This window comes from Actinosynnema sp. CS-041913 (genome assembly GCF_050942485.1).
GTDB lineage: Bacteria > Actinomycetota > Actinomycetes > Mycobacteriales > Pseudonocardiaceae > Actinosynnema.
The window spans coordinates 7,789,251-7,903,697 of the sequence record NZ_CP192037.1; the positions used below are offsets into that span (position 1 = coordinate 7,789,251).

Consider the following 114,447-nt stretch of genomic DNA (forward strand, 5'->3'; position numbering starts at 1 on the left):
GGTCGTGCTGGCGGCCGTGGTCACCGCGATCGGCGCGCTGGTCCTGGCGACGACGCGGTTCGGCCGCTACACCTACGCGATCGGCTCCAACGAGGAGGCCGCGCGGCGGGTGGGCATCGCGGTGACCGGTCACCTGGTCAAGGTCTACCTGCTGGCCGGCACGCTGGCGGGTTTGGCCGGCTTCATGGCCTTGGCGTACTTCCGGGTCGCGTCCATCACCGGGCACGACACGGACAACCTGAACGCCATCGCGGGCGTGGTGCTCGGCGGCACCAGCCTGTTCGGTGGCGCGGGCTCGATCGTCGGCACGGTGCTGGGCGTGTTCATCCCCGCCGTGCTGCGCAAGGGTTTCGTGATCGTCGGCGTGAACGTGTACTGGCAGCCGATCGCGGTGGCCATCGTGCTGGTGGCGGCGGTGTGGTTCGACCAGTCACGACGAAGGGCGCGCAATCAACGCTAGGCGAAAGGTGCGGGAGACATGTCAACGAGGACAGTTGCCCTGCTCGGGGCGGCCCTGCTGCTGACCGCGTGCGGCGGAGGAGGGCAGATCGGCGACACCGGGGGAACCGGCGACAGCAAGAAGATGGTGCTGATCCCCGGCGTCGCGGCCGAACCGTTCTACATCTCGATGGAATGCGGTTTCCGGGAGGCGGCCAAGGCCAAGGGCTACGAGGTCGACGTCCAGGCGCCCGCGAAGTTCGAGTCGACCCTGCAGACCCCCATCGTGACCGGTGTGCTGGCGAACAAGCCGGGGGCGGTGCTGATCGCGCCGACCGACGACAAGGCCATGGCCGGGCCCATGAAGCAGCTCAAGGACGCGGGCATCAAGGTCGTCGAGGTCGACACCAAGCTGGAGGACACGTCCGTCGCGGTGTCCACCATCTCGTCCGACAACGAGCAGGGCGGGCAGCTCGCCGCGCAGACGCTGGCCAAGCTGGTCGGCGACAAACCCGGCTCCGTGCTGGTGCTCAACACCAAGGCGGGCACCTCCACCACGGACGCCCGCGCCAAGGGTTTCGAGGACGAGATCAAGAAGTTCCCGAACCTCAAGTACGTCGGCCAGCAGTACACCGACAACGAGCCGGACCAGGCCGCGTCCAAGCTCACCGCGACGCTGGCCGCGAACCCCGACCTGATCGGCGTCTTCGCGACGAACCTCAACACCGGTGAGGGCGCGGCGACCGGCCTGCGCAACGCGGGCAGGACCGGCGCGGTCAACCTGGTCGGCTTCGACGCGAGCCCCAAGCAGGTGGAGGACCTGCGCGCGGGCGTCGTGCAGGCCCTGATCGCCCAGGACCCGGCCACCATCGGCAAGAACGGTGTGGAACAGGCGATCGCGGCCCTGGAAGGCGGCACGGTCGAGCGCGACATCCAGACGGAGCTGGTCGCCCTCACCAAAGCCGACATGGCGGCCAACGAGAAGTACTTCTACAAGCAGAAGTGCTGACCGGCGCGGACGCCTGGGCCGGGCGGCCGGCTCAGGCGTCCAGGTATTTGTTGGCCAGCTCGGAGTACTCCTTCTCCAGGTCGTCGGCCAGGTAGGCGACGTACGCCCACGGCACGTCGTGCACGTGGTCCCGCATCCCGAGCAGGTGCCGGCGGGCCCGCGGCGCGTCGTCGGCCAGCGCGAACGCCGCCGCGAACAGGTTGTGCGCCTGGAGCGACCGCGGGTGGGCGCGTGCGGGCGACGCGTCCCACCTGTCCGCCGCGGACGCGATCTCCTCCCGCACCCGGCTGAAGTAGCGCAGCTTGAGCGAGGCGATCTTCAGGGCGCTGCGTGCCTGCACCGCGTCCTCGAACTGCTCCAGGAAGATCTCGAAGTGCGCCAGCGGGAGCATCGCCACCACCGGGTCGCCCGGCTCGGACGCGTCCACGCTGCCGTGCGCGAACGCCATCATCTCCTCGGCCGAACCGCCCCACTTCGAAGCGAGGATCTGCAACCGGGTCCAGTGCGCGGGGTAGAGCGACGGGCAGCGGGCCACGATCTCCCGCCAGACCTCGTCCTTCTGGTCGCGGTCGACCTGGAGCCCCAGCCCGGCGGTCTGGAGCTGCGACCAGGGCACCGCGTCCCGGGGCAGCAGCTTCGCCGCCTCGTGCAGCGGCCCCACCGCCTTGCGGAGCGTGCCGAAGAACACCTTGAACCGGTCCTTGCCGACGCTGTCCGCCCGCCCCGAACCCCGGATCGCCCAGGCCTCCCGGATGAACGCCGTGCCCGCCAGCAGCCACAGGTCGGGGTCGGTGTTGGTCTTCGCCAACTCCAACAGCTCGTCCGCGTGCCCGATGGCGTGCTCACCCAGCACCTCGGCCCGCAGCGCACGGACCTCGGGCTCGTCCCGGCACTCGGCCAGCACGGTCGTGGCCGCGCGCAGGTGCCCGGCGTCCATCTCCTCGGCCGCGATGTCCAGGATCGCGTCGTCGTAGGTGTGGTCGCGCACCACCTCACGGGCGACCGCGGCAGGCCGCTTCCTCCGGAAAATCCCCACCCTGCCGACCTTACTTTCCCCAAGCCCCGACTGGCCTAGTGCTTTCGTAGACCCGAACACCAGTCTTTGTGTGGTTGCCGCCCACCCCGTCACACCGATGAAGTGGGTGGCACCACTGGAGGGGGATACATGCGAAGACTGGTACTCACCGTGTCCACGGCCCTGCTGGCGGCGACGCTCCCGGCGCAGGCCCTGGCCCAAGAGCAGACCCGGGAGCAGGTCCAGGCAAGTCCGCACTTCGCCCAGACCATCGCCTGGGGCCCGTGCACCGACCTCCCGCCGCCGGCGGCGGCCCTGGAGTGCGGAACGTACCGCGCGCCGCAGGACTGGCGGACACCGGGCAACGGCAAGGACATCACCATCGCGGTCAGCCGCCTCAAGCCCAAGAGCGGCCAGGCCAGGGGCAGCGTCCTGACCAACCCCGGAGGTCCCGGCGGACCGGGCAGGCTGCTGCCCATCGTGTACGAGAGCCGCTCGAAGCTGGTGGACAACTTCGAGATCATCGGCATCGACCCGCGCGGCACCGGCGCGAGCACCAACGTGACGTGCGCGAACTTCGACTTCCTGAGCCTCGCCGACCCGCGCGACCGCAGCCGTGCCAACGTGAAGCTGCTCTACGACGCGGCGGAGCTGCAGGCCACCGCGTGCCAGCACCACAGCGGCGAGTTCGGCAAGGTCGTCAACACCGAGCAGACGGTGAAGGACCTGGACCTGCTGCGCCACCTGCTGGGCCGCGAGAAGATTAGCTGGATCGGCTACTCCGGCGGCACGTGGATGGGGGCGTACTACGCAACCTACTTCCCGAACCGCGTGGACAAGTTCGTGCTCGACTCGAACACCGAGTTCACGACGACGTTCCAGGACATCTTCGACGAGTTCGGCCGAGGCTTCGAACGCAGGTTCCGCGTCGACTTCCTGCCCTGGGTGGCGAAGTACGACAGCCTCTACCACCTGGGCACCACGCCCGAACAGGTCCGCCAGAAGTACGAGGAGATCCGCGCCAAACTGGCCGAGACCCCGATCCAGCTACCGGACGGCAGCCTCTTCACCAGCGTGGCCTTCGACCTGACCCTGGTCCAGGCGCAGTACAGCAAGCATTCGTTCCCGCCGGCAGCGGCCCTGTTCTCCCGACTCGACCAGAACACGGCCACTGCGTCCGCCGCATCGGCCGACATCCGCTACCCGGACGCCCCGACCGCGACCTTGTACGCCATCACGTGCAACGACACCCGGTTCAAGGGCGGCCGTGGCTACCTGGCCGAGGAAGCAGAACGCCTCGGCAGGCAATACCCGCTGATCGGCTACTACCAGATCCTGGCCCCATGCGCCTTCTGGAACCGTCCCCCCTTGCAACTGAAGACGCCGACCGGCAAGGGCGTGCCCCCGGTGCTCATGGTGCAGTCGGTCCGCGACCCGGCAACCCCTCTTGAGGGCGCACAACGAGCCCACGAGAAGTTCGCCGACTCCAGGATGATCACGGTGGCAGACGAAGGCGACCACGGCATCTACGGCTTCGGCAACCCGTGCGTGGACGACCTGGTGGAGTCCTTCATCGTGGACGGCAAGGTCCCGCCAAAGGACATCACCTGCCCCGGAATGCCTCTGCCAGACCCGACAACAACCACCACCCTCGACACCAAGCCGTCCCTGGTACCCGGCTGGCTGTAACAGCACACAACGCACAACACACAACCCACGCGACACGACCAGGCCCCCTGCTGCGCGCGAGCACAGCAGGGGGCCTCGTGTTCTCCCCGTATGGCCTGCCCGCAGGGCTACCGCGCTTGTCAAGGAGGTGCAAGCAAGCTTTTCGCTTGCGCCTCCTTGACAAGTGTGGTGGTCTTTGACAGGTCATACGGGGAGAACACGACGCCTTTTCTTTTCCCTCCCCGGAGGCCTGCCAAGCGGCGAGCGTCGCTTTTCGCTTTTCGTCAAAAAGCGAAAAGCGTCCTCGCCGGACAGGCAGGCCGCCAAGGATGTACACAAAAGCAAGACTCGGGCGTCGTGCCATCCCCGCATAACCTGGTCAAAGACAACCACCCTTTTCCTGGGAATGCAAGCGAAAAGCGTGCTTGCATTCCCAGGAAAAGCGCGGTTCCCTGCGGGCAGGCCATACGGGGATGACACGCAGCCCACCGCTCGGTGTGCGCGCTGCGTGCGCCACTGCGAAGAGCGCGGAGCGCGCCAAGGGCTAGAGCGCGGAGCGCGCTGGGTGCCTTCAAGCGCGGAGCGTGTTGCTGCTGCTTACAGGCCTGCCGCTCCGCTCTGCCGGCGTCGGGCCGCGTACACGCCGGCCTCGGTGCGTCGGTCGAACCCCAGCTTGTGCAGCAGCGAAGAGACGTAGTTCTTCACCGTCTTCTCCGCCAAGTACAGCCGCTGGGCGATCTGCCGATTGGTCAGACCCTCGGCGATCAGGTCCAGGATCCGTCGTTCCTGTGGGCTCAAAGCCGCGTATCGGGGATCTTCCACCGGTCCGCCGCGCAGCCGCTGCAACACCGTCGCGGTGACCCCGGAGTGCAACAAAGATCCGCCGGCCGCCAACGTGCGGATAGCGGAGACCAGGTCGTTCCCGGAAACCTGTTTCAACATGTACCCGGCGGCGCCGGCCATGATCGCGCCGAACAGCGCCTCGTCGTCCGAGTACGAAGTCAACATCAGGCAGGCGGGAGGTGGTTGGATCGTGGACCGGATTTCCCGGCACACCGTCACCCCGTCGCCATCGGGCAGTCGGACGTCGATCACCGCCACGTCGGGTCGGTGCTCCACGGCCGCCGCCACTGCGGCAGCCGCGCTTTCCGCCTCTCCGACGACGTCGATGTCCGGTTCCACCGTGAGCAATTGTTGGAGGCCGCGTCGCACGATCTCATGATCGTCGACGAGGAGCACCGAGATGGACATGAAACCTCCCTACCCCGATATCAATGGCACGGACCACGTCACCGTCACGCCTTTCCCGACTTCCGACTGCACCTTGCAACTGCCGTCCCACCGAGCGGCCCGCGCGGCCATGTTCACCAGTCCGCCGGTGTGCCGGGCGCGGCCATCCGGCAGCCCGTCGCCGTCGTCGGACACGACCAGGTGCAGTTCGGTGGCCTCGCGGTCCACCACCACCTGCACGTCGACCTTCTTCGCCGACGCATGCCGAGCGGTGTTGGCCAAGGCCTCGCGCAGCGTCGCCAACAGGTCCGGCCGGACGTGGTCGGGCACCACGGAGTCGACGGGGCCGTCGGTCATCAGCGCGGGTTCGAAACCGAGCAGCCGGCCGGAGTCCTGCACCACCCGGAGCAGTTGCGCTCGCAGGCTCGCCGCGCCGGCCGCCGGCTCCTGGAGTGAGAAGATGGTCCGCCGGATCTCGCGGATGGTCTGGTCGACCTCGGTCACGAAGTCGGCCAACCGCTCGGCCACCAACGGCTGCTCGACCAGGCCGTTCAAACCCTGCAGCCCCAGTCCCAGCCCGAACAGCCGCTGGACCACCAAGTCGTGCAGGTCGCGGGCGATCCGGTCACGGTCCTCCAGCACGGCCAGCCGGCGGCCCGCCCCGGTGGCCCGGGTGAACTCCAGGATCAGCGCCGCCTGCCGGGCGAACGACTCGACCAGCGCCACGTCGGAGGCGTCGAACGGGTGGTGGTCCCGCGACCGCGCGACCATCAGCACGCCGAGGATCCGGTCGCCGGCCGCCAGCGGCACGACCACGACCGGGCCGATCCGGTCGAAGTGACCGGGCAGGCCGTCCAGCACCTTGGTCTTGCCGGTCGCGTAGACCTCACGGCTGGCGCTGCCCTCGCGCGACACGGTGAACCCGCGCAGCCCGCCGTCCATCACCCGGACGGCCAGTTCGCCCTGGGCGTCGGGCAACGCCAGCACGGCGCTCACGCCGTCCGCCGCCAGCCGCGCGCGAACCGCCACCAACCGCAGCGCGTCCCGGTCCGGTGTGCCGGTGAGCAGCGCGTTCGTCACCTCGTTGGACGCCCGCAGCCACACCTCGCGCTGCCGCGACTGCTCGTACAGCCGGGCGTTCTCGATGGCGATGCCGGCCGCCGCCGCGACGGCCACGACGACCTCCTGGTCGGCACGGGTGAAGTCGGCGCCGTCCTCCTTGTCGGTCAGGTACAGGTTGCCGAACACCTCGCCCCGGACGTGCACGGGCACGCCCAGGAACCCCGGCGCGGACGGGTCGAACGCCGTGCCCTCGAAGTGGGTGTGGTGCCGTTCGTCGCCGTACGTGAACTCCAGTAGCTGCCGGTTCGGCCCGACCACGGCCAACGCCCCGTACCGCGCGCCGACCAGGCCGCACGACGACTCGACGATGCGGCGCAGCACGTCCGGCAGCGACAGGTCGCTCGCCAGGGACACGACCGCGCCGAGCAGCCGGTGCATCCGCTCCTGGGAGACGATCACCTCGGCGGTCCGGTCGGTCAGCTCGCGCAGCAGCCCGTCCAGGCGCGTCGCGTTCGAGTCCGGCGATCCAGCCAACCAACCCACCCCTCCAAGCAGGGAGGATCCGAGGCTATCGCCTCCGGTCGGGGGATGCGACGGCCCGATTCGGCGGTGCTCTTCACGGGATGCGCCTACCGGACAGCACCTCCAAGGCCACCAACAGGTAGTGGTCCTGCCCGGTCACCCCGCGCGAGGCCAGCGGCAGCTCCCGCATCCTGGTCAGCGTGCCTTCGTCGCTCACCTCGGTGACGTGCCCGACGGCCATCACCGACCACCCCTTCGACAGGTCGGGCCGCACGTCGTCGATCTGGAACGCCACGATGGTGTCGCGCGCGACCAGGGTCAGGCTGCCTTCGGGCACCCGCAGCACGACCGACTCCCCGTCCAGCACGTAGACGACCGGGTGCACGACGGGCAGCGCCTTGTCGGTGAAGACCAGCCTCCCCACGCCCGTCAAGCTCAGCAGTCGCAGGCACTCCTCGCGGGAGAGCACCTGGAGCCCAGCGGAGTCGTACATCGCACCCTCTTATCCCCCAGTTGCCGTACTAAAACGGTCGGCTCTGTGATCGTCCTTGCCTAGAGTCGGAAGTCCCGGCTTCGCTGCCTCACCCGGATGGGGGATTTATTAGATGGCTTCACAAGACCTACTCTCTCTGCTCCGCAGAGTGGGCCTGACCAGCGCGGAACCCCCGAGCGCGGCGGCGCTGACCCGGCTGCACCAGGCCTGGGTGGAGCGCGTCCCGTATGAGACGGTGGAGATCCAACTCGGTCGGGTGACGTCCCTCGACCCGCGCGAGTCCCTGTCCCGGATCCGGCGTGGCCGGGGCGGGTACTGCTTCCACCTGAACGGGGCGTTCGCGGAGGTGCTCCGGGCGCTCGGCTACCACGTGACCAGGCATCGGGCCGGCGTGCAGATGACGCCGGACGCCGAACTCGTGATCAACCGGCACCACTTGGCGCTGACCGTGCGCGACCTGCCCGACTCGGACGACGTGTGGCTGGTCGACGTGGGCCTGGGCGACGGCCTGCACTCCCCGCTGCCCCTGCGCGAGGGCGACCACCGGCAGGGCCCGTTCACGCTCCGGCTGCTCCCGTCACGGATCGCGCCCGGCGGCTGGCGGCTGGAGCACGACCCGCGCGGCAGCCTGCACGCGATGGACTTCGTGCCCGATCCGGCCGAGATGTCCGACTTCGCGGAACGGCACGTGTTCCTGTCCACGTCACCGGAGTCGGGTTTCGTGCGCACGTTCGGGGTGCAGCGCACCGACGCGTCGGGCTGGGACACCCTGCGGGCGCTGACGCTGACCCGCACCGAGGACACGAACAAGAAGACGGTGCTGGAGTCACCCGGCGAGTGGTTCCAGGCCCTCGCCGACGTCTTCGGGCTCACGTTCTCGGCCGACGAGCGGGAAGCGTTGTGGCGCAAGGCGTACGCGCAGCACGAGGCTCACGTCAACCCGACCGTGAACCCCTCGTCCTGAATCCCCCGGTACAGGTGGGGCGCGAAGGTGAGCACGGCCCGTTCGACGACCGGGACCAGGTTGGCCGCGTCGCCCAGCGGCAGCCGGTAGGTCCCGTCCGGCCGGACCAGGTGCGCCATGCCGGGGTGCCTCGCGCGGAACGCGGCGGGATCGGCCGGCAGCAGGTCCAGCCGGACCATCGTCCGGCGGGTCAACGCGTCGGCCAACTGCACGACCCTTTCCCGCGTGCGCGAGATGCGCACCGCGCCCAGGTCCGGCCACGGCACGGCCCACGCCGCGCCCTGCGGGTCGTCCCACCGCACGCCCGGCGGCTCGAACACCAGCTTGCGCGGCCGGGACACCTTCTTCCAGTTCACCACCGCCAGCACCCCGATGCCGGTGAACACCACGCCGATGACCAGCGCGATCGTCCCGCCGACGCCGGAGCCGTCCGCATACGCCGAAAACGCCCCGAACAGGGCCAAAAGGCCCAGGACACCGGCCACCGTGCCGCCGATCAGCACCCGCCGGGTGTCCCGCGTGCCGATGTCGATGACGACCGGTGTCACGCGCCCACCCCCTCGACCAACTGGTCAGCCGCAGCGTAGGGGTCCAGCTCACCCGCCACGACCCGGTTCGCCAAGGTCTCCACGGCTGCCCCGCCCCGGAGGTCCCCGAACCTGGCACGCAGCCGTTCGAGCGCGATGGCCTCGATCTCGCCGGCAGCCCGCCGCGCCCGCCGTCGGTCCAGCTCACCGTGCTCGTGCAGCCACGTCCGATGGGCGTCGATCGCGTCCACGACGTCGGCGACGCCTTCCGCGCGCGACGCCACGGTCTTCACCACCGGTGGCCGCCACAGAACCTCGGTCCGTTCCCGCCGGCCGAGGGAGATCATGTGCTTGATGTCCCGCGCGGTGGTGTCCGCGCCGTCCCGGTCGGCCTTGTTCACCACGAACACGTCGGCGATCTCCAGGATGCCCGCCTTCGCGGCCTGGACCCCGTCGCCCATGCCGGGCGCGAGCAGCACCACGGTGGTGTCGGCCAGCGACACGACCTCCACCTCGGACTGCCCCACGCCGACCGTCTCGACCAGCACGACGTCGCAGCCCGCGGCGTCCAGCACCCGCAACGCCTGCGGCGTGGCCCAGGACAGCCCGCCCAGGTGGCCCCGGGTGGCCATCGACCGGATGAACACGCCGGGGTCGGTGGCGTGCTCGCCCATCCGCACCCGGTCGCCCAGCAACGCGCCGCCGGAGAACGGCGAGGACGGGTCGACCGCCAGCACGCCGACCCGCTTGCCGCGTTCCCGGTAAGCCGCGACCAGGGCCGACGTGGACGTCGACTTGCCCACCCCCGGCGCCCCGGTCAACCCGATGACCTGCGCGTTCCCGGTGAACGGCGCGAGCGCCCGCGCGACTTCGCGGAGCTGCGGACTGGCGTCCTCGACCAGCGAGATCAGCCTGGCGACCGCGCGCGGTTGCCCTTCACGCGCGCGGTCGACCAGCTCTGCGACGTCAACGGTGCGGACCACACCGTCAGACCTTAGGCACCCGCACGATCAGGGCGTCGCCCTGACCGCCGCCGCCGCACAGGGCGGCGGCGCCCACGCCGCCACCGCGGCGCTTGAGCTCCAGGGCGAGGTGCAGGGCGATCCGGGCCCCCGACATGCCGATCGGGTGACCCAGCGCGATCGCGCCGCCGTTGACGTTGACCTTGTCCTCGGAGATCCCGAGCTGCCTGGTGGAGACGACGCCGACCGCGGCGAACGCCTCGTTGATCTCGACCAGGTCCAGGTCGGCCGGGTCGATGCCCTCCTTGGCGCAGGCGGCCTTGATCGCGTTCGCGGGCTGCTCGTGCAGGCTCGCGTCCGGGCCGGCGACGACGCCGTGCGCGCCGATCTCGGCCAGCCAGGTCAGGCCCAGCTCCTCGGCCTTGGCCTTGCTCATCACGACGACGGCCGCCGCGCCGTCGGAGATCTGCGACGCCGAGCCGGCCGTGATCGTGCCGTCGGAGGCGAACGCGGGACGCAGCTTGGCCAGCGTGTCGACGGTGGTGTCGCCGCGCACGCCCTCGTCCGTGTCGACCAGGACCGGGTCGCCCTTGCGCTGCGGGACCTCGACCGGGGCGATCTCCTCGGCGAACACGCCGTTCCCGACGGCCTTGGCGGCGAGCTGGTGGGACCGGGCGGCAAACGCGTCCTGCTCCTCACGGGTCAGGTTGTAGCGGGAGTTGTGCTTCTCGGTGGACGCGCCCATCGCGACCTGGTCGAAGGCGCAGAACAGGCCGTCCAGGGACATGTGGTCCTGGAGCGTCACGTCGCCGAACTTGTAGCCGCCGCGCGACTTGGGCAGCAGGTGCGGGGCCTGGGTCATCGACTCCTGGCCGCCCGCGACCACGATGTCGAACTCGCCGGCGCGGATGAGCTGGTCGGCCAGCGCGATCGCGTCGATGCCGGAGAGGCACACCTTGTTGACGGTCAAGGCGGGCACGGACATCGGGATGCCCGCGTTCACCGCGGCCTGGCGGGCCGGGATCTGGCCCGCGCCGGCGGTGAGCACCTGCCCCATGATCACGTACTGGACCTGCTCGGGCGCGACGCCGGCCCGCTCCAGCGCCGCCTTGATCGCGACGCCGCCGAGCTGGGCGCCGGAGAAGTCCTTCAACGATCCGAGCAGTCGCCCCATCGGGGTACGAGCCCCGGCGACGATGACGGAACCGGACACATCGGCCTCCACGAGCATGTGTAAGCGGTTGTTAACCGGCTACGATACCCAGCGTTACCGATCGGTAGCCTGTGAGGCGTCGCACAGCGGCACCTGCACCGATTCGGCAACTACTGTCCCAGCCATGCACGAGGAACTCCGCGGCCTGGTGACCGCCATCGACCACGTAGGGATCGCCGTGCCCGACCTCGACGCCGCGATCGCGTTCCACCGGGAGCACTTCGGCCTGGTGGTCGAGCACGAGGAGACGAACGAGGAGCAGGGCGTCCGCGAGGCGATGCTGCGCGCTCCCGGCGACCCCGGCGACGGGACCGCCGTGCAGTTGCTCGCGCCGCTCACCCCGGAGTCGACCATCGCGAAGTTCATCGGCCGCTCCGGGCCGGGCCTCCAGCAACTGGCCTACCGGGTGTCCGATGTGGACGCCGCGGCGGCGGCCTTGCGGGCCAGGGGTCTGCGCCTGCTCTACGAGGAGGCGCGGCGCGGGACGTCCGACAGCCGGGTGAACTTCGTGCACCCGAAGGACGCCGGCGGCGTGCTGGTGGAACTCGTGGAACCGGCCGCGCCCGGTCACTGAACTGTGTTGGATTGCCCCGGCTCCGCCGGGGCGGGGCGGGGCCGCCTGGAAGTCGGCCGTCCGCCGCCCGTTTCGAGCCGATCGAAAGGCGTGATCGGCTCGAAAGGGTCGCCGGACGACCGACGCGGCCCCGCCCGGTTCAACGCGAGCCTGCGGGTTGGGTGCTGACAGTGCGGCGTTGCCGCTGCGGGTTGGGCGCTGGAGCTGCGGCGTGGCCGCTGTGGGTCGGTCAATGTGAGCCTGCGGGTAGGCCGCTGCGGGTTGGGCGCCGGAGCTGCGGCGTGGCCGCTGCGGGATAGGCCGCTGTGAGCCTGCGGGTGGGTCAATGTGAGCTTGCGGGTAGGCCGCTGTGCGCGGCGTTCGCGGCGGGCATGGCCATCGCACCGGCGATGACCGTGAGGACGCCGCCGACCCACGACACCCACGAAGCCGCCATCAGGTCGCTGTAGCCCATCACCCACGGCGAGATGAACAGCAGCGCACCGAGGACCACCTGGAACCACTCGCCGTACACCATGGCGGGCATCGCGAGCGACGCGAGGCCGTCGATGGCGATCAGCGCTCCGAGCACGATCATCGTCCACATGGCCGCGGTGGAGGTCTCCACCACGAGGGGCGACAGCAGCACGAGCGCGCCGATGACGACTTCCGCCCAGTCCTGCCACCTGGTCCACGCCTTGGTCATGACCTGTACCTCCGTCCTGGAATTCGGACGTACCCGATGCTCCGCCCGGCCGGCCGAGCGGTCAAGATTGGCCGATCGGGCGAAACCCCAGTGCAATGCCTCACAGCGCGGGTTCTGAATCGGTTACCCGTGGGTAACCTCCGGCAACCTGCGTGGACCTGCGTCCAACGCCGCAATCCCGAGCCACCCCCGATTGGGAGGGAACGCCGTGCAGAAGATCCTCGATGCGATCCTCGCCGACGAACTGGACGCGATCGGATCGCTGGACGTACCGGAGACCTACCGGGGCGTCACGGTGCACGCCGACGAGGTCGAGCTGTTCGAAGGCGTCGCGACCAGGGACAAGGACCCGCGCAAGTCGCTGCACGTCGACGAGGTGCCGACGCCCGAACTGGGGCCTGGCGAGGCGCTGGTCGCCGTGATGGCGTCGGCGATCAACTACAACACCGTGTGGACGTCGATCTTCGAGCCGATGTCCACGTTCGGCTTCCTCAAGCGGTACGGCAAGAGTTCGCCGGAGTCGGCCAAGCACGACCTGCCCTACCACGTGGTCGGCTCCGACCTGGCGGGCGTCGTCCTGCGCACCGGGCCCGGCGTGAACGTGTGGAAGCCCGGCGACCGGGTCGTCGCGCACTGCCTGGACGTGCAGTTGGAGCACCCGGACGGGCACAGCGACACCATGTTGGACCCGGAGCAGCGGATCTGGGGCTTCGAGACCAACTTCGGCGGCCTGGCCGAGGTGGCGCTGGTCAAGGCGAACCAGCTCATGCCGATGCCCAGGCACCTCACGTGGGAGGAGGCGGCGGCCCCCGGCCTGGTCAACTCGACCGCGTACCGGCAGCTCGTGTCGACCAACGGCGCGAACATGAAGCAGGGCGACACGGTGCTCATCTGGGGCGCGTCCGGCGGCCTCGGCTCGTACGCCACCCAGTTCGCCCTCAACGGCGGCGCGACGCCGATCTGCGTGGTGTCGTCGCCCGAGAAGGCGGAGATCTGCCGCCGGATGGGCGCGGAGCTGATCATCGACCGGAGCGCCGAGGGCTTCAAGTTCTGGAAGGACGAGCACGAGCAGGACCCGAAGGAGTGGAAGCGCCTCGGCGCGAAGATCCGCGAGCTGACCGGCGGCGACGACCCGGACATCGTGTTCGAGCACCCCGGCCGCGAGACGTTCGGCGCGTCGGTGTTCGTCACCAAGCGCGGCGGCACCATCGTCACGTGCGCGTCCACCAGCGGGTTCATGCACCAGTACGACAACCGCTACCTGTGGATGCACCTCAAGCGGATCATCGGCTCGCACTTCGCGAACTACCGCGAGGCGTGGGAAGCCAACCGCTTGGTCGCCAAGGGGAAGATCCACCCGACACTGTCCAAGGTGTACTCGTTGGCGGACACCGGCCAGGCGGCGTACGACGTGCACCGCAACGCGCACCAGGGCAAGGTCGGCGTGCTGTGCCTGGCGCCGGAGGAGGGCCTGGGCGTCCTCGACCACGAGCGGCGCGCGGCCCACCTGACCGAGATCAACCGTTTCCGGGGCGTGTAAAGAAAAACGTCTGGTCGTGCGGGTGGCAGGTTCCCACCCGCACGACCGGAACGGGTAGCGTGACCCCCATGGGCCTCGCCGACGACCGTGACCTCGTCCCCCTGGGATCCGGCTTCGACATCGTCAAACGCGGCTACGACCGCGCGCAGGTCGAGGACCACCTGGAACGCCTCGACTCGGATCTGAGGCTGCTCGCGGCCGACCGCGACGCGGCGGTGTCGCAGACGAACGACCTGACCCGCCAGCTCGAAGCGGCGAGGTCGGAGATCGCGGAACTGCGCGGCCAGGTGGAACGCCTCTCCCTGCCACCGACGACCCTGGAGGGTCTGAGCGAGCGCCTGCAGCGCATGCTCCGCCTGGCCCAGGACGAGGCCAACGAGATCAAGGCCCGCGCCGAAGCCGAGGGCAGCCACATCCGCGCGAAGGCCGAGTCCGACGCGGCGGTGCTGCGCACCCGGTACGAGAAGCTGATCGCGGAACTCGACCAGCGCCGCACGGAGATGGAAGCCGAACACCGAGGCGTCCTGGAAACGGCCCGCGCCGAGGCGGAGCGCATCGTAGGCGAATCCCGCGACACGGCTGCCAAACTGGACGAGGAATCCCTCCAACGCCGCACGACGGTCGAAGAGGACTTCGAAATCGCGATGGCGGCCCGCCGCGTCGAGTCGATGAAGATGCTCGCCGAACAAGAGGCGTCGAGCAAGGCGGAAGCCGACCGCCGAGTCCGCGAGGCAGCCGAGGAAGCGGCCAGGGTACGAGCCCAGATCGCCCAGGAACAGGCAGCGTCCAACGCGGAAGCGCAACGCCTGGTCCGCGAGGCGACCGAAGAGGCCAACCGCCGCCGGCACGACTCGCTCAGCGAGGCGACAGCCAGGGTCCAAGAAGCAACGGACGAGGCAAACCGCCGAGTGCGAGAAGCAACAGAAGAATCGAACCGCCGCGTAACCCAAGCGGCCCACAAGGTAGAAGCCCTGAAACAACTCCGCAACCGCCTGTCCCAGCAACTACACGGGGTACGCACAGCCCTCCACGAGGTAACGCCTCTGCTGGACCCCCTGGAAGAGGAACGCCCGCCGTCGGCGCAGCAACAGGCGCCACAGCAGAACCAGGGCGAAACCCCCACCAACCAGCCGCAACAGGCGAGCACCCAGGGCCAACCCACCACCCAGGGCCAACCGGCACCCCAACAACAGGGCACGCCGACCACCCAGCCACAAACCCCTCAACAAGCCGGCACCGGCACCCAGTCGCCTCCCGCCGACAACAAGCCGCAACCAGCACCAGACGGCCCGACGCAAAAAATCGCGCGGCCAACACCCCCCAAGGCCCGAAGCGGCAAACGCTAACCAATCTTCGGCACAGGCCACACCAGCCACCGCGCACTCCGCACGTAAAGCCGAGGCGCGCGCAGCGCGCACACCTCGAGCTGGGCTGCGTGTCATCCCCGTATGGCCTGCCCGCAGGGAACCGCGCTTTTCCTGGGGATGCAAGCACGCACTTCGCTTGCATCCCCAGGAAAAGGGTGGTGGTCTTTGACCAGGCCATACGGGGATGACACGACGCCCGAGTCCTGCTCTTGTGATCATCCTTGGCGGCCAGCCCAGCGGCGAGCGCGCTCTTCGTCCCCATCCGACGGCCAGCAACAACCCGGCCACCCACTCGGGTGACAGCCCAACGCCATAGCGATGCGACGACATCCGACCCCACCGCAGCCCGCACCCGTCCTACATCCGGAAGTCGAACCGGGAACGCGTGCAGCAGCACCAGCGGAAGCTCCGCACCCCGGAATTGTCGTACCCCCTCGCTACCGTCGTGGCATGACCTCCAACCCGGATGTGATCCACACCGACCGGCTCCTGCTCAGGCGGGTCGGCCCGGGTGACCTGCGTGCCGCGATAGCCGTCCTGTCCGACCCGGTGACCAACCGCTTCAACCCGGCCGGCCCGCCCTCCCCGGAGGAAACGGCCGACATGCTGGCGGAGTGGCAGGCCCGCTGGGCGCTCGACGGCATCGGGTACTGGGCGGTGGAGTTGCCGTCGACCGGCGAGGTCATCGGTTTCGGCGGCCTGCGCCACCACAAGCTGGACGGCGAGCCGACGCTCAACCTGTTCTACCGGTTCCGCCCCGAACACTGGGGCCGGGGTTACGCCCCCGAGATGGCGCGCGCGGCCATCGAGTGGGCGGACCGGGTGCGGCCCGATCGGCCAGTGGTGATCATCACCGACCTCGACAACACGCCCTCCCAGCGCGTCGCGGAGAAGCTGGGCTTCGCGCACGCGGGCGACAGCATCACGGTCGACGGTCCGGTGCTGGTCTACCGGCGTCAGGAGGCGACGATGGTCACCTGACGCTGTTCGCAGGGGCCGGACCAGGTGCGCGGCAACGGCGTGGGCACCTCGGGCAGGGCCGTGGACACGATCGCGTCGAGCACCTCGTCGGACTGCCCGACCATGAGGTGCCCGGCGCCGGGGAAGTCGATCACGTCCGCGGTCGGGATGTCCGCGCCGAACCGCCGCCTGGCCTCGGTCGGCGGCAGGAAGTCGTCGAACTCCGGCACCAGGCACACCACCCGCTTGTCCACCCACCGAGCCAGGTGCTCGGACCTGCTCCACCGCAACGGAGGTGATATCAGGATCGCACCCACAACGCACGGGTCACACCCGTGCATCAACGCGAGATCGGTGCCGAACGACCACCCGACCAGCCACACGTCGGGCAGTCCGCGGTCGGCGACGAACGCCAGGGCAGCGGCCACATCGAACCGCTCGCCGACGGCGTTGTCGAAGCTGCCCTCACTGCGCCCTGCCTCGCTGACGGTGCCACGGGTGTTGAACCTCAACACCGCGATGTCCGCCAACGCGGGCAACCGCCAAGCCGCCTTGCGACACAGGTGGGAGTCCATCATGCCGCCGTGCGTGGGCAACGGGTGCAACAGCACCACCGTCGCCCGAGCCGGCCGCTCGACCGGCGACGCCAACTCCCCCACCAGCCGCAAGCCGTCGGCGGTGACCAGCGTGACGTCCTCCCGCCGAGCGGGCAGCACGGTGTTGGCCGAGATCCGGACAGCGGCGTCACCCACGCCACCGATCCTGCCACCGAAGGGGGCGGCGTCAGGCCGGGAGTGACGCACTCGACCCGACGCGGGCAGGCGACCGATACGAAATGCCTATCCGGTCGGTCCGGTCTCCCGAACGCCGGTGCCGCCCACCGGTCGCCCCCTGCTGCCCATCGTTGGCCGACAGCCGCCCACAACTGCCCACAGCCGCCGACGACAGCCAGCAGTCGGCGACCGCTGCCGACAGCCTGCGGGCGTCACCAGCGGCGGGGTGTCGGGCCTCGGCGGGTGCGGGATGCCCAGCAGTTCCGGTGCCAGTGACGGCGGTCGGCCACCGAGCCGTGGTCACCGGCGGGCCATGCCACGACGTGCGGGGTGCCCGGTTTGATCTCGTGGTCGCAGCCCGGACAGCGGTAGGTCTTCGTCGTGCCCGTGCCCGAGATGTCGCGGACCAGCCAGTCGCCGTCCGGCGCGTTCTCCGCCCGTGCCCACCCGTGGCCGCCGACGGGAGGTGGTCCGTCGGAGCGGTGCGGGCGGTTGCGGCGGGGCACGGGGTACCAGGGTATCCCGATCGGTATTCGTGATCGCCTACGGTCCACAGGGTGAACAGGTGGCAGCGGGCTGTGGTCGGGGTGCTGTTGTTACTGGAGATGGGAGTCATGGTTCAGCCCGCGTTGCGGGCCGGTCTCTTGGAAGTGGCGCCGGCGAACCGGGTGATCGGGCCGCACCAGGGGATGTTGCTGGCCTCGTGCACGATCCTGCTGGTCACGGCGGGCACCGGGCTGGTCACCATGCTGGTGCGGCCCTACTCGCGGACGTGGGTGGCGACGTTCGCGGGTTCGCACGCCGCCGCGGCCGGGCTCGGGTGGGCGCACGGGCTGCCGTTGCTGACGCTGATCTCGGCGCTCGCGGCGGCCGTGGTGCCCGCGCTGGTGCTGCTGCCGAGGCAGCCGCCACAATAGGCGCGTGCCCACCTACGAGTTCCGTTGCAAGTCCTGCGGGTCGACGTTCGACGTCAAGCGGCCGATGAGCGAGGCCTCCGAGCCCGCCAACTGCCCGCAGGGCCACGACGACACGGTCAAGCTGCTGTCCATGGTCGGTCTCGGCAGCGTCGGCGCCGACGCACCGCAGACCGGTGGCGGCGGTTGCTGCGGCGGCGGGTGCTGCGGTTAGCCGGTCGGTTCCTTCGCCTTGAGCACCTCGGCGACCTTCTTGCCCTGGTCGCAGATCGCGCCGAACCGCGAGGAGCCGTCGATCACGATGATGCCGATGCCGCCGCCCGCGTAGTCCATGACCATCACGCAGGACGGCTGCACGGACGTGTCCGTGGTCCGGTCGAAGTACTTGACCTTCCGGTCGCCCAGGTCGAACTCGCCGCTGCTCTGCTCCAGCGTGATCGGCCGCCCGGCCCGGAACCGCAGGGTCACGCCGACGTCGAGCCGGTCCACCGACGTCTGCCACTTGCACGACTGGTCGAACTGCGGGTCGTAGCCGGTGTCCGTCGGGCCGGCGGACTTGTCCCGCACGTCGTAGGGCAGGTCCTGCCACGTCAGCAGCTTGCAGATGTCGCCGACGGGGTCGGCGTCCGGTGGGCCGGACTCCGAGGTCGACGTCGGGGAGGTCGACGAGAACGGTGGCTCGATGTCGAGCACGCCGGCCGAGACCGGCGTGCCGTTCACCTTGTACGCGCAGCCGGACGTCAGGCCGAGCGCTGCCACCAGGACCGAGAGAACCGCACGCCGCATGGGTCCACCATGCCAAACCGGCGCAACCCCCGGGCACTCAGGTGTAGTCGCGGAAGCCCTTGCCGGTCTTGCGGCCGAGCCGCCCCGCCGTCACGAGGTGCTCCAGCAGTGGCGCGGGCGCGAAACCGGCCTCGCGGAACTCCAGGTACAGCGTGCGTTCGATGGCGAGCGACACGTCCAGGCCCACCACGTCGAGCAGCTCGAACGGGCCCATCGGCAGCGAGCAGCCGACCTTCATCGCGTTGTCGATGTCGTCGGCGGACGCGTAGTGCGCCTCCAGCATCTTCACCGCGTCGTTGAGGTACGGGAACAACAGCGCGTTGACGATGAACCCGGCGCGGTCGCCGCAGTGCACCGGCTGCTTGCCCAGGTCCAGGCACACCCGCCGGGCGGTGGCGACGACGTCGGCCGATGTGGAGATCGTCTCCACGACCTCCACCAGCTTCATCACCTGCGCCGGGTTGAAGAAGTGCAGGCCCACCACGTCACCGGGGCGCGAGGTGGCCGCCGCGCACTCGATCACCGGCAGCGAGGACGTCGTCGTCGCCAGCACCGCGCCGGGCTTGCACACCTCGTCCAGCGCCTCGAACACGGCCTTCTTGACCGACAACTCCTCCGCGACGGCCTCCACCACGAGGTCGCAGTCGGCGAGGTGCTCGAACTCCACGGCGGGCGTGATGCGGGCCAGCGCCGCGTCCCGGTCGGACTCGGACAGCCTGCCCCTGGCGACCGACTTCTCCAGCGACTTGCGCACCTTGCCCAGCGCGCCGTCGGCCTTGTCCCGCGAACGGGCCCGCAGCACGACGTCGTAGCCGCGCTTGGCGAACACCTCCACGATGCCGGTGGCCATGGTGCCGGTGCCGATCACGCCGACCCGCCGGACCTCCCGCGTGGCGGTCTCGGCGGACGCGGCGACGGGCGTCAGCACGTCCGGCACCACGTTCGGCGAGTCCGGGCCGTCGTAGGTGTAGAAGCCGCGACCGCTCTTGCGGCCCAGCAGACCCGCCGTGACCATCTGCTTGAGCAGCGGGGCCGGGGCGTGCAGCCGGTTGCGCGACTGGTGGTACATCGTGTCCAGGATCTCGTACGCCGTGTCCAGGCCGATGAGGTCGAGCAGCGCCAGCGGTCCCATCGGGTAGCCGCAGCCGTACCGCATCGCCGCGTCGAGGTCTTCCCTTGTGGCGTAACGGGTCTCGTACATCCGCACGGCGTGGTTGAGGTAGCCGAACAGCAGCGCGTTGGCGATGAACCCGGCCCGGTCGCCGATGACGACCGGCGTCTTGCCGAGCGATTCGGCGAACGCCACCACGTCGGCCACGACGTCCGGCTCGGTGACCACCGTGCGGATCACCTCGACCAGTTTCAACACCTGGGTGGGGTTGAAGAAGTGCAGGCCGACGACCTTGCCGGGACGTCCGGTGTGCACGCCGATCTCGGTGATCGACAGCGACGACGTGTTGGACGCGAACACCGTGTCCGGCCCGCAGATCCGGTCCAGTTCGGCGAACACCCGCGCCTTCAGCTCGATCCGCTCCGGCACGGCCTCGATGACGAGGTCGGCGTCCGCGAGCGCGTCCAGCGAGGTGGCGTAGCTGATCCGGTCGAGCAGCGCGGCGCGGCCGGCGTCGTCCAGCTTGCCCTTGGCCACCGCGCGCCCGGTGGAGTGGTCGAGGTGGCCGCGACCGCGGGTGAGGCCCTCGTCGTCCACGTCCACCGCGATGACAGTGAGGCCGGTCCGGGCGAGTACTTCCGCGATGCCGGCGCCCATGGTGCCGAGACCGACGACTCCAACCGTGGTGAACTGGCGCGTCACTGCTCTACCTCCCACTCTGCGGAGTGGCTACCAGACGGTAACTTGGGCCCGACTATTCCACGGCCATCACGCGTCGTTCGCGTGAGCTTCACCATCCGGATCGAGCAAGTCAACGGTCAAGAGAGCCGCCTCACCGGCTCATTCGTCGAACTTGCGGGCCGCCAGGTCGGTCACCCGGCGGAGGGCTTCGGCGGCGTCGGGACCGGTCGCCGTCACCTCGATCCGGCCGCCTCCCGGCGCGCCGAGCCCCATCAGCGCGAGCACGCTGGCCGCGTCCGCCTCCTCGTCGCCGAACCGCACGGCGACCCGGGCGTCCAGCCCGGCCAGCGACCGCGCGAGCAACGCCGCCGGACGGGCGTGCAGCCCGACTTCGTTGGTCAGCAGGATCTCCTCGCGCAGAGCGTCCTCGGTGGACGCCGCCGACTCGGCCTCCTCACCACGAGCGGACCCGGCCTCCTCACCGGCAGCGGCGGCGGCGACCTGCGCGAGACCGGCCCCGCCCTGAGCCGCGACAGCCGCCGCGACCGCGCCTTCGACCAGGGGCGCGTCCACCACCAGCACCTCACCGGCGGACTCCTCGGCCGCCATCTCGGCGACCATCTTGGCGCTGCCGAGGTCGAACAGCACCACGACGCCCTCGCCCGAATCGGCCTGCGAGACGGCCTCGGCGACCGCGAGGTAGTCGGTGCCCAGCCCGCCGGAGCCGTCGCCCCCGGACGGCACGACCCGCACGTCCGGCGCCATCTGGCCGGCCAACTCGGCCACCCCGTCGGCCAGCAGCAAGCTGTGCGACACCACCACGAGCCCGATCATGACGACCTCCGCGCCGATCCCGCTCCACCGAGCCCGATCACCGCGCACTCCCCGCGAGCGTCCGCAGCAGCAACGACGTCGACCGAGCGCCCGGATCGAGGTGCCCGGCACTGCGTTCTCCCAGGTAGGAGGCCCGGCCCTTGCGCGCCACCAACGGCACGGTCGACTCCGCGCCCTGCTCGGCCGCTTCCGCCGCCGCCGCCAACACCCCGGCCACATCCCCGCCGGCAGCCGCGACGGACCGGGCCGCCGACACCGCGGGCGTCAACGCGTCGACCATCGTCTTGTCCCCGACCTGGGCCTTGCCCCTCGCCACGACACCCTCCAGCGCCGCCTGCAGAGCACCGGCGACCGCCGGAGCGTCCAACTCCGCCGCATCACCCGCCGACGTGGCCGCACGCAGGAACGCCGTCCCGTACAACGGCCCGGCCGCCCCGCCGACCTTCGAGATCAACGTGGTCGCCGCCAGCTTCAGCACCGCGCCCGGAGTCTCCGGCACCCCCTCGTCCAGGGTGGACACCAGCGCCGAGAAGCCCCGGTGCAGGTTCTCGCCGTGGTCGCCGTCGCCGATCTCCCGGTCGAGCCGCACCAGCTCGTCCCGGTGCTCGGCGACCACCCGCGCCACCGCCCGCAACGCCTCCGCGACCTGTTCCGCCGTGCACCCCATCACAGCCCCCACCGCAGCGCGGGCGTGCGCACGGGCGCGTCCCACAGCTCGACCAGCTCGTCGTCCAGCTTCAGCAGCGTCAAGCTCATGCCCTGCATCTCCAGACTCGTGATGTACGGACCGACCAGCCGCCGCTCGACCACGATCCCGCGCTCGGCGAGCAGCCGTTCGGCGATCCCGTGCGCGAGGTACAGCTCCAGCAGCGGCGTCCCGCCCATGCCGTTGGTGAACAGCAGGACCCGGTCGCCCGCGCCGAACGGCAGGTCCTCCAGGATCGGCTCCAGCAGCGCCGGCACCAGCGCGTCGGCCGGGCCCACCGGCACCCGCTGCCGGCCGGGTTCGCCGTGGATGCCGATGCCGAGTTCCATCTCGTCGTCGGCGAGCACGAAGCTCGGCTCGCCGGCGTGCGGCACGGTGCCCGAGGTGAGCGCGAGACCCATCGAGCGGACCTGGCCGATCACCTTGCGCGCCAACGCCTCGCAGCCGTCCAGGTCCACCCCGCGCTCGGCGGCGGCCCCGACGACCTTCTCCAGCAGCACGGTCCCGCCCACGCCCCGGCGGCCGGCCGTGAACAGCGAGTCCTTCACCGCCACGTCGTCGTCGATCACCACCGACCGCACCTCGATGCCCTCGGCGGCGGCCAGTTCGGCGGCGGTCTCGAAGTTCAGCACGTCGCCGGTGTAGTTCTTCACGATCAGCAGCGCGCCCGCGCCGCCGTCGGTGCGCTCCACCGCGGCCTGCACCTGGTCCGGCGTGGGCGAGGTGAACACCGCGCCGGGACAGGCCGCGTCGAGCATCCCGCGCCCCACGAACCCGCCGTGCAGCGGCTCGTGGCCCGACCCGCCGCCGGAGATCACCGCGACCTTGCGCGGCACGGGCGCGTCGGCGCGCACCACCACCGCCGGGTCGTACTGCACGTCCAGCAGGTCGGCGTGCGCGAGGGCCATGCCCCGCAGCGCGTCCGCCACGACGGTCGCCGGATCGTTGATGATCTTCTTCACGGTGACCTCCATCGCCGATGGTCACCACATTCCTACCCCACGCGAAAGCGGAACGCTCAGCGCCCGTAGAGCACCCGAACGAGACGCAGGACGTGCTTGATGGTCCGCGAGCCGCGCTCGTACGTCATCGGGTTGAGCGCCGCCGCGAAGCGCTTGCGGGCCACGGCGTGCGCGTAGGTGAACTCGCGCAGACCGTCCTCGCCGTGGATGCGCCCGAACCCGGAGTCGCCCACCCCGCCGAACGGCAGGCCCGGCACGGAGGCGTAGGCCAGCACGGAGTTCACCGACACCATCCCGCAGCGCAGCTTCGCCGCCAGCTCCTCGCCCCGGTCGCGCGAGAACACCGTCGCGCCCAGCCCGTAGGCCAGCGAGTTCGCCCGCCGCACGCCCTCGTCCGCGTCGGCCACCCGGCTCACCACGAGGGTCGGCCCGAACGTCTCCTCGGTCACCGCCGTGGAGTCCTCCGGCACGTCCACCAGCACGACCGGCTCGACGTACGGCGGCCGGATCGACTCCAGGCCGCCGACCACCGCGCGACCGCCCCGGTCCAGGGCGTCGGCCACGTGCGACCGGATGACCTCCACCTGCCGGGGCATGGTGATCGGCCCGAAGTCGGCGTCCGGCTCGCCGCCGGGCCGCAGCTTCTCCGCCTTGGCCACCACGAGCCGCAGGAACTCGTCGTACACGGCGTCCGCGACGTACACCCGCTCCACGCCCGCGCACGTCTGGCCGGCGTTGAAGATCCCGCCCCACACCGCGCCCTCGGCGGCGGCGTTGACGTCCGCGTCCTCGGCCACGATCAGCGGGTCCTTGCCGCCGCACTCCACCAGCACGGGCGTCAGCGTCGCGGCACACGCGGCCATGACCTTCTTGCCGGTCGGCGTGGACCCGGTGAACGCCAGCTTGTCCACACCGGCCGCGCACAGCGCCGCGCCGGTCTCGCCGAACCCGGTCACCACCTGGAACACCGGGTGCTCGGGCACGACCTCGGCGAACGCGTCGGCCAGGAACACCCCGACGCCCGGCGTGTACTCGCTCGGCTTGAACACCACGGCGTTGCCGGCGGCCAGCGCGTACGCGATGGACCCCATCGGCGTGAACGCCGGGTAGTTCCACGGCCCGATCACGCCCACCACGCCCAGCGGCCGGTACTCCAGCGTCGCCGCGTGGTTGTACATCAGCAGGCCGGGCTTGACCTTGCGCCTGCCCAGCGTCTTCGGCGCCTGCCGGGCCGCCCAGTGCAGGTGGTCGATGACCAGCGCCAGCTCGGTGCGCGCGTCGTCAGCCGACTTGCCGGTCTCGGCGCTGACCAGCGCCTGGAACTCGTCGAGCCGGCGGACCAGGACCCGCCGCCACGCGTCCAGCCTGGCCCGCCTGCCGTCGAACCCGAGCGCCGCCCAGAAGGCCGCCGCCGTCCGGCCCGCCTCGACCGCCGCGCGCACCTCGGTCTCGCCGTGCACCGGGTGGTGGGCGACGACCTCACCCGTGCGAGGGTCGAGCGAGGCGAACCGCGCCTGCTCGTCGTCGGGCCGCGAAGGTTTGGCGGGAGCGGTCTGGGTCATGGGGCGGCCCTCCAAGGTACGCGAAGGTGTTACCCGACAGTAACGGGTAACCGGCGCAACTGTCAGCCCCCGTTCAGCCCTTCGGGATCTTGGGCAGCACACCCTTCGCGAACGCCACCGCCACCGCGCACCGGTCGAACTCGGACTTCTTCGGGCCCGACGACTTCACCTCGGCCAGCTCGCCCTCCTCGCCGGTGTTCAACCGCTGCACCCACTTCACCGAGCACGACGGGTACGCGCCGGTGTTCGCGAGCTGGTAGCCGGTGACCCCGTTGCCGAGGTCGACCTCCGTCTGCTTGGCGTCGAACTTGTTGTCCTTCGGAATGTAGGTCGACCGCAGGTCGAGCGAGACCTCCTTGCTGTCGGCCACCCACGAGCAGTTGTGCAGCCCGTACGGGAAGATCCGGTGGTCCGCGCCGACCGCCGCGTCCGCCACGGCCTTGTCCACCAGCACGCACGGGTCCAGCGCGACCAGGGAGTCCTTCGGCGGCGACTTCACGCCCACCCGCTCCTTGAGCTGCCTGACCACGGACTCGGCGACCTTGCGGCCGGGCGCGCAGGCGTCGCCGTCCTTGTAGCCGATCTGCACGGTCAGGCCGAGCGCGGGCTTCTCCTGGGTGATCACCGAGACGAAGCACGCGCTGGTGTCCAGGGTCTGCTCGTAGCTCTTGAGGCCGGCGAGCTGCTTGTCGGCGTTCTTCAGCTCGGTGGTCATGGTCTGGCCGATCTCGACGGTGATCGCGAGGTCCTTGCCGTTCTTGTCCTCCATGAAGTTGGAGCACCGGCTGAACCCGGTGGGCGAGACCTCGCCGGGCGTGCCGAGCTGTTCGAGGACCTTGCGGTCGAACAGCTTGCACGGGTCGACCAACCGCAGCTTGTCGGCGGCGAACGCCGGGTCGGCCGGCTGCCCGCCCGGGACGTTCGTCGGAGTCGACCCGTTGGTCTCGGTGACGTTCTCCGCGTTCGCCTGGATGGTGCTGCGCGGGTACGGCTTGTGCTTGGTGAGGTCCGCGCCGGCACAGCCGGACACGACGAGGAGCGCGCAGCACAGGACAGCGACGAGGCGGGGCACGGAAAGCACGGTAGCGACCGCCCGCGCGGCCCGTGACACAAACCCTGTGTTCGACCTCACCAACCTATTCGGGAACGATTCAGTCGATCGTCGCGCTATACCTGCTGAACCCCCACCGAGAGGAGCACTGAGTGCGCGACCGCATCCGCCGCGCTGTCCGTTGGCTAGACGGCTGGACCGTCGAAGCCTTCAACCCCGTCTACCCGCGCCGGTAGGCGTCCCGACGCTCGCGTCAACCCTTCGCGTCGGCCCCGGCGTCGGCGTCCGGCACCACGATCGGCCGCAGGAACGTCCACGCGGCGAACACCGCCGCCAGCGCCACCATCCCGACGCCGGACCACAGGTTGATGTTGAGCCCGTCGGACTTGGCCAGGTCGGTCTCGTCGGTGAAGCCGAGCCCGACCACCGCCAGGATCACCCCGTACAGCCCGAACAGCACCGCGATCACCAGTCGCAGGTCGAACAGACCGGCCTTGTGCGCCATGACGACCTCCCTCAGCCGAAGATGATGTTGAGCACGATGGTCAGCACCAGCACGCCGATGCCCAGCAGCAGGGGCGAGCGGTACCAGCCGGCGTCCTCGCCGGTCGCCGAGTGCCGTCGGGATTCCTTGGGCGTCAGGCTGTACACCAGCCCGACCAGCCGTTCCTCCGGCACCGGCCGGGTGACCGCGGTGACCGCGACGCTCACCACGATGTCCACCACGAACGCCGCGCCCGCGCCGACGAAGCTCGCGCCCTGGCCGGGCAGGTCCACCACCCCGGTCTCGGCCAGCACGAACACCAGCACGGCCGCCAGCGTGCCCGCGACCAGGCCCATCCAGCCCGCCGCCGCGGACATCCGCTTCCAGAACATGGCGAGGATGAACGTGGCGAACAGCGGCGCGTTGAAGAACGAGAACAACGCCTGGATGTAGTCCATGATGTTGCCGTAGCCGGCGGCCAGGAACGCGGTGCCGATCGCGACCAGCGTGCCCCCGATCGTCGCGAGCCGGCCGATCCGCAGGTAGTACTCGTCCGGGCGGTCCTTGCGGATGTAGTCCTGCCACAGGTCGTAGGTGAAGACCGTGTTGAACGAGGACACGTTGGCCGCCACACCGGCCATGAACGACGCCAGCAGACCGGTGATCGCGATGCCGAGCATGCCGTTGGGCAGCAGCTCGCCGATCAGCGCGGGCAGGGCGTTGTTGTACGTGATGCCGGAACTCGCGTCACCCGCCTTCAACGCCTCCATCTCGGGCACGACCAGCGCCGCGATGATGCCGGGGATGATGACCACGAACGGGATCAGCGCCTTCGGGTACGCGCCGATGATCGGCGTCCGCCGGGCGGCGGACATGCTCTTGGCCGACAGCGCGCGCTGCACCTCGGCGAAGTTCGTCGTCCAGTAGCCGAACGACAGCACGAAGCCCAGGCCGAACACGATGCCGAGCACGCTGAGCACCGGGTTCTGGATGCCGGTCAGCTCGGTCGCGGGCCACGCGGACAACTGCTCCGCGCCGCCGGGGCCCGCCGTCACCTTGTCCACCAGGCCCTGCCAGCCGCCGACCTTGTGCAGGCCGACGAGGGTCAGCGGGAGCAGCGCGGCGACGATCACGAAGAACTGGAGCACCTCGTTGTAGATGGCGGCGGACAGGCCGCCCAGCGTGGTGTAGGTGAGCACGATCAGCGCGGCGATCACCACGGACAGCGGGATCGGCCAGCCGAGCATCAGGTTGAGCAGGAACGCCAGCGCGTACAGGTTGACGCCCGCGATGAGCACCTGCGCGACGGCGAAGCTGATGGCGTTGACCAGGTGCGCGCCCTTGCCGAAGCGGCGGCGCAGGAACTCGGGGACGCTGCGCACCTTGGAGCCGTAGTAGAACGGCATCATCACCAGGCCGAGGAAGACCATGGCCGGGATCGCGCCGATCCAGTAGTAGTGCACGGTCGCCATGCCGTACTGGGCGCCGTTGGCGGCCATGCCGAGCAGTTCGATCGCGCCGAGGTTGGCGGAGATGAACGCGAGGCCGGTGACCCAGGCGGGCAGCGAGCGGCCGGAGAGCAGGAAGTCCAGGCTGGACGACACCGAGCGCCGGGCCAGGAAGCCGATGCCCAGGACGAACGCGAAGTAGATCGCAAGCAGCGCGTAGTCGAGCGGTCCGGCGTCCAGCCGGAGATCCGCCTCGGCGAGCACGGGCACCGTCGCCCACCTCCGTATTCAACAAGGCCCAACAACATCAGACACTACCGCACAGCCGATCACGCCGACCGTAGTGCACTCGCGGCGACTTCGCCGATCTGAACCACCCGCCGCCGATCCCGGCGGACGCGGGCGCGCGGAAGCCGCCCCGGGACGAGTCGACACGGGGCTGCCGGAAGACCTGGGTGGACCTCGGTGGGGCCGCGCCGGTCAGCGGGTCAGCACGAACGGCGTCTCGGCGTAGAACGGCCCGCCGGTCGCACCGATCAGGAACTGGGTGCCCGGCGGGGAATCCCGGAACGATTCCGGCACCTGCACCACCGCCCCGGCGAACCCGCCGGCGGCATCCGTGGTGGCATCGCCGACGCGCCGGCCGTGGAAGGTGAAGACGACCCTCGTGTTGGCGGGGAATCCGTCACCGCTGAGCCGGATTTCTCCACCGGCATTGCCGGACATCGGCGACGCGGCCAGGTGGGCGGCCGGAGCACCGACCGTGGAACTCGTGACCGGCAACGGGGTGACCGCGGCCTCCATCGCGCAGCCGGTCAGCGCGGCGAGGAGGACAAGGAGCGACACTGCGCCGGAACCGGGTCTTCGTCTACGCACAACCCCTCCATTTGCCGGGCCGTCAGCGTATATCGCGGATTCGGTGATGCCACGCACCCGAACGGCGTACACCGCACCCGTACACCCATGGCGACGAAACCGTTACGAGGCTTTCTCGAAATCGCCGCGGACCATTCGCATCACCGCACTTTTAGGGTTTCCCGAGCTTTTACCGCCGGAGCAGGAAAGCCTTCGACTCACCCTGTCGCGTGACATCCAGGTGCAGGGCCCGGAGGCTCAGAACAGCCGGAACTCGTCGGACTCGATGCCGCGCAGGGCGTCGTAGTCCAGGATCACGCACCGGATGCCCCGGTCCTCCGCCAGCGTGCGGGCCTGCGGCTTGATCTGCTGCGCCGCGAACACGCCCTGCACCGGGGCCAACAGCGGGTCGCGGTTGAGCAGTTCCAGGTAGCGGGTCAACTGTTCCACGCCGTCGATCTCGCCCCGGCGCTTGATCTCCACCGCCACCGAGCCGCCGCCCGCGTCCCGGCACATCAGGTCGACCGGGCCGATCGGGGTCGGGAACTCGCGGCGGACCAGCGTCCAGCCGTCGCCCAGCGTCGTCACGTGCTCCGCCAGCAGCTTCTGCAGATCCGCTTCGACCCCGTCCTTCACCAGACCGGGCTCCGGGCCGAGCTCGTGCTTCGAGTCGTGCAGCACCTCGGCCAGCGTGATGACCAGCTTCTCGCCCGCCTTGTTCTGCACCACCCACATGTCCGGGTCCTCGATGAGCCAGCACGGCGGGCTCATCCAGTTCAGCGGCTTGTACGCGCGGTCGTCGGAGTGGATGGACACCGAGCCGTCGGCCTTGATCAGCAGCAGGCGCTGGGCCATCGGGAGATGGGCCGTGAGGCGTCCGATGTAGTCGACCTGGCAGCGAGCGATGACTAGGCGCACGGCCGACAGGCTACGGGGTGCGAACGCCGGACCACCGGCAGGTACCGTCGGGCGCCGTGTCCCTCCTCCGCACCAAGCCGGTCGACCGGATCGCCGACGAAAGCGCGCACACCCCGTTGCGCCGCACGCTCGGGCTGGTGCCGCTGGTCGCCCTCTCGGTCGGCGCGACGCTCGGCACGGGCATCTTCGTGGTGCTCGGGCAGGCCACGCCGGTCGCCGGGCCGGCGGTCGCGGTGTCGTTCGCGGTCGCCGCGCTGGCGGCGCTGTTCTCCGCTCTGTCCTACGCGGAACTCGCGGGCGCGGTGCCGGTGTCCGGGTCGGCCTACTCCTACACCTACGCCACGCTCGGCGAGCTGGTCGCGTGGGTCTGCGGGTGGTGCCTGCTGCTGGAGTACGGCGTGTCGGTGGCGGCCGTCGCGGTGGGGTGGAGCGGTTACCTCAACGCCTTCCTGGACGCCACGCTCGGCGTGTCGCTGCCGGCGGCGCTGTCCGGGGACGTGGTGAACCTGCCGGCCGCCGTCGTGGTGCTGCTGGCGATGGGCGTGCTGCTCGGCGGGGTGCGGGAGAGCGCCGCGGTCACGACCGTGACGACCGTGCTGAAGGTCGCGGTGCTGCTGTTCTTCGTGGCGGTCGCGGTGGTCGGGTTCCAGACCCGGCACATGACGCCGTTCGCCCCCGCCGGGATAGCCGGGATCACGGGCGCCGCCTCGCTGGTGTTCTTCTCCTTCATCGGCTTCGACGCCGCCTCCACGGCCGGTGAGGAGGCGAAGAACCCGCAGCGGGACCTGCCGCGCGCCATCGTGATCTCGCTGGCGATCGTGACCGTCGTGTACGTGCTGGTGGCGCTGACCGCCGTGGGCGCGGTCGGGGTGGACGTGCTGACGGGGTCGGACGCCTCGCTGGCGACCGTGCTCCAGCAGCTCACCGAGGCGAGCTGGCCGGCGACGGTCCTCTCGGCGGGCGCGGTGATCGCGATCGCGTCCGTCGTCCTGACCGTCCTGTATGGACAGACCCGGGTGCTGGTCGCGATGGCCCGCGACGGCCTGGTGCCGCGGGTGTTCGCCCGAGTGGGGCCCAGGCGGGTGCCCACCGCGAACACGCTGATCGTCGGGATCGTGGTCGCGGTGCCGGCCGCGCTGGTCCCGCTCGGTCAGCTCGCGGAGGCCACGAGCATCGGCACGCTGGTGGCATTCGGCCTGGTCAACGTCGGCGTGGTGGTGCTCCGCCGCACCCGGCCGGATCTGCCGCGCGGGTTCCGCACGCCGTGGGTGCCGGTGGTGCCGCTGCTCGGGCTGGGCATGTGCGTGCTGCTGGTGGCCGGCCTCGCACCCGCCACCTGGGTGGCCTTCGGTCTCTGGTCCGTGGTGGGCTTGGTGGTGTACTTCGCGTACGGACGGCGCCACTCCGAGTTGGCACAGGGAGAGTGATCGTGGAAACCCTTGGATCGCGTGAGGTGTACGCGAACCCGTGGATGACGGTCCGCGAGGACCCCATCCGGCGGGCGGACGGCACTACCGGGATCTACGGCGTGGTGGACAAGCCCGACTACGCGCTGGTCATCCCCCTGGACGGGGAGCGGCTGCGGCTGGTCGAGCAGTTCCGGTACCCGCTCGGCCTGCGGCGCTGGGAGTTCCCCCAGGGCACCGCGCCGGAACGGGCCGACGTGGACCCGCTGGCGCTCGCCGAGCGGGAGCTGCGGGAGGAGACCGGGCTGCGCGCGGGCGAGCTGGTGGAGCTGGGCCTGCTGGACGTCGCGCCGGGCATGTCCAGCCAGCGCGGCCGGGTGTTCCTGGCCACCCGGCTCACCGAGGGCTTCCACGAGCGGGAGCACGAGGAGCAGGACATGCGCTCGGCGTGGTTCCCGCGTGCCGAGTTCGAGGCGATGATCGCGCGCGGCGAGATCACCGACGCCCAGTCGATCGCCGCGTACACCCTGCTCCTGCTGCACGAGCACGCCCAGCCGTGACCGACGTCGTGGAGCTGCTGTCCACCGACGTGCTGGCGGACGCCGAAGAACTCGCCGACGTGCTGGCCGACGCCGTGGCGGGCGGCGCGTCGGTCGGCTTCCTCACCCCGCTGCCCCGCCCGCACGCCGTGTCGTGGTGGCGCGCGCAGGCGGCGGCCGTGGCCAACGGCGTGCTCGCGGTGTGGGTGGCGCGGACGGACGGCCGGATCACCGGCACCGTGCAGGTCCGGTTCACCTCCACCCTCAACGGCGCCCACCGCGCCGAGATCGCGAAGCTCATGGTGCTGCGCCGCGCCCGCGGCTCGGGTCTCGGGCGGCAACTGCTCGCCGCCGCCGAGAAGGGCGCGGCGGACCGCGGCACGACGCTGCTGACGCTGGACACGCAGACCGGTTCCCCGGCCGAGGCGCTGTACCGGTCGGCGGGGTGGACGGAGGTCGGCGTCATCCCGGACTACGCGGCCGACCCGAGCGGCGTGCTGCGCCCGACCACGGTGTTCTACAAGCGGATCTAGCGCGCCGCACCGCCCGCCCGGGGTCGCGTCGAGCGGGCGGAAGCCGCGGGCACCCGTCGACCCGGCTCGGCGGGTTCCCGCACCGGCCGGCCGGCGCCAAGCCGGTCGAGGCCCCGGCGGCCCCGGTCGACCGCCGCTAGTCGGTCCACTCCGCCGGCCGCTTCTCCAGGAACGACGCCATGCCCTCCTTCGCGGCGGGCGTCTGCGAAGCGGCGGCCATCACCTCGACCGCGATCGCGTAGGCATCCGCCTCCGGCCGGTCGAGCTGGGCGTACAGGGTCTGCTTGCCCAACGCCTTGCTGGCCCGGCTGCCCCGGGTGGCCCGGCGCATCAGGTCGTCGACGGCCTCGTCCAGTTCCGCCGCCGGCACCACCCGGTTGACCAGGCCCCACCGCTCGGCGGTGGCCGCGTCGACCACGTCGCCGGTCAGCGCCAGCTCCATCAGCCGCTTGCGCCCCACGGCCCGCGCCACCGGCACCGCCGGGGTGTGGCAGAACCAGCCGGCCTTGCCGCCGGGCAGCGCGAAGCCGGCGTCCTCGGACGCCACCGCCAGATCGCACGAGGCGACTAGCTGGCAGCCCGCCGCCGTCGCCAGGCCGTGCACCCGCGCGATCACGACCTGCGGCACGGACTCGATCGTGCGCATCAGGTCCGTGCACAGGGTGAGCAGGTCGCGCACGCCCTCCAGGTCGCGCGCGGCCACGTCGGCGAAGTCGTGGCCGGCGGAGAACACCGGGCCTTCCCCGGCCAGGACCACGCCCACGGCGTCGGTGGCGGCGACCGAGCGGAACGCGGCGAGCAGCTCGGCGAGGTGGTCCGCGGACAGCGAGTTGCGCTTCTTCGCGCGGTCCATCGTGACGCGCACGACGTGGTCCGCCGCTTCGACGCGAACGTGCTGGTATTCGGCCATGTTCCGACCGTAGTCGGCCGTGCAACCACCCGCTCGGCGCGCTCCGTCCTGGGCACATGAGACTGCGAGTGCTCGCACTGGCCGTGCTGCTGACCGGCTGCGCGACCGCGAACCACTCCGAGGGCCGACAGGCGCCCTCGGCCGCACCGCCGCCGGCCGACTTCCCGGTGTCGGCGTCACCTCGCCCGATCGTGCTGATCGGACCCATGCTGGAGGTCGTCGACGGCTTCCGGGACGGCGACGAGAAGCTCGGCTCGGCGAGCGGGGCGTTCGAGTTCGCCGGGCTGCTGCCCGCCACGCCCGAGCCCGCGGCGGTCACCCTGCCGGACGGGCCCACCACGGTGACGTTCATCGGGCCGGCCGACGCGTTGCGGGCGATGGCCGCGCAGGCGGGCGGACCGAAGGCCACCCCACCGGGCACCACCCCGCTGTTCACCACCGGACCGGACACCGCCCCGCCGAACCCGACGCCCGCTCCGCCGGCGGTGAAGCTGGTCGCCGCCGAGTTCGGCGCGGCCGAGTTCCCCACCGACCGGGGCCCCTGGACGCTGCCCGCGTGGCGGTTCACCACCGAGGCGGGCAGCGTGGTCGCGTGGCCCGCGTTGCCGCCCGCCGCGTTCTGGAAGCCCGGCGAGGTGCGCCCGGCGATCGTCTCCGGACCCGCGACCGGCGGCGGCACGGAGCTGACGGTCACCATGGCCTCGCCGCCATACCCGTGCCTCGGCGACGAGCCCGCCCGCAACGAGCCGGTGGTCGCCGAGACCGACACGGCCGTAACGGTGACCCTGCGCACGATCGGCGAGGTGGGCGACTGCCCGCGCACGCTGGCCCTGATGACCGAGCCCTACCAGGTGAAGCTGGCCAAACCGCTGGGCAACCGGCTGCTGGTGGACGACCAGGGCGGGGTCATCGCCGTCACGACGCGGTAGGCACGCGGAAGGTGCGGCGGTAGGCGTCGGGCGCGACGCCCAGCTCGGCCCGCAGCCGCCGCCGCAGGTTCGCCGCCGTGCCGAGCCCGGACCGCTCGGCGACCCGGTGCACCGGCAGGTCCGTGGTCTCCAGCAGCCGCTGCGCGAGCAGCACCCGCTGGGCCTGGAGCCACCGCCCCGGCGTGCTGCCGGTGGCGGCGAGGAACACCCGGTGGAACGTCCGCTCGCTGAGCCCGGCGTGCCCGGCGAGGTCCGGGACGCCGATCGGCTCGGCCAGCCGGTCCACCGCCCAGTCCACCGTGGACGCGAGCCCTTCCCGGTTGGCCCGGCCGGGCAACGGCGGCTCGACGTACTGGCGCTGCCCGCCTTCCCGCGTCGGCGGCATCACCAGCCGGCGGGCGAGCGCGGCGGCCACGTCCGCGCCGTGCGCCCGGCGCACCAGGTGCAGGCAGAGGTCGAGCCCCCCGACGACGCCCGCCGACGTCAGCACGTCGCCTTCGTCGGCGAACAACACGTCCCGCAACACCTTCGCCCGCGGCGCTCTGCGCTCCAACGCGTCCAGCAACCGCCAGTGCGTGGTCGCCTCCCGCCCGTCCAGCATCCCGGCCTCGGCCAACGTGAACGCTCCGGAGCACAACGCCGCCACCGTGCCGTCGAACGCCCGCAACGCGCGAACCACCGACGAGGGCACTTCCGCCAACGGGTCCACCCGCCCCGGCACGACGACGAGATCGCAGCCCCGCAACCCGGAGAGCCCGTGCGTGGCGGGGACGACCCCGACCGGGTGCACCGGAGTGGCCACCCGCCCCGGCGCGCACAACCGCAACTCGAACGGCCCGATCCCGGAGTCGCACCGGTCCACCGCCCACACCTCGCCGACCACCGAGATGTCGAACATCCGGCTGCCGGGCAACACCAGGACACCGACTGTGCGCATGGCAGGAAAGTACCTTAACGCGCCAGTTCTGCCACTCCCCTCACCGCGCCACCGAGCAGCACCATGAAGACATGACCGACACGGCACTGATCCTCATCGACGTCCAGCGCGGCTTCGACGACCCGGCCTGGGGCGCCCGCAACAACCCCGAGGCGGAGGCCAACATCGCCGCGCTGCTCGACCACTGGCGCGGCCCGCTGGTCCTCGTCCGGCACGACTCCACCAAGCCCGACTCGCTGCTCGCCCCCGGCCAGGAAGGCAACCGGTTCAAGCCCGAGCTGGCCGACGCCAACCCCGACCTGATGTTCGCCAAGAAGGTGAACTCCGCGTTCCACGGCGAAGTCGACCTGCACGCGTGGCTGACCGACCGGGGCATCACGGACATCGTGCTCGCGGGCATCCAGACCAACATGTGCGTCGAGACCACGGCCCGCGTGGGCGGCAACCTGGGCTACCGCGTGCGGGTCGTCCTGGACGCCACCTTCACGTTCGACCTGGAGGACCTGACCGCCGACCAGCTCGCCCAGGCCACCGCCACGAACCTGCGCGGCGGCGGGTTCGCCGAGATCGTGTCCACGAAGGACGTCACAGGCCGTTAGCCTCGCGCACCACGGTCACGATCTCGTCCATGATCTGGGTCAGCTCGTAGTCCTTGGGCGTGAACACCCGGGCGATACCGCGTTCCCGGAGCTTGCCGGCGTCGTCGGGCGGCACGATGCCCCCGACGATGACCGGCACGTCCCCGGCGCCCGCCGCGCGCAGGCCGTCGACCACCGCCGGCACCACCTCCAGGTGCGAGCCGGACAGGATGGACAGGCCCACGACGTGCACGTCCTCCTGCACGGCGGCCGAGACGATCTGCGCGGGCGTCAGCCGGATCCCCTGGTACACCACCTCGAACCCGACGTCCCGCGCCCGCACGGCGACCTGCTCCGCGCCGTTCGAGTGCCCGTCCAGACCGGGCTTGCCGACCAGGATCCGCAACCGCTCGCCCAGCTCCTCGCCGGTGGCCCGGACCCGTTCGCGGACCCGGGCGATCTCCACCCCCGCCTCACCGGAGGCGGAAGCGGCGGAAACCCCGGTGGGAGCGCGGTATTCGCCGAACGTCTCACGCAGCGCGGACGCCCACTCGCCGGTCGTCACCCCGGCCCGCGCGCACGCGATGGTGGCCTCGACCAAGTTCCGGTCCGTCTTCGCCGCCGCGCGCAACGAGTCCAAAGTGGACCGGACGAGGGCGTCGTCCCGGGACGCCCGCCACTCCCGGATGGCCTCCACCGCTTGCTGCTCCACGATCGGGTCGATGGTCTCGATCGCGTTGGCGCCCTCGGCCTGCAGCGGCGACGGCTCGGTGGTGGCGAACTTGTTCACGCCCACCACGACGTCCTCGCCGGACTCGACCCGCCGCCGCCGTTCCGCCAGCGACGACACCAGCGCCGACTTCATGTACCCGGACTCGACGGCCGCCACCGCGCCGCCCATCGCCTGCACGCGGTCGATCTCGGCGCGCGCGCCGGCCAGGATCTCCTCGACCTTGGCCTCGACGACCCGCGAGCCCTCGAAGAGGTCCTCGTACTCCAGCAGGTCCGTCTCGTACGCCAGCACCTGCTGCATCCGCAGCGCCCACTGCTGGTCCCACGGACGAGGCAGGCCGAGCGCCTCGTTCCACGCGGGGAGCTGGATCGCGCGGGCGCGGGCGTCCCGCGACAGCGAGACAGCCAGCATCTCCAGCACGATCCGCTGGACGTTGTTCTCCGGCTGCGCCTCGGTCAGCCCCAACGAGTTGACCTGCACCCCGTACCGGAACCGGCGGTGCTTGGGTTCCTGGATGCCGTACCGGTCGCGGGTGATCTCGTCCCACAGCCGGACGAACGCCCGCATCTTGCACATCTCCTCGACGAACCGCACCCCGGCGTTCACGAAGAAGGAGATGCGCGCGACCACCTCGCCGCGCCGCTCCTCGGGCACCTGGCCGGAGTCGAACACCGAGTCCAGCACGGCGATCGCGGTGGACATCGAGTACGCGATCTCCTGCGCCGGCGTCGCGCCGACCTCCTGGAGGTGGTACGAGCAGATGTTGATCGGGTTCCACTTCGGCACGTTCGACACGGTCCACGCGACCATGTCGGTGATCAGCCGCAGGCTCGGTCCGGGCGGGAACACGTACGTGCCGCGGGACAGGTACTCCTTGATGATGTCGTTCTGCGTCGTGCCGGACAGGGCGGCCCGCTCCGCGCCCTGCTCCTCGGCGACGCTGACGTACAGCGCGAGCAGCCACATGGCGGTCGCGTTGATCGTCATCGAGGTGTTCGCCTCGGCCAGCGGGATCTCGTCGAACAGCCGGCGCATGTCGCCGAGGTGGCTGATCGGCACGCCGACCTTGCCGACCTCGCCCCTGGCCAACTCGTCATCGGGGTCGTAGCCGGTCTGCGTCGGCAGGTCGAACGCCACGGACAGACCGGTCTGCCCCTTGGCGAGGTTGCGGCGGTAGAGCGCGTTCGACGCGGCGGCGCTGGAGTGTCCCGCGTAAGTGCGCATCACCCACGGGCGGTCGCGCTCGCGGTCGGCCGGGTACGGCACGGCAACCTCCTACGGCGTTGTTCCCCGTAGCGTACTGACGAGTAACTCAGCCGCCGGCGTGCCGTTGCTCACTGAATCGGTGTGGGAGGAGCATGGACACCGTGACCGCGCTCACCCAGACCCTGCTCCTGGTCGTGGTCTTGACGGTCCTGGCGCTCCTGCTGCGCTGGGCGTTCGGCAACGACCGACGTGCTGTCCCCGATTACACCGGAGACGACTTCGGCCTGCTCAGTGAGGTGGCCGCGGTGCCCACGGTCGAGGCGGCCGACGTCCTCGCCCGACGCCTGCGCCAAGCGGGCATCAGGACGACCGTCGTGCGCCGCGGCGACGTCCACCGCCTGCTGGTCTGGCCCGCCGACGTGGCGAACGCCAAGCTCCTCCTGCACTAGCCACCGACCGCACTGACCACCAGGGATTGTCGTACCCCCCTGCGATGCTGTCCCCATGACCGCACCTGACCCGAAACCCGAGCTGCACCGCTACCTGCGGACAGCGCGCGAGGCCATTCTGTGGAAACTCGAAGGCCTCTCCGAATACGACGTCCGCCGCCCGCTCACCCCGACCGGCACCAACCTGCTGGGCCTGGTCAAACACCTGGCGGGGGTGGAGGCGGGCTACTTCGGCGACACGTTCGGCCGCCCGTTCCCCGAAGACCTGGCGTGGATGTCGATGGACGCCGAGCCGAACGCCGACATGTGGGCGACGGCCGACGAGTCCCGCGACGACGTCATCGGCCTCTACCACCGCGTCTGGGCACACGCGGACGCCACCATCGAAGAATTGAGCCTGGACAGCCCCGGCGCCGTGCCGTGGTGGCCGGCGGAACGCCGCCAGGTGACGCTGCACCGGATCCTGACCCACCTGATCGCCGAGACGAACCGCCACGCGGGCCACGCCGACATCGTCCGCGAGCTGATCGACGGCACAGCGGGCCTGCGACCGGACAACGACAACCTCGCCGAAGGAGACAAGCCCTGGTGGGAGGACTACCGCGCCCGATTGGAGGAGACCGCCAAGCAAGCCGTCAAGCAGTGACCCGCCCACCGGCGGACACCACCGACCAGACCGCCAAGCGGCGAGCCGCCTCGCGCCGAAGACCACCGACCGAACCGTCGAGCGGCGGCCTGCCCGCCGCCGGTGACCACCGACCGCACGGTAAAGCGGCGACCCGCCCCTCGCCGGACAGCACCGACCAGACCGTCAGGCAGTGACCCGTTCGACCGTGGCGCCGAGTTTGCGCAGGTTCTCCACGAACCCCGGGTATCCGCGCTCGATGTGGAAGATCTCGTAGACCTCGGTGGCCCCATCCGCGCACAGCCCGGCCAACACCAACCCTGCGCCCGCACGGATGTCGGACGCCCACACCGGCGCACTCGACAACCGCTCGACCCCGCGCACCACGGCGTGGTGGCCGTCGGTGCGGGCGTCGGCGCCGAGCCGCACCATCTCCTCGATGAACCGGAACCGGGCCTCGAACAGGTTCTCGGTGATCATCGACGTGCCCTCGGACACGGTGGACAGCGCGATCGCGAACGGCTGGAGGTCGGTGGCGAACCCGGGGTAGGGCAGCGTCACGAAGTCCACCGACTGCGGACGCCCGTCCTGCACGACCCGGAACCCGTCCCCGTCGAAGGCGGTGACCTCGGCCCCCGCCATCCGCAGCTTCTCCAGCACCAGGTCGAGGTGGTGCGGGTTCACCCCGCGCACGGTGATGTCACCACGGGTCATCACGGCGGCGAACGCCCACGTGGCGCCGACGATCCGGTCACCGATCACCCGGTGCTCGGTCGGCGACAGCGACTCGACGCCGTGCACCGTGAGCGTGGACGTCCCGGCGCCCTCGATCCGCGCGCCCATCTCCTGGAGCATCACGCAGATGTCGACGATCTCCGGCTCACGGGCGGCGTTGTCAATGACCGTCGTGCCGTTCGCCAGCACGGCCGCCATCAGGATGTTCTCGGTGGCCCCGACACTGGGGAAGTCCAGCCAGATCTGAGCCCCGTGCAGCCCCTCGGCCTCGGCGACCACACAGCCGTGCTCGATCTCGCTGTGCGCGCCCAGCTTCCGCAACCCGTTCTGGTGCATGTCCAACGGCCGAGACCCGATGGCATCCCCACCGGGCAACGCCACCACGGCCCTCTTGCACCGCCCGACCAACGGCCCCAGCACGCACACCGAAGCCCGGAGCTTGCCCATCGCCTCCGAGTCGGCCCGGTGGTTCAACTCGGCCGGCGTCGTGATCGTGACCACACCCCCGTGGAGTTCCACGGAACAACCGAGGCTGCGCAGGACGTCGGCCATCAGCGGCACGTCCAGGATCTCCGGGCAGTTGGTGATGGTGGTCGTGCCCTCCGCCAACAGGGCCGCCGCCATCAACTTCAACACGCTGTTCTTAGCACCGACGACCTCGACCTCGCCAACCAGCCGCGCACCGCCCCGAACCCGGAAGTGCTCGCTCACCAAGGAAACTCCTCACGTCGGCCCTGCGCGCAATCCTACGGACGGTCTGAATCAAGCCAGTGCCCGGAGCCCCTTACAGTGCTCGACATGGCGGTTCACCTCACCAGGATCTACACCCGAGTAGGCGACGACGGCACCACCGGCCTGGGAGACTTCACCCGAGTCCCCAAGACCTCCCCACGCATCACCGCCTACGCGGACGTGGACGAGACCAACGCGGCCCTGGGCGTGGCCTTGGCCCTGGGCGCACTGGCCGACGACGTGGGCACCGTAGTCCGCAAGGTCCAGAACGACCTCTTCGACGTAGGCGCAGACCTCTGCACCCCGATCACCGAAGACCCGAAGCACCCACCCCTGCGCATCACCCAGGACTACGTGGACCGCCTGGAATCCTGGTGTGACGAGTACAACACCCGCCTGGAAAAGCTCGCCTCGTTCATCCTCAACGGCGGCACCCCGGGCGCAGCGCTACTACACCAGGCACGCACCATCACGCGACGAGCGGAACGCAGCACCTGGGCCCTCATAGAGGCAGAGCCGGACCACACCAACACCCTGCCGGCAAAGTACCTGAACCGCCTGTCAGACCTGCTCTTCATCCTGGCGCGAGTAGCCAACCCAGACGGCGACGTCCTCTGGCAACCAGGCGGCAGCAACACCTGACACACACAGCCCTGCGCCAGCAGCCACCAGGGGCCTCGTGTTCTCCCCGTACAGTATGGCCTGCCCGCAGGGAACCGCGCTTGTCCAGGGAGCGCAAGCACGCTTTTCGCTTGCGCTCCCTGGACAAGGGTGGTGGTCTTTGACCAGGCCATACGGGGAGAACACGACGCCCTACCTCCCCGGAGGCCTGCCAAGCGGCGAGCGCCCGCTTTTAAGCAGTCGACCCGACCGGCCGAGAGCACCCCTTCAAGCAGTCGACCCAACCAACCGAGAGCGACGCTTGAAGCTCCAGACCAGGCGCAGCAACAACCTCAAGAAGCCCAGGGAATGGACCGCCCAGGAGGCGCGGACTCCAACCAGGACAAGAACCCGGTCAACGCATCCGGCCCCATGGCGATCTCCACCGCCTCCCCCTTGACCCCCCGACACCGCAGCACCACAGCCCCGGCAGGCATCGCATAGGTCTCGGAAGCCGCAGGCTCCCGCCGATCGTCGATCGAGAACCCATCCCGAAAGATCACCAGATCCGGCCCGGCCCGCAAGCTCAACACCCGCGACCACACGAACGAATCCCCGCGGTAGTGCCCGACCCCGAGATGCCAACCCCGCCCGCTGACATCGAGCCGGGACCGCAGGGCGACATGCACCCCACCGGCTCGAAGCAATCGAACGCGGCGCCAGGTGACATACGCGAGAACCACCACCGCGACGAACAGGACCACCCCGACGACTTCGGCGATCCCCACGGCGTTTGTCCGCTCGTCCGGCGCGTCAGGCCGAGTGTCCGGCGGCGCGCAGCCGCGCGATTGCCCTGGCCCGTGCCACGTCGTCCGGGTCCGCCAAGGCCGACCGGGCTTCCTCCACGTCGATCTCGTGGGCCAGTTCGGCGGCTTCGGCGAGGATGCTCACCCCGGCCCCGGTGACCGAGAGGAACCCCCCGTGCACGGCCGCGGTCACGAGGTCGTTCTCGACGGTCCGGATGCGGACCACGCCGCCTTCGACCAACTGGCCCAGCACGGGCTCGTGGCCGGGCAGGATGCCGATCTCGCCCTCGGTCGTCTGCGCGACCACCGAGGTGGCCGTCCCGGACCACAGGCGGCGTTCCACGGCGACCAACTGGACGGTCATCTCGGCCACGCGCATCTCCCTTGTCCGGCGCTGGAGTCGTGTGCAGTCTAAACGGTCGCCTGAAGCCCGCGCCGCCCCAGCCACCCTCAGGCGCGGTCCGCGTGCGGTGCCACCCTCCTGGCGGTCGCTCCGACGGTTGTCACAGCGAGCGCGCCCAGGGCCGCCACCACCGCGAACGCGTAGAAGCCCCAAGGGTAGGCGATACCCGCAGTGAGCAAGGCCCCACCTAGAAGTGGACCACAGATCGCCCCGATCCGGCCAATCCCGGCGGCCCAGCCCAATCCCGTCGCACGGTTCCGGTCGTCGTAGACGCGCCCCACGTACGCGTACACCAGCACCTGCGCGCTGAACACGAAGCACCCGGCGACGAGCACCGCCGCGTACACGCCCACGCCGGGCAGCCGAACGCTCAGCAGCCCCAACGCCACCGCCGACGCGGCGAACCACAAGATGGTCGCCGGCCGCACGCCCACCCGGTCCGCCACCGCGCCCGCGATCACCAGTCCGATCACCGCGCCGATGTTGAGCGTCAGCAGCAGCCCCAGCGCCGCGCCCAGCGGGTACCCGGCGGACCGCATGATCTGCGGCAGCCACGTGTTCAGCCCGTACACCAGCAGCAGCCCCATGAACGAGGCCACCCAGAACGCGACCGTGGCGCGCACCAGCCCCGGCTTGAACAGCGACCCGACGATGTCCTTGACCGGGGCGGCGCGGAACGACCGCGACTCGGGCAGGTGCCGCAGCATCAGCGGCACCAGCACCAGCGCGGGCGCGGCCCCGAGGACGAACAACGCCCGCCACCCCAGCGACGGGATCACCACGATCCCCAGCAGCGCGGTGACCACCGCGCCGACGTGGTACCCGGTCATGATCCACGTGGTGGCCCGCCCGCGCCGGTCCGGCGAGGAGAACTCGGTGACCAGGGCGATCGCGGTGGGCAGGCAGCCGCCCAGCCCCAGCCCGGCCAGGAACCTCAGCAGCCCGAAGACCTCCACGGACGGCGCCACCGCGCACAACGCCGTGAACACCGAGAACCCGGCCACCGCGAAGATCAACACCTTGCGGCGGCCGATCACGTCGGTGACGGTGCCGATGGCCAGCGCCCCCACCATCATGCCCACCAGCCCGACGGTGGACACCACACTCGCACTGGCCTGCGTGAGCCCCCACTCCCGGTCCTGGAGCAGGACCGGGAGCACGGTGCCGAGCACCACGAGGTCGAACCCGTCCAGCAGCACCGCCGCCCAGCTCAGCGGGAGCACCCAACGACCAGACATGACACCTCCGTGTGTCCAGAGTGGACCAACGTCCGACTCAGGCGGACAGGGTGAGGCCCATCACCAGCCCATCGGGAGTGCCCTTTCCGATCAGTGGAAGAGTGACACCGTGCCAGCCCCCAAGTCCCTCCTCGGCCGAGCGTTCACCCTGCTCGCCGTCTTCACCGCGGACCGCCCCGCGGCGACCCTGTCCGAGCTGAGCCGCCACTCCGGCCTGCCCCTGAGCACCACCCACCGCCTCGTCCAGGAACTCATCAGCCACCGGGCCCTGGACCGGGACGAGCAGGGCCGCTTCACCATCGGCCTGCGGCTCTGGGAGCTGGGCGCCCTGTCGCCCGGCGCGCTCGACCTCAGGGAACGCGCCCTCCCCTACCTGGAGGACCTGTTCGAGATCACGCGCCACAACGTGCAGTTGGCGATCCGGGACGAGCTGGACGTCGTCTACGTGGAGCGGATCTCCGCGAAGGACGCGGTCAACATCCTCACCCGCATGGGCTCCAGGATGCCCCTGCACGCCACCGGCGTGGGCCTGGTGCTGCTCGCGCACGCCCCGCACGACATCCAGGAACAAGCCCTCAGGATGCCGCTGAAGCGCTTCACCCCGCACACCATCACCACGCCGAAAGCCCTTCGGACGACGCTGGCCACCGTCCGCCGCGACGGCTACGCCATCTCCGACCGCCAGCTTGAGACGATCACCTACTCGGCGGCGGCTCCCGTGCGAGGTCCGGGAGGCGACGTGGTGGCCGCCGTCTCGGTGGTGGTGCCCACGGACACCCGCACGGACACCGTCCTGCCCGCCGTACGGGCCTGTGGCCGGGCCATCTCCCGCGCCCTGGGGTGGCGCACCCACTGAACGGCCCGACGCCACCACGGCCGACTCCGCCCGCACCCGGAAAACCGCTCGCACGCGAAAGGCCCGCCCGACCGGAATGGTCGAACGGGCCTCCCGTGCAAGCGAACCGCTACTTGCCGGCCAGCTTCTTGGCGTTGGCCTCGACGTCGTCGAGCCCGCCGCAGCTAAAGAAGGCCTGCTCCGGGTAGTGGTCGAACTCGCCCTTGCAGACGCGGTCGAACGCCTCGATCGTGTCCTTGATCGGCACGAACGAACCCGGCTGGCCGGTGAACTTCTCGGCCACGATGAAGTTCTGGCCGAGGAAGCGCTCCAGGCGACGGGCGCGGCCGACGAGGACCTTGTCCTCCTCGGACAGCTCGTCCATGCCCAGGATCGCGATGATGTCCTGGAGTTCCTTGTACTTCTGGAGGATCCGCTTCACTTCCTGCGCCACCCGGTAGTGCTCCTCGCCCACGATGGAGGGCTCCAGGATCCGGGACGACGAGGACAGCGGGTCCACCGCCGGGTAGATGCCCTTCTGCGAGATCGGCCGGGACAGCTCCGTCGTCGCGTCCAGGTGGGCGAACGTGGTCGCCGGGGCGGGGTCGGTGTAGTCGTCCGCGGGCACGTAGATGGCCTGGAGCGACGTGATCGACTTGCCCCGGGTCGAGGTGATGCGCTCCTGGAGCTCACCCATCTCGTCGGCCAGCGTCGGCTGGTAGCCCACGGCCGACGGCATGCGGCCCAGCAGGGTCGACACCTCGGAGCCGGCCTGGGTGAACCGGAAGATGTTGTCGATGAACAGCAGCACGTCCTGGTTCTGCACATCGCGGAAGTACTCCGCCATGGTCAGCGCGGACAGCGCGACGCGCATACGCGTGCCGGGCGGCTCGTCCATCTGGCCGAAGACGAGCGCGGTGTCGCCGAGGACGCCCATCTCCTCCATCTCCAGCAGGAGGTCGGTGCCTTCACGGGTGCGCTCGCCGACGCCGGCGAACACCGACGTGCCGGAGAACTCGCGGGCGATACGGGTGATCATCTCCTGGATGAGCACCGTCTTGCCCACGCCCGCGCCGCCGAACAGGCCGATCTTGCCGCCCTTGACGTACGGGGTCAGCAGGTCGATGACCTTGATGCCCGTTTCCAGGATCTCGGTCTTGCCCTCCAACTGGTCGAACGACGGCGCCTTGCGGTGGATGCCCCACTGCTCGCCGTCGCGGCCCAGGCCCGGCGCGTCCAGGCAGTCGCCCAGCGCGTTGAACACGTGGCCCTTGACGACGTCGCCCACCGGCACCTGGATGGCGTGGCCCGTGTCGGTCACGGTCGCGCCGCGGACCAGGCCGTCGGTCGGCTGCATCGAGATGGTGCGGACCAGGTTGTCACCCAGGTGCTGGGCGACCTCCAGGGTCAGCGTCTTGGCGACCGCCTCGTAGGGGATCTCGGCGTGCAATGCGTTGAACAGCTCGGGCACGGCGTCGCGCGGGAACTCCACGTCGACGACCGCGCCGATCACCCGGACCACACGGCCGGTGCGGGTGGTGGTGGCAGTAGCACTCATGTCACTCATCACTTCCTGCGCCCCCGGTAAGCGCGGAGGCGCCACCGACGATCTCGCTGATCTCCTGGGTGATCTGGGCCTGCCGGGCCGCGTTCGCCTGCCGGCTGAGGTTGCGGACCAGCTCGGTGGCGTTGTCCGTCGCCGCCTTCATCGCGGTCCGCCGGGCCGCCGACTCCGACGCCGCAGCGTCCAGCAGTGCCGAGAACAGCCGGGTCTTGACGTACTTGGGCAGCAGCTCGCCGAGCAGCGTCTCCGCGTTCGGCTCGAACGAGTACACCGACTGGAGCTTCTCCCTGGTCGGCTCGTACTCGACCTCCATCGGCGCGATGCGCTTGGCGGTCGGCTGCTGGCTCAGCATGGACTTGAACTCGGTGTAGACGACGTGCAGCTCGTCCACGCCCTGGCCGCCGTCGTCGGTGCCCTCGATGAACGCGGGCACCACGACGTCGCCGGCTTCCGCCGCGTTCACGTAGTGCGGTAGCTGCGAGAACCCGGTCCACTCGCCCGTGATCTCCCGCCGGCGGAACCGGTAGTAGCTCACGCCCTTGCGGCCGATGACGTAGAGCACGGGCTCCTTGCCCTCGGACCGCAGCAGCGACAGCAGCTCCTCGGCTGCCCGCAGCACGTTGGCGTTGTAGCCGCCGCACATGCCCTTGTCGCTGGTCACGACGATGACACCGGCCCGCTTGGGCGCCGGGCGCTCGGTCAGCAGCGGGTGGTCGAGGTTCGCCGAGGCGCTCGCCAGCGCGGAGAGCACGCCGGTGATCTCCTCCGCGTACGGTTTGGAGGCCGCGACCCGCGCCTGGGCCTTGGCCAGGCGCGACGTGGCGATGAGCTCGTACGCCTTCGTGATCTTCTTGGTCGAGTTGACCGTTCGGATCCGCTGGCGCAGCTCGCGAATCTGGGCCGCCATGCCTACATCACTTCTCGGTCGGAGCGGGTCGGTTGACCTTCACCGACTCCTGCCCGACCTTGTCGGCGTCCATCGCGCTCGCCGGGGCCTCGTTGACCACCGAGGCGCCGCCGGAGGCGGTGAACTGCTGCTTGAACGCGTTGACAGCGTCCACGATGCCCTTCTCGGCGTCCTCGGACAACGTCTTGCCCTCGCGGATGCCGGAGAGGATCACGTCGTGGGTGCGCCGCAGGTGGTCCAGGAACTCGGCCTCGAAGCGGCGGACGTCGGCCACCGGGATCGAGTCGAGGTGGCCCTTGGTGCCGAGGTAGATGGAGACGACCTGCTCCTCCATCGGGACCGGCGAGTACTGGCCCTGCTTGAGCAGCTCGACCAGGCGGGCGCCGCGGTCGAGCTGGGCGCGCGACGCGGCGTCGAGGTCCGACGCGAACGCGGAGAACGCCTCCAGCTCGCGGAACTGCGACAGGTCCAGGCGCAGCGAGCCGGAGACCGTCTTCATCGCCTTGGTCTGCGCGGCGCCACCGACGCGGGACACCGAGATGCCCACGTTGACGGCCGGCCGCACACCGGCGTTGAACAGGTCGGACTCCAGGAAGCACTGGCCGTCGGTGATCGAGATGACGTTGGTCGGGATGTACGCCGACACGTCGTTCGCCTTGGTCTCGATGATCGGCAGGCCGGTCATCGAGCCGCCGCCCATGTCGTCGGACAGCTTCGCGCAGCGCTCCAGCAGGCGCGAGTGCAGGTAGAACACGTCGCCGGGGTAGGCCTCGCGGCCCGGCGGGCGACGCAGCAGCAGCGAGATCGCGCGGTACGCCTCGGCCTGCTTGGTCAGGTCGTCGAAGATGATCAGGACGTGCTTGCCCTGGTACATCCAGTGCTGGCCGAGGGCCGAGCCGGTGTAGGGCGCCAGCCACTTGAAGCCGGCCGAGTCGGACGCCGGGGCGGCCACGATGGTGGTGTACTCCAGCGCGCCCGCCTCCTCCAGCGCGGTCTTGACGCCCGCGATGGTGGAGCCCTTCTGGCCGATGGCGACGTACACGCAGCGGACCTGCTGCTTGGGGTCGCCCGACTCCCAGGCCTTCTTCTGGTTGATGATCGTGTCGATGCAGACCGCGGTCTTGCCGGTCTTGCGGTCGCCGATGATGAGCTGGCGCTGGCCGCGGCCGATCGGGGTCATCGAGTCGATGGCCTTGATGCCGGTCTGCATGGGCTCGTTCACCGGCTGGCGCTGGAGCACCGACGCGGCCTGGAGCTCCAGGGCGCGGTTGTCGTCGGCGACGACGTCGCCCAGGCCGTCGATGGGCTGGCCGAGGGGGTTGACCACGCGGCCGAGGAAGCCGTCGCCGACCGGCACGGAGAGCACCTGGCCGGTCCGCTTGACCTCCTGGCCCTCTTCGATCTTGTCGAAGTCACCCAGGATGACCGCGCCGATCTCGCGCACTTCCAGGTTCAGGGCCACGCCGAGCACGCCGCCGGGGAACTCCAGCAGCTCGTTGGTCATGGTGCCGGGCAGACCCTCGACGATGGCGATGCCGTCATAGGTCTCCGCGACGACGCCGACCTCTTCCCGGCTGACTTCCGGGGAGTAGGTCGAAACGTACTTCTCGATCGCACTGCGGATCTCGTCCGACGAGATCGTCAGCTCCGCCATGTCGTTCCTGCTCTCACTTCGGTAAAGGAAAGGGGCTTGTGGGCCGCGGTTCCGGTTCGGTCAGCCGGCGAGGTCGCGGCGCAGTGCCGCCAGCCGACCGGCCACGCTGCCGTCGATGACCTCGTCGCCGATCTTGATCAGCAGACCGCCGCGCAGCGTGGGGTCGACCTCCACGTGCAGCGCGACCGGCCTGGAGTAGATCCGGGTCAGCGTGGCCTCGAGACGGTCCTGCTGCGCCGCGTCCAGCTCGACGGCGGAACGGACGTACGCGACGGATCGTTCCCGGCGCTTGGCCGCGAGCGACGCCAGGTCGGCCAGGCCGCCGACGACGCCCTGGCCGCGGGGATCCCGCACGAGCTGGTCGACGAGGGCCTTGGTGGTCTCGTCCACCTTGCCCGCCACCAGGCTGTCCACCAGCGCGACCTTGCCGTCGGCGTCCGCCGCCGGGTCGGTGAGCGCCAGCTCCAGCTCGTAGTTGCCGGCGATGATCCGGCCGAGTCGGAACAGCTCGTCCTCGACGGTGTCGAGCCTGCCGTCCCGCTCGGCCCGCACCAGCAGCGTGGTGCGGGCCAGCGACTCGACGCCGTCGACCAGCTCACGCGGGCTGGACCAGCGCGCGGTGACGACCGTGGCCAGCACCTGGAGGGTGTCGCCGGAGACCTTGCCGTCGAGCAGGCCGCGCAGTAGCTGCTCGCGGCTCGCGGGCTCGGTCGAGGCGTCGGACAGGGCCCGGCGCAGCGAGGCCTGCCGGGACAGCAGGCCGACCACCGAGAACAGCTCCCCGCCCAGCTTGCCCAGGGCGGCGCTGTCGGTGCCGGCGGCACTGTCGAGGATCTCCAGCAGCCGCAGCTCGGCTGCGGCCAGCGCGTCGCGGCTGGCGGCGTGCAGCGTCATCGGCGTTCCCTCACTTGGCGGCCGGGGCCGAGGTGTTGTCGAGCTCCCCGAGGAACCGGTCGACGGTGCCCCGGCGGCGCACCTCGTCCTCCAGCGACTCGCCCACGACCCGGTCGGCCAGGTCGATGGCCAGCCGGCCCAGCTCACCGCGCAGCTCCGCGACGATCTGCGCCCGCTGGGTTTCCAACTGGGTCTGGCCCTGCGCGACGATCCGCGCGGACTCCTCCTGCGCCTTGGCGCGCAGCTCACTGATGATCTGCTCGCCCTCGATGCGGGCGTCGTCCCGGATGCGGGCCGCCTCGGCCCGCGCCTCGGCCAACTGCGCCCGGTACTGCTCCAGCGCGTTCTGGGCCTCGGCCTGCGCCTGCTCGGCCTTCTCGATGCCGCCCTCGATCTTGGCGGCGCGTTCCGCGTACAACGTCTCGAAGCGTGGCGACACGAACTTCTTGATGACGAAGAGGAGCAGCAGGAACGCGATCAGGCCGACGATGATCTCGGAATAGTGAGGGAGGACCGGGTTGATCGGCTCTCCCTCCGCCGCCAGGATGAGGGTATTCATCACCAACTCCTAATGCGATGAACGGATCAGGCGGTCGCGAGGAAGTACACGACGAAGCCGAGCAGCGCGAGCACCTCGACGATGGCGAACGTCGTCCAGGCGAGGCTCAGCAGCACGCCGCGGGCCTCGGGCTGACGGGCGGTGCCGTTGATGACCGAGGAGAAGATCAGACCCACACCGATACCGGGGCCGATCGCGGCGAGGCCGTAGCCGATCGCGGCGAGACCCTGGTTCAGGTTCTGGTTCGCGGCTTCCTGAGCAAGAGTGATAGCGCTCACTTGTGCTGTTCCCTTTCCAACTCGGTCCGCGAACACTCGCGGATCGGAGGCTTGTTGTTTCTCAGTGCTCTTCCGCCATCGCAGCGCCGATGTAGTTGGCGGACAGAAGAGCGAAAATGTAGGCCTGTAGCACCATGATGAGCGCTTCGAGGAACGTCAGCGCGATGGCGAAGAGGAACGCGATCGGCGCCACCACGACGGTGATGCCGCCGCTGAGCAGCAGCGCCTCACCCGCCAGGGTGAACACCATCAGCAGCAGGTGACCCGCGAACATCGCCGCGAAAACTCGGATGGCGAGCGTCAGGGGGTTCAGGACGAACTTCTGGAAGAACTCGATCGGGATCAGCAGGATGAGCACGAACCACGGCGCGCCGGGCGGCATGGTGGCGTGCTTCAGGTAGCCGGTGAAACCGTGGCGCTTGAACCCGACGAAGTGGTAGACCGGGTAGATGACCAGCACCGAGACGGCCAGCGGGAAACCGATGTGGGCCAGGGTCGGGAACTGGATGAACGGGATGAGCCCGAACAGGTTGTTCACCAGGACGAACGTGAAGACGGTGAGGATGAGCGGCACGAAGGGCTTGAAGTCCTTGGCGCCGATCTGCTCCCGGGCGATGGAGTTCCGGCCGAGGTCGTAGACCGACTCCGCGGCGAACTGGAACTTGCCCGGGACGAGCTTGAGGTTGCGGGTAGCCAGGAGGAAGAACGCCCCGATGATGATGATCGACAGCACCAGCAGGACCATGGGCTTGTCGACGGACCCGAAGATCGCCGGGGGGAAGAAGTCCTTCACACCGGGGGCGACGAACTCGCCACCCGAGGCCAGCACCAACGTGGTCACTGTGTTCCTTCCGGTTCTCCCGGCCGGCGTTCACTCCGCCGGGGGAATCGTCACGATCGGGACAAACGTACCTTACGCACCGCACGCGCCCGCGAGAGGCACCCCTACGAGCAGGGACGTCCCGTCCGCGCGCACCGTACCAGCCGGTAGATCAGGTGTTGCCGGGGGTGGGGATGATCACCTGACTGCGACTGCGCTTGGAAGCGCGGACCTCCATGAAGGTCGCCACGACGATGGTCGCGGCCATGGTCAGCGCGAGCGCGTTCACGTGCAGCACGGGGAACTTGCGCAGCAGCACCATCACCACGACGAGCAGGACGAGCTTGCCGAGGAAGCCGCCGAACGCGGCGATCATGATGAACTGCACCGGCAGCGCGGCCGTGCGGTGCATCAGCCAGAGCGTGATCAGGGAGCACGCGATGGCGAGCCCGCCGCCGATCAGCGCCGCGACCAGGCCGGGGACTCCGGCCAGCACGGTCCAGACCACCGCCCCGACGGCGACCGTCGCGAGGGCCGCCCAGATGAGGCCGCGGAACATCTCGCCCGCGAGCCGCTGGACGACTTTCTCGTGAGTCCACTCCTGGCTCATGTCACCCCTTCCCACTGGTCGCCACCGAGTGTAAAAGGGCCTGGTGCGACGCCCTGCGGTCGGGGGTCGGGAGCGGCCTACTTCGCGAAGTCCGGGTTCAGTTCCGGCGCACTTCGCGGAACCTGGGGATGGCGGAGACCACCAGCGCGAGCAGCAGCCCGATCGCCAGGCACCACCCCACGACGGCGGCGTCGAACACGGTCAGCGACACCGCGCCGAACGCCAGCACACCGGCCCACAGGTAGATCAGCAGCACGGCGCGGCGCTGCGAGTGGCCGATCTCCAGCAGCCGGTGGTGCAGGTGCATCTTGTCGGCGGAGAACGGGCTCTCGCCGCGCCGCGTGCGCCGGACGACGGCCATCAGCAGGTCCAGCATCGGCACGAACAGCACGGCCGCGACCACCAGCAGCGGGGACAGCAGGCCGAGCAGGTCGGTGGTGACGAAGGACGGGTAGTTGAGCTTGCCCGAGGCCGAGGTGACGGCGGCGGCCAGCATCAGGCCGATCAGCATCGAGCCCGAGTCGCCCATGAAGATGCGGGCCGGGTTGAAGTTGTGCGGCAGGAACCCGAGGCACGCGCCGGCCAGCGTGGCGGCGATCAGGGCGGGCGGGTAGGAGCCGACGTCGCCGCCGTTCCTGGCCAGCACCCCGATGCAGAACGCGCAGGTCGCGACCGCCGCGATGAGCCCGATGCCGGCGGCCAGGCCGTCCAGGCCGTCCACGAAGTTCATCGCGTTGACCATGGTGACGGCGAGCAGCACGGTGAACAGCGCGCCCTGGTTCTGGTCGAGCACGAGCAGCGAGCCGTTGCCCTTGTCGCCGTCGCCCCAGGGCACCCAGAACACCAGCCACTGGAGCCCGAACAGCACCAGCAGGCCCGCCGACGTGACCTGCCCGGCGAGTTTCGTCAGGGAGTCCAGCTCGAACCGGTCGTCCAGCACACCGACGAGGACGATCACCCCGCCACCGACGATGACGGCCCACGGGTCGTCGGAGAAGTCGAACGCGGCGCGCAGCACGGGCAACTGGTGGGCGAGCAGCATGCCGCCGAGCACGCCGCCGTACATGGCGAGCCCGCCCATCCGCGGCGTGGGCTCGACGTGCACGTCCCGCTGCCGCGGGTAGGCCACCGCGCCGATCCGGAACGCGAGCAAGCGGACCAGGCCGACCAGCAGGAACGTGACGACGGCGGCGGTCAGCGCGACGAGCAGGTACTCCCGGACGGGGAGGACGTTCAGGGTGTCGGGCAACGGGCCCACTGGTGCTAGTCCCTCGGGGTCTCGGACACTGCGGGGGCCACGCTACTCCGATCGGGAAGATCCACTAGCCGGCGACCTCGACTTCGACGCCCAGCACCTCTCGGACGTCCTGGAGCGGCACGGCGCCCTCCCGCAGGACGAGCGGCTCCGGGCCGGTCAGGTCGACGATGGTGGACGCGACGTTCTCCTCCGCCGGGCCGCCGTCGAGGTAGACGCCGACCTCCTCGCCGAGCTGGTCCCACGCTTCCTGCGCGGTGCCGGCCGGCGGGAAACCGGACTTGTTGGCGCTGGACACGGCCATGGGACCGACGTCGCGGAGCAGTTCGAGGGCCACCGGGTGGAGGGGCATCCGGAGCATGACGGTGCCCCTGGTGTGCCCGAGGTCCCAGGCGAGGGAGGGCGCGTGGTGCAGCACCAGCGACAGCCCGCCCGGCCAGAACGCCTCGATGAGGGCTCGGGCTTGCCGGGGGACGCCGAGGACCAGGCCGTCGACCGTGGTCCACGAGCCGACCAGGACCGGGACCGGCATGTCCGGGCCTCGGCCCTTGGCTTCCAGGAGGTAGCGGACGGCTTTGGCGTCGAAGGCGTCGCAGCCGATGCCGTAGACGGTGTCGGTGGGGAGGACGACCAGCCGCCCGGACCGCACCGCTCCTGCGGCGGCGGCTAGTCCGGCTGCTCGGTCGGACTGGACGCTGCAGTCGTAGAGCGTGCTCACGGGTGGATCCTGGCACAGGTTGGTGTTGGGTTGCGGTGGAGGTCACAGGTTGGGGGGCGCTCTCAGCTTCGCTCGCCGGGATTGTCGGTGCCCGCTGGTTGGATATGCGTCGGGGGGTGTTCCGTTCTGGGGGACGCCTGTGGGGTGTGCTCATGTGCGCTGGGCCGGAGGCTTCGAGTCTGCGCTGGGCCGGAGGCTTCGAGTCTGCGCTGGGCCGGAGGGTGTTCGAGCGTTGCTCGGCCGAGAGGGACGAAGAGCGCGCTCGCCGCTGGGCTGGCCGCCAAGGATGATCACAAGAGCAGGACTCGGGCGTCGTGTCATCCCCGTATGGCCTGGTCAAAGACCACCACCCTTTTCCTGGGGATGCAAGCGAAGTGCGTGCTTGCATCCCCAGGAAAAGCGCGGTTCCCTGCGGGCAGGCCATACGGGGATGACACGCAGCCCAACTAGGGGTGTGCGCTGCGCGCGCCTCGGCTTCGAGCGGTGGAAGCGGGGTGTGTGGCGGCTGGAGCGAAGCTTGGCGGTTGTTGCTTAGGTTCGGCGGGCTGTTGCGAAGCGTGGGCGGCCGGCCAGGTCGGTGTGGTCCTGTACGTCTGTCAGCACTCTGCGGGCGGCTAGTAGTGCTGGCACTGATTTGCCGTGGGTGTCGTCGTGTTCTATTGCCACGTGTCCGCCTGGCTTGAGTAGGCGTGCTGCCACGCCCACCACGTGTCGGATCACGTCCAGGCCGTCCGGGCCGCCGAAGACTGCCGCGTGGGGGTCGTGGTCGGCTACCTCTGGTTGTACCGGTGTGTCGTCTGGTACGTAAGGCGGGTTGCAGACGACCAAGTCGACCGTTCCGTCCAGATCGGACAGCACGTCCGGTGCCGTGACGTCGCCGGAGTGCAGGCGTATCGGGGTATCGCCTGCGGTGGCTTGTGTGTCTGCGTTGCGGCGTGCCCAGGACAGCGCTACTGGATCTCGTTCTACCGCGTGTACTTCCGCCCCTGGGATTCGGCGTGCCACGGCCAGTGCCAGCGCACCCGAACCTGTGCACAGGTCGACCACCAGAGGGGTTTTGCCCACTGTGGACAGTGCCCATTCCAGCAATATCTCGGTTTCCGGCCTGGGGATGAACACACCTGGACCTACCTCCAGGTCGACGCCGCCCAGGTGTGCCGAGCCGGTGAGGTGTTGGAGGGGGATGCGCTTCATCCGCTTGCGCACCAACTGGTGCAGTGCGTCCACCACCGGTGGGTCCACCAGTGGGATGAGGGGTAGGCGGGAGCGTGCCACGCCCAGGACGTGGGCGGCCAGTTGTTCCGCGTCTGCTCTTGGGCTGTCGACGCCCGCTGCGGCGAGCATGCGTTCGGCTTCCATTACTGCCAGCCGCAGCGGGTGTCGGGTCATGTGGTGAGCCTAGAGGGCTACATGTTGATCATGTGGCCTGCCAGGCCGTGGACGGCTTCCTTCACCGCTTCGCCCAGGGTCGGGTGGGCGTGGACGTTGCGGGCCACCTCGTGCACGGTCAGGTCCCACTGCTGGGCCAGGGTCAGTTCCGGCAGGAGTTCCGTCACGTCGGGGCCGATCAGGTGGCCGCCGAGGAGTTCGCCGTACTTCTTGTCGCTGATCAGCTTCACGAAGCCAGCCGTGTCGCCGATGCCGTGCGCCTTGCCGTTCGCCATGAACGGGAACTTCGCCACCTCCACGTCGTAGCCCTTCTCGCGGGCCTGGGCCTCGGTGTAGCCGAAGCTCGCGATCTGGGGCTGGCAGTACGTCGCGCGGGGGATCATCACGTAGTCGAGTTCCATGGTTTCCGCGCCGGCGATGCTCTCCGCCGCGATGATGCCCATCGACTCGGCCGCGTGGGCGAGCATCAGTTTCGCCGTCACGTCGCCGATGGCGTAGATGTTCGGCACGTTGGTGCGGCTGTGGCCGTCCACGGCGATCGCGCCGCGTTCGGTCAGCTCGACGCCGGTGTTCTCCAGGCCGTAGCCCTCGACGCGCGGCTGGAAGCCGATGGCCTGCATGACCTTGTCGGCTTCCAGGACCTCCTGCCGGCCGTCCTTGGACACGGTGACGCGGACCTTCGCGCCCGTGTCGTCGATGGACTCCACGCGCGTTCCGGTGCGGACGTCGATGCCCAGGCGCTTGTAGCGCTTCGCCAGTTCCGTGGAGACCTCGACGTCCTCCAGGGGCACCACGCGGTCCAGGAACTCCACGATCGTGACCTTGACGCCGTAGTTGTGCAGCACGTAGGCGAACTCGACGCCGATCGCGCCCGCACCGGCGATGACGATGCTCTCCGGCAGGTCCGACGAGAGGATCTGCTCCTCGTACGTGACCACGCGCTCCGAGAGGGTGGTGCCGGGCAGGAGGCGGGTGGTGGCTCCGGCGGCGATGATCGCGTGGCCGAACGTGACCGTTTCTTCACCCACCTGGATGGTGTTCGCGTCTACGAAGGCCCCCCGGCCGTTGTACTCGGTGATGCCGTTCTTCTTCATCAGGAAGTGCACGCCCTTGACGCGGCCGTCCGCGACCTTGCGGCTGCGGTCGAAGGCGGCGCCGTAGTCGAACTTCACCGTGCCCTCGACCTGGATGCCGTAGGTCTTCTGCTCGTGGGTGAACAGGTGGGCGAGTTCGGCGTTGCGCAGCAGCGCCTTCGACGGGATGCAGCCCACGTTCAGGCACACCCCGCCCCAGTAACGCTCCTCGATGATCGCCGTTTTCAGCCCTAGCTGGGCCGCGCGGATCGCGGCGACGTACCCGCCTGGCCCCGCACCGAGGACCACGACGTCAAAGTGTGCGCTCATGAACGACACATTAGGTGCCCAGTTGGTCGGACAAGAACTCGATGGCACGACGCCACGCGTCCGCCCGCGCCGCCGCCGTGGCCTCCGGGCTGCCGTCCAGGAAGAACCGCACGCCCGGTCCGGGGACGACCAGGTCCGTGGTGGGGCGGTGGGGCGGCCCGGCGATCAGGTGCCCGGCCTCCGGGTACACCACGTGTTCGTACCTGAACGGGTGGTTGTGCTCGGTCAGGCGGCGTTCCGCCACCCCGCTCAGCTCCGCGCTCGGCCAGCCTCCGTCACGGCCGGATGAGAGGAGCAACACACCCCCGACGATCCGTTCGACCGGGATCTCGGTGTCCTCCGGGATGCCGTCCGACAGGTCGAACGCCAGGCGCAGGGGCACGGGTTCGCCGTCGACGACCTTCTGCCGCAGTTCGTGGGGGAGGTCGTAGGGCAGGTACGGGATCGGGCGGCCCTGCCACGTCCACGAGGCCGCTTCGTGGCTCAGCTTCTCCAGCAGGCGGGCTCCCGGGCCGATGCACTGGGTGACCACGCCGCTGCCCACGACGCTCACCACCGCCCTGACCTCGGGGAACGTGGAGGCGGCCAGCAGTGCCAGTTCACCGCCCCGTGAGCCGCCGATGAGGCCCACTTCGCCGGCTCGCTCCTTGAGGAAGTCGACGGCCTTGCCGACGTGCTCCAGCGGGATGTCGACCAGGTCCTCCGGGACGCCCTCGGCGCCGAAGTAGGCCAGTGCGAGAGCGCTGAAGCCGTGGCCGGCCAGGAGGGCGGCGTCGAGTTCGTGCCGGCCGCCTTCGGAGCCGCCCAGCACGATGGCGCCGGGGTAGGTGTCGTCGTCGGCCGGCTCGAACAGGACGGCGGAGAGTTCCGGCACCTCGGTGCGCTTGACGTTCTCCGGCGTCGTCAGGCGCTCGATCGCGACCTGGCCCACGCCGTCGACCGCGATGACCGTCGGGCCGGGCTTTTCACCCGTCGGGGTCATGGACCAGAACAGGCCCATCGGGTCGACGCGCCCGTAGCTGCCGGAGAGGGGCGTGTGCCTGGTCAGGTCGACCACGCCACGGCTGTCGGAGCGGAAGACGGCGTGTGACGAACGGTCTCCCGTGGTGGCCCGGACGGTCGTCTCGGTGTCCGGTTCCAGGCCGACGACCAGGATGTCCAAGGTCGCGTCGAGTGGGGCGCACTGCGGGTTCACCAGGATTTCCGCCATCGTGCGCCCTCCCGTCAGTCACCCGCCGGCAAGCCGTTCCGCCCGGTCGGCCGCCGCCAGCGCGTCGAGCACCGCGTCGAGGTCGCCGTCCAGCACTTGATCCAGGTTATGGGCTTTGTACCCGACACGGTGATCGGAAATGCGTGATTCCGGGAAGTTGTACGTCCGGACCCGTTCGGAGCGGTCCACGGTGCGGATCTGGGTGCGCCGCGCGTCGGACGCCTCCTGCTGCGCCTTCTCCTCGGCCAGCACCTGGAGGCGGGCTTGGAGCACCTGCATCGCGCGCGCCTTGTTCTGGAGCTGGCTGCGCTCGTTCTGGCAGGACACCACGATGCCGGTCGGCAGGTGCGTGATGCGGACCGCCGAGTCGGTCGTGTTGACGCTCTGCCCGCCCTTGCCGGAGGACCGGAACACGTCCACGCGCAGGTCGTTCTCGTCGATCTCGATCTCGACGTCCTCGGTCTCCGGGAACACCAGGACACCGGCCGCGCTGGTGTGGATGCGGCCCTGGCTCTCCGTCACCGGCACGCGCTGCACCCGGTGCACGCCGCCCTCGTACTTCAGCCGCGACCACACCCCGTCCGGGGAATCGGTCTTCGCCTTGATCGCGACCGTGACGTCCTTGTACCCGCCCAGGTCCGAGTCGGTGCCGTCGAGCACTTCGGCCTTCCAGCCGTGGCGCTCCGCGTACCGGAGGTACATGCGCAGCAGGTCGCCCGCGAACAACGCGGACTCCTCTCCGCCTTCGCCGGACTTGATCTCCAGGACCACGTCGGCCGAGTCGTGCGGGTCGCGGGGCAGCAGCAGTTCGGTGAGCCGCTCCTCGATCTTCGGGATGCGCTGGGCGAGGTCCTCGGCCTCGGCCTGGAACGTCGAGTCCTCGGCCGCCAGCTCTTTCGCCGCCTCCAGGTCGTTGCGCGCCTGGTCCAGCTCACGGGCCGTGCGGACGATCGGCGTCAGCTCGGCGTAGCGCTTGCCGAGCTTGCGCGCGCCGGCCTGGTCGGCGTGCACCGAGGGGTCGGCGAGCTTCGCCTCCAGCTCGGCGTGCTCGGCGAGCAGTGCTTCCAGGGTCACGTTCGGCGCTCCGGTCTCGAATAGTGCTGATGAGACGACAACGGCGTCCACCCGGGCAGACCCGGGTGGACGCCGTCGGCGCGGCTACTTGCCCTTGCGCTTGCCGTAACGCGCCTCGAAACGCGCGACCCGGCCACCGGTGTCGAGGATCTTCTGCTTGCCGGTGTAGAACGGGTGGCAGTTCGAGCAGACCTCGACGTGGATGGAGCCGGAAGTCTTGGTGCTGCGCGTGGTGAACGTGTTCCCACAGCCGCAGGTGACCTCGGTCGTCACGTACTCGGGGTGGATGCCGGTCTTCAACGTCTTGTCCCTCTCTTCGGTGGCCGCCGGGTCCTCGGGTTGTTCGGAGGTGAACCGGAGCCGGACTCGACCTGACAGTCTGCCAGATGCCGTCAGCACTGGTGACAACGCATTCCGGTCCCGAGCTGTTCCCGTGGCAGGTCTCACTACCGCTTGTCGACCGTGGTCGACCATTTGGCGCATAAGGTAGCCGTTGGACTACTCAGAGTTCCTATGAGCAGCCCTCGGACGTGAAAATACAACCGTGCTGTGCGCCTCCGGACGCCCGCTGCGGTTGACCACGTGGCTGGCCGTGCCCTTCCTGTTCGGCAGCGCCGTGCTCGGCCTGACCGGCCTGGCAGGGCTGCTCGTCGGCGCTCCTCACGACATCACCCTGGTCAGCCCTTTGTTCGGCGCGGCGGTGGCCGTCGGCTTCGCGGCCAGCGGCATGGTGATCTGGCACAGCGAACGTCAGCGCGCCTGGCTGCGGTGGGGTTACCTGGCCGCTTGGCTGGCGATCGGGATCGGGGTGGACGGCCTGCGCGTGCCTGTGGTGGGCGCCGTGGCGATCGGCGTGCCGGCCCTGGTGTTCTTGGTCGCTTGTTACGTACTCGAACGCCGCCGAACCGCTTCGTTAGCCCAGCACGACCTGACCCTTTCACGAAGCGGCTGCTGATCCGGGGCCTCGGCATGCGCGGGCACCGCAACCTGAGGCTTGCGCGAGCACCGCAGCCCGAGGCTTGCGCGAGCACCGCAGCAAAGAGCTTGCGCGAGCACAAAGAAGGGGCCTCGTGTTCTCCCCGTATGGCCTGCCCGCAGGGCAACCGCGCTTGTCAAGGAGGTGCAAGCACGCTTTTCGCTTGCGCCTCCTTGACAAGTGTGGTGGTCTTTGACCAGGTCATACGGGGAGAACACGACGCCTTGGCATTTCCTCCCCGGAGGCCTGCCCAGCGGCGAGCGTCGCTTTTCGCTTTTAGACGAAAGCTAAAAGCGTCCTCGCCGGACAGGCAGGCCGCCAAGGATGTACACAAAAGCAAGACTCGGGCGTCGTGCCATCCCCGCATGACCTGGTCAAAAGACAACCACCCTTGTCAGGAATGCGCAAGCGAAAAGCGTGCTTGCGCATTCCTGACAAGCGCGGTTCCCTGCGGGCAGGCCATACGGGGATGACACGCAGCCCACCTGGGGGTGTGCGCTGCGCGCGCCGGGGCTAGAGCGCGGAGCGCGTCGCTGCTTGAGCGCGGAGGGTACGGCGTGTTGTGGGTGGGTGGCGGGAGGTTTTTTGTGCAAGCGAAAGGCCCGTCGACGTGGATTGTCGGCGGGCCTTTCGCTTTTGTTCCGGGTTGGTCAGTCGTTGTCCGCGCCGGGGGTTGTCTTGGCTACCTGCATCAGGAACTCGATGTTGGTCCGGCTCTTGCGGAGGCGGTCCAGTAGCAGGTCGATGGCCTGCTGGCTGTCGAGTGCGTGCAGGACCCGGCGGAGCTTGTGCATCACTGCCAGCTCGTCCGGGGACAGGAGCAGGTCTTCCTTGCGGGTGCCGGACGAGTCCACGTCCACCGCCGGGAAGGTGCGCTTGTCGGCGATCTTCCGGTCCAGCTTGAGTTCGGCGTTGCCGGTGCCCTTGAACTCTTCGAAGATCACGCTGTCGCCTGCCGAGCCGGTTTCCACCAGGGCCGTCGCGATGACGGTCAGGCTGCCGCCTCCCTCGATGTTCCTCGCCGCGCCGAGGAAGCGCTTCGGCGGGTAGAGGGCGGTCGAGTCGACGCCGCCGGACAGGATTCGGCCGCTCGCCGGGGCCGCCAGGTTGTAGGCGCGGCCCAGGCGGGTGATCGAGTCGAGCAGCACTACCACGTCGTGGCCCATTTCGACCAGGCGCTTCGCCCGTTCGATGGCCAGTTCCGAGATGGTGGTGTGGTCCGACGGGGGGCGGTCGAAGGTGGAGGCGATGACCTCGCCCTTCACCGAGCGCTGCATGTCGGTCACTTCTTCGGGGCGTTCGTCCACCAGGACCACCATCAGGTGGCATTCCGGGTTGTTCTTCGTGATCGCGTTCGCGATCGACTGGAGAACGGACGTCTTGCCCGCCTTCGGCGGCGACACGACCAGTGCTCGCTGACCCTTGCCGATCGGCATCACCAGATCGATGACGCGGGTCGTCAGGATGTGCGGTTCCGTCTCCAAGCGCAAGCGCTCGTTCGGGTACAGCGGGGTCAGCTTGGTGAAGTCGGGGCGGTTCTTCGACTCCTCCGGGTCCAGGCCGTTGATCTTGTCTACGCGCACCAACGGGTTGAACTTCTGGCGTTGCTGTTCACCGTCGCGTGGCTGGCGGACGGCGCCGATGAGGGCGTCGCCGCGGCGCAGGCCGTACTTGCGGACCAGGGACAGCGACACGTAGACGTCGTTCGGGCCGGCCAGGTAGCCGGACGTGCGGACGAACGCGTAGTTCTCCAGCACGTCCAGGATGCCCGCCACCGGGAGCAGGACGTCGTCCTCGCGCACCTCGGTGTCGGGGCCGCCGGTCGCGCCGTCGCCCCGGCCGCCACGACGGCGGCGGTCGCGGAAGCGGCGGCCCCGGCGGCCTCCGTCCTCGTCGTCCTGGTCGTCCTGGACGTTCTGGCGGTTGCGGTTCTGGTCCCGGTCGCGGTCCCGGTCACGGCCGCCATCGCGGTCCCGGTCACGGTCGCGGCGGTTGCCGCGGTCGCCCCGGTCCTGGCGCTGGTCGCCGCGGTCCTGGCGCTGTTCGCGCTGCTCGCCGCGGTCCTGGCGGTCGCCGCGGTCCTGCTGCGGACGATCCTGCTGCGAGCGGTCCTGCTGCGGACGGTCGTGCTGCCGGTCCTGCTGGGGACGGTCCTGCTGCGGGCGGTCCGGGCGCTCCTGCGCCGGGCGGTCCTGCTGCTGGGGACGGTCCTGCGGCTGGGCCGGAGCGTCGGCGGCGGCCGGCTGGCCGCCCTCGGGGCTGCCCGCCGGGCGGTTGGCGGAACGGCGGCGGCGGTTGCCCCGGCGACCGCCCTCCTCCTCGGCGCCGGCGGAGCGGTCGGCCACGTCGAGCTGCTGCTGCGTCGGCTTCTCCACCGGCTTCTCGACCACGGCGGCGGGCGCCTCGGCGACCGCGGGCTTCTCGGCTACCGGCTTCTCGGCGGCGGGCTTCTTCTCGGCCTTCGGCGGCGTCGCGGCACTGCCCCGACCGGAGGTGCCGCCCTGCCGTTCCTTGATGGCCGCGATGAGGTCGCCCTTGCGGAGCCCCGCGGTGCCGGTGATGCCAAGCTGACCTGCGAGTTCACGGAGTTCGGCGAGCACCATACCGGAGAGTCCGGCGCGCTTGCGCGGCGGGGCGCTGCCGTTCGAAGGGGTGGTCAGGGCGTTCTCCTCGGCTCCGGAACTGGCTGCGGCGTTGGGAGCAGCTGGAGCTTCGCTGCTCAGCACATCGGTGTTGCTCACACATGTCCTTCCTGACCGGACCGCGCCTCCTACGCGGACCAGCGGACCTGCCGTCCGACGGAATGCGGACCGGCAGTTTCGCCTGCGTCTCGGAGGACTTCGCCGTCGCGTTGACGCGCACGAATACGGAGTCCACCGGCACGAGACGTTCTCGGTCACACGGCGAGCGGGTGCCTTCCAGCGCCAACCCCGTCCATACGGCACAGGGCCAAGTCACTGGAGGAATGCGATCCGGAGCGAATGTCCGGGCACCACACCGGCGCCCGTGCGCGCGGTGACTGATGGCCCCGAGGGTAGACGCCGGTCCGGCCGGGTGCAACAACCGGGGCACGGCGCGTCGCATCACTCAACCGAGTGGCGCAACGCGTACTCCCTCCGGGGCGACCGGCACGTGGTGGGCTGTGAAGCCGCTCACGTTCACCCCTTCGGGCAGCTTCCCGTCCTCCGGCAGCGCCAGCACGGTCGGGCCCGCGCCCGACACGGCCGCCGGCACCCCGGCCGCCCGCAACGCCTTGACCAGTGCGTACGTCGCCGGCCAAGCCGATTCGCGGTACGGCTCGTGGAGCCGGTCGGCCAGCGCGTCGAGCAGCAGCGAAGGGTCCGCGGTGAGCGCGTGGACGGCGAGCGCGGCCCGGCCGACGGCGAACGCGGCGTCCGCGTGCGGCACCGAGGCGGGCAGCAGGCCGCGGGTCGTCGTGGTGGCCGACTCCTGCTCGGGCACCAGCACGACCGGCGCGAGCGCGGGGTGCGGGTCCAGACGCACCGCGCGGAACCGGTCACCCTGCGTCCACGCCAGCGCCACCCCGCCGAACAGGGCTGCCGCCGCGTTGTCCGCGTGGCCCTCGAACTCGGCTGCGAGTTGCAACGCGCTCGTGTCCAACTCGTGGCCGGCCAGCGCGTATCCGGCCGCCACGCCCGCCACCACGGCCCCCGCCGAGGAGCCGAGGCCGCGCGCGTGCGGAATCGCGTTCCGGCACCGCAGCCGCAAGCCCGGGACGCTCACGTCCAGCCGCTCGCAGGCGGCCCGGAACGCCCGGACGACCAGGTGCGACTCGTCCGTGGGCAGGTCACGGCCCTCACCGGAGACCTCGACCACCAGCCCGTCCGGCCGCACCTCGAACTCGACTTCGTCGCGGATGCCCAGCGCCATGCCCAGCGCGTCGAACCCGGAGCCTAGGTTGGCGGTGGTCGCGGGGACGGTGACCAGGACGCCGGTCATGCCAGTTCCAGCGCGGTGGCGACCGCGCCGGGGTCGACCGGGACCGGCTCGACCTCGGTCACGCCGAGCAACGCCGTGTCCGGGTCCTTCAGGCCGTGGCCGGTGACCGTGCAGACGACCACGGAGCCCTTGGGCAGCCGGCCGTCGGCGGCGGTGGCGAGCAGGCCCGCGACGCTGGTCGCGGAGGCCGGCTCGACGAAGATGCCCTCCCGCGAGGCCAGCAGCCGGTAGGCGGACAGGATCTTCTCGTCCGTGACGGCCTCGAACAGCCCGCCGGACTGCTCCTTGGCGGTCACCGCGCCGGTCCACGACGCCGGGCTGCCCACCCGGATGGCGGTGGCGATGGTCTCCGGGTTCGCGACCGGCTCGCCGAGCACGAGCGGCGCGGCGCCGGCAGCCTGGAAGCCGAACATGCGCGGGGTCGAGCCGACCACGCCGTCGTTCGCGTAGTCCGAGTAGCCGCGCCAGTACGCGGTGATGTTGCCCGCGTTGCCGACCGGGAGGCAGTGGATGTCCGGCGCGCGCCCGAGGACGTCGCAGATCTCCCAGGCGGCGGTCTTCTGCCCGACCAGCCGGACCGGGTTGACCGAGTTCACCAGGGTGATCGGGTACTCGACGGAGGTCTTGGAGGCCAGTTCGAGGCAGTCGTCGAAGTTGCCGTCGATCTGGAGGATGCGCGCGCCGTGCGCCACGGCCTGGGCGAGCTTGCCCAGGGCGATCTTCCCGCGCGGCACCAGCACGGCGGCGGTGAGGCCGGCCTTGGCGGCGTAGGCGGCGGCGGACGCCGAGGTGTTGCCGGTCGACGCGCAGATGACCGCCTTGATGCCGCTGGCCAGCGCGTGCGTCATGGCCACGGTCATGCCGCGGTCCTTGAACGAGCCGGTCGGGTTGGCGCCCTCGACCTTGACGTACACCTGGCAGCCGGTCACGTCCGACAGGTAGTCCGAGGCCACCAGCGGCGTGCCACCCTCGTGCAGGGTGACCACCTTCGCCCCTTCGGGGAGCCGGATCCGGTCCGCGTAGGCGTGGATGATGCCGGGCCACCCCGGCCGCGCTGAAGTCTGACTGTCGGCTCCGCCGCCTGAAGTCTGACTGTCGGCTCCGCCGACGGTCGCCTGGGCCGTCATGTCTCTTCGCCTTCCACCCGCATGACACTCACGACTTCTCGAACCACGGGCAGTCCGCCGATTTTGTCCACGGTCGACCGCAGTGCCGCGTCGGTCGCGGCGTGGGTGACGATCACCAGGCTGGCGTCGTCCACCCGCCCCTCCTGCCGGACCGCCGCGATGCTCACGTCGTGCTCCGCGAACACCGCCGCGACCTGCGACAGCACACCTGGCCGGTCGGCCACGTCGAGGCTGATGTGGTACCTGGTCGGGGCCTGGCCCATCGGCCGCACGGGCAGCCCCGCGTACGCCGACTCACGCGGGCCGCGCCCGCTGACCACCCGGTTGCGGGCCACCGCGACGAGGTCGCCGAGCACCGCGCTGGCCGTGGGCGCGCCGCCCGCGCCCTTGCCGTAGAACATCATCTCGCCCGCCGCGTCGGCCTCCACGAACACCGCGTTGAACGCACCGTGCACGCCCGCGAGCGGGTGGGTCCGGGGGATCATCGCCGGGTGCACCCGCACGGAGATGCTCTCCTCCGCGTGCTCGGCCCCGGAGACCCGCTCGCAGATCGCCAGCAGCTTCACGGTGCGGCCCAGGCCCTTGGCGGCGGCGATGTCGGCCGCGCTGACCGACGCGATGCCCTCGCGGTACACGTCGGCGGCGGTCACCCGGCTGTGGAACGCCAGCGACGCCAGGATCGCGGCCTTGGACGCGGCGTCGAACCCGTCCACGTCCGCCGTCGGGTCGGCCTCGGCGTAGCCCAGCCGGGTCGCCTCCTCCAGCGTCTCGGCGTAGCCCGCACCGGTGGAGTCCATGCCCGAAAGGATGAAGTTGGTGGTGCCGTTGACGATCCCCATCACGCGGGTGATCCGGTCGCCGGCCAGCGACTCGCGCAGCGGGCGCAGCAGCGGGATCGCGCCCGCCACCGCCGCCTCGAAGTACAGGTCCGCGCCGGTCGCGTCGGCCGCCTCGAACAGCTCGCCGGAGTACTCGGCGAGCAGCGCCTTGTTCGCCGTCACCACCGACTTGCCGGCGGTCAGCGCCTTCAGCAGCCAGGTGCGGGCGGGCTCGATGCCGCCGACCACCTCCACCACCACGTCGACGTCGGACTCGACCAGCGCGTCGACGTCCGTGGTGAGCAGTTCGGCGGGCACCTCGCGGTGCTTGTTCGGCTTGCGCACCGCGATGCCGGCCAGCTCCACGGGAGCGCCGACGCGCGCGGTGAGGTCCGCCGCCTGGTCGGTCAGCAGCCGGACCACTTCGGTCCCGACCGTGCCGCAGCCGAGCAGCGCGACTTTGATCGGTTTCTGGCCAGGCACGTCATACCTCCAGGCGGAACAGGTCTTCCTCGGTCTCCCGGCGCAGCAGCAACCGGGACTGGCCCGCCGCGACGGCGGCGACCGCCGGTCGGGGCAGCCGGTTGTAGCCGCTGGCCATCGAGTAGCAGTACGCGCCGGTCGCCGCGACGGCGATCAGGTCGCCGGGCGCCAGGTCTTCGGGCAGCCAGCAGTCGCGCACCACGACGTCGCCGGACTCGCAGTGCTTGCCCACGACGCGGCACAGCACGGCCCGCGCGTCGGGCTCCGCCTTGCGGGACACCAGCTTGCAGTCGTAGACGGCGTCGTACAGGGCGGTGCGGATGTTGTCGCTCATGCCGCCGTCGACGCTCACGTACCGGCGGATCACGCCGGCGTCGAGCTGGACGTCCTTGATGGTGCCCACCTCGTACAGCGTGACCGTGCCGGGGCCGACGATGGCCCGGCCCGGCTCGACCGCGACGGCGGGCGCCGGCAGCGAGCTGTGCTCGCACTCCTTGCCCACGATGTTCTTGAGCTGCCGGGCCAGTTCGGCGGGCGGCGGCGGGTCCTCGTCCGGCGTGTACGCGATGCCCAGGCCGCCGCCGAGGTCCACTGTGGACAGGCGCTCCAGGATGCCTTCGCCGTGCTCGTCGCGGAGGTCCGAGAGCAGGCCGATCACCCTTCGGGCGGCCACTTCGAAGCCGCTGGCGTCGAAGATCTGCGAGCCGATGTGGCTGTGCAGGCCGACCAGGCGCAGGCCCTCGGACTTCAGCACGCGGCGCGCCGCCTCCGCCGCGTCGCCGGAGGTCAGCGAGAAGCCGAACTTCTGGTCCTCGTGCGCGGTGGCGATGAACTCGTGGGTGTGCGCCTCGACGCCGACCGTGACCCGGATCATCACCGGCTGCACGCGCCCGCGCTCACGGGCGACCTGGTCCAGCCGCGCGATCTCGTAGTACGAGTCGAGCACCACCACGCCCACGCCCGCGTCCACGGCGGCCGTCAGCTCGGCGACGGACTTGTTGTTGCCGTGCAACGCGATCCGCTCCGGCGGGAACTCCGCCCGCAGCGCGATGGCCAGCTCGCCGCCACTGCACACGTCGATGCTCAGGCCCTCGTCGGCGACCCAGCGCGCCACCTCGACGGACAGGAACGCCTTGGACGCGTAGTGCACCTGCGTGGGGTCGCCGAACGCCTCGGCGTGGTCGCGGCAACGGGACCGGAAGTCGTCCTCGTCCATCACGAACAGCGGCGTGCCGAACTCCTCGGCCAACGCCCGCACGTCCACCCCGGCGAGGCGGACCGCGCCGTCCTCTCCGCGGGAGGCGTTGCGCGGCCACACCTGCCGGTGCAGCTCGTCGATCGCGTCCGGGGTGGACGGGCGGTAGCCCGCGGTGTTCGACGGGACCAGGACGTCGGCGTGCCGGGGACCGGCCGGGTGCGCCCTCATCACATCCGCTCCGGGGCGCTCACGCCGAGCAGCTTGAGGCCGTTGGCGAACACCTGCTTGGTCGCCGCGCAAAGCTGGAGCCGGGCGCGGTGCAGCTCGGTGGTCTCCTCGTCGCCGCGCGGCAGCACCCGACACGCCTCGTAGAACCGGTGGTAGGTGCCAGCCAGCTCCTCCAGGTACCGCGCGACCCGGTGCGGTTCGCGCAGCTCGCCCGCCGTGGCCACCACCCGCGGGAACTCGCCGACGGTGCGGATCAGGTCGCCCTCGCGGTCGTGGTCGAGCAGCTCGAACGACTCGCCCGGCGTGACACCCAGGTCCGCGGCGTTGCGCAGCAGCGACGCCAGCCGCGAGTGCGCGTACTGCACGTAGAACACCGGGTTGTCGTTGCTGCGCTTGCGCAGCAGGTCCAGGTCGATGTCCAGGGTCGAGTCGGCCGACGACCGCGTCATGGCGTACCGGGCAGCGTCCACGCCGACCGCCTCCACCAAGTCCTGGATGGTGATGACGTTGCCCGCGCGCTTGCTCATCCGCACCGGCTTGCCCTCGCTGACCAGGTTCACGAGCTGCCCGATCAGCACCTCGACGGTGTTCGGGTCGTCGCCCACCGCCGCCGCGGCGGCCTTGAGCCGCCCGATGTAGCCGTGGTGGTCCGCGCCGAACATGTAGATGCACAGGTCGAAGCCACGCGCCCGCTTGTCCAGGAAGTACGCGATGTCGCCCGCGATGTAGGCCGGCTCACCGTCGCTCTTGATGACCACCCGGTCCTTGTCGTCGCCGTACTCGGTCGAGCGCAGCCACCACGCGCCGTCCTCGAAGTACAGCCCGCCGGACGACTTGAGCTGCTCGATCGCCTTGGCCACCGCGCCGGACTCGTGCAGCGAGTTCTCGTGGTAGTACACGTCGAAGTCGGTGCCGAAGTCGTGCAGGTCGCGCTTGATCTCGTCGAACATCAGGTGCACGCCGATCCGGCGGAACACCTCGTGGCTGTCCTCGGCGGACAGGGCGTTCGGCTCGCGCTTGAGCACCTCGGCGGCGATGTCGCCGAGGTAGCCGCCCGCGTAGCCGTCCTCCGGGGCGGGCTCGCCCTTCGCGGCGGCGATCAGGGACCGCACGAACCGGTCGATCTGCGCGCCCGCGTCGTTGAAGTAGTACTCGCGGGTCACGTCGCCGCCGTTGGCGGCCAGGATGCGGCCCAGCGCGTCGCCCACCGCCGCCCACCGGGTGCCGCCCAGGTGGACGGGGCCGGTCGGGTTCGCCGAGACGAACTCCAGGTTGATCCGGGTGTCGGCGAACTGGTCGCCGTGGCCGTACCGCTCGCCCCGCGTCAGCACCTCGCGGACGATGTCGCCCTGCGCGTCGGCGGCCAGGCGGAGGTTCAGGAAGCCGGGGCCGGCGACCTCGGCCGACGCGATCGCGCCCGTGCCGGTGAGCGCCTCGGCCAGCCAGCCGGCCAGGTCACGGGGCACGACGCCGAGCTTCTTGGCGGTCTGGAGGGCCAGGTTCGTGGCGTAGTCGCCGTGCTCGGGGTTGCGGGGTCGCTCGATGGTCACCGCGGCGGGCAGGGCGGCGGGGTCGAGGCCGCGGGTGGACAGCACGTCCACGGCCGTCGCACGGACCAGATCAGCGAGCGCAGCGGGAGTCACCCGATAAGTCTAGGGAAACGTTCCCGCTGGTCTCGACCGGGATACGCGTCCCGAGGAGTGAGAGTGGCAACTCCGGGCAACTGTTAACGGCCACCCCCGGTGACCGGCAGTTGACGGCGACCAGACACAGTGTCCCTAGACTGGCCCGCGGCATGGGCGTAAGACGACTGACCTGAGGCGGACATGACCAGCGGCAAGAAGACTAAGGCCGCGCGCTCCAGCGTGGCGGCGGCGCGGACCTCGGTGGTGGCGAAGAAGCCGAAGCCGTGGGGCACCATCATCGCGGTGATCGCCGTGTTGGCGCTGGCAGGGACGGTGTTCGGGTACGCCTACGCGCAGATCTCGGAGAAGAACCAGCGCGAGGCCGCCCTGGCGAAGTGGAACCCGACCGAGGAGAACAAGGACCCCTCGGACCAGATCCAGGGCGTCGTCAAGAAGGACTACACGGCGGGCAAGCACGTGCAGCCGACGCAGCGCGTGGCCTACGACCAGTCGCCCCCCTTCGGTGGTCCGCACGACGGTGCGTGGGCGAACTGCACCGGCATCGTGTACCCCTCGGCCGTGCGCACCGAGAACATGGTCCACTCGCTGGAGCACGGCGCGGTGTGGATCGCGTACAACCCGGACCAGATCACCGGTGAGGCGCTGGACAAGCTGAAGCGGCGGGCCGACGGCCAGCAGTACACGATGCTGTCGCCCTACCCCGGCCTGGACAAGCCGATCTCGCTCCAGTCGTGGGGCCACCAGCTCAAGGTGGAGAGCGCCGACGACGAGCGCATCGACCAGTTCGTGCAGTCCCTCCGGCGCAACCAGTACACCTACCCGGAGACCGGCGCGGCGTGCGACTCGACCACGTTCGACGTGGACAACCCGCCGCCGTTCGTGGCCGAGAAGCCGGGCGCGGACGCCGTCCCGATGGACGGCGGCACGGAGGACCAGGCCGAGACCGGCAACACCCCCGGCGCACCGGCGGCCACCACCACGCCGGCGACCCAGCCGAGTAGCTGATCTTGACGTCCGAGCACACCGGACAGCAGCGGAGCGTCACCGCCACGCGGACCGTCGTCATCACGGCGGCCGTGCTGGCGGTGCTGCTGCTCGGCGCGGCGGTCGGGCTGCTGATCAAGCTGCCCGGCTCGGACTCCTCGTCCGCGCCGGGCAGGGACTCGGTGGACGTCGGGTTCGCGCAGGACATGGCGGTGCACCACCTCCAGGGCATCACCATGGCGAACACCGCGCGGGACAAGACGGCGGACCCGGCGATCCGGCAGTTGGCGTTCGACATCGAGTCCACGCAGCTTGAGCAGGTCGGGCGGATGAAGGGCTGGCTGAGCCTGTGGGGCCTGCCCGAGCAGTCCGCGGACGGCACGCACATGAAGTGGATGACGTCGTCCTCGCACCACTCGTCGTCCAACGAGGGCCGGACGGGGCTGATGCCCGGCATGGCCACGTCGGAGGAGCTGGCGAAACTGCGCTCGCTGACCGGCACCGAGTTCGACGTGTACTTCCTGCAACTGATGCTGCGGCACCACCAGGGCGGCGCGCCGATGGCCGAGTACGCGGCGCGGCAGGCCGGCATCCCGGTGGTCCGGACGCTCGCGGACAACATGCTGAAGTCGCAGGCCAGCGAGGGTGAGTACATGAAGCAGCTAATCACCGAACGCGGCGCCGCACCCCTCCCCTAGCCCGCTGTCGCGGCAACTCCCGGGGTTCACGGCCACGCCACGGACGCCGCCGGCCGCGCCGAGCCCCTCGGCCACGCCGAGTGCACGCGATCTCATCGGTCCACCTTCCGGTATGCGGCGCTCCGCAGGATGACCGCGAGCCGGGGTGCGGCGATGAAAACGATGCTGAGCAGTTCGATCCACCACCGGGTGCGGGGTGCTCCGCCGGCGCGCAGGTCCAACAGCCATCCGGCCCACTCCTCCCGGTACTCGTCCCTGACATCGGCGGGCAGCAGGCGACTCGCGCCTGTGATGGCACGGGAAGGTCGCGGAGACCGCCTTCCGTCGTAGGCCTCGATGCTCTCTGCCCTGGATAAGTGCCTGCGGTGGACGATGAGAGCGAGGGTGGTGACGCAGGCGGCGACGACAGCGACGGTGCCGCTGCCGACAGCGTCTGCGACGGCGGTGACAACGGCGGTGACGACGGCGACGACAAAGGCGGCGACCGCTGCGGTGAGGGCGAAGGTGACGACGGCGAAGGTGACGACAGAGGTGGTGACGACGGCAGCGCCGACGGCGGTGCCGCTGACGGCGACGGCAGCGGTGGCGAGCCTCTCGCGACCGCGTCGCATGGTGGGTGACATGGTTGCGGCTCCGCCTAGTGTCCGGGTTGGGTGTGCAGCGCGGGGAGGCTGCCTGTCGTCGTCGCCTCGGCTCGCATGACGGCCTGGTGGGCGAGGGTGGCTCCGTGGCCGGTGAACCGGTAGTAGCGACGTCGCGGCCTGCCTTGGTCCTCGTGGTCGCCGGGGTCTTCCCAGAAGCTCTCGATCAGCCCGGCTTGCCGGAGGCGGTTGAGGATCGGGTGCAGGGTGCCGGTCTTGAGCCCGGTCCGGCGGGCGATGTCGAGCCCGTAGCGCGGTGTCGCCGGGTCCTCCAGCAGCACGCGCAGCACCGCGACGGTCTGCGGTGTCATCCGCGGTCTGGTCATGACTGCACTCTACCTAGGTAGATCTGCTCACGCTACCTAGATAGACACGTGGCTGACGAGGTATTACGTCGAAGCCTCGGGCTTGGAGCGGGCCGGACAAGCCGTGCCTCCCAGGGAGGACCTGCCGGAGGGCACCAGCATTCCGGGTGGCTTCGCCGGCCCTAGTCGCGCGGCACCGGGGTCATCAGCAGGTCGGTCGGGTAGGCGGCGGTGGTGAACTTCGTGCGTACCGGCTTGCCGGGCACGGGCACCAGCCGCCAGCGGGCCGCCACCGTGGCCAGCGTGAGCACCGCCTCGGTCTGGGCGAACACGTTGCCGACGCACTGGCGGGCGCCGCCGCCGAACGGGACGAACGCGCCCTTCGGCAGCCGGGCGGCCCGGTCCGGCGTCCAGCGGTCGGGGTCGAAGCGCTCCGGGTCTGGGTAGTGGGCCGGGTCGTGGTGCACGCCGTGCGGGCTGATGATCACTTCCGCCCCGGCCGGCAGCCGCGTCCCGCCGAGGTCGACCGGCTCGACGGCCTTGCGCATCAGGATCCAGATCGGGTACTTGCGCAGCACCTCGTTGACCACGTGGTGCAGGTAGACCAGCTTCGGCAGGTCCTCGAACACCACCGGGCGGCCGGACAGCACCTCGTCCACCTCGGCGTGCACCCGCCGCTCCACCTCGGGGTTCGCGGCGATCTCGTGGAACACCCAGGCCAGCGCCAGCGCCGTGGTCTCGATGCCGGCCGTCAGCAGGGTCAGCACCTCGTCGTAGACCTGCTGGTCGGTCATGCCGTCGCCGGACTCCTCGTCCTGCGCCACGAGCAGCATGGACAGCAGGTCGCCGTGGTCCACGCCGGCCGACCGCCGGCTCGCGATGACGTCCAGCACGATGCCGCGCATCCGCTCGGTGGCCCGGTCGAACCGCCGGTTCACGGGCAGCGGCAGCCGGGCCACGAACCCGGGCGACAGCGCCCGCACCATCCCGTTCTTGGTCACGTCGAACACCGACCGGCGGATCTCGGCGATCACCGGCTGCCCCAGCTCGGTGGAGAACAGCGCCTCGCCGACGATGGTGACCGCGAGCGCCTGCATGTCGTGCTCCACCACCCGCACCTCGCCGGGCCGCCACGTCGAGGTCAGGTCGTCCGCCGCGCGGACCATCGTCGCCGCGTAGCGGGCGATGCGCTCGTGGTGGAACGCGGGCTGCACCATCCGCCGCTGCCGCCGGTGGAACCCGCCCTCGGACAGCACCAGCCCGTTGCCCAGGAACGGCCGGAACCGCTCGAACATGATTCCCTTGCGGAACCGCGAGCCGTCCGTGACCAGCACCTGGTGGACCAACCGGGGACTGGTCACGAAATAGGCCGGCACCGGACCGAGGCGGACTTCCACGATCTCGCCGAGATCACGCAGCCCGGCGGTGAATCGGGATCTCGCGCGCAGCAGTGACAGGGTGTGCCCGAGTAACGGTAACCTGCCGGGCGCGACCGGGACCGACATCATCGCTCCTCGATGGGAGTCGAATTCGGACGCTCTACAATAGGCGGCGCCCGACGGAAGTCGACAGTGTCCGGTCGAGGGTCACCCCGATGGCCCAACGGGTATCGATCCGGCTCTGGTTAAACTCGATCCGGCCCTGGCTGGACTCGGTGGCTCTCGACCCGAAGAGGTGTTCGCGGTGGTGCGACCGGACTGGGTGCCGCTGAGCGTGGACGTTTCCGTGCCGAGCATCGCCCGCGCCTACGACTTCATGCTGGGCGGCGCGCACAACTTCGCCGTCGACCGGGAGATCGCGCTCCAGATCGACCGCATGATGCCCGGCCTGCGGGCGGGCGCGCGGGTGAACCGGGCGTTCCTGGGCCGGGCCGTGCGGTTCATGGCCGACCAGGGCGTCCGGCAGTTCCTCGACATCGGGTCCGGCATCCCGACGGTGTCCAACGTGCACGAGGTCGCGCAGGCGGTGGACCCGGAGTGCCGGGTGGTCTACGTCGACCGGGATCCGATCGCGGTCGCGCACAGCGAGCTGATGCTGGCCGACAACGACCGGGCCGCCATCGTGCGGGCCGACATGCGGGACGTCGAAGGCATCCTGAACAGCCCGCAGGCGCGCCGGCTGCTCGACTTCGACCAGCCGGTCGGGCTGCTGATGATGCTGATGCTGCACTGGATCCCGGACGAGTGGGAGCCGGCGGGGCTGGTGGCCCGCTACCGCGACGCGCTGCCCGCCGGCAGCTACCTGGCGGCCAGCCACGTGAGCGCCGACCACGTGGGCTCGCGGATGCACCGGGCGGCCGAGATGATCAAGGAGAGCGGCAGCCGCGACCAGTTGACCGTGCGCACGCACGCGGGGGTCCTCGCCCTGTTCGACGGCTTCGACCTGGTCGAGCCCGGCCTGGTGGGCTGCGGCGAGTGGCGGCCGAGCGGACCGGCCGACGTCTCGGACGAGCCGATGATGAACATGCTGCTCTACGCCGGAGTCGGCCGGAAACCGTGAGCGGAGCGCAACGCCCGCGAGATCGATGAATCGATCGTGTGACTTTTATTCACTCCAATGGTCGAGGGCATCGGAACCTCGGGTAGGTAGGCTTCCGCGCGACTTGGACAATCAACGCGGGGCAACCGGCAATGCCTAATCCCGACCGCACGTCGGAGAACGACCCGTCCACACCGGATACCTGCCGGGGGCGGGAATTCCTGGCACGCAAATGGTCGTACCTGATGAGCGGCGCGATCGTCGTCGCGCACACCAAGGATCAACTCGATCGCGAATTGCGAGAACAGCTCGACAAAATCTGCGCGGCGCTGCACCGCGAGCCGTTCGAACCCGAATCGCTGACCCGGCTCGGGGACGAACTCGTCGCGCTCGGCTACGTGGGCGAAGCCGGTCTGCGCTGCACTTCCGACGTGCTCGGCCGCGGTCTGCTGGCGCTGCCCGAGTTCCAGCCCGTCGAGCGGTCCGCCGAGCGGATCGTGGTCGGGCTGGGCGCGCTCGCGACCGGGTTCCTCGCCGCGAACCGCCGGGCCGTGTTCGAGCAGCAGGAGAGCATGCAGCTCACCCTGCTCAAGGCCGTCCGGGACGCCAGGTGGCGGCTCCAGGAGAGCGAGGCGCGGTTCGACGAGGTGGTGATGTCCTCGGCGAGCGGCGTGCTGATCGTCGACCTGGAGGGCCGGCTGCTGCGCGCCAACGCGGCGATCACCGAGATCCTCGGCCACACGGCGGCGGAGCTGACCGAGCTGACCCTGTTCGACCTCGTGCACCCCGACTCGGTGGCCGGGCTGCGGGAGGCGATGAGGCAACTCCTCGACGGCGGCCACGAGCGGATCCGGCAGTCGCAGCGGCTGCTGCGCAAGGACGGCGACGTCGCGCGGATCTCGCTGACCACCTCGCTGCTGCGCGACGCCGACAACCGGCCGGCGCACTTCGTGACCGTGGTGGAGGACGGCACCGAGCTGATGCTGCTGCAGGGCGAGCTGAACCGGCAGGCGCTGCACGACGTGCTCACCGGGCTGCCCAACCGGCAGTACTTCAGCACCTACCTGGAGACCGCGCTGCGACGGGCCGACCCGGTGTACGGCGTCACGCTGTTCCACCTCGACCTGGACGCGTTCGGCATGGTGTGCAACAGCCTCGGCGGCCGGGCGGGCGAACGGCTGCTGGTGCACGTCGCGCAGCGGCTGAAGACCGTGCTGGCGCGGGAGAAGGCGATGATCGCCCGGTTCGAGGGCGACGAGTTCGGCATCCTGGTGGAGAACAGCGCCACCACGCCGGACATCGCGCGGATCGTGGCCGCCGTCAACGACGAGCTGTCCGAACCGACCTTCGTGGAAGGTCACGGCCTCGCCGTGTCGGCGAGCATCGGCGTGGTGCGGCGGCCGTCCCGCGACCTGGAGCCGGCCGAGCTGCTGCGCGCCGCCGACCAGGCGCTGCGCCGGGCGAAGGCGGGCCGGCGCGGCCAGTGGGAGCTGTTCCACCCGAAGCAGGACGCGGCGGACCGGCGCACGCAGGCGCTGGCGGTGGGCATGCCGGGCGCGTGGGAGCACGGGGAGATCGGCGTGCGCTACCGACCGGTGTGCGGGTTCGCGGGCGGCGTCGCGGGCGTGGAGGCGTTGCTGCACTGGGACCGCGAGGAGCCGCTGGCGCACGGCGAGTGCGTGGCGCTGGCCGACCAGACCGGGCTGATCCTGCCGCTGGGCGAGTGGCTGCTGCGGGTGGCGGGCGGGCAGGCCCGGTGGTGGCGGCAGCGCGACGGCATCGAGGCGCCGCTCGTGGTCGACCTGTCGCCGGTGCAGTCGGGTGACGCGGACCTCGTGTCGCGGGTGGTGCGGGTGCTGGACGACACCGGCCTGCCGCCGGACCGGCTGGTGGTGGGGATGCCGGTGGGCGTGCTGTCCGTGGCCGAGGCGGCGGACAACCTGACCGTGCTGGCCGACATGGGCGTCCGGACCGCGCTGCACGACTTCGGGCTGGGCCCGGACGACGTGGCCGCGCTGGAGAGCCTGCCGGTGACGTACGTGCGAGTGGCCCGGCGGCTGGTCGACCACCGCGCGACCTACGTCGAGGCGCTGGTGTCGGCGGTGCGCGCGTCCGGCGTGACGATCGCGGTGGACGGCGTGCGGACCGCCGCGCAGGCCGACTGGTGGCGGGCGGCCGGCGCGGACGCGGGTGCGGGCGATTACTTCGGCGCGGCCTGCCCGCCGGGCGATGTGGTGGCGTTCTTCCGGTGACGCGCATTTTCCTCAAAACGACGGAACCGGCGGGTCCGGATAATTACGGAGATAAGAGCTTTCGCGCGTGATCAACCGCACGGAGTCCACTCGACCGCACCGAAGGCCCTGGTAGCGGTCCCACGGAGCGACCACGAGCAGGCCGTGCCCCGCCAATTACACAGCGTGTTCAGGGAGCGGTAAAACATACCTCACGCGGGTTAGTGACTCTGGTTTTAATGGCGGTCGGCGATCACAGTGGACCCCTACAACGGGTATTTCTCTCCGCCGTACCCCACAAGATCGGGTGTCTCCGTGAACCACGAATCGATGCAGCACTTCTCCTCCGGTCCCTGGACGCTGGTGCTCGCCTACGGCGTGTCCGTGATCGGCTCCCTGATCGGCCTGTCCTGCATGGCGAGAGCCCGGAGCGAACCGGCCCGCGGAGCCAAGGTCCGCTGGACCGTCCTGGGCGCGTTCGCCATCGGCGGCATCGCCATCTGGCTGATGCACTTCATCGCCATGCTCGGCTTCGACGTGCCCGGCACGACGATCAAGTACTCCGCTCCCCTGACCGCCCTGTCCGCGCTGGTCGCGGTCCTCGTGGTCGGCGTCGGCCTGTCGCTCGTGACGCTCGTCCGGTTCACCCGGATGCGACTGGTCCTCGCGGGCGCGCTGGCCGGCGTCGGCGTCGCGGGCATGCACTACCTGGGCATGTCGGCGATCCGCTTCAAGGGCGACATCTTCTACGACCAGACCCTCGTCGCGGCGTCCGTGGCGATCGCCGTCGCCGCCGCCACGGCCGCGTTCTGGTTCACCCTGGTCGTGAAGACCGCCGTCGCCAGCGTGGTCGCGGGCCTGATCATGGGGGTGGCCGTGACCGGCATGCACTACACCGGCATGGCGGCCGTCCGCGTGACGTCCGACGCGTCGCTCCCGGCGCCCCGGGGCACCGCGGTGTTCGACCTGGTCTTCCCGATCTTCGTGATCAGCGGCCTGGTCGTCGGAGCCCTGCTGTGGATGCTCTTCACGACCGCGAACGACTCCTTCCGCGAACCCGCCGGCAGCAGCGGCTGACCCCGGGAAAACCACCACCGACCCGGCGACCCGGTTTGCTAGGGTCGCGCGCATGACGTTCTTCTTCCGACTCTGACGCGACCGTCGGCGAGCCACGGGCATCCCCCTCGCCGTCGATGCGGGGCGGCACCTCCACCGCCCCGGTCGCGACGCGGAAGAAGATCCATGATCTCTCCCCCACCGGCGTGCGCGCACGCCGGCACTGAACCGCGTCCTGGCCACCCCGCCGGGACGTGACGGCCGCGCGCCTGCTGGCGCGCACGGTACGAGGCATCGAGTCGTTGGCCGCACAGGAGATCCGGAGCCTGGGCGCCGTCCACCACACCGCCCACCGCGAGGTGTGGTGGACCTGCGCGCGCCCCGGTCCCGAGGTGCTGGACCTGCGTTGCGCCGACGACGTCTTCCTGGTCGCCGCCACGGTGGCGGGCATCGGCCACACCCGGGCCGATCTCCGCCTGCTGGCGAAGGCGGTGGCGACGCTGGACGCCGGGCACGTCACCGCGCGGCGGGCGGCGTTCGGCGTCTTCGACCGTCCGTCCACTGTGGACGTCTCGGCGTCCTTCCTGGGCAGGCGCAACTACACCAGGTACGACCTGGAGGACACCGTCGGGGAGCCGTTGGCAGCGGCCCTCGGCCTGGCCTACCACAGCCGGCGCGACGGCAAACCCGCCCCGCCGGGGTTGTCCTGGCGGTTGACGGTCACCGACGACCGGGCCGTGCTGGCCCTGCGGATCGCGCCGAAACCTCTGCACCGCAGGGACTACCGCCGGGCGACCCGTCCCGGGGCCCTGCACCCGCCGTTGGCCGCCGCGATGCTGCGGGTCGCCGATCCGCCTCCGGGCGCACGCCTGCTGGACCCGTTCTGCGGAACCGGCACCATCCCGATCGAGGCCGACCTGCCGCTGACCGCCATCGGCACCGACGCGGACCCGTCCGCCATCGCCGCCGCGACGGTCAACGGCAGGGGCAGCCGGGTCGCCTGGGCGGTCGCCGACGCGGGCCGGCTCCCGTTCCCCGCAGGCGGGATCGACGTGGTGGTCGGCAACCCGCCGTGGAACCGCCAGGTGCGGCCGGCCGGCGCCCTCGCCCGCCGGCCGCACCGCTTCTGGCACGAGCTGACCCGCGTCCTGTCGCCGACCGGCCGGGCCGTCCTGCTCCTGCCCGACGCCGACCACCACCTGGCCCAGGCGGAGCGCGCCGGCCTGGCGACCACCGATCGACGCCCGGTCAGCCTCTTCGGCGCCCACCCGGAGATCGTCACCGTGACACCAGCACCCACCCGACGTTGACCACGACAACCGCCGCCGACGCCCACAGGACCCACGGCGCGGCCCGCCGCCGGCGGGCGATCCGCCGGGCGTCGGCGGCTCTCCGCGGCTCCCCGGCGGACAGCCGGCAGGCCGACACGAACACCCCGACACCGATGATCAGCAAGAGCGCCAACGCGGCCGGCGCCAGCTCGACGTCCACCAGCCGACCTCCGTTCCCCACGCAGCCATAATGCCAATAAGTGGCAACAAGCTCCGACCCGGCCGGCCGGGATCACCTCCGCGACCGGTCGATCTCGGCGGTCAGCTCGGTCCGCAGCCCGTCGTGCCGCGGACCGAGCGCGTGCGCCGGACCCGTCCAGCGTCCGGCGGGTACAGGTGGACCGTGGCGGACGACCGGCTCCACGGACGCCGTCGAAGGGCCGCGGGACGAGGTCGCGGAACTCCCTGCTGTCCGCGGTCGAGAGATCGGGTACGCGGCGCTGCTCGCCGCTCCCCCGGTGGTCGGTTTCGCGGCGGTCGTCGTCACGCGGTCGCTCATACCGAAGCGGTGAGCCGCTGAACCCGAAGTGCCGGGCGTGCCCGCCCCGCGCCACGTCGGCGTACGCCACCGCCGCCGCACCGGGCCGAACCGCGAGGTCAGGCCCGCGCGAGTAGTCCGGCCGGGTCGTGAGAACTCTTCATATGTGACCGTGCGTGCACATCGGCGGAGTACGCATTTTCGCGTCGAGTCACCGATTCATCCGGCGGAATACCGATCACGCCGGGAGCACCCCTGAAAAGCGTCGCCAAGTCATCCCGGCACATCACTGACCTGGCCCTTAACAATTACCGGAAATACCCGCGCACCCTCCGTGACGAGGCCCATTCCAGTTGACCCGGAGCACCCCGTACCCGCCGGTCGGGCGGAATCCGGCAGCCACTCCCCGGAAACCGCTACCGCCGTTCGGTTCACATCGGTGCGGTGGCCGACCCGACTTCTGCGGCCCGGCTGCCACTACGGACCAGCAGTCCTGTAAGCCTTCTGGAGGTGCCCGGCCCGGTTAACGTGCGCTACCTTCGGATTCGGCCGCACCGGTTCCACCCGAGGCGCAATTAATCCAAGGGACCTCCGGTCAGCGCGCGAAAATTCGCCCGGCCACCGGTCCGCTGACCCGTCCCAGCGCTTCGACAGTTGCCCTCCCAGTGCTGAAGGATGCGGGGAAACAGCGATGGAAAAATGTACGGAGCCGGCCGTCGCGACGGCCGAGTCCCCACCGGGGCGTGATCGCACCGGCGATTTATCGGGCGGACTCGTGGTCCGCAAGTACGGCGGCTCGTCGCTGGCTACGCCCGACCGGGTACGGAGCGTGGCCGGGGCGCTGGCGGCGCTGGTCGCCGAGGGCAGGCGGGTCGTCGTGGTGGTCTCCGCCATGGGCGACACCACCGACGAGCTGGTCACGCTGGCGGGCGAGTTCGCCGACCGACCCGATCCACGGGAAATGGACCAGCTCATGGCGACCGGCGAACAGGTGTCGGCCGCGTTGCTCGCGCTGGCCGTCAACCAGCTCGGGGTGCGCGCCGGGTCGCTGTCGGGCGACCAGGCGGGGATCGTCGTCGGCGGCAGGCCGGGCGCGGGGGTGATCGAGCGGATCGACGCCCACCGGATCCTGGAGCGGCTGCGGCACTGGCGGGTGGTCGTGGTGGCGGGTTTCCAGGGCCGCACCCGCGACGGTGAGCTGCTCACCCTGGGGCGGGGCGGTTCGGACACGACGGCCGTGGCCATCGCCGCCGCGCTGGACAGCGCGGACTGCGAGATCTGCACGGACGTGCCCGGCGTGCACACCGCCGACCCGCGGGTGGTGCCCGGCAGCCGGCGGCTGGCCGACGTGCCCTACGACGTGATGGCGGAACTCGCCGGGCGCGGCGCGAAGGTGCTGCACCCGAGGTCGGTCGCGCTGGCCGCCCGGCACGACGTCCGGGTGCGCGTCGTGCACTCGGCGTGGCCGGTGGTCGGCACGACCGTCGCGGCCGAACCGCTGGAGGCCGGCCACCGCGTGGTCGGCATCGCGCACGAGCGCGACGTGCGGCTGGTGTCCCTCACGCTCGCCGGGGCGCGGCCCGTCCGGTGCGCGCCCGCGCTGGCGAGGCTGGTCGAGCACGGCCTGCACCCGGACGTGCTGACCTGGCAGGACCGGCACGAGGTGCGGTTCACCGTGCGCGGGCGGGCGCCGCTGGACGTGGTCGGCGAGGTCGCGCGCGAACTGGGCGCCCGGTGGGCGGTCGAGGAGGACCTCGGTGCGGTGTCCGTGGTCGGCGTGGGGCTGTTCGACCATCCCGGCTACCTCGCGGAGACGCTGCGCGCGGTCGGCGGGCTCGGCGTGGCCGTGACCGCGCTGTCCACCTCGCCGACCCGGTTCACCGCCGTCCTGCCCGTGGACCTGGTGGACGGGGCGGTGCGCGTGCTGCACGAGACGTTCGGTCTGAGCGGGGTGGGCCGGTGAGCCCGCGCGACGCCCCGGTCGGTGTCGTCGCCGACGGCCGGGTCCTGACCTGCGGCGGGTTCAGCCAGGAGACCCGGTGGAGAGCGGGGGAACGGCTGGAGTCGGTGTTCGAGGAGCACTGCGACCGGTACCGCGACCGGCTCGCCGTGGACGCCGAGGGCCTGCGGCTGACGTTCGCCGAACTGGACGCGTGGGCGAACCGGCTGGCCCGGCACCTGCGTGCGGAGGGCGTCCGGCCCGGCGACCGGATCGGCCTGCTGTTCGACCGACCGGCGGACGCGTACGTCGGGATGCTGGCGGTGCTCAAGGCCAACGCGGTCTACGTGCCGCTGGACACCGCGTTCCCGGACGACCGCCTGGCCTACATCGTGGGCGACGCCGACGTGCGCCGCGTGCTGTCGGTGTCGTCGTTGCGCGCACGGGTGCCGGTCGACGTGGTGTGCCTGGACGAGGTGGAGCCGACCGTCGCCCGGCTGCCCGCGCACCGGCTGACCGCGGCGGAGAAGGGCGCGTCGCCGGACGGACTGTGTTACGTCGTCTACACGTCCGGCTCCACCGGCCGGCCGAAGGGCGTGACCGTCGAGCACCCGGCGATCTGCAACTTCGTCCGGGTGGCGGTCGAGGTCTACGGGATCGAGCCCGGCGACCGGATGTACCAGGGCATGACGATCGCCTTCGACTTCTCGGTGGAGGAGATCTGGGTGCCGCTGCTGTCCGGCGCGACCCTCGTGCCCCGGCCGGCGGGGGCGGCGCTGGTCGGCCACGAGCTGCGGGACTTCCTGCTGGACAGGAGGATCACGGCGCTGTGCTGCGTGCCCACGCTGCTCGCGACGATCGACGACGACGTGCCGGAGCTGCGTTTCCTGCTGGTGTCCGGCGAGGCGTGCCCGGAGGACCTGGTCACCCGCTGGCACCGGCCGGGGAGGCGGTTCCTCAACGTCTACGGCCCGACCGAGGCGACCGTGACGGCGACCTGGGCGGTGGTGCGACCGGACCGCCCGGTGACCATCGGCGTGCCGCTGCCGACGTATTCGGTGGTGGTGCTGGACCCGGACGAGCCGCGCGCGCTGGACCGGGGCGAGGCGGGTGAACTCGGCATCGCCGGCATCGGCCTGGCCACGGGGTACCTGAACCGGCCGGACCTGACGTCCCGGGCGTTCGTGCCGGATTTCCTCGGGGTGGAGAACAACCCGTCGGGCCGCATCTACCGCACCGGCGACCTCGCCCGGATCGACGAATCGGGCGAGATCGAGTACCTGGGGCGGATCGACACCCAGGTCAAGATCCGCGGGTACCGGGTCGAGGTCACCGAGATCGAGTCGGTGCTGCTGCACGTGCCCGGCGTGGCGCAGGCGGTGGTGGAGCCGTTCCGGCCGGACTCCGGCACCGTCGAGCTGGTCGCGTACTACAGCCTGCGCCAGGACGCCGTGGATCCTGGGGCGGAGGAGATCTACCGGCGGCTGCGGGACCGGCTGCCCGCGTTCATGGTGCCCGCGTACCTCGAACGGCTCGACCTGGTCCCGATGACGCCGGCGGGCAAGGCCGACCGCCGCAACCTCCCCGCGCCCACGGCGGTCCGGAGCCTGGCGTCCGGGCGTCCGCACGTGGAGCCCGCGAACGCCACCGAACGCGTGCTGGCCGAGGCGCTGGCGGAGGCGGTGCGCGTGGAGCGGGTCTCGGTGGAGAGCGACTTCTTCGCCGAACTCGGCGCGGACTCGTTGCTGCTGGCGAGGTTCTGCGCGAAGGTGCGGCAGCGCACCGACCTGCCGCCGATCCCGATGCGGGACGTGTACCGGCACACCACCGTGCGCTCGCTGGCGTCGTCGCTGTCGAGCGTGCCCACCGCGACCGCTCGGGTGGAACCGGCCCACCGGGCGGGCACCGCGCGGCACCTCCTCTGCGGGTTCGCCCAGATCCTCGTGTTCCTGGGCTATGCCTGCGGTCTCGGCCTGTTGCTGGAGACCGGGTTCGGGTGGATCGCCGAGGCGGAGGGGATCGCGTCGCTGTACCTGCGCTCGGTGCAGCTCGCGGCGGCCGGTTTCACGTTGCTCGCGGGCGTGCCGATCGTGGCGAAGTGGCTGCTCGTCGGGCGGTGGAAGGCGCGCGAGGTCCCGTTGTGGGGCTTGGCCTATTTCCGCTTCTGGACGGTCAAGACCCTCATCCGCTTCAGTCCGCTGGCCCTGTTCGTCGGCTCGCCCCTGTACGTGCTCTACCTGCGTGCCCTTGGCGCGCGGATCGGCAAGGGCGTGCTGTTCCTGACCCGCAACCCGCCGGTGTGCACGGACCTGGTGACCGTCGGCGACGGCGCCGTGATCCGGAAGGACTCGTACCTCAACGGGTACCGCGTGCGGGCGGGCCGATTGCAGACCGGGCGCGTGACGTTGGGCGCCCAGTCGTTCGTGGGCGAGATGTCCGCGCTCGACATCGACACCGCCCTCGGCGACCACGCCCAGCTCGGCCACGCTTCCTCGCTGCACAGCGGGCAGACCGTTCCCGCGGGCGAGTCCTGGCACGGCTCGCCCGCGGGACCATCCACAGTGGACTATCGTGCGCTGGACCCGACCACCCTGGGACGCGGACGCCCGCTGGCGTACGGCCTGGCGCAACTCCTGACCCTGCTCCTCGTGCCCATGCCCCTCCTGCTGCTGGCCACGGACGTCGTGATCGGCTTGGTCTACACCGGTCCGCCGGACTTCACCAGCTTGGCGTTCTACCGGGGCCAGGTCCTGAACTCCCTGCTGCTGTACTTCGGCGGCCTGCTGGTGGGCCTGCTCGTCGTCCTCACCGTGCCGCGCCTGCTCACCCCGCTGCTGCGGCCCGGACGGGCGTATCCGTTGTACGGCTTGCGTTATTCGGCGCACCAGGCGTTGTTCCGGCTGACGAACGTCCGGGCGTTCAACTACCTGTTCGGCGACAGCTCGGCCATCGTGCACTACCTGCGGGCCGTCGGATACCGGCTGGGCGCGTTCGAGCAGACCGGGTCGAACTTCGGCGTGGAGGTCAAGCACGAGACACCCACGCTGTGCACGGTCGGCGTGGGAACCATGGTGTCCGACGGGCTCTCCCTGCTCAACGCGGACTTCTCGGGCACGTCGTTCCGCCTGCGCGAGGTCGCCGTCGCACCGAAGGCCTTCCTGGGCAACAACATCGCCTACCCGCCGGACGCGCGCATCGGCGACAACTGCCTGCTGGCCACGAAAGTCCTGGTCCCGCTCGACGGACCGACGCGCACCGACACCGGCCTGCTCGGCTCCCCGGCGTTCGAGATACCGAGGACGGTCCGCCGGGACACCGAACTGGACATCGCCGGAGGCCGGAGCCGGGGCCTGGCGGCCAAGAACCGCCACAACACCGTCACCGCCCTGGTCTACCTGCTGGTGCACTGGCTCCAGGTGCTGGGCGTCGTCCTCATCGGCGTGGCCACCGGCAGCCTGCACGCGCGGTTCGGCTGGGCGGCGACCGCGGCGAACATCGTGCTGACGGTGGTGTTCTCCGTCTCGTTCCTCGTCCTGGCCGAACGGGCCGTGCAGGGCTTCCGGCCGCTGCGCCCGAGGTTCTGCTCGATCTACGACCCGGTCTTCTGGCGGCACGAGCGCTTCTGGAAGCTGAGCCCCGGCCGCTACCTGCTGCTGTTCGACGGCACGCCGCTGAAGAGCGTCCTCTGGCGCCTGCTCGGCGTGCGCATCGGCCGACGCGTGTTCGACGACGGCTGCGCGATCCCGGAGAAGTCCCTGATCACCATCGGCGACGACTGCACGCTCAACGCGGGCAGCACGATCCAGGCGCATTCGCTGGAGGACGGAACGTTCAAGTCGGACCACATCAGCATCGGCACCGGCGCGACCCTGGGCAACGCCGCGTTCGTCCACTACGGGACGACCATCGGCGACCACGTGGTCGTGGACCCGGACTCGTTCGTGATGAAGGGCACCGAAGCCCCTACCAGGTCGAGGTGGCGCGGCAACCCAGCCGTAGAACTGACGGAAGACAGCGCGGACGATCCCGCGCGGAGGCAGCCATGACTCAGACGACGATCAACTACCCCCTGGTGACCACGGCCATCCCCGGCCCGCGATCGGCCGAGTACCTGAGCCACCAGAACCAGTGGGAGTCCAACGCGAGAAGCTATCCGCGCCGCCTGCCGATCGCGTTAGCGGAGGGATTCGGCAGCTACGTCCGGGACGTGGACGGCAACGTGTTCATCGACTTCCTGTCCGGAGCGGGTGTGCTGTCCCTGGGCCACAACCACCCGGAGGTGGTCAAAGCAGCCGCCGACCGCCTCCAGGTGCTGACCCACGCGTTGGACTTCCCGACCCCCGCGAAACGCGACTTCGTGGACGCCCAGCTATCCATGCTGCCGCCGACCCTGCGCTCCCGCATGAAAATCCACTTCTGCGGCCCGACCGGGGCCAACGCGGTGGACGCGGCCCTGAAGCTGTGCAAAACGGCCACCGGCCGAGGCAGCGTGGTGTCGTTCCAAGGTGGTTTCCACGGCTCCAGCCACGCGGCGATGGCGCTGTCCGGTCTGGTGTCCCAGAAGGAGCCGGTGGCCGACGGGATGCCCGGAGTGCACTTCTTCCCGTACTCCTACTGCGCCAGGTGCCCGCTGGGGCTGAACCCGGACACGTGCCAGACGAACTGCGTGAGCCTCCTGGAACGTTCGCTGAACGACCCCAACGGCGGAATCACCAAACCGGCGGCGGTGGTGCTGGAACTGGTGCAGGGTGAAGGCGGCATCATCCCCGCCCGCCGGGCCTTCGTGCAGCGGATCCGGGCCCTCACCAAGGCTTTGGACATCCCGCTGGTGGTGGACGAGGTGCAGACGGGCTGCGGGCGCACCGGCACCTGGTTCGCGTTCGAGCACTACGACATCGAACCGGACGTGATCGTGGCGTCGAAGGCGCTGAGCGGCATCGGCCTGCCCGTGGCCATCATCCTCTACGACAAGGAACTGGACACCTGGTCCCCCGGCGCGCACACCGGCACGTTCCGCGGCAACCAGGCGGCTTTCGCGGCGGGCGTCGAAACGATCAAGATCTTCCACCGGGACCACATCCTGGAGAACGTCCGCGACCGGGGAGCGCAACTGCGGGCGGACCTGACCGCCCTGGAACCGAACCCCTGGGTCCACGAGATCCGGGGCCGCGGCCTGATGTGGGGCATCGAACTCGCCGACCCCATCACCAAGGCGCCGGCATCCGATCAGGCAGCGGCCGTGCAGTCCTACGCCCTGCGCCAAGGCCTGATCATAGAACTGGGCGGCCGGGACGACTCGGTGGTCCGCCTGATGCCCCCGCTGAACGTGACCGCGGACGTGATAGACCGGGCAGCCGCCATCGTGGTGGACGCCATCACGCAATACTGCCCGTCCATCACCTGAGCGCATCCCGAACCAGGGCCCTCGACCACGACCGGTCGAGGGCCCTGCTCGCGGGCACGTCCCAGGCGGGGCGGGCCACCGCGCCCGCCATGCTCCTCACCGCGGCCAGAACTGCATCACCCACTGCTCGAAGACCTCGTCGGTGGGCGGCAGGAAGCCCGCTTCGGCGGCGGCCTCCCGCCCCCGGCAGTGCACCCGCAGCGCGTAGACGCCGGGAGCGCCCAGCGGCAACGTCTCCTCGGACACCCCGGACGCCACCGCGGCCAACCGCAGAACCCCTGAGGTCAACGGGATCCCGCCCTCCCACACGGCGTCCCAAGCGCCCTCGGGCGACACCGGCGGCCCGTCCCACGACTCCAGCCGCACCCCCGCCCGGTGCACGGAACCCCCGCTGCGGAAGATCGCGCCGTTCTTGCCGGTCAGCATCGTCGTCGGCGAGCCCAAGGCCTGCCACCCCGGCTCACCGGCCTCCACCCGATCGTCGTCGATGAGCCCGAACAGGCCCCACTCGACTTTCGCGCGGTCGTCCAGCGCGGCCAGCAACCTCGCCATCTCCCCCGGCTCCTCGGTATCGGGTCCACCTCCTACGGCGCCCCATGCTGCACCAGCCGGGGATCGCGGGTCACGACGTAGTCGCCGTCCCGCGTGAACCCGGTGATCTCCGCGCCTCCCGCCAGGTGCGTGCCCAGCACCTCCCGCAGCCGCATCCGCCACTCGTCCGCCAGCGCCGGATCGGCCTTGCGCAGGCCCTCGATGTCGGGCGGAGTCGGCACGAGGAGGCCGTGGCCGGCTCCGGGTGGACGGCGGTCGCAGGCCGCCGCCACCTCGGGTGCGTCGAGGTCCCACCGCACCAGCAGCCGGTCGCTGGCCCCGGTGCCGTTGATGTCGTCCCCCATCTCGCCGTAGAAATCGGGCAGGTACTGCACGGCGCGGGCGGCGAGCTTCGCCAGGTTGAAGTACGCGTTGCGGCGCACCAGCGGGTCGAACGTCCACGTGATGGTGTCCAGCCCGCGTTCCAGCGCCCACGCCCGCTGGTGCAGCTTGAGCGCGAAACCCACCGAACGGCCCCGCACCTCCGCGCTCACGCCGGTCACGTGGGAGTGCAGGGTCCGCCCGATCGGCGTGGCCAGGAACCCCACCGTCGCGCCCACCAGCCGGTCGCCCAGGTAGGCGCCGACGACGTAGTTGCCCGCGTGGGCGAGCACGCGCATCAGCTCGTTGCTGACCGGCGGGTTGTTCGGGTCGGGCCGCCAGATGACGCGGAACAGGTCGTCCACCTCGCGGATGGTGTCGAGGTCGGGCAGTTCCCGTATCCGCACCGCCGACGCCTCCGCGGCGGCGGTGGCCGCGCGGACCGCGTCGTGGACGGTGTCAGGAATGGTCATTCGCGTGCCGCTTTCCGGTGTGCCGGACCAGCCAGTCCACGGTCCGGCGGTGGTAGTCGAGTCGGTGCGACGGCTTGCCGTCGAGGACGAACAGGTGGTTCGCGCCGGGGTAGACGACCAGTTCGGCGGGCACGCCGTGGTCGAGCAGCCCGCCGAACCACTGCTCGGCCTGGCCGACCGGGCACCGCTCGTCCGCCCCGCCGTGCAGCACCAGGGTGGGACTGGCCACCGCGTCGACGCGGGTCAGCGGGGACAGCTCCCGTTGCCGCGCCACCGGTCCGATCTCCTGCTTGCCGATCAGCCCGCCCAGGTCCGACGCGCCGGTCGTGCCGACCAGGTCGCAGACGACGCCCCCGGCGACCACGGCCGCGAACCGGTCGGTGCGGGTGGGCAGCCAACACGACATGAAGCCGCCGTAGCTGTACCCGGTCAGCGCCAGCCGGTCCGGGTCGGCGATCCCCTCGGCCACCAGGGCGTCCACGGGTTCGAGGAAGTCGCGCTCGTCCGCCTCGCCCCACGCGCCCAAGGCGGCCCGGAGGAACTTCTCGCCGTACCCGTCGCTGCCGCGCGGGTTGAGCAGCAGCACCGTCCACCCCTGCGCGACCAGGACCTGGTGGTACAGGTGGACGGGGTCGCGCACCGGGTTCCACGCGTTGTGCGGACCGCCGTGGACGTCGACCAGGAGCGGCGCGGGGGTGGGCGCGTCCGGGTCGCGGAGCACCCAGCCGCGCACCTCCACACCGTCCGAGACGGTGAACGAGCGGGCTGCCGGCTTGGCGTGGCGCACATCGGCGAAGTCCGCCGCGTACGACGTGACGACCGACAGCTCGCCGGTCGCCGGGTCCAGGAACGCCACCTCGGCGAAAGCGTCCACAGTGGACAACACGACGGCCGCCGCGCCCCCTGTCGTGGACAGCCCGGACACCACCCGGTCGCCGCCGATCAGCTTGCGGGTTCCGTCGCCGTCGACCGCGTACAGGTGCGTGCACCCGTCGTCCCGCGCGCAGAACAGGAGCGTCGAGCCCACCGCCTGCGGGAGCGCGCCGGGGTAGCCGTCGCCGCCCGTCATGACGTTGCGGTCCAGGTCCGCGGCTACCGGTCTACCGTCGCGGACCATCCCGACGTTGAACACCCCTTCCTCGGGCGTGCCCACCAGGACCAGGTCGTCGGGCCACGACACCGCGCCCACCACGCCGTCGCCGACCCGCTCGACCTCCGCGGTGGCCAGGTCCAGGACGTACGCGGGCGAGTCACCGGATTCGTCCGCGGCCAGGGAGAGGGCGTCGGCGAACGCCAGCCGCGTGCCGTCCGGGGACCACGCCGGGGAACCGGCGAACGCCGGGCCCGAGGTGACCCGGGTGACCGAGCGGTCGGCCAGGTCCAGCACGAAGAGCTGGGAGCCCGTGCCGCCCAGCCGCCCGAGACCGTCGAGCTTGTGCAGCCGCCGCGTCGTCGCCACCGGCGCGCCGTCCGGGTTCCCGTCCACCAGCGCGGCGAACGCGATCCGGCCGCCGTCCGGGCTCCACACCGGCACTCCCGCGCCCAGCGGGAGGTCGGTCGCCTGCTCGGGCTCGCCGCCGTCGACCGGCAGCAGCCACACCTGGCCCTCGCGCAGGAACGCGATGGTCCGGCCGTCCGGGGAGAACCGGGGCGCGGCGTCGGTGCGCCCGCGGGTGAGCCGGCGCGGCTCGCCGGAGCGGCCGACCCACCACAGCGACTGGACGTTCTCGTCCCCGTCGACCTCCTTCAGCACGTAGGCGACGCGGCTGCCGTCGGGCGAGATCGACGGATCGGTGGGCAGCCGCAGGCGGGTGAGGTCCTCCACGACGTGCGTGCGCAGGGCGTCCGTCATCGTCTACTCCGCCTCGGTGCGGACCGCGGCCCGGCCGTTGAACAGGTACTCGGCGCGGCCCTGCCCGTCCCGGCCGACGAACGCGAACACCTGGTGCCGGCCGTGTTCCTTCTTGACGCCGACGATGGCGTCCTCGCGCAGCCGGACGAACTCGTCCCTGGTGGGCTTGAGCAGCATTCTGGCCTCGTCGGAGATCGGGACCGTGTCGACCCAGCCACGGCCGTCCTCGTCCACGCTGACCGTGAAGCCGAGCATCGGGGTGCGGTAGGAGCCGGTGACCAGGTCGGCGTCCAGCGGCTCCGGGTCGGCGGGCGGCGTGACCGACTCGGAAATGTCCGCGCCCGCGTGCTCGCGGAGCAGTTCCTCCACCAGGCCCTGGTAGATCGTCAGACCACCCAGGCCGTTGGTCAGCAGCGCCACGGCGATGCCCGCCGTGCCGGAGATCCGGAGGAACGCGGTCTGGCCGATGGTGCCGCCGTCGTGGCCGAAGACGTCGGCGCCGTAGTCGAACAGCTCCCAGCCCAGGCCCCAGCCGTCGGCGAGCACGCCGATCGACGGCACGTCGACCTGGCGTTCGCGCATGGCCTTGGCACTGGCCTCGCTGAGCAGCGGCGGGCCGCCGCCGAGGTGCGCGTCCGCCCAGCCGAGCAGGTCGCGGGCCCGCATGGCGAGCAGCGACCCGGCGGGCGCGGTGGACGGCTCCAGCGACCACACCGGCGCGGGCACGGTCTCGCCGGCGCGGTCGACGTGCCCGACGGCGGCGCGGAACATGATCGCCTCGTCGGCGTTCACCGCGACGTGCGTCAGACCGAGCGGCTTGGCGATGTGGTCGTGGATCGCCGCGCCGAACGTCTTGCCGCGCAACACCTCCACCACCCGGCCGAGCACGGTGTAGCCGGTGTTGCAGTAGGAGAACATCGCGCCCGGCCCGTGCACCTGCCGCGCGTCGGTGATGGTCCCGAGGTACTTCTCCACCGCGTCGTCGCCGCGGCCCGTGGGGTGGAACAGGTCGCCGTCGATGCCCGAGGTGTGGTTGAGCAACTGGCGGATGGTGACCCTCGCGGTCGCACCCGGATCGGCGACGCGGAACTCCGGCAGGTACCGCACGACCGGCTGGTCGATGTCCAGCAGGCCGTCGTCCACGAGCTGCATGATCAGCGTCGCGGTCCACACCTTGGTGATGGAGCCGACCTGGAACACCGCGTCGGTCGTGGTCTCCACCTCGGTGTCCAGGCTCAGCACACCGGCCGCGGCGTCCACGACCTCGCCGTCCACCAGCACCGCCGCCTGCGCGCCCGGCACACCGCTCTCGGCCACCAGCCCGGCGAGCCGGCCGGGCAGCCAGGCGGCGATCTCTTCACTGCGTGACATGGGTCTCTCCCTTGGTGTGGGGTGCCGCGTCCGGGACGGAGTCGACCAGCCGGACGGTGTAGGGGTGGGTGGGCGCGTCGAGCACGTCCGCGGTCGCGCCGTGCTCGACGATCCGGCCCCGGTGCATGACGACCATGCGGTCGGTGACCTGCCGCGCCACGGCCAGGTCGTGGGTGATGAACAGCAGCGCGATGCCCAGCTCGCGGTTGGCCTTCCGGAGCACTTCGAGCACCTGGGCCTGCACGGAGACGTCCAGCGCGGCCACCGGCTCGTCGCAGACCAGCAGCCGCGGCCGGACGGCGAGCGCGCGGGCGATGGCGACGCGCTGCCGCTGCCCGCCGGACAGCGCCACCGGCCGCCGCCGCGCGTAGGAGGCGGGCAGCCCGACCAGGTCGAGCAACGAGTCCACTTCGGACTCGGCATCTCTCCCGCGGCGGCGAAGGGATTCGGTGAGCGTGTAGCCCACGGTGTGCGCCGGGTTGAGCGACGAGTACGGGTCCTGGAACACGCACTGCACGAGCAGGCGCGCACGTGCCCGGTCGGCGGACCGCAGCCGCCGGTAGGACGTCACGTCGAGGCCGCCCAGCGTGATGCGGCCCGACGTCGGGTCGGTGAGGCCGAGCACGGCGCGGGCGAGCGTGGTCTTGCCCGACCCCGACTCCCCGACCACGGCCAGCGACTCGCCTTCGCCGACGTGCAGCGACACCCCGGCCAGCGCGGTGTGCTCGGCGCGGCGCAGGCCGATCGACCGGTACACCTTCACCAGGTCCGTGACGTCTAGCAGCGTGTCGCGGGTCCGGCCGGGCGGTTCCGCCGCGGGCTCGGCGACCTCCGGCGGCGACAGGTCGATCTCGCCGTGCCGCCGGCACGCGGTGGACCGGTCGCCGAGGTCGACCAGCGGCGGCGCCTGCTCCGCGCAGGCGGGTTCGGCCCAGCCGCACCGGTCCGTGAACGGGCACCGGTCGGCCACGTCGGCGGCGGCCGGGACGGAGCCCGGGATGCCGAGCAGCACCGGTTGCCGGTGGGTGACCGAGGGCACGGACCGCAGCAGCCCGGCCGTGTACGGGTGCGCGGGCGCGTCCAGGTCGGCCGACGGCGCGGACTCGACCAGCGCGCCCGCGTACATGACGAGCACCCGGTCGCACGCCTGGCGCGCCACCCGCAGGTCGTGGGTGATCAGGACCAGGCCCATCTCCCGCTCGGCCTGGATGCGGCGCAGCAGGGCCAGCACGTCGCGCTGGGTCGTCACGTCCAGCGCGGTGGTCGGCTCGTCCGCGATCAGCAGGCCGGGGTCCTTCGCCAGCGCCGCCGCCAGCGCGATCCGCTGCCGCATCCCGCCGGAGAGCTGGAACGGGTACCGCCCCGCCACCGCCGGGTCGTCGATGCCGACCTCGGCGAGCCGCCGCGCCACCTCCACCCGGTCCGCCCGTCCGGGCAGGCTCTCCACGAGGTGCGTGCCGACCGTCGCCAGCGGGTTGAGCATGGTGAACGGGTCCTGCATGAGCAGCGCCACCCGGTGGCCGCGCACGCCGCGCAAGTCCTTGCGCCCCACCAGCTCCGTGCCGTCCAGGCAAGCCGACCCGCCGGACCTCAGCCCCTGCGGCAGCAGGGACACCAGGGCGCGGGCGGTCAGCGACTTGCCCGAGCCGGACTCGCCGACCAGGCCCACCGTCTCGCCGGGCCCGACCCGGAACGACACCCCGCGCACCAGCACCCGCGACCGTCCATCGTGGACGGTGAGGTCACGCACGTCCAGCATCACGCCCCCTTGCGGACATCAGGTCGTAGAGGCGGTCGCCGAGCAGCGTCACGCTCGCGGCGACCGCGGTGATGAGGACGGCGGGCCCGATCATGGCGGCCGGGTTGAGGTCGAGCAGCCCCTTGTTCTCCGCCAGCATCCGCCCCCAGTCGGGTGCGCCGACGCCGACGCCGAGGCCGAGGAACGCCAGCGCGGCCAAGCCGACCAGCGCCCCGACGAACGACAGCAGCAGGTTCGCCACCACGGTCGGCAGCACGTTGGGCAGCAGGTGCGCGAACAGGATCCGGCCGCGGCCCAGACCCACCGTGCGCGCCGCCTCGACGTAAGCGAGGTTGCGCTGCGCCAGCACGGCACTGCGCACCATCCGGGTGTCGGCCGGCACGCTCAACGCGATCAGCACCCCGATCGCCAGCGGGTAGCCGCCGTCGAACACGCCGACCACGACGATCGCGACCAGCAGCGGCGGGATCGCGTAGACCAGGTCGACCAGCCGCATGATCGCCGAGTCCACCCAGCCGCCCCGGTACCCGGCGAGCAGGCCGATCGCGGTGCTCAGCACGGCCACGCCGAGCGCCACCGCGGCCGGTCCCAGCAGCGCGGTGCGGCTGCCCGCGATCAGCCGGGACAGCACGTCGCGCCCCAAGTCGTCGGTGCCCAGCCAGTGCGCTCCACCGGGCGGCATGGCGCTGTTCGCCAGGTCCTGCGCGCCGGGGTCGAAGGGCGCGATCCAGTCGCCGGCCAGCGCGGCGATCACCACCAGGCCCAGCGCGAGCGCGGACAGTGCGCGCACGATCATCAGACACCTCCGGCGTGCCGGACCCGGGGGTCGAGCCCCAGGTAGCACAGGTCCACGAGCAGGTTCACGCCGATGACCAGCGCGGCGGTGAGCAGCGCGAGGCCCTGCACCACCGGGATGTCCTTTGTGGACACGGATTCGACCAGCAGCGATCCCACGCCCGGCAACGCGAACGTCGCCTCCACCAGCACCGCCCCGGTCAACGAGTACGCCAGCACCAGACCGGCCGACGTGATCACCGGCAGCGCGGAGTTGCGCAGCGCGTACCGGCCCAGCACCACCGGCCGGGGCAGCCCGCGCGCCTCGGCGAACGTGATGAAGTCCTGCGCCGTCACGTCCAGCGTCGCCGCCCGCGTCTGCCGGGCCACGATCGCGACCCCGGCGATCGCCAGGGCGACCGCGGGCAGCGTCAGGTGGCTGATCCGGTCGGCGAACCCGCTGCCCGCGCCGAACACCGGGAACCAGCCCAGGCCGACGCCGAACACGCTCAGCAGCATCAGCCCCACCGCGAACGGCGGCGCGCTCACGCCCAGCAGCGCGGTCACCGTGACACCCCGGTCCCACGCGGTGTCCCGCCGGATGCCCGCGAACAGCCCCGCGGGCACCGCGACCAGCAGCACCAGCACGAACGCGTACAGGCCCAGCCAGATCGTCACGTCCAGCCGCTCGGCGAGCAGGTCGCCCACCGCGCGGCCGGACCGCACCGAACGGCCGAAGTCCAGCTCCAGCACCCCGGACAGCCAGTGCCAGTACCGGCTCAGGAACGGTTCGTCGAGGTGGTGCCGGGCGCGGATCGCGGCGATCAGCTCGGGCGTGGGCTGCCGCGTGCCCAGCAGGGTCTGCTCGGGGCTGCCCGGACTGGCCGCCAGCAGCGAGAACACCAGGAACGACGTGACCAGCAGCGTGCCCGCCGCCGCGACGACCCGCTTGCCCAGGAACGCCAGGACGAACATGGCCTACGCCGCCGCCTTCAGGGAGGTCGCCCAGTTGAAGCCGGCGAGCCACGGCGTCGGCTCCGGGCTGAACACGTGCTCGGCGCGGACGGCGTGCGCCGCGTCCTCCTCGAACAGCGGCACGTACGGCAGCTCTTCGGCGTTGAGCCGCATGATGTCGGCGATCGGCGCCACGTCGTCGCCCAGCGTGCCGAGCTTCGCCTCCAGGTCCGGCCGGGTGAAGTTGGCCGTGTTGAAGCCGTTCGCCGTGGCGGAGGCCTCGCCGAACATGATGGGCAGCATCTCGCCGGGGTAGGGCGTGCCGCCGCCCGCGCGCATGATCTGGAGCTTCAAGTCCTTGTGCGCGAAGATGTTCGCCACCCACTGCTGGTCCGGCTGCCCCTTCGGCACGAGCGTGATGCCGATGGTCGACAGGTTGCGCGCCAGGTTCTCCAGCAGCAGCCGGGACCACGGCTGCGTCGTCGGGTAGGGCACCTCGACGGTGAACCCGCCCGCGTGCCGCGACTTCGCCAGCTCCTCCTTGGCCTTGGCCAGGTCGAACGGGTACGTCGGCAGCGACCCGACCAGCTCGGCCGCCTTGTCCTTGCCCACCAACGCCTCCAACTGGAGCGACGACACCGGGCTGGACGACAGCCGGGCCCGGCCGCCGAACAGCGGGTCCAGCAGGCCCTGCCGGTCCACCGAGTAGGCGATGGCGCGGCGCACGTGCACGTCGTCGAACGGCGCGGCGGTGACGTCCATCGACAGGTAGTTCACGCTGACGCTGCGGGTGAAGTACAGCGAGACCTCGGCCGTGCGCTCCCACTTGCGGACGTCCTGGAGCGGCAGCGCGAACGTGCCGTCGACCTCGCCCGCGATCATCGCGAGCCGCAGCGCCTCCGGGTCGGGGATCGGCTTGTAGCCGAGCTTCACCACCTTCGGCTTGGTGTCCCAGTAGCCGTCGTAGCGCTCGAAGTCCACGCCGTCGGCGGGCGAGAACCGGGTCACCCGGTACGGGCCGGTGCCCATGCCCGGCTTCTCCGGCGAGCCGAGGCTCTCGCCGGCCGCCTCGACGTACTCCTTCTGCTGCACGATCCACACGATGGCGGGCACGTACTTGAACTTGGGGTCCGGCGCGGACAGCTTCACCGTGACCTCGTCGGGCCCGGTGGCCGTGACCTCCTTGACCGCGCCCAGGTACAGCAGCGTCTCGGCGGCCTCCGCCGGGTCCGTCTGGCGGCGCAGCGAGTGCGCCACGTCCTCGGCCGTCATCGGCTTGCCGTCCCAGAACGTCACGCCCTGGCGCAGCTTGTACACGTAGGTCAACGGGTCCGGGTTGGTCCACGACGTGGCCAGCGCCGGCTGGAGCCGCCCCTCCTGGTCGATCCGGAGCAGCCCGTCGAACGCGGCGAAGATCGCCGCGTTCGACCGGGTGTCCAGCGCGTGCGCGATGTCGAGCGACCGGGGCGCGCCGGGCATCGCCCAGGTCAGCTCCGGGATGTCCGCGTCACCCGCCGCCCGCTTGCCGGTCGGTCCGGCCCCGGTGCTCACGCACCCGGCCAGCACGAGCGCCGCCGTTGCCGCCACTGCCGCGATCCTGGTCCGCCGCATCGCTGCCTCACCCGCCTCGTCGAGGAATTCCCACATGGTGGTGCGGCGTGCCGGGCGGCGCTTCGTCGTGGCCCACCAACCTGCGCGAGCCGGTTCGTCGTCCGCGACGAAGCGCCGCGGTGCGGGATGGCCGTCCACTTGAGCACGGGCAGCGCGTCGCCGAGGGCCGCCACGCGGGGGCTGGACACCGGCCTCCCCGTCCGTCGCGGCACCCGGGACCGCGCGACACCCCGGCCGCCACCGGCCGGGCCGATCCGTGCACCGCTGGAGGAGTCGGAAGTGAAGCTGCGCGAAGTGGAGCTGCGTCGGATCCGGATGCCGCTGGTGTCCCCGTTCCGGACGTCGTTCGGCACGCAGACCGGGCGGGACGTCCTGCTGGTGCGGGCCGTGACCGACGAGGAGGAGGGCTGGGGCGAGTGCGTCGCGATGGCCGACCCGGTGTACTCGCCGGAGTACCTGGACGGGTGCGCGGACGTGCTGCGCCGGTTCTTCGTGCCCGCGCTGATGTCAGCGGACCGGCTCGACGCCACGTCCGTCGCCGCGCGGCTGCGGCGGTTCCACGGGCACCACATGGCCAAGGGCGCGCTGGAGATGGCGGTGCTGGACGCCGAGCTGCGGGCCCGGGGCGTGCCGCTGGCGCGGGAGCTGGGCGCGGAGGCCGACTCGGTGCCGTGCGGGGTGTCGGTCGGCATCATGGACTCGGTCGACGCGCTGCTGGAGGCGGTCGGCGGGTACCTGGACGCGGGTTACCTGCGGATCAAGCTGAAGATCGAGCCCGGCTGGGACGTGGCGCCGGTGCGCGCGGTGCGGGAGCGGTTCGGGGACGACGTGCTGCTCCAGGTCGACGCGAACACCGCCTACACCCTCGCCGACGCGCGGCACCTCGCCCGGCTCGACCCGTTCGACCTGCTGCTGATCGAGCAGCCGCTGCCCGAGGACGACATCCTGGGGCACGCGGAGCTGGCCAAGGCCCTGACGACGCCGGTGTGCCTGGACGAGTCGATCACGTCGGCCCGCACGGCGGCGGCGGCCATCACGCTGGGCGCGTGCTCAGTGGTCAACATCAAGCCCGGCCGGGTGGGCGGCTACCTGGAGGCCCGGCGCATCCACGACGTGTGCGCGGCGCACGGGGTTCCGGTGTGGTGCGGCGGGATGCTGGAGACCGGTCTCGGGCGGGCGGCGAACATCGCGTTGGCGGCGCTGCCGGGCTGCACGCTGCCGGGCGACACGTCCGCGTCGGACCGGTACTACCGGACCGACATCACCGAGCCGTTCGTGCTGGAGGACGGTCACCTGCCGGTGCCCACCGGCCCCGGGCTGGGGGTGCGGCCGATCCCGGAGCTGCTGGAGGAGGTCACCGTGTCGAGCGAACGGCTGTCGTAACCCGGCTCCGCATCGGTCGACACTTTCGCGGACCATTCCGACGGTGATCTCTACTCCGGGTAATTGTCCACGGTTCGCTGATGACCTCTTCGAGTGAGTTGTATACCTGAATTCCCCCTTCTCCGTCCGCGCGGCCGATCAGTACGCTGCACACCGAACTGATCAGCGGGATTTCCGCCGGAAAAGGGGAACAATCGTCATGTCGGATCAAGTGCGGCTCGACAACATCGACCGGGTGTTCGCCATTCTCGACCTGGACGGCGACGGCGGGATCCGCTGGGACGACTTCGGGTCGATCGCCGAGGGCGTGGGCGGTGAGTTCGGGCTCGGGCCGGAGTCCCCCGAGGTCCGGAACCTGCTGGCGGGGTACCGGGAGGTGTGGGTCTACGTCAGCGGGGCGGCGGACCTCGACGCGGACGGCGTGGTGGGCAAGGACGAGTTCCGGCAGGCCCACGCGGCGCAGCGGCTGTCCACCGGCGAAGTGCTGCACAAGTGGCTCACGGTCTCCGAACGGGCTTTCGAACTGGCCGACCGCGACGGCGACGGTTTCCTCGACGAAAGCGCGCTCGCGGGCATCTACCGGGGCGCGGGCGTGACCGATCCGCAGGTGGCGTCGATCGCCTTCGGAGCCATGGACGTCGACGGTGACGGCCGGCTCGACAAGGCGGAATTCTGCGCCAACGTGCAAGGCCTGTTCACCTCGACCGACGAGGCCGGGAAGGGCGCCCACATGCTCAGCGGCAACTGAGTGCCTGCGCCGGGGCGGCGTCCTGCGCGCGCCGGCCGGTTCCTCCATCGGTCGCAGCAGGCTTCCAGCCGGCTGTCCAACCGGTCGGTGGCGATCCGCGGCTTGATCGGATGGCACCCGACGGAGTGGGCAGCCGGTGCCACTGGCCGGTTCCTCGCAGTACTGCCGGATCTCGTAGACGGACGCTCCGCCCGCATCCACTCGTCGTGTTCGGCGTGCCGGCCGGTGTGGCGAAGACGCCCCGGGATCCGGCCGACGGCTTCGGGTCAGGTCCGCTTGCGGCTCGCGATCTCGTCAGAGAGCTGCCGCACGTGGGCGGGGTCCGCGTCCCGGGCAAGGGCGACGTAGTGGTCCATGACGGCCGGCCGGTAGCGCACGGGCAACGTCTGTCCCGGGGCGAGTCGGGTGAGCTCGGTGATCGTGAGGTCTTCGTCCGCGATACCGCGGAACGAGATGCCGTCGGCGGTCTCCACGTCGAACATCAGGACCACGCGTGGACTGCCGTCGCTGCCGACCTCCCGCCAGTCGACGAGAACGCCGAGCGCAAGCGCCCCCGTACGCAGTTCCGCCTTGCGCTTCCGTGCATCACTGCTCAGGAGCGGGTTCGGGGCGACGCCCGGGAAGTCGGGCCCGACGCCGAGCGATTCCCGACTCAGGTCGGGCCTGAGCTGCGCCATCAGATCGTCGATCTTCTTCTTCCAACCGAACATCCCGACCCCTCCCTCACACCGGTGCGGAACCTCGGCCTGGCGCTTCGCCCTCACCGCGAGTCTACGTCGCGGCCATTCCCGACCTCCGTCGCATCGCCCCGTCCCGATGGGGTCGCCTGCGGTCGCGGACGGGCCCGGTCGGTGCACCTGTCCGCCCACCCGACCCCTGCCTATTCGTCGGACACGCCGGGGCCTAGCAGCAGGTCGGGGAGCCGGCCGAGCGCCCGCTGGAACGGCGTGCCGTCGCCGAACAGCCGGCCGTGCACCAGGCCGCCCTCGATCCACGCGAACGCGTCCTCGGCCGCCGCCCTGGCCTCCGGCTCGGAGCGCCCGCCGCGGCGCGCCACGTCGGCCATCGCGGAGATCCACACGTCGGCCACCGCCGCCGCCCGCAGCCGCACCCGCTCCGGCGCGCCGCTCAACGGCAGGGTGTCCAGCACGCACGACAGCAGGCCACCGCCGTAGAACTCGCTGATCCGCTCCGCCGACCGGACGACGCCGGCCCGTGCGTCCGGGTCGGTGCGCATCGGCTCCAGCACCTCGTCGAACAGCCGCTGCACCCGCCCCAGGACCGCCTCCGCCATCTCGGCCTTGCCGTCCGGGAAGCGGTGGTAGAGGCTCGCCCGCTTCAGGCCGGTGGACTCGGCGAGGGCGGCCAGCGACGCGCCCTCGTAGCCGGCGGTGCGGAACACCTCGGCGAGGCGGTCGTAGAGCTCGTCGTCGCGCACTGACGGGGGACGGGCCATCCGTCACGTTTACCGAACGAACGGTCAACGCGCAAGCGTGTCCCGGACATCTCCGACGTCGGCTGCGTCTCATTGCTTTACCGATCGTTCGGTAATAGCTTCGGCGTTGCCCCCGACAACGAGCGAACAGACCCCCGAAAGGACCCGACATGCCCTACATCACGGTGGGACAGGAGAACAGCGCCGAGATCCGGCTGCACTACACCGACCGCGGCGCCGGCCGGCCCGTGGTGCTGATCCACGGCTACCCGCTGTCCGGCGCGTCGTGGGAGAAGCAGGAGCAGGCGCTGCTGGCCGCCGGCCACCGCGTGATCACCTACGACCGGCGCGGTTTCGGCAAGTCCGACCAGCCCGACACCGGCTACGACTACGACACCTTCGCCGACGACCTGGACCGGGTGCTCACCGCGCTGGACCTGACCGGGGTGGCGCTGGTCGGCTTCTCGATGGGCACCGGCGAGGTAGGCCGCTACCTCGCCCGGCACGGCGCCGCGCGCGTGGCCAAGGCGGTGTTCCTGGCCTCGCTGGAGCCCTTCCTGCTCAAGACGGAGGACAACCCCACCGGCGTGGACGCCGAGGTGTTCGACGGCATCCAGGCCGCCGCCCAGGCCGACCGCTACGCCTGGTTCGACCAGTTCTACCGCGACTTCTACAACCTGGACGAGAACCTGGGTTCCCGGATCAGCGAGGCGGTCGTGCGGACCAGTTACGCGGTGGCCGCCGGAGCGGGCGCGAAGGCGTCCTGGGCCGTGGTGCCCACCTGGCTGACCGATTTCCGGGCGGACATCCCGAAGATCGCCGAGACCGGCGTGCCCGCCCTGATCGTGCACGGCACGGCCGACCGCATCCTGCCCGTCGACGCCGCCGGACGGGAGTTCGCCAAGCGGCTGCCCGGCGCGGAGTACGTCGAGATCGAAGGCGCCCCGCACGGCTTCCTGTGGACCCACGCCGACGAGATCTCCGACCTGCTGGTGCGCTTCCTGACCAAGTAGGGCACCCCGTGGGTGGCGAGCGGAACGCCCGCCACCCACGGCGAGGCGATCACACCGCCGGCCGGCCGGGCATGAAATCCTCCGAGACGCGATCAGGCGGCTCACGCGCCGGACGCTTGCAGCTCTTTCCGCAAGCGCCGGGCGAGGATGTCCAGCATGCGGTGAACGGCGCGGGGGACGGTGGTCAACGAGTCCGCCGCCGCGGTCAGGTTGAGTGTGACGTGCCCGCCGGCCGCGAGCGGCACCGGGATGGCCACGCAGCACAGCCCGTGCTGGTCGGGGAAGTAGTGCTCCCAGCGGTTCACCGTGACCGGGGCGCCGAGGGACCGCGCGAGCCCGGCCGCGGTGACGCCGGCGTGGTCGCCGTCCCAGCACGCCCCGTCGAGGAACCCGAGCCGGTCGGCCGCGGCGAGCGCGTCGCGATGGCCGCCGCGGTGCAACACCATGTCGTCGGAGTCGAGCACGACCGCGAGCAGTTCGTTGCGCGTGGCGAGGTCGATCAACTCGGCGACGACCGGCGATCCGGCGGGAAGCGGGGACAGCCGTCGACGGCGCTCCAACTCGTCCCGGTCGAGGAGTTCCACCAGGGTGCCGCGGTCGGGTGTCAGGCCGTCCTCGTTCAGCCGCGCCCACCCGTCGGCGATGACCGGGCGCGGCGTCAACGGTCCGGCGCCGCCGGCGCGGAAAGTCTCGTGGACGCGCTGCCCGGCGCGCAGCCATGCCCGGCGCTCGTGCCCGTCACCGAGGAGGAACGGCGCCAGGTCGCGGCGTGCGTGCCTGCGCTGGCAACGGACGGTGGCCGGGCAGATGCCCAGCTCCGCGGCGATGTCGGCGACCGTCCACCCCGGCGGTCGTCCGAAGAAGAGCCAGGCCAGCACGTCCCGCCGCCGCTCCGGCGCGATGGCCAGGCACTGCCGCACGACGTCCAGCTCGCAGCCGCGTTCGCAGGCGTCGGTGACGGGGTCGCGCGGTCCGGACCACAACCCGTCCCGAGCCCATCGCGCCTCACCGGTCCGGCGGGCGGCCTGCTTCCGCCGGGCCCCGACCACCTCGCGAACCACGGCTCTGCGCAGGTAGGCGTCCTGGTGCCGCACCGCGACCCAGCGTGACCACGACTGCATGACGCGCACGGCCACCGCGCCGGCGGCGTCCTCGGCTTCCGGGCGGGCGGCTCCGGCCTGCAGCCCCATCACGACCATCTTCGGGTGCCAGCAAACGAAGAACTCCGCCCACGCGTCCTCGACGCCGTTCATCGCGCCCTCCCCGGCAGACGGCGCCGGCCGACGACACGGTGCGCCCGCCGGGCGGGCACGCTGCCGGAGCGCCTGCGGGAGGCACTGCTCCGGACGATCTCGCACACGTCGAGGCCGGCCCGCAGCGCGGCCACGACTAAGCCACTCACTTGGATGACGGTGATGAGCATCGACTCTCCCACGGTGCTGGTCGCCCAGCGGTCGACAACAGTGTCGTACCTGAAGAGTCGGACGGTCCCTCGACCGTGCAAGGGCACACCACCCCGGGGACCGTGAGCCCGCACGACCGACGGTGTCAGAGCCGTGTCAGTCGTATGTCCGGTCGATCGGCGACAGTTGCCGCGACAACCGCGACGAAAGGACCTCCGATGACCCAGCCGGTTCCCGTCCCGCACGGCCTCCCCATGCAGCGCGACGCGGGCCCGTTCGACCCGCCCAGCCGGCTCACCCGGCTGCGCGAGGCCCGCCCCGTCAGCCCCCTGGTCTTCCCCGACGGTCACGAGGGCTGGCTCGTCACCGGCTACGACGCGGTCCGCCAACTCCTGGCCGACACCCGGTTCAGCTCCCGCCAGGACATCGGCATCCTCCACATGCCGTACGAGACCCCCGGCATGCCCGCCCCTGTCGAACCGTCCCCGCAGGTGCCCGGTCTGTTCATCGCGATGGACCCGCCCGACCACACCCGGCTTCGGAAGAAGCTCACCGGCGCCTTCACCGTCAAACGCATGAAACAGCTCGAAGAGCACATCGTCGACATCGCCGAGCGGCAACTGGACGAGCTGGCGCGTCTGACCCCGCCGGTCGACCTGGTCAAGGAGTTCGCGCTGCCGATGCCCTCACTGGTGATCTGCGAACTGCTCGGCGTCCCCTACGCGGACCGGGCGAGCTTCCAGGCCGACTCCGCCAAGTTCATGGAAAGGGACGTGACGCTCGAAGAGAAGATGGCCGCGTACACCGGCCTGACCACGTACCTGGCCGAACTGGTCACGCGCAAGCGCGCCGCCCCGGACGACGACCTGCTGTCCGACCTGGCCCGCCAGGACGACCTCACCGTCGAGGAGCTGACCGGCATCGCCTTCCTGCTGCTGCTCGCGGGCCACGAGACCACCGCCAACATGCTGGCGCTGGGCACCTTCGCGCTCCTGGAGCACCCCGGGCAGCTCGCCGAACTGCGCGCCGACCCGGACCTGCTGCCCGGCGCCGTCGAAGAACTCATGCGCTACCTGTCCGTCGCCGACATCTTCTTCCGCTACGCCACGGAGGACATCGAACTCGGCGGCGAAACCATCCCGGAGGGGTCGACCGTCATCGTCTCGCTGCTGGCGGCCAACCGCGATCCGAAACGCTTCGACAACCCCGACACCCTGGACGTCCACCGCACGGCCCGCGGTCACGTGTCCTTCGGCCACGGCATCCACCAGTGCCTCGGCCAGCAACTGGCCCGCATCGAGATGCGCGCCGGCTTCGCCGGGCTGCTGCGCCGCTTCCCGACCCTCCAGCTCGCCGTCCCCGCCGGCGAGGTGCGGCTCAAGAGCGACATGAACATCTACGGCGTCCACGAACTGCCGGTCACCTGGACGGAAACGGCCGGGTGACACCGTTCAGCCAGCGAGCGTGACCGCGGCCAGCTCCCGCCAGCTCGCCCGCGCGCCCTCTCGGGTCGCCTCGGTGAACCGCGTGTCACCGAGGCGGCTCCGCACCGCCTGCTCGATCCGGACCACGTCCGGGTGGGAACGGTCCGGCAGGCCGCGCACGCCGACGCTCGCCGCGAGCAGCCGCGCGGCCTGCTCGTGCTGTTCCTGGCGCAGCGCCAGGTCCGCGATCCCGACCAGCACCTGCGCGAGCAGGGGTGCGGCCCCCTCGTCGGCGACCGCTTGGAACGCCGCGACGCGGTGTTCGCGCGCCTCTTCGAGATCGTCGGCGAGGTAGCCGAGCAGGTCTTGCACCAGCGGGCGGTAGTTCTCCTGCTCGACGTGGCCGCCCAGCACGGCGGTCGCGAGGCCGACCTGACGGGAAGCCTCCTCGACATCGCCGCGCCAGCGCGCGAGTTCCGCCTGCGACACGGCCAACTGCGCGAGCGTGAACGGCCAGGCGACCCGTTCGGCGGATCGCCGCGCCTCCGCCATGGCGGTCGCGCTCGACTCCTCGTCCCCCGACAGCCAGTACAACTGCGCCTGTCGCGATCGCATCCGCACGACATCCTCGATGGCGCCGACTTCGGTGGCGACCGCGATGGCGTGCTCGTAGTGCTCGCACGCTTCGGCGAACTCGCCGCGCACGGTGATCCGGTCCGCCAGCTCGGTCAGGGCGAACGAGATCCCCCACCGCTCGCCGATCGCGCGGAACTCGGCGAGCGCCGTTTCGAGGTAGGCGTCCGCGTCCCGCCCGCCGTGGCCGAGCATGACCCGCGTCTTGCCGAGTTGCAGGGTGGCCAGGGCGCGTACCCACGGGTCCTCGTCGGTGACCAGCGGTTCGTACGCGCTCAGGACCTCGTCCGGGCCGTGCAGCAGGCTTTCCAGCGCGGAGATGAAACCCAGTACGGGGTGCCTGCTCCGCACCCGGAGGCTGATCTCGTGGGCTTCGCGGATCCACTCCTGCACCTGGTACTGGCCACCCATCCCGGAGGTCAGGAACGAGATGACGAACACGTACACCAGGGCCCGGATCTCGTCGGCGACCTCGCCGGGCACGGCGGCAGCCGCCAGGATCAGCTCGTTGCCCTCGGTCTTGTGCCCGCCGAGCCACCAGTACCAGCCCGCGGCCGCCGCGAGCCGCATCGCGCCCTGCGCCTCGCCGGCCGCGAGCGCGCCACGCATCGCGGCGACGATGTTGTCGTGCTCGACCTCCAGCGCGGCGAGCCATTCGAGCTGCTCGGCGCGGCGGAGGTGCGGCTCCGCGGTCTCGGCGAACTCGGTGAAGTAGGCGAGGTGCGCGTGGCGCGCCGACGTCGTCTCCCCCGCCTCCGCCAGCCGGTGCATGGCGTACTCCTTGATGGTGCCGAGCATCCGGTAGCGCGGCGCCCGGTCGCCCGCGATCACCACCAGCGACTTCTCGGTCAACGCGGTCAGCAGTTCGAGCACCTGTCCCGCCTCGACCCCGTCGCCCGCGCAGACCCGCTCGGCCGCTTCCAGGCTCGCGCCACCGGAGAACACCGAGAGCCTGCGCAGGACCGTCCGCTCGGCGTCGGTGAGCAGCTCCCAGCTCCAGTCGATCACCGCGCGCAACGTCCGGTGCCGCGGCAGCGCGGTGCGGCTGCCGCCGGTCAGCAGCCGGAACCGGTCGTCGAGCCGATGGGCGAGCTGATCGAGGGTCATGGTGCGCAAGCCGGCCGCGGCCAACTCGATGGCCAGCGGCATCCCGTCCAGCGCCCGGCAGACCCGCGCCATGGTCGACCACGTGTGGTCGTCGTCCGCGAGGTCCTTGCGCACCGCGCCGGCCCGGTCGCGCAGCAGCATGACGGCCGGGGAGGACTCGACCTCGCCGGGGCCGGCGTCGTCCGCGGGCAGGGCCAACGGCACGACGTGCCACAGCGCCTCACCGGTGATGCCGAGCGGTTCCCGGCTGGTGGCCAGGATCCGCAGCCGCCGGCACTCGCCGAGCACCCGGTGGGCGAACGCCGCCGCCGACTCGATCAGGTGCTCGCAGTTGTCCAGGATCAGCAGCACCTCACGATCCCGGATGCCGGCGATCACCCGGTCCGCGGGCTCCGCGTCCGGCGGCCCGCCGAGCAGCCCGTCCCGGAAGCCGAGCGCGGCGAGCGTCGACTGCGCCACATCGCCACCCGCGCCGACGGGCGCGAGGTCGACCAGCCAGGCACCGTCCCGCAGGTCACCGAGCAGGGTGCGCACGGTTTCCGTGGCCAGTCGGGTCTTCCCCGAGCCACCGGGCCCGATCAAGGTGGTGAGCCGATGTCCGGCGACGAGGTCGCGGACCGCGGCGACATCGGCGTCCCGACCGACGAAATTGGTCAGCTCGTTGCGCAGGTTGCTGTTCCGGCCCTTCTCCTCCCGCGGTCCGACCTCGCCCCGCAACAGCGCGACGTGCAGTGCGGACAACTCCGGCGACGGGTCGACCCCCAACGCGTCGGCGAGGGCCTCCCGCGCACGCTGGTACACGAGCAACGCCTCGGTACCCCTCCCGGCCGCGCCGAGGGCACGCATCAACGCGGCGACAAGCCGCTCCCGCACCGGGTGCGCGGCCACCAGGTCGGTCAACTCCGTGACCAGCCCGGCGCCGTGGCCGAGGAGGATCTCCGCCTCGAACCGGTCCTCCATCGCGGCCAGGCGCAACCCCTCCAACCGGACGACCACGGCGTCGAACGCCGCACTGTCCTGCAGACCGACGTCCTCCATGGCCGACCCGCGCCACAACCCGAGGGCCTCGCGCAACACCGCGGCCCGCTGCCGCTCCTCACCACCACGCGCCTTTGCGACGAGGTGTTCGAACCGGACAGCGTCGACGGACTCGGGCTCCACCACCAACCGGTAGCCGCCCACCTGCCCGTCGACCACCCCGTCCGGCAATACCCGCCGCAACCGGGAAACCAAGCGCTGCAAGGCGTTCGCCGCGTCGGCCGGCGGACGCCCACCCCAGATCCAGTCCATCAGCGTCGCCTTCTGGACCACCCGGCCGGGTTCGAGCGCGAGGGCGATCAACAAGGCGCGCAACCGGGCGCCCGGCACGTCCGTCAGAACGCCGTCGTCCGTGTGAACCTCGAATGGCCCGAGCATCCCGATACGCACCCGGGCATCTTGCCGTAGGCGATCCACAGGCCTCTCACCAGTACTGCGCATCAAACTTCGGCGTTCACCCGAGTTGCCGGGTGGCGAGGTCGACGGCCCGCCGCATCGCGGTGTCGACGGGCAGGCCGGTGCGCACGGCGGTTTGTCCGGCGGCGAAGACGGCCCCGGTGACGGCGCCGACCATCGCGGCGGCGTCGAGTTCGTCGAGTCGACCGGCGTGCGCCTGCCGCAGCGCGGTGGCCAGTTGCTGCTGGGCGTCGAAGGCCCGCCGCAGCATGGTCGCCCGCAGGGCCGGCACCGAGGTCACGAGGTGCAGCCGGATCTTCTCCAACTCACCGGCGGGGTCGCGGAGCCCCGTCCCGGCTTCGGCCAGCATCCGGTGCATCGCGCGCCGCAAGGCGTCCAGGGCCGTCTCGCCGGTGTGGTGCTCGGCGATCGCGTTCAGCCCGCTGCGCAGGATGCGCCGGCCGTCGTCGGTGAAGAGCAGGTCCTCCTTCGTCGCGAAGTGGTTGAAGAACGTCGCGTTGGACACCTCGGCGGCGGCGGCGATCTCGGCGGTGGTCGTCCGGTCGTAGCCGTTCTGCTCGAAGAGCCGGTACGCCGTCTCGATCAGCGCCGTCCGGGTGCGTTGCTTCTTCCGTTCGCGCAGGCCCACCGGTTCGGTCATGCCGCCAGCATACTAGGGTGGCTTCAATGTTAGAGTAGCTCTAAGTTTAGAGTGTCTGTAGTCAGAGTGAAGGAGGCGACCATGGTGATCGACACGTTCCTTGAGCGGTTGGACTACCGCGATCCCGTCCGGCCCGATCTGGCGACGCTGCGGGGGTTGCATCGGGCGTGGCGGCTGCGGGTTCCGTACGAGAATCTCGACATCCACCTCGGCAGGCCGGTCCTGCTGGCCACGGACGCGCTGGTGGACAAGTTCGCGCGCCGCGGGCGCGGAGGTCTCTGCTACGAGATGAACGGTGCGCTCGCACTGCTGCTGAGGGCCGCCGGCTTCCCGGTGACGATCGTCGAGGCGGCGGTGTTGCGCGCCGTCCGCGGCGATCGGCAATGGGGCAACCACATCGCGCTGCTGGTGGAGGTCGAGGGCGAGCACTGGCTGGCCGACACCGGGATCGGGGACGCGTTCGTCGAGCCGCTGCGGTTGCGGGAGGGCACCCACCGACAGGGGCGAAGGACCTACCGGCTGGAGCGCCTCGACGCGGGAACATGGCGGACGCACCACGATCCGCAGGGCACGGTCGCCTCGTACGACTTCCGCACCGAGCCACGGGAACTCGCCGAGTTCGCCGACCGGGCGGGGCACAAGCCGCCGGACTCGCCGTTCGCCCGGGTGCTCGTGGCCCAGCACCACCGGAACGACCACGAGCTGGCCCTACGAGCACGCACGGTCACCCGCACCGGGCCGAACGGCGCCGATCGACGCACACTGTCCACTCGCGACGAATTCGCCGCCACGCTGACCGAGTTCCGGATACCGCTGGACGACATCGGATCCGGACAACTCACGGCCCTGTGGGAGAAAACCCGCCACCAGCACGAGGCATGGCTCGCCATCGAGGCACGCGCCGCACGAACCTGAACGCCTCGCGCGAGAGACCCGGACGGCGCCGACTCACGTTCCGCGAGCAGCGACAGCCTCCGCTCGACAGCGCAGGTCATCCGGTGTCATGCGGTCGGTCGGAGCCCTTGTCCGTCGTCTGTCGAGGTGTGGTGGGCTGGTCGCGCGACGGCAGCTCGGGTTGGAGGGACTTCCACGTGAGTTCGGGCAGCGGGCCGCTGGTGATGTCGAGGTCGACGCGGGCGCGGGCGTAGAACTCGTTGCGCAGCCGCATGGTGTTCCGGTAGGCGTCGATGAACGACGACGCGTCGGGCTGGTCCTCGCGCAGGATGAGCTCCAGTCGCCACACCTGCTCGCTCCACGCCCGTGCGGCGGAGATCGTCGCCGGCTCGCCGAGGAGCAGGACGGTTTCCCACCGTGCGGCTCGTTCGGTCTCCGCCTCCGCGAGGGCGGCGAACGAGTCGTCGAGGTCGACGGGCTGACCCGTGGACAGCAGCCCCTTGGTCTCCGCGATCCGGCGGCACAGCCGGACCATGTGCTTGACCGCGTTGGCGTACTCCGAATACGCGAGGAGGCGTTTTTCGTCCCACCGGGCGGACTGCGCCCGTCTCCAGCGGATCCGCTCGGTGGTGGAGGTGACGACGAACGTGGCGGCTGAGCCGAGCAGGACACCGACGATGGTCAACGCCTGCGTGACGATCGGGTTCACAGCTCGCAGCCTGCCGGCTCCCGGGACGACTCATGCACTCATCCGCCAATGACAGGACGGTGACGATGTGACGTCGTCTGCAAGAATGGCGGACCGTGGTCGCGGTCGAGGTGAGTGAACGGACTGTGCGAGAGCTGGCCGACCCGAAGTCGTTCGAGCGGGGCTCGAAGTACTTCGCCGAGGGGCGGGTGCGACGGATCGGCGTGGACGGCACGACGGTGACCGGCACGGTGGATGGCACCCACACCTATCGCGTACGCCTCAGAATGACCCGACACGGCTTGGACGGGCAGTGCTCCTGTCCGTGGGGCGCCGAGGGCTTCTTCTGCAAGCACTGCGTGGCGACGGCGCTGGCGTGGCTGACCCAGGGCGGTCAGGTCAAGGCGGAACGCCCGAAACCCCTGTCCGACAAGCGGCTGCGCTCGTTCCTGCTCACCGCCGACCACGAGTGGCTCGCCGACCAGTTGATGACCGCGGCGAAGACCGACCGCGTCCTACGCGCCAGGCTCGCCGTCGCCGCCGGGGCCGCCGCTGACAGCGCGTTCGACGACCGTGAGGTCCGCAACCGGCTGGAACGCGCCATCGAGATCGCCGACTACGTCGACTACGGCGCCGCCTACAGCTACTTCGAGTACGTGGACGAGGCGCTGAACGCGGTGGCCGAGCTGGTCGACGGCGGCTTCCCGGACGCGGCGATCACCCTGTCCGAGTACGCGCTGGAACTGCTGGAGCGCACCGCCGACCGGATCGACGACTCCGCCGGCGGCCTGTGGGAGGCCCTGACCCGCGTCCACGACATCCACCTGGCCGCCTGCGAAGCAGGCTCACCCGATCCGCTCGCCCTCGCCGAGCGCCTGCTGACCAGGGCGCTGGACAGCGAGCTCGAGGTGTTCCACGACGTCCTGCCCGGCTACGAGCGCGTCCTGGGACCGACCGGCCTGGCCCGGTACCGGGAGTTGGTGGAGGCGGCCTGGAACTCGTCGCCGCGGCGGAAACCGGACGACTACAGCAGCCGCAGGCTGACCATCACTCACCTGATGGAGCGCCTTTCCGAGTTCTCCGGTGGGGCCGACGCGCTGATCAACGTGATGGCCCGGGACGTGACCAGCGCCTACGACGCACTGCGCATCGCCGAACGGCTGCACGCGGACAACCGCGACGACGAGGCTCTGTCGTGGCTGGCACGCGGCTTGGCCGACTACCAGCCCGACTCCAGGCTCCGCGACCTGGCCGCCGAGATCCACCTGCGCGCCGGTCGCCGTGACGAGGCAGCGGACATGCTCTACGCCAACCTCGCCGAGCACCCCACCCTGGACGCCTACCGGGCATTGCGCGAAGCCGCGGCCGAGGGCTTCCCGCCCTGGCGCGACCGTGTCCTCGCCCTGCTCGCCGACACGTTGCCGACGAAGGATCCACGGTGGCCCGGCCGCTCGGCACTGGTCGAGATCCTCCTCGACGAAGGCGACACCGAAGCCGCCTGGCAGGCCGCCGCGGACGGCGGCTGCTCGGCAGAACTCCAACTCCGGCTGGCCCGCGCCCGAGCGAAGACCCGACCAGCCGACGCCATCCCCGTCCTGCTGCGCACCGCCGACCAGGCCATCGACCGCCGCACCCGCGACTCCTACCGGTCGGCAGCACGTCTCCTGTCCGAGGCCAAGCATCTGTTCGCCCGCTGCGACCGCGTCAACGACTTCCACGACCACATCAAGGCCCTGCGCCACACCCACCGCACCAAATGGGCTCTGCGCCAAGAACTCGACCAAGCCGGCCTGCGGTGATCATCGCCCGACAGCGACACGGGACAGGGGGATACGCCGGATCGAATGCCATTCCCAGCAGGTGAGCGCCCATCCGGACGATCACGGCGAGCAGGTACGGTCCGTCGCGTCGGCCCTGATACGGCCGTCGGGGGTGTCTGCTCGACAAACGGGGAGGGAGACGAGCCGTGCGCCGTCGTATGCGTGGCACCGCTGTTGCCGCGATCGCGTTGACCGGTCTCATGGTGGTGAGCGCGTGCGTGAAGGACTCCGGTGGTGGCAGCACCGGGTCGACCGACGTCGCCGGTGCCGGTTGCGAGTTCGCGACGCCGCCCGCCTCGCCCGCCACCTCGAACACCGGTGCCACCGACGGCGAGAAGGCCGCCGAGGGCGAGGAGGTCGACGGGAGTGCGCTGAAGATCGGCCTGGCCTATGACATCGGTGGTCGTGGTGACGCGTCGTTCAACGACCTCGCCGCCGCCGGATTCGACCGGGCGATCAGGGACGCGAAGGTCGAGAAGGAGAACACCCGGGAACTCTCCGCCGCCCCGAACGAGGACGAGTCGGTGAAGCAGTCCCGCCTGCGCCAGCTCGCGCGCGAGGGCTTCAACCCGATCGTCGCCGTCGGCTTCGCGTACACCGAGTCGCTGAAGGTCGTCGCGCCGGAGTTCCCGGACGTCAGGTTCGGTCTGGTGGACTCGGCCGTGGAGGGCGCGGCCAACGTCACGCCGCTGGTCTTCGCCGAGCAGGAGGGGGCGTTCCTGGCCGGCGTCGTGGCGGCGTACCAGAGCAGGAAGTGCCACGTCGGCTTCGTCGGCGGCGTCGACATCCCGCTGATCCACAAGTTCGAGGCCGGTTACGTCCAGGGTGCGAAGGCCGCCGCGCCGAAGATCGTGGTCGAGAAGAAGTACATCACGCCGGCCACCGACTTCACCGGCTTCCAGGACCCGGCGAAGGGCCTGGAGACCGCGAAGGGGCTCATCGACAAGGGCGCGGATGTCCTCTACCCCGCCGCGGGCGCGTCCGGCATCGGCGTCTTCTCCGCGGTGCGGCAGGCGGGTGTGCTGGCGATCGGGTGTGACGCCGACCAGTACCACCAACCGGCGCTCGCGGACACCAGGGACGTCATCGTCGCGTCGAGCCTCAAGCGTGTCGATGTGGCGGTGTACGACTTCGTCAGGGCCGCCGCGAGGAACGACCTGACCTCGCTGCCGAAGGTCTTCGACCTCAAGGTGAACGGTGTCGGCTACGCCACGTCGGGTGGCCGGATCGACGCGAAGCTCCAAGGAATCCTGGAGGGGTTCAAAGCCCTGATCATCGAGGGCGGCATCAAGGTCGCGGACAAGCCGTAGCCCCGTTGGTCCACGGCCACCGGGCTCTGCCGGACGCGGTTCCCACAGGGCCCGGCCGCGGTCGTGATCAGGGGCTGTTCCGCAGCGGCACGGTGATCTGCTTCAGCCACGTGCCGGTGGTGAAGTCGCGGGCTTTGATCACCACGGCGCGGTGGTGCACCTCGACTTGGAGGCCCTGGTTGAAGCTGCCGCCGAGGGAGGTCTCCCCGCCTTTGCCGTCGTCCACCCAGCCGGTCTGCACGGCGCCGGTGTTGACCACGGTGAAGCCTTCGAGGTTGCCGCTGCCCGGCACGACCCGGCGGACCACCCAGTCGGACAGGTTGAGATCCCAGTGGGTGTGCCCGGAGAACAGGAACACGTCCCGGTACCTGCCGAGCACCGCGAGCAGCCGGTCGGCCTGGAGGTAGTCGCCGAGGTAGAGCTTGTTGCGGGTGCCGGACACGGTGTTCGGCAGCGGGTGGTGGGTCAGCACCATCACCGGCTTGCGCCACCGGTCCCAGTACGCCAGGCGCCGCTCCAGCCAGGTGAACTGCTGGTCGCTGAGCCACACCTCGTCCCACAGCTTCGGGTCGTGGTACCTGGCGTAGCGCTCGGTGCCCAGGCACAACACCGGCACCCCGTTGAACGAGGTCTCCGAGTAGACGGTGTTGCGCCCGGCGAAGTGGTGGAAGCTGCGGAACAGCGAGTCCTCGGTGGCGCCGTTGGGCCAGGTGTCCTGCGCGAGGGTGTCCGGATCACGCCACTTCGGCACGTAGAACTCGTGGTTGCCGATGGCCCAGGCCACGTTCTTGGGGTGCGGGTGCCTGTCCAGCACCGACCGCACCTGGGCGTACTCGAAGTCGTAGCCGCGCGGGGTGATGTCCCCCGCCACGCCGAGACCGGCGCTGCGCGGGTTGGTGGCGTGGATGTCGTCCAGGGCCTTGCCGAGATCGGCCAGGTCGCCCTGGATGTCGCTGATGATGTTGAACCGCACGGCCGAGCCGAGCAGGTCCCGATCGGGGGCGGCCTCGGCCCCGGTGCCCAGCGCGGTGGTCGCGGCCAGCGCGCCACCCGTGGCCAGCATGAACGATCTGCGATCCATCGGACACCCACATTCAGCTACACCGGCACGAACGGGCCGAAGGTAGGACGTCTGAGGTGATCATCGGTGACCTCGCGCCGACCAAGGCGTGTACGCGAAGGTAACTTCAGGTTCTGCCGTCACCGAGGACGTACACGAGGGACGCTCGGGCCGCCGCCGTGGAGGAAGCGCCTGTGGCGACGGCCAGGAGCGCGGCTCGCCAGGCCGCGGCCAGGATGTCCGCGGCGGGCGCTTTGTGCTTTGTCAGCAACGGACGCAGCGCGGCGGCGACCGGGTCGTCGCGCTCCACGGGCGGCTGCTCGCCGAGGATTCGGCACACCGTGAACCGGACGGCGGCGTCGAACGCCACCAGGAGCGCGGCGCGCACCGCGGGGTGCCCTCGGTTCCCGGCCGCCGCGGCGGCTCCCTCCATCCGTTCGGCGATCCGCTTCTCCATGTCGTCGCGGACGGTCAGGTACAGGCCGAGCTTCGAGCCGAAGTGGTGGTACAGCGCACCGGTGGTGACGCTCGCCTTGCCGGCCAGGTCGACGACGTTGACGGCCTCGTAGCCGGCGAGTTCGAACTGGTGGACGGCCGCCTCGATGAGCCGGGCCTTGGCCGAGCCCGGGATCGGGATCCATTCACGCATGGGGTCGATCGTAACGGGTTGACGGTCGGCCGTAACCACTTTACGGTCGTCCACATGAAACTGACGTTCCTGTACCAACCCGTGAAGGACCTCAAGGAGTCGGTCGCCTTCTACCGCGACACGCTCGGGTTCGACGAGTCGTGGCGGGAGGGCGAGTCGACCGTCGCGTTCAAGCTCCCGGGTTCGGAGGTCGAGCTGATGCTCGACGTGCCCCCGGAGACCGGGCCGCGATGGGGAGCCGGCGGTTTCTACGCCGTCGACAGCGTGGACGCCTTCCGGCAGTCGCACCCGCAGCTCGACTGGCAGGGCGAGATCGAGACGCCGGGCGGCAAGGGGGCGACCTTCCTCGACCCGACCGGCAACCCCGTCCACCTGTTCGACCAGAGCACCGCCGGACCCGAATAGCGAGTCGGGCAGCCCACAGAAAGTTTTTTGCGCCGCCATGTCGATCTGGGCGGGCGGCGTTCGACGCATAGGTGACAGGAGACGATCGAGACCCACGGGAGACGACGATGAGGGCAGGACGACGCGAGTGGCTGGGGCTAGCGGTGCTGGCGCTGCCGACACTGCTGCTGTCGCTGGACATGAGCGTGCTGCACCTGGCAGTCCCGCACCTGGCCGCCGACCTGCGGCCGAGCAGCACCGAACTGCTGTGGATCATCGACGTCTACGGCTTCATGATCGCCGGGTTCCTGGTCACGATGGGCACCCTGGGCGACCGGATCGGCCGGCGGAAACTGCTGATGGCAGGTGGCGCCGCCTTCGGCGCGGCGTCGATCGTGGCGGCGTTCACCACCAGCCCGGAGATGCTGATCGGGGCACGGGCCGTGCTCGGGGTCGCCGGCGCGACGCTGATGCCGTCCACGCTGGCGCTGATCAGCAACATGTTCCAGGACCCCCGGCAGCGCGGGACCGCGATCGCGGTGTGGATGAGCTGCTTCATGGGCGGCATGGTGATCGGTCCGGTGGTCGGCGGCGTGCTGCTGGAGCACTTCTGGTGGGGCTCGGTGTTCCTGATGGCCGTGCCGGTCATGGTCCTGCTGCTGGCCACCGCGCCGAAGCTGCTGCCGGAGTACCGCGACACCGCCGCCGGGCGGCTCGACCTGGCGAGCGTGGCACTGTCGCTGGGCGCGATCCTGCCCATCGTCTACGCCCTCAAGGAGACCGCCAAGGACGGCCTGTCGTCGGCCAACGTGGTCGTGCTCGCGGTGGGCCTGGCGCTCGGCGCGGTGTTCGTCCGCCGGCAACGCGGCCT

The 114,447-nt window shown here is 70.8% G+C and carries 108 protein-coding genes (2 of these 108 running past the window's edge); 39 read left to right on the forward strand and 69 right to left on the reverse strand.

Annotated elements, in window-relative coordinates; genetic code table 11:
* Window positions 1–460: the final stretch of an ABC transporter permease gene (locus ACQPZF_RS35035; RefSeq protein ID WP_433264421.1), read on the forward strand. It extends 548 nt beyond the left edge of the window; 460 of the gene's 1,008 nt are visible here — the last part of the coding sequence; its start codon lies off the left edge, out of view; its stop codon occupies window positions 458–460.
* An 18-nt stretch (window positions 461–478) separates the two neighbouring features.
* Complete coding sequence (locus tag ACQPZF_RS35040) at window positions 479–1,447, forward strand: ABC transporter substrate-binding protein (RefSeq protein WP_433264423.1); 969 nt, start codon at window positions 479–481, stop codon at window positions 1,445–1,447.
* Between the two features lie 31 nt (window positions 1,448–1,478).
* Here ACQPZF_RS35040 and ACQPZF_RS35045 read toward each other — a convergent pair whose 3' ends face one another.
* Window positions 1,479–2,483 (reverse strand): hypothetical protein, encoded by a 1,005-nt coding sequence (locus ACQPZF_RS35045; protein WP_433264425.1) that lies wholly within the window; start codon window positions 2,481–2,483, stop codon window positions 1,479–1,481.
* A 129-nt stretch (window positions 2,484–2,612) separates the two neighbouring features.
* Here ACQPZF_RS35045 and ACQPZF_RS35050 point away from each other — a divergent pair, with 129 nt between their 5' ends.
* Window positions 2,613–4,151 (forward strand): alpha/beta hydrolase, encoded by a 1,539-nt coding sequence (locus ACQPZF_RS35050; RefSeq protein WP_433264426.1) that lies wholly within the window; start codon window positions 2,613–2,615, stop codon window positions 4,149–4,151.
* Between the two features lie 576 nt (window positions 4,152–4,727).
* Here ACQPZF_RS35050 and ACQPZF_RS35055 read toward each other — a convergent pair.
* The 3 genes from ACQPZF_RS35055 to ACQPZF_RS35065 form a co-directional block, all read right to left on the reverse strand.
* Window positions 4,728–5,381 (reverse strand): response regulator, encoded by a 654-nt coding sequence (locus ACQPZF_RS35055; RefSeq protein ID WP_433264428.1) that lies wholly within the window; start codon window positions 5,379–5,381, stop codon window positions 4,728–4,730.
* 9 nt (window positions 5,382–5,390) lie between these two features.
* Window positions 5,391–6,956 (reverse strand): GAF domain-containing protein, encoded by a 1,566-nt coding sequence (locus ACQPZF_RS35060; protein ID WP_433264430.1) that lies wholly within the window; start codon window positions 6,954–6,956, stop codon window positions 5,391–5,393.
* An 82-nt stretch (window positions 6,957–7,038) separates the two neighbouring features.
* On the reverse strand, window positions 7,039–7,437 hold the full coding sequence (locus ACQPZF_RS35065) for a pyridoxamine 5'-phosphate oxidase family protein (RefSeq protein ID WP_433264431.1): 399 nt from the start codon (window positions 7,435–7,437) through the stop codon (window positions 7,039–7,041).
* A gap of 112 nt (window positions 7,438–7,549) precedes the next feature.
* On the opposite strand from ACQPZF_RS35065, the gene ACQPZF_RS35070 reads away from it, so the two are divergent.
* On the forward strand, window positions 7,550–8,401 hold the full coding sequence (locus ACQPZF_RS35070) for an arylamine N-acetyltransferase family protein (protein WP_433264433.1): 852 nt from the start codon (window positions 7,550–7,552) through the stop codon (window positions 8,399–8,401).
* On the opposite strand, the gene ACQPZF_RS35075 is transcribed toward ACQPZF_RS35070, so the two are convergent.
* From ACQPZF_RS35075 to ACQPZF_RS35085, 3 genes are read right to left on the reverse strand one after another with little or no spacing between them, the layout of a single operon-like run.
* Window positions 8,368–8,949 (reverse strand): hypothetical protein, encoded by a 582-nt coding sequence (locus ACQPZF_RS35075; protein WP_433264435.1) that lies wholly within the window; start codon window positions 8,947–8,949, stop codon window positions 8,368–8,370. The two genes, ACQPZF_RS35070 and ACQPZF_RS35075, sit on opposite strands and share 34 nt — an antisense overlap.
* Window positions 8,946–9,911, reverse strand: coding sequence for a methylmalonyl Co-A mutase-associated GTPase MeaB (gene meaB / locus ACQPZF_RS35080; protein WP_433264437.1), 966 nt, complete (start codon window positions 9,909–9,911; stop codon window positions 8,946–8,948). The genes ACQPZF_RS35075 and meaB overlap by 4 nt, the downstream gene beginning before the upstream one ends.
* 4 nt (window positions 9,912–9,915) lie before the next feature.
* Window positions 9,916–11,103 carry an acetyl-CoA C-acetyltransferase gene (locus ACQPZF_RS35085; RefSeq protein ID WP_433264439.1) on the reverse strand — a complete coding sequence of 396 codons (1,188 nt, stop codon included), beginning with the start codon at window positions 11,101–11,103 and terminating at the stop codon, window positions 9,916–9,918.
* Window positions 11,104–11,227: 124 nt separating this feature from the next.
* Between ACQPZF_RS35085 and mce the strand changes: the two genes are divergently transcribed.
* A complete protein-coding gene (mce, locus tag ACQPZF_RS35090; RefSeq protein WP_433264441.1) occupies window positions 11,228–11,677 on the forward strand; it encodes a methylmalonyl-CoA epimerase in 450 nt (149 codons plus the stop codon).
* A gap of 322 nt (window positions 11,678–11,999) precedes the next feature.
* Here the strand turns inward: mce and ACQPZF_RS35095 are convergent, their stop codons facing one another.
* Window positions 12,000–12,362, reverse strand: a complete 363-nt coding sequence (locus tag ACQPZF_RS35095; RefSeq protein WP_433264443.1) for an SPW repeat protein — start codon at window positions 12,360–12,362, stop codon at window positions 12,000–12,002.
* A gap of 208 nt (window positions 12,363–12,570) precedes the next feature.
* Here ACQPZF_RS35095 and ccrA point away from each other — a divergent pair, with 208 nt between their 5' ends.
* From ccrA to ACQPZF_RS35110, 3 genes are all read left to right on the forward strand, one after another.
* Window positions 12,571–13,902, forward strand: a complete 1,332-nt coding sequence (gene ccrA, locus ACQPZF_RS35100; protein ID WP_433264445.1) for a crotonyl-CoA carboxylase/reductase — start codon at window positions 12,571–12,573, stop codon at window positions 13,900–13,902.
* A 68-nt stretch (window positions 13,903–13,970) separates the two neighbouring features.
* Window positions 13,971–15,248, forward strand: a complete 1,278-nt coding sequence (locus tag ACQPZF_RS35105) for a chromosome segregation protein (protein WP_433264446.1) — start codon at window positions 13,971–13,973, stop codon at window positions 15,246–15,248.
* Between the two features lie 471 nt (window positions 15,249–15,719).
* The gene (locus ACQPZF_RS35110) at window positions 15,720–16,250 is read left to right on the forward strand and encodes a GNAT family N-acetyltransferase (RefSeq protein WP_433264448.1); all 531 of its coding nucleotides are present in this window, start codon (window positions 15,720–15,722) and stop codon (window positions 16,248–16,250) included.
* Here the strand turns inward: ACQPZF_RS35110 and ACQPZF_RS35115 are convergent.
* Both ACQPZF_RS35115 and ACQPZF_RS35120 read right to left on the reverse strand, forming a co-directional pair.
* Entirely contained in the window at window positions 16,226–16,981 is a 756-nt protein-coding gene (locus ACQPZF_RS35115) for an alpha/beta hydrolase (RefSeq protein WP_433264450.1), read from the reverse strand. The two genes, ACQPZF_RS35110 and ACQPZF_RS35115, sit on opposite strands and share 25 nt — an antisense overlap.
* A gap of 233 nt (window positions 16,982–17,214) precedes the next feature.
* Window positions 17,215–17,508, reverse strand: coding sequence for a hypothetical protein (locus ACQPZF_RS35120; protein WP_433264452.1), 294 nt, complete (start codon window positions 17,506–17,508; stop codon window positions 17,215–17,217).
* Window positions 17,509–17,559: 51 nt separating this feature from the next.
* On the opposite strand from ACQPZF_RS35120, the gene ACQPZF_RS35125 reads away from it, so the two are divergent.
* Both ACQPZF_RS35125 and ACQPZF_RS35130 read left to right on the forward strand, forming a co-directional pair.
* Entirely contained in the window at window positions 17,560–17,919 is a 360-nt protein-coding gene (locus ACQPZF_RS35125) for a hypothetical protein (RefSeq protein WP_433264454.1), read from the forward strand.
* A gap of 4 nt (window positions 17,920–17,923) precedes the next feature.
* The gene (locus ACQPZF_RS35130; protein WP_433264456.1) at window positions 17,924–18,130 is read left to right on the forward strand and encodes an FmdB family zinc ribbon protein; all 207 of its coding nucleotides are present in this window, start codon (window positions 17,924–17,926) and stop codon (window positions 18,128–18,130) included.
* On the opposite strand, the gene ACQPZF_RS35135 is transcribed toward ACQPZF_RS35130, so the two are convergent.
* From ACQPZF_RS35135 to nucS, 11 genes are all read right to left on the reverse strand, one after another.
* A complete protein-coding gene (locus ACQPZF_RS35135; RefSeq protein ID WP_433264458.1) occupies window positions 18,127–18,702 on the reverse strand; it encodes a DUF3558 family protein in 576 nt (191 codons plus the stop codon). The genes ACQPZF_RS35130 and ACQPZF_RS35135 overlap by 4 nt on opposite strands.
* A 37-nt stretch (window positions 18,703–18,739) precedes the next feature.
* On the reverse strand, window positions 18,740–20,515 hold the full coding sequence (locus ACQPZF_RS35140; RefSeq protein WP_433264460.1) for a 3-hydroxyacyl-CoA dehydrogenase family protein: 1,776 nt from the start codon (window positions 20,513–20,515) through the stop codon (window positions 18,740–18,742).
* A 138-nt stretch (window positions 20,516–20,653) separates the two neighbouring features.
* The gene (dhaM, locus tag ACQPZF_RS35145) at window positions 20,654–21,328 is read right to left on the reverse strand and encodes a dihydroxyacetone kinase phosphoryl donor subunit DhaM (protein WP_433264462.1); all 675 of its coding nucleotides are present in this window, start codon (window positions 21,326–21,328) and stop codon (window positions 20,654–20,656) included.
* Window positions 21,329–21,365: 37 nt separating this feature from the next.
* Window positions 21,366–21,995, reverse strand: a complete 630-nt coding sequence (dhaL, locus tag ACQPZF_RS35150) for a dihydroxyacetone kinase subunit DhaL (protein WP_433264464.1) — start codon at window positions 21,993–21,995, stop codon at window positions 21,366–21,368.
* Window positions 21,995–22,996: a dihydroxyacetone kinase subunit DhaK gene (gene dhaK, locus ACQPZF_RS35155; RefSeq protein ID WP_433274853.1), complete on the reverse strand. Its 1,002-nt coding sequence runs from the start codon at window positions 22,994–22,996 to the stop codon at window positions 21,995–21,997. The genes dhaL and dhaK overlap by 1 nt, the downstream gene beginning before the upstream one ends.
* Before the next feature lie 56 nt (window positions 22,997–23,052).
* Window positions 23,053–24,558 (reverse strand): aldehyde dehydrogenase family protein, encoded by a 1,506-nt coding sequence (locus tag ACQPZF_RS35160; RefSeq protein ID WP_433264466.1) that lies wholly within the window; start codon window positions 24,556–24,558, stop codon window positions 23,053–23,055.
* Between the two features lie 73 nt (window positions 24,559–24,631).
* Window positions 24,632–25,630, reverse strand: coding sequence for a hypothetical protein (locus tag ACQPZF_RS35165; protein ID WP_433264468.1), 999 nt, complete (start codon window positions 25,628–25,630; stop codon window positions 24,632–24,634).
* A gap of 232 nt (window positions 25,631–25,862) precedes the next feature.
* A complete protein-coding gene (locus tag ACQPZF_RS35170; protein ID WP_433264470.1) occupies window positions 25,863–26,114 on the reverse strand; it encodes a hypothetical protein in 252 nt (83 codons plus the stop codon).
* A gap of 11 nt (window positions 26,115–26,125) precedes the next feature.
* Window positions 26,126–27,811, reverse strand: coding sequence for a sodium:solute symporter family protein (locus ACQPZF_RS35175; RefSeq protein ID WP_433264471.1), 1,686 nt, complete (start codon window positions 27,809–27,811; stop codon window positions 26,126–26,128).
* 210 nt (window positions 27,812–28,021) lie between these two features.
* Window positions 28,022–28,387 carry a hypothetical protein gene (locus ACQPZF_RS35180; RefSeq protein ID WP_433264473.1) on the reverse strand — a complete coding sequence of 122 codons (366 nt, stop codon included), beginning with the start codon at window positions 28,385–28,387 and terminating at the stop codon, window positions 28,022–28,024.
* A 267-nt stretch (window positions 28,388–28,654) separates the two neighbouring features.
* Window positions 28,655–29,314 (reverse strand): endonuclease NucS, encoded by a 660-nt coding sequence (gene nucS / locus ACQPZF_RS35185; RefSeq protein ID WP_433264475.1) that lies wholly within the window; start codon window positions 29,312–29,314, stop codon window positions 28,655–28,657.
* 56 nt (window positions 29,315–29,370) lie between these two features.
* Between nucS and ACQPZF_RS35190 the strand changes: the two genes are divergently transcribed.
* From ACQPZF_RS35190 to ACQPZF_RS35200, 3 genes are read left to right on the forward strand one after another with little or no spacing between them, the layout of a single operon-like run.
* The gene (locus ACQPZF_RS35190; protein WP_433264477.1) at window positions 29,371–30,741 is read left to right on the forward strand and encodes an amino acid permease; all 1,371 of its coding nucleotides are present in this window, start codon (window positions 29,371–29,373) and stop codon (window positions 30,739–30,741) included.
* 2 nt (window positions 30,742–30,743) lie between these two features.
* Window positions 30,744–31,280: an NUDIX domain-containing protein gene (locus ACQPZF_RS35195; protein ID WP_433264479.1), complete on the forward strand. Its 537-nt coding sequence runs from the start codon at window positions 30,744–30,746 to the stop codon at window positions 31,278–31,280.
* Complete coding sequence (locus tag ACQPZF_RS35200; protein ID WP_433264481.1) at window positions 31,277–31,792, forward strand: N-acetyltransferase family protein; 516 nt, start codon at window positions 31,277–31,279, stop codon at window positions 31,790–31,792. The genes ACQPZF_RS35195 and ACQPZF_RS35200 overlap by 4 nt, the downstream gene beginning before the upstream one ends.
* A gap of 136 nt (window positions 31,793–31,928) precedes the next feature.
* Here ACQPZF_RS35200 and ACQPZF_RS35205 read toward each other — a convergent pair whose 3' ends face one another.
* The gene (locus ACQPZF_RS35205) at window positions 31,929–32,702 is read right to left on the reverse strand and encodes an enoyl-CoA hydratase-related protein (RefSeq protein WP_433264482.1); all 774 of its coding nucleotides are present in this window, start codon (window positions 32,700–32,702) and stop codon (window positions 31,929–31,931) included.
* 56 nt (window positions 32,703–32,758) lie between these two features.
* On the opposite strand from ACQPZF_RS35205, the gene ACQPZF_RS35210 reads away from it, so the two are divergent.
* Entirely contained in the window at window positions 32,759–33,631 is an 873-nt protein-coding gene (locus ACQPZF_RS35210) for a hypothetical protein (protein ID WP_433264484.1), read from the forward strand.
* Here ACQPZF_RS35210 and ACQPZF_RS35215 read toward each other — a convergent pair.
* Window positions 33,618–34,568 carry a GlxA family transcriptional regulator gene (locus tag ACQPZF_RS35215; RefSeq protein ID WP_433264486.1) on the reverse strand — a complete coding sequence of 317 codons (951 nt, stop codon included), beginning with the start codon at window positions 34,566–34,568 and terminating at the stop codon, window positions 33,618–33,620. The genes ACQPZF_RS35210 and ACQPZF_RS35215 overlap by 14 nt on opposite strands.
* Window positions 34,569–34,639: 71 nt before the next feature.
* Between ACQPZF_RS35215 and ACQPZF_RS35220 the strand changes: the two genes are divergently transcribed.
* Window positions 34,640–35,167 carry a cysteine hydrolase family protein gene (locus tag ACQPZF_RS35220; protein ID WP_433264488.1) on the forward strand — a complete coding sequence of 176 codons (528 nt, stop codon included), beginning with the start codon at window positions 34,640–34,642 and terminating at the stop codon, window positions 35,165–35,167.
* Here the strand turns inward: ACQPZF_RS35220 and ACQPZF_RS35225 are convergent.
* Window positions 35,154–37,145 carry a protein meaA gene (locus tag ACQPZF_RS35225; protein ID WP_433264490.1) on the reverse strand — a complete coding sequence of 664 codons (1,992 nt, stop codon included), beginning with the start codon at window positions 37,143–37,145 and terminating at the stop codon, window positions 35,154–35,156. The genes ACQPZF_RS35220 and ACQPZF_RS35225 overlap by 14 nt on opposite strands.
* Before the next feature lie 92 nt (window positions 37,146–37,237).
* Between ACQPZF_RS35225 and ACQPZF_RS35230 the strand changes: the two genes are divergently transcribed.
* Together ACQPZF_RS35230 and ACQPZF_RS35235 are read left to right on the forward strand one after the other, a co-directional pair.
* Entirely contained in the window at window positions 37,238–37,534 is a 297-nt protein-coding gene (locus ACQPZF_RS35230; protein ID WP_433264492.1) for a hypothetical protein, read from the forward strand.
* A 55-nt stretch (window positions 37,535–37,589) separates the two neighbouring features.
* Window positions 37,590–38,180 carry a DinB family protein gene (locus tag ACQPZF_RS35235; protein WP_433264494.1) on the forward strand — a complete coding sequence of 197 codons (591 nt, stop codon included), beginning with the start codon at window positions 37,590–37,592 and terminating at the stop codon, window positions 38,178–38,180.
* Between the two features lie 165 nt (window positions 38,181–38,345).
* On the opposite strand, the gene murA is transcribed toward ACQPZF_RS35235, so the two are convergent.
* A complete protein-coding gene (gene murA / locus ACQPZF_RS35240; protein WP_433264496.1) occupies window positions 38,346–39,605 on the reverse strand; it encodes a UDP-N-acetylglucosamine 1-carboxyvinyltransferase in 1,260 nt (419 codons plus the stop codon).
* Window positions 39,606–39,692: 87 nt separating this feature from the next.
* On the opposite strand from murA, the gene ACQPZF_RS35245 reads away from it, so the two are divergent.
* Entirely contained in the window at window positions 39,693–40,268 is a 576-nt protein-coding gene (locus tag ACQPZF_RS35245; RefSeq protein ID WP_433264498.1) for a cob(I)yrinic acid a,c-diamide adenosyltransferase, read from the forward strand.
* Between the two features lie 311 nt (window positions 40,269–40,579).
* On the opposite strand, the gene ACQPZF_RS35250 is transcribed toward ACQPZF_RS35245, so the two are convergent.
* The 3 genes from ACQPZF_RS35250 to ACQPZF_RS35260 form a co-directional block, all read right to left on the reverse strand.
* Entirely contained in the window at window positions 40,580–41,014 is a 435-nt protein-coding gene (locus ACQPZF_RS35250; protein WP_433264500.1) for a DUF2550 domain-containing protein, read from the reverse strand.
* A 25-nt stretch (window positions 41,015–41,039) separates the two neighbouring features.
* Window positions 41,040–41,405 (reverse strand): F0F1 ATP synthase subunit epsilon, encoded by a 366-nt coding sequence (locus ACQPZF_RS35255; protein WP_433264502.1) that lies wholly within the window; start codon window positions 41,403–41,405, stop codon window positions 41,040–41,042.
* Window positions 41,406–41,482: 77 nt separating this feature from the next.
* A complete protein-coding gene (locus ACQPZF_RS35260; RefSeq protein ID WP_433264504.1) occupies window positions 41,483–42,673 on the reverse strand; it encodes an MFS transporter in 1,191 nt (396 codons plus the stop codon).
* Between the two features lie 109 nt (window positions 42,674–42,782).
* Between ACQPZF_RS35260 and ACQPZF_RS35265 the strand changes: the two genes are divergently transcribed.
* Complete coding sequence (locus tag ACQPZF_RS35265) at window positions 42,783–43,529, forward strand: IclR family transcriptional regulator (RefSeq protein ID WP_433264506.1); 747 nt, start codon at window positions 42,783–42,785, stop codon at window positions 43,527–43,529.
* 109 nt (window positions 43,530–43,638) lie between these two features.
* Here ACQPZF_RS35265 and atpD read toward each other — a convergent pair whose 3' ends face one another.
* The 15 genes from atpD to rpmE all read right to left on the reverse strand — a co-directional run bounded on the left by atpD (window position 43,639) and on the right by rpmE (window position 58,143).
* Entirely contained in the window at window positions 43,639–45,075 is a 1,437-nt protein-coding gene (atpD, locus tag ACQPZF_RS35270) for a F0F1 ATP synthase subunit beta (protein WP_433264508.1), read from the reverse strand.
* Window positions 45,068–45,979, reverse strand: coding sequence for a F0F1 ATP synthase subunit gamma (locus tag ACQPZF_RS35275; RefSeq protein ID WP_433264509.1), 912 nt, complete (start codon window positions 45,977–45,979; stop codon window positions 45,068–45,070). Before ACQPZF_RS35275 ends, atpD begins: the two co-directional genes overlap by 8 nt.
* A 7-nt stretch (window positions 45,980–45,986) precedes the next feature.
* Window positions 45,987–47,633: a F0F1 ATP synthase subunit alpha gene (gene atpA / locus ACQPZF_RS35280; protein WP_433264511.1), complete on the reverse strand. Its 1,647-nt coding sequence runs from the start codon at window positions 47,631–47,633 to the stop codon at window positions 45,987–45,989.
* Between the two features lie 60 nt (window positions 47,634–47,693).
* On the reverse strand, window positions 47,694–48,527 hold the full coding sequence (locus ACQPZF_RS35285) for a F0F1 ATP synthase subunit delta (RefSeq protein ID WP_433264513.1): 834 nt from the start codon (window positions 48,525–48,527) through the stop codon (window positions 47,694–47,696).
* Window positions 48,528–48,537: 10 nt separating this feature from the next.
* The gene (locus ACQPZF_RS35290; RefSeq protein WP_433264515.1) at window positions 48,538–49,086 is read right to left on the reverse strand and encodes a F0F1 ATP synthase subunit B; all 549 of its coding nucleotides are present in this window, start codon (window positions 49,084–49,086) and stop codon (window positions 48,538–48,540) included.
* 26 nt (window positions 49,087–49,112) lie between these two features.
* Window positions 49,113–49,364, reverse strand: a complete 252-nt coding sequence (locus ACQPZF_RS35295) for an ATP F0F1 synthase subunit C (protein ID WP_433264517.1) — start codon at window positions 49,362–49,364, stop codon at window positions 49,113–49,115.
* Between the two features lie 61 nt (window positions 49,365–49,425).
* Window positions 49,426–50,205: a F0F1 ATP synthase subunit A gene (gene atpB / locus ACQPZF_RS35300; protein ID WP_433264519.1), complete on the reverse strand. Its 780-nt coding sequence runs from the start codon at window positions 50,203–50,205 to the stop codon at window positions 49,426–49,428.
* Between the two features lie 151 nt (window positions 50,206–50,356).
* A complete protein-coding gene (locus ACQPZF_RS35305; RefSeq protein WP_433264521.1) occupies window positions 50,357–50,794 on the reverse strand; it encodes a hypothetical protein in 438 nt (145 codons plus the stop codon).
* 97 nt (window positions 50,795–50,891) lie between these two features.
* Complete coding sequence (locus ACQPZF_RS35310; RefSeq protein WP_433264523.1) at window positions 50,892–52,052, reverse strand: glycosyltransferase family 4 protein; 1,161 nt, start codon at window positions 52,050–52,052, stop codon at window positions 50,892–50,894.
* A gap of 64 nt (window positions 52,053–52,116) precedes the next feature.
* Entirely contained in the window at window positions 52,117–52,767 is a 651-nt protein-coding gene (locus tag ACQPZF_RS35315; protein WP_433264525.1) for an L-threonylcarbamoyladenylate synthase, read from the reverse strand.
* A gap of 531 nt (window positions 52,768–53,298) precedes the next feature.
* Window positions 53,299–54,156 carry a peptide chain release factor N(5)-glutamine methyltransferase gene (gene prmC / locus ACQPZF_RS35320; RefSeq protein ID WP_433264527.1) on the reverse strand — a complete coding sequence of 286 codons (858 nt, stop codon included), beginning with the start codon at window positions 54,154–54,156 and terminating at the stop codon, window positions 53,299–53,301.
* Between the two features lie 17 nt (window positions 54,157–54,173).
* The gene (gene lpdA, locus ACQPZF_RS35325) at window positions 54,174–55,559 is read right to left on the reverse strand and encodes a dihydrolipoyl dehydrogenase (protein ID WP_433264529.1); all 1,386 of its coding nucleotides are present in this window, start codon (window positions 55,557–55,559) and stop codon (window positions 54,174–54,176) included.
* Window positions 55,560–55,569: 10 nt separating this feature from the next.
* Window positions 55,570–56,769: an acyl-CoA thioester hydrolase/BAAT C-terminal domain-containing protein gene (locus ACQPZF_RS35330; RefSeq protein ID WP_433264531.1), complete on the reverse strand. Its 1,200-nt coding sequence runs from the start codon at window positions 56,767–56,769 to the stop codon at window positions 55,570–55,572.
* 18 nt (window positions 56,770–56,787) lie between these two features.
* The gene (gene prfA / locus ACQPZF_RS35335; protein WP_433264533.1) at window positions 56,788–57,843 is read right to left on the reverse strand and encodes a peptide chain release factor 1; all 1,056 of its coding nucleotides are present in this window, start codon (window positions 57,841–57,843) and stop codon (window positions 56,788–56,790) included.
* Between the two features lie 84 nt (window positions 57,844–57,927).
* Complete coding sequence (gene rpmE, locus ACQPZF_RS35340) at window positions 57,928–58,143, reverse strand: 50S ribosomal protein L31 (protein WP_204843815.1); 216 nt, start codon at window positions 58,141–58,143, stop codon at window positions 57,928–57,930.
* Between the two features lie 292 nt (window positions 58,144–58,435).
* Between rpmE and ACQPZF_RS35345 the strand changes: the two genes are divergently transcribed.
* Window positions 58,436–58,798: a hypothetical protein gene (locus ACQPZF_RS35345; RefSeq protein ID WP_433264535.1), complete on the forward strand. Its 363-nt coding sequence runs from the start codon at window positions 58,436–58,438 to the stop codon at window positions 58,796–58,798.
* A 671-nt stretch (window positions 58,799–59,469) separates the two neighbouring features.
* Here ACQPZF_RS35345 and rho read toward each other — a convergent pair.
* From rho to argS, 6 genes are all read right to left on the reverse strand, one after another.
* Complete coding sequence (rho, locus tag ACQPZF_RS35350; RefSeq protein ID WP_433264537.1) at window positions 59,470–61,560, reverse strand: transcription termination factor Rho; 2,091 nt, start codon at window positions 61,558–61,560, stop codon at window positions 59,470–59,472.
* Between the two features lie 346 nt (window positions 61,561–61,906).
* Window positions 61,907–62,779 (reverse strand): homoserine kinase, encoded by an 873-nt coding sequence (thrB, locus tag ACQPZF_RS35355; protein ID WP_433264539.1) that lies wholly within the window; start codon window positions 62,777–62,779, stop codon window positions 61,907–61,909.
* Window positions 62,776–63,906: a threonine synthase gene (thrC, locus tag ACQPZF_RS35360; protein ID WP_433264541.1), complete on the reverse strand. Its 1,131-nt coding sequence runs from the start codon at window positions 63,904–63,906 to the stop codon at window positions 62,776–62,778. The genes thrB and thrC overlap by 4 nt, the downstream gene beginning before the upstream one ends.
* Window positions 63,903–65,207 carry a homoserine dehydrogenase gene (locus tag ACQPZF_RS35365; RefSeq protein WP_433264543.1) on the reverse strand — a complete coding sequence of 435 codons (1,305 nt, stop codon included), beginning with the start codon at window positions 65,205–65,207 and terminating at the stop codon, window positions 63,903–63,905. Before ACQPZF_RS35365 ends, thrC begins: the two co-directional genes overlap by 4 nt.
* A gap of 1 nt (window position 65,208) precedes the next feature.
* Window positions 65,209–66,633 carry a diaminopimelate decarboxylase gene (gene lysA / locus ACQPZF_RS35370; RefSeq protein ID WP_433264545.1) on the reverse strand — a complete coding sequence of 475 codons (1,425 nt, stop codon included), beginning with the start codon at window positions 66,631–66,633 and terminating at the stop codon, window positions 65,209–65,211.
* Window positions 66,633–68,276, reverse strand: a complete 1,644-nt coding sequence (gene argS, locus ACQPZF_RS35375) for an arginine--tRNA ligase (protein ID WP_433264547.1) — start codon at window positions 68,274–68,276, stop codon at window positions 66,633–66,635. Before argS ends, lysA begins: the two co-directional genes overlap by 1 nt.
* 183 nt (window positions 68,277–68,459) lie before the next feature.
* Here argS and ACQPZF_RS35380 point away from each other — a divergent pair, with 183 nt between their 5' ends.
* Complete coding sequence (locus tag ACQPZF_RS35380) at window positions 68,460–69,284, forward strand: DUF3105 domain-containing protein (protein WP_433264549.1); 825 nt, start codon at window positions 68,460–68,462, stop codon at window positions 69,282–69,284.
* 2 nt (window positions 69,285–69,286) lie between these two features.
* A complete protein-coding gene (locus tag ACQPZF_RS35385; RefSeq protein ID WP_433264551.1) occupies window positions 69,287–69,961 on the forward strand; it encodes a DUF305 domain-containing protein in 675 nt (224 codons plus the stop codon).
* A 92-nt stretch (window positions 69,962–70,053) separates the two neighbouring features.
* Here ACQPZF_RS35385 and ACQPZF_RS35390 read toward each other — a convergent pair whose 3' ends face one another.
* The 3 genes from ACQPZF_RS35390 to ACQPZF_RS35400 form a co-directional block, all read right to left on the reverse strand.
* Window positions 70,054–70,584 (reverse strand): hypothetical protein, encoded by a 531-nt coding sequence (locus ACQPZF_RS35390; RefSeq protein ID WP_433264552.1) that lies wholly within the window; start codon window positions 70,582–70,584, stop codon window positions 70,054–70,056.
* A gap of 14 nt (window positions 70,585–70,598) precedes the next feature.
* Entirely contained in the window at window positions 70,599–70,928 is a 330-nt protein-coding gene (locus tag ACQPZF_RS35395) for a PadR family transcriptional regulator (RefSeq protein WP_433264554.1), read from the reverse strand.
* Between the two features lie 161 nt (window positions 70,929–71,089).
* Window positions 71,090–72,412 carry a cytochrome P450 gene (locus ACQPZF_RS35400; protein WP_433264556.1) on the reverse strand — a complete coding sequence of 441 codons (1,323 nt, stop codon included), beginning with the start codon at window positions 72,410–72,412 and terminating at the stop codon, window positions 71,090–71,092.
* Window positions 72,413–72,662: 250 nt separating this feature from the next.
* Between ACQPZF_RS35400 and ACQPZF_RS35405 the strand changes: the two genes are divergently transcribed.
* The 4 genes from ACQPZF_RS35405 (at window position 72,663) to ACQPZF_RS35420 (ending at window position 77,982) form a co-directional block, all read left to right on the forward strand.
* Entirely contained in the window at window positions 72,663–73,406 is a 744-nt protein-coding gene (locus ACQPZF_RS35405; protein ID WP_433274855.1) for an SAM-dependent methyltransferase, read from the forward strand.
* Between the two features lie 224 nt (window positions 73,407–73,630).
* Window positions 73,631–75,637: a putative bifunctional diguanylate cyclase/phosphodiesterase gene (locus ACQPZF_RS35410; protein WP_433264558.1), complete on the forward strand. Its 2,007-nt coding sequence runs from the start codon at window positions 73,631–73,633 to the stop codon at window positions 75,635–75,637.
* 294 nt (window positions 75,638–75,931) lie between these two features.
* Entirely contained in the window at window positions 75,932–76,693 is a 762-nt protein-coding gene (locus ACQPZF_RS35415) for an MHYT domain-containing protein (RefSeq protein ID WP_433264560.1), read from the forward strand.
* A gap of 233 nt (window positions 76,694–76,926) precedes the next feature.
* Window positions 76,927–77,982: a methyltransferase domain-containing protein gene (locus ACQPZF_RS35420; RefSeq protein ID WP_433264562.1), complete on the forward strand. Its 1,056-nt coding sequence runs from the start codon at window positions 76,927–76,929 to the stop codon at window positions 77,980–77,982.
* On the opposite strand, the gene ACQPZF_RS35425 is transcribed toward ACQPZF_RS35420, so the two are convergent.
* Entirely contained in the window at window positions 77,951–78,184 is a 234-nt protein-coding gene (locus tag ACQPZF_RS35425; protein ID WP_433264564.1) for a hypothetical protein, read from the reverse strand. The two genes, ACQPZF_RS35420 and ACQPZF_RS35425, sit on opposite strands and share 32 nt — an antisense overlap.
* A 19-nt stretch (window positions 78,185–78,203) precedes the next feature.
* Here ACQPZF_RS35425 and ACQPZF_RS35430 point away from each other — a divergent pair, with 19 nt between their 5' ends.
* The 4 genes from ACQPZF_RS35430 (at window position 78,204) to ACQPZF_RS35445 (ending at window position 85,824) form a co-directional block, all read left to right on the forward strand.
* Window positions 78,204–78,515 carry a hypothetical protein gene (locus tag ACQPZF_RS35430; RefSeq protein ID WP_433264566.1) on the forward strand — a complete coding sequence of 104 codons (312 nt, stop codon included), beginning with the start codon at window positions 78,204–78,206 and terminating at the stop codon, window positions 78,513–78,515.
* Between the two features lie 657 nt (window positions 78,516–79,172).
* Entirely contained in the window at window positions 79,173–80,444 is a 1,272-nt protein-coding gene (locus tag ACQPZF_RS35435) for an aspartate kinase (protein WP_433264568.1), read from the forward strand.
* Window positions 80,441–84,466: a Pls/PosA family non-ribosomal peptide synthetase gene (locus tag ACQPZF_RS35440; protein ID WP_433264570.1), complete on the forward strand. Its 4,026-nt coding sequence runs from the start codon at window positions 80,441–80,443 to the stop codon at window positions 84,464–84,466. Before ACQPZF_RS35435 ends, ACQPZF_RS35440 begins: the two co-directional genes overlap by 4 nt.
* A complete protein-coding gene (locus tag ACQPZF_RS35445) occupies window positions 84,463–85,824 on the forward strand; it encodes an aspartate aminotransferase family protein (RefSeq protein WP_433264572.1) in 1,362 nt (453 codons plus the stop codon). Before ACQPZF_RS35440 ends, ACQPZF_RS35445 begins: the two co-directional genes overlap by 4 nt.
* A 96-nt stretch (window positions 85,825–85,920) precedes the next feature.
* On the opposite strand, the gene ACQPZF_RS35450 is transcribed toward ACQPZF_RS35445, so the two are convergent.
* Genes ACQPZF_RS35450 through ACQPZF_RS35485 form a run of 8 tightly spaced genes read right to left on the reverse strand, consistent with a single transcriptional unit; the run spans window position 85,921 to window position 95,566 of the window.
* Window positions 85,921–86,376 carry a hypothetical protein gene (locus ACQPZF_RS35450; protein ID WP_433264574.1) on the reverse strand — a complete coding sequence of 152 codons (456 nt, stop codon included), beginning with the start codon at window positions 86,374–86,376 and terminating at the stop codon, window positions 85,921–85,923.
* Between the two features lie 32 nt (window positions 86,377–86,408).
* Entirely contained in the window at window positions 86,409–87,209 is an 801-nt protein-coding gene (locus ACQPZF_RS35455; RefSeq protein WP_433264576.1) for a GNAT family N-acetyltransferase, read from the reverse strand.
* The gene (locus ACQPZF_RS35460) at window positions 87,196–89,061 is read right to left on the reverse strand and encodes a prolyl oligopeptidase family serine peptidase (RefSeq protein ID WP_433264578.1); all 1,866 of its coding nucleotides are present in this window, start codon (window positions 89,059–89,061) and stop codon (window positions 87,196–87,198) included. Before ACQPZF_RS35460 ends, ACQPZF_RS35455 begins: the two co-directional genes overlap by 14 nt.
* Before the next feature lie 3 nt (window positions 89,062–89,064).
* On the reverse strand, window positions 89,065–90,432 hold the full coding sequence (locus tag ACQPZF_RS35465) for a serine hydrolase domain-containing protein (RefSeq protein ID WP_433264579.1): 1,368 nt from the start codon (window positions 90,430–90,432) through the stop codon (window positions 89,065–89,067).
* Window positions 90,419–92,191: a dipeptide ABC transporter ATP-binding protein gene (locus tag ACQPZF_RS35470; RefSeq protein ID WP_433264581.1), complete on the reverse strand. Its 1,773-nt coding sequence runs from the start codon at window positions 92,189–92,191 to the stop codon at window positions 90,419–90,421. Before ACQPZF_RS35470 ends, ACQPZF_RS35465 begins: the two co-directional genes overlap by 14 nt.
* Entirely contained in the window at window positions 92,175–92,987 is an 813-nt protein-coding gene (locus tag ACQPZF_RS35475; RefSeq protein WP_433264583.1) for an ABC transporter permease, read from the reverse strand. Before ACQPZF_RS35475 ends, ACQPZF_RS35470 begins: the two co-directional genes overlap by 17 nt.
* Window positions 92,987–93,940 (reverse strand): ABC transporter permease, encoded by a 954-nt coding sequence (locus ACQPZF_RS35480; protein ID WP_433264585.1) that lies wholly within the window; start codon window positions 93,938–93,940, stop codon window positions 92,987–92,989. Before ACQPZF_RS35480 ends, ACQPZF_RS35475 begins: the two co-directional genes overlap by 1 nt.
* 3 nt (window positions 93,941–93,943) lie before the next feature.
* Window positions 93,944–95,566 (reverse strand): ABC transporter substrate-binding protein, encoded by a 1,623-nt coding sequence (locus ACQPZF_RS35485; protein ID WP_433264587.1) that lies wholly within the window; start codon window positions 95,564–95,566, stop codon window positions 93,944–93,946.
* Window positions 95,567–95,809: 243 nt separating this feature from the next.
* Here ACQPZF_RS35485 and menC point away from each other — a divergent pair, with 243 nt between their 5' ends.
* A complete protein-coding gene (menC, locus tag ACQPZF_RS35490; RefSeq protein WP_433264589.1) occupies window positions 95,810–96,913 on the forward strand; it encodes an o-succinylbenzoate synthase in 1,104 nt (367 codons plus the stop codon).
* Window positions 96,914–97,112: 199 nt separating this feature from the next.
* The gene (locus tag ACQPZF_RS35495) at window positions 97,113–97,661 is read left to right on the forward strand and encodes an EF-hand domain-containing protein (protein ID WP_433264591.1); all 549 of its coding nucleotides are present in this window, start codon (window positions 97,113–97,115) and stop codon (window positions 97,659–97,661) included.
* Between the two features lie 266 nt (window positions 97,662–97,927).
* Here ACQPZF_RS35495 and ACQPZF_RS35500 read toward each other — a convergent pair whose 3' ends face one another.
* Together ACQPZF_RS35500 and ACQPZF_RS35505 are read right to left on the reverse strand one after the other, a co-directional pair.
* Complete coding sequence (locus tag ACQPZF_RS35500) at window positions 97,928–98,371, reverse strand: hypothetical protein (RefSeq protein WP_433264593.1); 444 nt, start codon at window positions 98,369–98,371, stop codon at window positions 97,928–97,930.
* Window positions 98,372–98,541: 170 nt separating this feature from the next.
* Complete coding sequence (locus ACQPZF_RS35505) at window positions 98,542–99,099, reverse strand: TetR/AcrR family transcriptional regulator (RefSeq protein ID WP_433264595.1); 558 nt, start codon at window positions 99,097–99,099, stop codon at window positions 98,542–98,544.
* A 167-nt stretch (window positions 99,100–99,266) separates the two neighbouring features.
* On the opposite strand from ACQPZF_RS35505, the gene ACQPZF_RS35510 reads away from it, so the two are divergent.
* Window positions 99,267–100,109: an alpha/beta fold hydrolase gene (locus tag ACQPZF_RS35510; RefSeq protein ID WP_433264597.1), complete on the forward strand. Its 843-nt coding sequence runs from the start codon at window positions 99,267–99,269 to the stop codon at window positions 100,107–100,109.
* A gap of 101 nt (window positions 100,110–100,210) precedes the next feature.
* Here the strand turns inward: ACQPZF_RS35510 and ACQPZF_RS35515 are convergent, their stop codons facing one another.
* Complete coding sequence (locus tag ACQPZF_RS35515; RefSeq protein WP_433264599.1) at window positions 100,211–101,362, reverse strand: hypothetical protein; 1,152 nt, start codon at window positions 101,360–101,362, stop codon at window positions 100,211–100,213.
* A gap of 368 nt (window positions 101,363–101,730) precedes the next feature.
* Here ACQPZF_RS35515 and ACQPZF_RS35520 point away from each other — a divergent pair, with 368 nt between their 5' ends.
* Entirely contained in the window at window positions 101,731–102,957 is a 1,227-nt protein-coding gene (locus tag ACQPZF_RS35520) for a cytochrome P450 (RefSeq protein ID WP_433264601.1), read from the forward strand.
* A gap of 6 nt (window positions 102,958–102,963) precedes the next feature.
* Here the strand turns inward: ACQPZF_RS35520 and ACQPZF_RS35525 are convergent, their stop codons facing one another.
* Window positions 102,964–106,104, reverse strand: coding sequence for a BTAD domain-containing putative transcriptional regulator (locus tag ACQPZF_RS35525; protein WP_433264602.1), 3,141 nt, complete (start codon window positions 106,102–106,104; stop codon window positions 102,964–102,966).
* A 64-nt stretch (window positions 106,105–106,168) separates the two neighbouring features.
* On the reverse strand, window positions 106,169–106,771 hold the full coding sequence (locus ACQPZF_RS35530; protein WP_433264604.1) for a TetR/AcrR family transcriptional regulator: 603 nt from the start codon (window positions 106,769–106,771) through the stop codon (window positions 106,169–106,171).
* An 81-nt stretch (window positions 106,772–106,852) separates the two neighbouring features.
* Here ACQPZF_RS35530 and ACQPZF_RS35535 point away from each other — a divergent pair, with 81 nt between their 5' ends.
* Entirely contained in the window at window positions 106,853–107,686 is an 834-nt protein-coding gene (locus tag ACQPZF_RS35535; RefSeq protein ID WP_433264606.1) for an arylamine N-acetyltransferase family protein, read from the forward strand.
* Between the two features lie 76 nt (window positions 107,687–107,762).
* Here ACQPZF_RS35535 and ACQPZF_RS35540 read toward each other — a convergent pair whose 3' ends face one another.
* Window positions 107,763–108,374: a hypothetical protein gene (locus ACQPZF_RS35540; protein WP_433264608.1), complete on the reverse strand. Its 612-nt coding sequence runs from the start codon at window positions 108,372–108,374 to the stop codon at window positions 107,763–107,765.
* A gap of 110 nt (window positions 108,375–108,484) precedes the next feature.
* Between ACQPZF_RS35540 and ACQPZF_RS35545 the strand changes: the two genes are divergently transcribed.
* Window positions 108,485–110,152, forward strand: coding sequence for an SWIM zinc finger family protein (locus ACQPZF_RS35545; protein WP_433264610.1), 1,668 nt, complete (start codon window positions 108,485–108,487; stop codon window positions 110,150–110,152).
* 179 nt (window positions 110,153–110,331) lie between these two features.
* Window positions 110,332–111,483, forward strand: a complete 1,152-nt coding sequence (locus ACQPZF_RS35550; protein WP_433274857.1) for a BMP family lipoprotein — start codon at window positions 110,332–110,334, stop codon at window positions 111,481–111,483.
* A 67-nt stretch (window positions 111,484–111,550) separates the two neighbouring features.
* On the opposite strand, the gene ACQPZF_RS35555 is transcribed toward ACQPZF_RS35550, so the two are convergent.
* Window positions 111,551–112,564: a metallophosphoesterase family protein gene (locus ACQPZF_RS35555; protein ID WP_433264611.1), complete on the reverse strand. Its 1,014-nt coding sequence runs from the start codon at window positions 112,562–112,564 to the stop codon at window positions 111,551–111,553.
* Window positions 112,565–112,670: 106 nt separating this feature from the next.
* Complete coding sequence (locus tag ACQPZF_RS35560; RefSeq protein WP_433264613.1) at window positions 112,671–113,192, reverse strand: TetR/AcrR family transcriptional regulator; 522 nt, start codon at window positions 113,190–113,192, stop codon at window positions 112,671–112,673.
* Window positions 113,193–113,246: 54 nt separating this feature from the next.
* Between ACQPZF_RS35560 and ACQPZF_RS35565 the strand changes: the two genes are divergently transcribed.
* Window positions 113,247–113,597 carry a VOC family protein gene (locus ACQPZF_RS35565; protein WP_433264615.1) on the forward strand — a complete coding sequence of 117 codons (351 nt, stop codon included), beginning with the start codon at window positions 113,247–113,249 and terminating at the stop codon, window positions 113,595–113,597.
* Window positions 113,598–113,704: 107 nt separating this feature from the next.
* On the forward strand, window positions 113,705–114,447 hold the start of the coding sequence (locus ACQPZF_RS35570) for an MFS transporter (RefSeq protein ID WP_433264616.1). It continues 787 nt past the right edge of the window; 743 of the gene's 1,530 nt are visible here — the first part of the coding sequence; the start codon lies at window positions 113,705–113,707; the stop codon falls past the right edge of the window.

Bases quoted from the DNA above. Each gene is read 5' to 3' on its own strand.
- ACQPZF_RS35040 (WP_433264423.1), top strand. From the start codon at position 479: ATGTCAACGAGGACAGTTGCCCTGCTCGGGGCGGCCCTGCTGCTGACC.
- ACQPZF_RS35050 (WP_433264426.1), top strand. From the start codon at position 2,613: ATGCGAAGACTGGTACTCACCGTGTCCACGGCCCTGCTGGCGGCGACG.
- ACQPZF_RS35055 (WP_433264428.1), bottom strand. From the start codon at position 5,381: ATGTCCATCTCGGTGCTCCTCGTCGACGATCATGAGATCGTGCGACGC.
- ACQPZF_RS35065 (WP_433264431.1), bottom strand. From the start codon at position 7,437: ATGTACGACTCCGCTGGGCTCCAGGTGCTCTCCCGCGAGGAGTGCCTG.
- ACQPZF_RS35070 (WP_433264433.1), top strand. From the start codon at position 7,550: ATGGCTTCACAAGACCTACTCTCTCTGCTCCGCAGAGTGGGCCTGACC.
- mce (WP_433264441.1), top strand. From the start codon at position 11,228: ATGCACGAGGAACTCCGCGGCCTGGTGACCGCCATCGACCACGTAGGG.
- ACQPZF_RS35095 (WP_433264443.1), bottom strand. From the start codon at position 12,362: ATGACCAAGGCGTGGACCAGGTGGCAGGACTGGGCGGAAGTCGTCATC.
- ACQPZF_RS35105 (WP_433264446.1), top strand. From the start codon at position 13,971: ATGGGCCTCGCCGACGACCGTGACCTCGTCCCCCTGGGATCCGGCTTC.
- ACQPZF_RS35110 (WP_433264448.1), top strand. From the start codon at position 15,720: ATGACCTCCAACCCGGATGTGATCCACACCGACCGGCTCCTGCTCAGG.
- ACQPZF_RS35135 (WP_433264458.1), bottom strand. From the start codon at position 18,702: ATGCGGCGTGCGGTTCTCTCGGTCCTGGTGGCAGCGCTCGGCCTGACG.
- dhaM (WP_433264462.1), bottom strand. From the start codon at position 21,328: ATGATCGGGCTCGTGGTGGTGTCGCACAGCTTGCTGCTGGCCGACGGG.
- dhaL (WP_433264464.1), bottom strand. From the start codon at position 21,995: ATGGGGTGCACGGCGGAACAGGTCGCGGAGGCGTTGCGGGCGGTGGCG.
- ACQPZF_RS35160 (WP_433264466.1), bottom strand. From the start codon at position 24,558: ATGACCCAGACCGCTCCCGCCAAACCTTCGCGGCCCGACGACGAGCAG.
- ACQPZF_RS35170 (WP_433264470.1), bottom strand. From the start codon at position 26,114: ATGGCGCACAAGGCCGGTCTGTTCGACCTGCGACTGGTGATCGCGGTG.
- ACQPZF_RS35205 (WP_433264482.1), bottom strand. From the start codon at position 32,702: ATGGCCGAATACCAGCACGTTCGCGTCGAAGCGGCGGACCACGTCGTG.
- ACQPZF_RS35210 (WP_433264484.1), top strand. From the start codon at position 32,759: ATGAGACTGCGAGTGCTCGCACTGGCCGTGCTGCTGACCGGCTGCGCG.
- ACQPZF_RS35215 (WP_433264486.1), bottom strand. From the start codon at position 34,568: ATGCGCACAGTCGGTGTCCTGGTGTTGCCCGGCAGCCGGATGTTCGAC.
- ACQPZF_RS35220 (WP_433264488.1), top strand. From the start codon at position 34,640: ATGACCGACACGGCACTGATCCTCATCGACGTCCAGCGCGGCTTCGAC.
- ACQPZF_RS35230 (WP_433264492.1), top strand. From the start codon at position 37,238: ATGGACACCGTGACCGCGCTCACCCAGACCCTGCTCCTGGTCGTGGTC.
- ACQPZF_RS35235 (WP_433264494.1), top strand. From the start codon at position 37,590: ATGACCGCACCTGACCCGAAACCCGAGCTGCACCGCTACCTGCGGACA.
- ACQPZF_RS35245 (WP_433264498.1), top strand. From the start codon at position 39,693: ATGGCGGTTCACCTCACCAGGATCTACACCCGAGTAGGCGACGACGGC.
- ACQPZF_RS35260 (WP_433264504.1), bottom strand. From the start codon at position 42,673: ATGTCTGGTCGTTGGGTGCTCCCGCTGAGCTGGGCGGCGGTGCTGCTG.
- atpD (WP_433264508.1), bottom strand. From the start codon at position 45,075: ATGAGTGACATGAGTGCTACTGCCACCACCACCCGCACCGGCCGTGTG.
- ACQPZF_RS35275 (WP_433264509.1), bottom strand. From the start codon at position 45,979: ATGGCGGCCCAGATTCGCGAGCTGCGCCAGCGGATCCGAACGGTCAAC.
- atpA (WP_433264511.1), bottom strand. From the start codon at position 47,633: ATGGCGGAGCTGACGATCTCGTCGGACGAGATCCGCAGTGCGATCGAG.
- ACQPZF_RS35285 (WP_433264513.1), bottom strand. From the start codon at position 48,527: ATGACGCTGCACGCCGCCAGCCGCGACGCGCTGGCCGCAGCCGAGCTG.
- ACQPZF_RS35290 (WP_433264515.1), bottom strand. From the start codon at position 49,086: ATGAATACCCTCATCCTGGCGGCGGAGGGAGAGCCGATCAACCCGGTC.
- ACQPZF_RS35305 (WP_433264521.1), bottom strand. From the start codon at position 50,794: ATGAGCCAGGAGTGGACTCACGAGAAAGTCGTCCAGCGGCTCGCGGGC.
- prmC (WP_433264527.1), bottom strand. From the start codon at position 54,156: ATGACCCGACACCCGCTGCGGCTGGCAGTAATGGAAGCCGAACGCATG.
- lpdA (WP_433264529.1), bottom strand. From the start codon at position 55,559: ATGAGCGCACACTTTGACGTCGTGGTCCTCGGTGCGGGGCCAGGCGGG.
- ACQPZF_RS35330 (WP_433264531.1), bottom strand. From the start codon at position 56,769: ATGGCGGAAATCCTGGTGAACCCGCAGTGCGCCCCACTCGACGCGACC.
- thrB (WP_433264539.1), bottom strand. From the start codon at position 62,779: ATGACCGGCGTCCTGGTCACCGTCCCCGCGACCACCGCCAACCTAGGC.
- thrC (WP_433264541.1), bottom strand. From the start codon at position 63,906: ATGACGGCCCAGGCGACCGTCGGCGGAGCCGACAGTCAGACTTCAGGC.
- lysA (WP_433264545.1), bottom strand. From the start codon at position 66,633: ATGAGGGCGCACCCGGCCGGTCCCCGGCACGCCGACGTCCTGGTCCCG.
- ACQPZF_RS35380 (WP_433264549.1), top strand. From the start codon at position 68,460: ATGACCAGCGGCAAGAAGACTAAGGCCGCGCGCTCCAGCGTGGCGGCG.
- ACQPZF_RS35390 (WP_433264552.1), bottom strand. From the start codon at position 70,584: ATGTCACCCACCATGCGACGCGGTCGCGAGAGGCTCGCCACCGCTGCC.
- ACQPZF_RS35395 (WP_433264554.1), bottom strand. From the start codon at position 70,928: ATGACCAGACCGCGGATGACACCGCAGACCGTCGCGGTGCTGCGCGTG.
- ACQPZF_RS35400 (WP_433264556.1), bottom strand. From the start codon at position 72,412: ATGTCGGTCCCGGTCGCGCCCGGCAGGTTACCGTTACTCGGGCACACC.
- ACQPZF_RS35405 (WP_433274855.1), top strand. From the start codon at position 72,663: ATGCTGGGCGGCGCGCACAACTTCGCCGTCGACCGGGAGATCGCGCTC.
- ACQPZF_RS35410 (WP_433264558.1), top strand. From the start codon at position 73,631: ATGAGCGGCGCGATCGTCGTCGCGCACACCAAGGATCAACTCGATCGC.
- ACQPZF_RS35435 (WP_433264568.1), top strand. From the start codon at position 79,173: ATGGAAAAATGTACGGAGCCGGCCGTCGCGACGGCCGAGTCCCCACCG.
- ACQPZF_RS35445 (WP_433264572.1), top strand. From the start codon at position 84,463: ATGACTCAGACGACGATCAACTACCCCCTGGTGACCACGGCCATCCCC.
- ACQPZF_RS35450 (WP_433264574.1), bottom strand. From the start codon at position 86,376: ATGGCGAGGTTGCTGGCCGCGCTGGACGACCGCGCGAAAGTCGAGTGG.
- ACQPZF_RS35455 (WP_433264576.1), bottom strand. From the start codon at position 87,209: ATGACCATTCCTGACACCGTCCACGACGCGGTCCGCGCGGCCACCGCC.
- ACQPZF_RS35460 (WP_433264578.1), bottom strand. From the start codon at position 89,061: ATGACGGACGCCCTGCGCACGCACGTCGTGGAGGACCTCACCCGCCTG.
- ACQPZF_RS35465 (WP_433264579.1), bottom strand. From the start codon at position 90,432: ATGTCACGCAGTGAAGAGATCGCCGCCTGGCTGCCCGGCCGGCTCGCC.
- ACQPZF_RS35470 (WP_433264581.1), bottom strand. From the start codon at position 92,191: ATGCTGGACGTGCGTGACCTCACCGTCCACGATGGACGGTCGCGGGTG.
- ACQPZF_RS35475 (WP_433264583.1), bottom strand. From the start codon at position 92,987: ATGATCGTGCGCGCACTGTCCGCGCTCGCGCTGGGCCTGGTGGTGATC.
- ACQPZF_RS35480 (WP_433264585.1), bottom strand. From the start codon at position 93,940: ATGTTCGTCCTGGCGTTCCTGGGCAAGCGGGTCGTCGCGGCGGCGGGC.
- ACQPZF_RS35485 (WP_433264587.1), bottom strand. From the start codon at position 95,566: ATGTGGGAATTCCTCGACGAGGCGGGTGAGGCAGCGATGCGGCGGACC.
- ACQPZF_RS35495 (WP_433264591.1), top strand. From the start codon at position 97,113: ATGTCGGATCAAGTGCGGCTCGACAACATCGACCGGGTGTTCGCCATT.
- ACQPZF_RS35500 (WP_433264593.1), bottom strand. From the start codon at position 98,371: ATGTTCGGTTGGAAGAAGAAGATCGACGATCTGATGGCGCAGCTCAGG.
- ACQPZF_RS35510 (WP_433264597.1), top strand. From the start codon at position 99,267: ATGCCCTACATCACGGTGGGACAGGAGAACAGCGCCGAGATCCGGCTG.
- ACQPZF_RS35515 (WP_433264599.1), bottom strand. From the start codon at position 101,362: ATGAACGGCGTCGAGGACGCGTGGGCGGAGTTCTTCGTTTGCTGGCAC.
- ACQPZF_RS35520 (WP_433264601.1), top strand. From the start codon at position 101,731: ATGACCCAGCCGGTTCCCGTCCCGCACGGCCTCCCCATGCAGCGCGAC.
- ACQPZF_RS35530 (WP_433264604.1), bottom strand. From the start codon at position 106,771: ATGACCGAACCGGTGGGCCTGCGCGAACGGAAGAAGCAACGCACCCGG.
- ACQPZF_RS35535 (WP_433264606.1), top strand. From the start codon at position 106,853: ATGGTGATCGACACGTTCCTTGAGCGGTTGGACTACCGCGATCCCGTC.
- ACQPZF_RS35550 (WP_433274857.1), top strand. From the start codon at position 110,332: ATGCGTGGCACCGCTGTTGCCGCGATCGCGTTGACCGGTCTCATGGTG.
- ACQPZF_RS35555 (WP_433264611.1), bottom strand. From the start codon at position 112,564: ATGGATCGCAGATCGTTCATGCTGGCCACGGGTGGCGCGCTGGCCGCG.
- ACQPZF_RS35560 (WP_433264613.1), bottom strand. From the start codon at position 113,192: ATGCGTGAATGGATCCCGATCCCGGGCTCGGCCAAGGCCCGGCTCATC.
- ACQPZF_RS35565 (WP_433264615.1), top strand. From the start codon at position 113,247: ATGAAACTGACGTTCCTGTACCAACCCGTGAAGGACCTCAAGGAGTCG.